Annotated in this window: 96 protein-coding genes and 1 tRNA gene (2 of these 97 cut by a window edge); 78 read left to right on the top strand and 19 right to left on the bottom strand. The window is 44.4% G+C overall.

The window, feature by feature from the left end:
* The 10 genes from MKZ09_RS23075 to MKZ09_RS23030 form a co-directional block, all read left to right on the top strand.
* Positions 1 to 504 carry the 3' portion of a hypothetical protein gene (locus MKZ09_RS23075; protein WP_076204300.1) on the top strand. Its footprint begins 39 nt before the window's first position, so only the last 504 of its 543 coding nucleotides appear in the window; its start codon lies off the left edge, out of view; the stop codon is at positions 502 to 504.
* Positions 497 to 1999 carry an AAA family ATPase gene (locus tag MKZ09_RS23070; RefSeq protein ID WP_036676302.1) on the top strand — a complete coding sequence of 501 codons (1503 nt, stop codon included), beginning with the start codon at positions 497 to 499 and terminating at the stop codon, positions 1997 to 1999. The genes MKZ09_RS23075 and MKZ09_RS23070 overlap by 8 nt, the downstream gene beginning before the upstream one ends.
* Positions 2000 to 2132: 133 nt before the next feature.
* Positions 2133 to 3005, top strand: a complete 873-nt coding sequence (locus MKZ09_RS23065) for a 3-hydroxyacyl-CoA dehydrogenase family protein (RefSeq protein WP_036676304.1) — start codon at positions 2133 to 2135, stop codon at positions 3003 to 3005.
* Positions 3002 to 4210 carry an acetate/propionate family kinase gene (locus tag MKZ09_RS23060; protein WP_076134665.1) on the top strand — a complete coding sequence of 403 codons (1209 nt, stop codon included), beginning with the start codon at positions 3002 to 3004 and terminating at the stop codon, positions 4208 to 4210. The genes MKZ09_RS23065 and MKZ09_RS23060 overlap by 4 nt, the downstream gene beginning before the upstream one ends.
* 21 nt (positions 4211 to 4231) lie before the next feature.
* Positions 4232 to 5530 (top strand): asparagine--tRNA ligase, encoded by a 1299-nt coding sequence (gene asnS / locus MKZ09_RS23055; RefSeq protein ID WP_036676308.1) that lies wholly within the window; start codon positions 4232 to 4234, stop codon positions 5528 to 5530.
* 31 nt (positions 5531 to 5561) lie between these two features.
* The gene (locus MKZ09_RS23050; RefSeq protein ID WP_076204304.1) at positions 5562 to 6314 is read left to right on the top strand and encodes a DnaD domain-containing protein; all 753 of its coding nucleotides are present in this window, start codon (positions 5562 to 5564) and stop codon (positions 6312 to 6314) included.
* Between the two features lie 71 nt (positions 6315 to 6385).
* Complete coding sequence (locus tag MKZ09_RS23045) at positions 6386 to 6994, top strand: RNA polymerase sigma factor (protein ID WP_174890058.1); 609 nt, start codon at positions 6386 to 6388, stop codon at positions 6992 to 6994.
* On the top strand, positions 6991 to 7482 hold the full coding sequence (locus MKZ09_RS23040) for a hypothetical protein (protein WP_076204307.1): 492 nt from the start codon (positions 6991 to 6993) through the stop codon (positions 7480 to 7482). The genes MKZ09_RS23045 and MKZ09_RS23040 overlap by 4 nt, the downstream gene beginning before the upstream one ends.
* Positions 7483 to 7497: 15 nt before the next feature.
* The gene (locus MKZ09_RS23035; RefSeq protein ID WP_076204311.1) at positions 7498 to 8604 is read left to right on the top strand and encodes a hypothetical protein; all 1107 of its coding nucleotides are present in this window, start codon (positions 7498 to 7500) and stop codon (positions 8602 to 8604) included.
* The gene (locus MKZ09_RS23030; RefSeq protein ID WP_081388947.1) at positions 8601 to 9326 is read left to right on the top strand and encodes a hypothetical protein; all 726 of its coding nucleotides are present in this window, start codon (positions 8601 to 8603) and stop codon (positions 9324 to 9326) included. Before MKZ09_RS23035 ends, MKZ09_RS23030 begins: the two co-directional genes overlap by 4 nt.
* Before the next feature lie 50 nt (positions 9327 to 9376).
* Here MKZ09_RS23030 and proC read toward each other — a convergent pair whose 3' ends face one another.
* The 3 genes from proC to proB are packed head-to-tail and all read right to left on the bottom strand — an operon-like array spanning position 9377 to position 12683.
* Positions 9377 to 10246: a pyrroline-5-carboxylate reductase gene (gene proC / locus MKZ09_RS23025; protein ID WP_076134661.1), complete on the bottom strand. Its 870-nt coding sequence runs from the start codon at positions 10244 to 10246 to the stop codon at positions 9377 to 9379.
* Positions 10247 to 10295: 49 nt separating this feature from the next.
* The gene (locus MKZ09_RS23020) at positions 10296 to 11543 is read right to left on the bottom strand and encodes a glutamate-5-semialdehyde dehydrogenase (protein ID WP_076204330.1); all 1248 of its coding nucleotides are present in this window, start codon (positions 11541 to 11543) and stop codon (positions 10296 to 10298) included.
* Between the two features lie 36 nt (positions 11544 to 11579).
* Positions 11580 to 12683, bottom strand: coding sequence for a glutamate 5-kinase (proB, locus tag MKZ09_RS23015; RefSeq protein WP_076204334.1), 1104 nt, complete (start codon positions 12681 to 12683; stop codon positions 11580 to 11582).
* A 432-nt stretch (positions 12684 to 13115) separates the two neighbouring features.
* On the opposite strand from proB, the gene MKZ09_RS23010 reads away from it, so the two are divergent.
* Positions 13116 to 13313, top strand: coding sequence for a hypothetical protein (locus tag MKZ09_RS23010; RefSeq protein WP_076134658.1), 198 nt, complete (start codon positions 13116 to 13118; stop codon positions 13311 to 13313).
* A gap of 84 nt (positions 13314 to 13397) precedes the next feature.
* On the opposite strand, the gene MKZ09_RS23005 is transcribed toward MKZ09_RS23010, so the two are convergent.
* Entirely contained in the window at positions 13398 to 14309 is a 912-nt protein-coding gene (locus MKZ09_RS23005) for a LysR family transcriptional regulator (protein WP_076101451.1), read from the bottom strand.
* 670 nt (positions 14310 to 14979) lie between these two features.
* On the opposite strand from MKZ09_RS23005, the gene leuC reads away from it, so the two are divergent.
* The 18 genes from leuC (at position 14980) to mglC (ending at position 39863) form a co-directional block, all read left to right on the top strand.
* A complete protein-coding gene (gene leuC, locus MKZ09_RS23000) occupies positions 14980 to 16404 on the top strand; it encodes a 3-isopropylmalate dehydratase large subunit (RefSeq protein ID WP_036676324.1) in 1425 nt (474 codons plus the stop codon).
* A gap of 29 nt (positions 16405 to 16433) precedes the next feature.
* Entirely contained in the window at positions 16434 to 17036 is a 603-nt protein-coding gene (leuD, locus tag MKZ09_RS22995) for a 3-isopropylmalate dehydratase small subunit (protein ID WP_076127570.1), read from the top strand.
* A gap of 186 nt (positions 17037 to 17222) precedes the next feature.
* Positions 17223 to 18839: an N-acetylmuramoyl-L-alanine amidase family protein gene (locus MKZ09_RS22990; protein ID WP_081394251.1), complete on the top strand. Its 1617-nt coding sequence runs from the start codon at positions 17223 to 17225 to the stop codon at positions 18837 to 18839.
* Between the two features lie 149 nt (positions 18840 to 18988).
* Entirely contained in the window at positions 18989 to 20428 is a 1440-nt protein-coding gene (locus MKZ09_RS22985) for an N-acetylmuramoyl-L-alanine amidase (protein ID WP_076204341.1), read from the top strand.
* 116 nt (positions 20429 to 20544) lie between these two features.
* Complete coding sequence (locus tag MKZ09_RS22980) at positions 20545 to 21204, top strand: GerMN domain-containing protein (protein WP_076204345.1); 660 nt, start codon at positions 20545 to 20547, stop codon at positions 21202 to 21204.
* An 86-nt stretch (positions 21205 to 21290) separates the two neighbouring features.
* Positions 21291 to 24023 (top strand): S-layer homology domain-containing protein, encoded by a 2733-nt coding sequence (locus MKZ09_RS22975; RefSeq protein WP_081394252.1) that lies wholly within the window; start codon positions 21291 to 21293, stop codon positions 24021 to 24023.
* Between the two features lie 312 nt (positions 24024 to 24335).
* On the top strand, positions 24336 to 25016 hold the full coding sequence (nth, locus tag MKZ09_RS22970) for an endonuclease III (RefSeq protein ID WP_076134653.1): 681 nt from the start codon (positions 24336 to 24338) through the stop codon (positions 25014 to 25016).
* Between the two features lie 32 nt (positions 25017 to 25048).
* The gene (locus MKZ09_RS22965) at positions 25049 to 25315 is read left to right on the top strand and encodes a hypothetical protein (protein ID WP_036676334.1); all 267 of its coding nucleotides are present in this window, start codon (positions 25049 to 25051) and stop codon (positions 25313 to 25315) included.
* Between the two features lie 344 nt (positions 25316 to 25659).
* Complete coding sequence (locus tag MKZ09_RS22960; protein ID WP_341041348.1) at positions 25660 to 27723, top strand: dynamin family protein; 2064 nt, start codon at positions 25660 to 25662, stop codon at positions 27721 to 27723.
* A complete protein-coding gene (locus tag MKZ09_RS22955; RefSeq protein ID WP_341041915.1) occupies positions 27618 to 29342 on the top strand; it encodes a dynamin family protein in 1725 nt (574 codons plus the stop codon). Before MKZ09_RS22960 ends, MKZ09_RS22955 begins: the two co-directional genes overlap by 106 nt.
* Positions 29343 to 29491: 149 nt before the next feature.
* A complete protein-coding gene (purT, locus tag MKZ09_RS22950; protein ID WP_076204349.1) occupies positions 29492 to 30682 on the top strand; it encodes a formate-dependent phosphoribosylglycinamide formyltransferase in 1191 nt (396 codons plus the stop codon).
* Positions 30672 to 31136 (top strand): GNAT family N-acetyltransferase, encoded by a 465-nt coding sequence (locus tag MKZ09_RS22945; RefSeq protein WP_232061416.1) that lies wholly within the window; start codon positions 30672 to 30674, stop codon positions 31134 to 31136. Before purT ends, MKZ09_RS22945 begins: the two co-directional genes overlap by 11 nt.
* A gap of 195 nt (positions 31137 to 31331) precedes the next feature.
* Positions 31332 to 32984, top strand: a complete 1653-nt coding sequence (locus tag MKZ09_RS22940; RefSeq protein ID WP_076134651.1) for a response regulator — start codon at positions 31332 to 31334, stop codon at positions 32982 to 32984.
* Between the two features lie 2 nt (positions 32985 to 32986).
* Positions 32987 to 34816 (top strand): sensor histidine kinase, encoded by a 1830-nt coding sequence (locus MKZ09_RS22935; RefSeq protein ID WP_081394253.1) that lies wholly within the window; start codon positions 32987 to 32989, stop codon positions 34814 to 34816.
* Positions 34813 to 35835: a substrate-binding domain-containing protein gene (locus MKZ09_RS22930; RefSeq protein ID WP_076134650.1), complete on the top strand. Its 1023-nt coding sequence runs from the start codon at positions 34813 to 34815 to the stop codon at positions 35833 to 35835. The genes MKZ09_RS22935 and MKZ09_RS22930 overlap by 4 nt, the downstream gene beginning before the upstream one ends.
* A gap of 198 nt (positions 35836 to 36033) precedes the next feature.
* A complete protein-coding gene (locus MKZ09_RS22925) occupies positions 36034 to 37104 on the top strand; it encodes a galactose ABC transporter substrate-binding protein (RefSeq protein WP_143767322.1) in 1071 nt (356 codons plus the stop codon).
* A 146-nt stretch (positions 37105 to 37250) separates the two neighbouring features.
* Positions 37251 to 38762 carry a sugar ABC transporter ATP-binding protein gene (locus MKZ09_RS22920; RefSeq protein ID WP_076204356.1) on the top strand — a complete coding sequence of 504 codons (1512 nt, stop codon included), beginning with the start codon at positions 37251 to 37253 and terminating at the stop codon, positions 38760 to 38762.
* 93 nt (positions 38763 to 38855) lie between these two features.
* Positions 38856 to 39863 carry a galactose/methyl galactoside ABC transporter permease MglC gene (gene mglC, locus MKZ09_RS22915; protein ID WP_076204359.1) on the top strand — a complete coding sequence of 336 codons (1008 nt, stop codon included), beginning with the start codon at positions 38856 to 38858 and terminating at the stop codon, positions 39861 to 39863.
* A gap of 804 nt (positions 39864 to 40667) precedes the next feature.
* On the opposite strand, the gene MKZ09_RS22910 is transcribed toward mglC, so the two are convergent.
* Positions 40668 to 40844: a hypothetical protein gene (locus MKZ09_RS22910; protein WP_179089550.1), complete on the bottom strand. Its 177-nt coding sequence runs from the start codon at positions 40842 to 40844 to the stop codon at positions 40668 to 40670.
* A gap of 78 nt (positions 40845 to 40922) precedes the next feature.
* Between MKZ09_RS22910 and MKZ09_RS22905 the strand changes: the two genes are divergently transcribed.
* The 3 genes from MKZ09_RS22905 (at position 40923) to MKZ09_RS22895 (ending at position 44691) form a co-directional block, all read left to right on the top strand.
* The gene (locus MKZ09_RS22905; protein WP_143767323.1) at positions 40923 to 41144 is read left to right on the top strand and encodes a hypothetical protein; all 222 of its coding nucleotides are present in this window, start codon (positions 40923 to 40925) and stop codon (positions 41142 to 41144) included.
* A gap of 562 nt (positions 41145 to 41706) precedes the next feature.
* Positions 41707 to 43671, top strand: a complete 1965-nt coding sequence (locus MKZ09_RS22900; protein WP_076204365.1) for a WG repeat-containing protein — start codon at positions 41707 to 41709, stop codon at positions 43669 to 43671.
* Between the two features lie 303 nt (positions 43672 to 43974).
* Positions 43975 to 44691 carry a CAP domain-containing protein gene (locus MKZ09_RS22895; RefSeq protein ID WP_076204368.1) on the top strand — a complete coding sequence of 239 codons (717 nt, stop codon included), beginning with the start codon at positions 43975 to 43977 and terminating at the stop codon, positions 44689 to 44691.
* A gap of 132 nt (positions 44692 to 44823) precedes the next feature.
* On the opposite strand, the gene MKZ09_RS22890 is transcribed toward MKZ09_RS22895, so the two are convergent.
* Positions 44824 to 44896 (bottom strand) — tRNA-Lys (locus MKZ09_RS22890).
* A gap of 239 nt (positions 44897 to 45135) precedes the next feature.
* On the opposite strand from MKZ09_RS22890, the gene MKZ09_RS22885 reads away from it, so the two are divergent.
* From MKZ09_RS22885 to MKZ09_RS22855, 7 genes are all read left to right on the top strand, one after another.
* Positions 45136 to 45975, top strand: a complete 840-nt coding sequence (locus MKZ09_RS22885; protein WP_076204372.1) for a GDSL-type esterase/lipase family protein — start codon at positions 45136 to 45138, stop codon at positions 45973 to 45975.
* Between the two features lie 102 nt (positions 45976 to 46077).
* Positions 46078 to 47058 (top strand): ABC transporter ATP-binding protein, encoded by a 981-nt coding sequence (locus MKZ09_RS22880; protein WP_076134645.1) that lies wholly within the window; start codon positions 46078 to 46080, stop codon positions 47056 to 47058.
* Complete coding sequence (locus MKZ09_RS22875) at positions 47051 to 48040, top strand: ABC transporter permease (protein WP_036685819.1); 990 nt, start codon at positions 47051 to 47053, stop codon at positions 48038 to 48040. The genes MKZ09_RS22880 and MKZ09_RS22875 overlap by 8 nt, the downstream gene beginning before the upstream one ends.
* Before the next feature lie 169 nt (positions 48041 to 48209).
* Complete coding sequence (gene parE / locus MKZ09_RS22870) at positions 48210 to 50192, top strand: DNA topoisomerase IV subunit B (protein ID WP_076127597.1); 1983 nt, start codon at positions 48210 to 48212, stop codon at positions 50190 to 50192.
* Positions 50193 to 50370: 178 nt separating this feature from the next.
* Entirely contained in the window at positions 50371 to 52812 is a 2442-nt protein-coding gene (gyrA, locus tag MKZ09_RS22865; RefSeq protein WP_076204376.1) for a DNA gyrase subunit A, read from the top strand.
* 192 nt (positions 52813 to 53004) lie between these two features.
* Positions 53005 to 53436, top strand: a complete 432-nt coding sequence (locus MKZ09_RS22860) for a MarR family winged helix-turn-helix transcriptional regulator (protein ID WP_076127601.1) — start codon at positions 53005 to 53007, stop codon at positions 53434 to 53436.
* Positions 53433 to 53558 (top strand): hypothetical protein, encoded by a 126-nt coding sequence (locus MKZ09_RS22855; RefSeq protein ID WP_256719200.1) that lies wholly within the window; start codon positions 53433 to 53435, stop codon positions 53556 to 53558. The genes MKZ09_RS22860 and MKZ09_RS22855 overlap by 4 nt, the downstream gene beginning before the upstream one ends.
* 676 nt (positions 53559 to 54234) lie before the next feature.
* Here the strand turns inward: MKZ09_RS22855 and MKZ09_RS22850 are convergent.
* Positions 54235 to 54981, bottom strand: coding sequence for an RluA family pseudouridine synthase (locus MKZ09_RS22850; RefSeq protein WP_076204380.1), 747 nt, complete (start codon positions 54979 to 54981; stop codon positions 54235 to 54237).
* Positions 54982 to 54984: 3 nt separating this feature from the next.
* Positions 54985 to 55848 carry a class I SAM-dependent methyltransferase gene (locus MKZ09_RS22845; RefSeq protein ID WP_036685718.1) on the bottom strand — a complete coding sequence of 288 codons (864 nt, stop codon included), beginning with the start codon at positions 55846 to 55848 and terminating at the stop codon, positions 54985 to 54987.
* Positions 55849 to 56079: 231 nt separating this feature from the next.
* Between MKZ09_RS22845 and MKZ09_RS22840 the strand changes: the two genes are divergently transcribed.
* The 4 genes from MKZ09_RS22840 to MKZ09_RS22825 all read left to right on the top strand — a co-directional run bounded on the left by MKZ09_RS22840 (position 56080) and on the right by MKZ09_RS22825 (position 58754).
* Positions 56080 to 56910: an AraC family transcriptional regulator gene (locus tag MKZ09_RS22840; protein WP_076204384.1), complete on the top strand. Its 831-nt coding sequence runs from the start codon at positions 56080 to 56082 to the stop codon at positions 56908 to 56910.
* An 85-nt stretch (positions 56911 to 56995) separates the two neighbouring features.
* A complete protein-coding gene (locus tag MKZ09_RS22835) occupies positions 56996 to 57361 on the top strand; it encodes a VOC family protein (protein ID WP_076204388.1) in 366 nt (121 codons plus the stop codon).
* Between the two features lie 171 nt (positions 57362 to 57532).
* Positions 57533 to 57985, top strand: coding sequence for a flavodoxin (locus MKZ09_RS22830; RefSeq protein ID WP_076204392.1), 453 nt, complete (start codon positions 57533 to 57535; stop codon positions 57983 to 57985).
* Position 57986: 1 nt separating this feature from the next.
* Positions 57987 to 58754, top strand: a complete 768-nt coding sequence (locus MKZ09_RS22825) for a hypothetical protein (protein WP_076204396.1) — start codon at positions 57987 to 57989, stop codon at positions 58752 to 58754.
* A gap of 96 nt (positions 58755 to 58850) precedes the next feature.
* Here MKZ09_RS22825 and MKZ09_RS22820 read toward each other — a convergent pair whose 3' ends face one another.
* Positions 58851 to 59696 (bottom strand): GNAT family N-acetyltransferase, encoded by an 846-nt coding sequence (locus tag MKZ09_RS22820; RefSeq protein ID WP_076204400.1) that lies wholly within the window; start codon positions 59694 to 59696, stop codon positions 58851 to 58853.
* 81 nt (positions 59697 to 59777) lie between these two features.
* A complete protein-coding gene (locus MKZ09_RS22815) occupies positions 59778 to 60071 on the bottom strand; it encodes a GNAT family N-acetyltransferase (protein ID WP_036685732.1) in 294 nt (97 codons plus the stop codon).
* 1572 nt (positions 60072 to 61643) lie between these two features.
* On the opposite strand from MKZ09_RS22815, the gene MKZ09_RS22810 reads away from it, so the two are divergent.
* The 18 genes from MKZ09_RS22810 to MKZ09_RS22725 all read left to right on the top strand — a co-directional run bounded on the left by MKZ09_RS22810 (position 61644) and on the right by MKZ09_RS22725 (position 85309).
* Positions 61644 to 62546: an ArsR/SmtB family transcription factor gene (locus tag MKZ09_RS22810; protein ID WP_076134637.1), complete on the top strand. Its 903-nt coding sequence runs from the start codon at positions 61644 to 61646 to the stop codon at positions 62544 to 62546.
* Positions 62547 to 62775: 229 nt separating this feature from the next.
* Entirely contained in the window at positions 62776 to 64524 is a 1749-nt protein-coding gene (locus MKZ09_RS22805) for an ABC transporter substrate-binding protein (RefSeq protein ID WP_036685737.1), read from the top strand.
* Positions 64525 to 64588: 64 nt separating this feature from the next.
* Positions 64589 to 65542, top strand: coding sequence for an ABC transporter permease (locus tag MKZ09_RS22800; RefSeq protein ID WP_076130810.1), 954 nt, complete (start codon positions 64589 to 64591; stop codon positions 65540 to 65542).
* Between the two features lie 16 nt (positions 65543 to 65558).
* On the top strand, positions 65559 to 66482 hold the full coding sequence (gene opp4C / locus MKZ09_RS22795) for an oligopeptide ABC transporter permease (RefSeq protein ID WP_036685740.1): 924 nt from the start codon (positions 65559 to 65561) through the stop codon (positions 66480 to 66482).
* 11 nt (positions 66483 to 66493) lie between these two features.
* Positions 66494 to 67477 carry an ABC transporter ATP-binding protein gene (locus MKZ09_RS22790; RefSeq protein WP_076204403.1) on the top strand — a complete coding sequence of 328 codons (984 nt, stop codon included), beginning with the start codon at positions 66494 to 66496 and terminating at the stop codon, positions 67475 to 67477.
* Complete coding sequence (locus tag MKZ09_RS22785; protein ID WP_076134636.1) at positions 67470 to 68435, top strand: ABC transporter ATP-binding protein; 966 nt, start codon at positions 67470 to 67472, stop codon at positions 68433 to 68435. The genes MKZ09_RS22790 and MKZ09_RS22785 overlap by 8 nt, the downstream gene beginning before the upstream one ends.
* Before the next feature lie 211 nt (positions 68436 to 68646).
* Positions 68647 to 69255: a 50S ribosomal protein L25 gene (locus MKZ09_RS22780; protein WP_051491406.1), complete on the top strand. Its 609-nt coding sequence runs from the start codon at positions 68647 to 68649 to the stop codon at positions 69253 to 69255.
* A 324-nt stretch (positions 69256 to 69579) separates the two neighbouring features.
* Positions 69580 to 71427 (top strand): fibronectin type III domain-containing protein, encoded by a 1848-nt coding sequence (locus MKZ09_RS22775; RefSeq protein WP_143766676.1) that lies wholly within the window; start codon positions 69580 to 69582, stop codon positions 71425 to 71427.
* A 274-nt stretch (positions 71428 to 71701) separates the two neighbouring features.
* Positions 71702 to 72346 carry a YhbD family protein gene (locus tag MKZ09_RS22770; protein WP_076134635.1) on the top strand — a complete coding sequence of 215 codons (645 nt, stop codon included), beginning with the start codon at positions 71702 to 71704 and terminating at the stop codon, positions 72344 to 72346.
* 12 nt (positions 72347 to 72358) lie between these two features.
* A complete protein-coding gene (locus MKZ09_RS22765) occupies positions 72359 to 73045 on the top strand; it encodes a hypothetical protein (RefSeq protein WP_076134634.1) in 687 nt (228 codons plus the stop codon).
* The gene (locus tag MKZ09_RS22760; protein ID WP_076134633.1) at positions 73038 to 73709 is read left to right on the top strand and encodes a hypothetical protein; all 672 of its coding nucleotides are present in this window, start codon (positions 73038 to 73040) and stop codon (positions 73707 to 73709) included. The genes MKZ09_RS22765 and MKZ09_RS22760 overlap by 8 nt, the downstream gene beginning before the upstream one ends.
* 40 nt (positions 73710 to 73749) lie before the next feature.
* On the top strand, positions 73750 to 75297 hold the full coding sequence (locus MKZ09_RS22755) for an MDR family MFS transporter (protein ID WP_076134632.1): 1548 nt from the start codon (positions 73750 to 73752) through the stop codon (positions 75295 to 75297).
* 1268 nt (positions 75298 to 76565) lie between these two features.
* Positions 76566 to 77525 carry an ABC transporter permease gene (locus MKZ09_RS22750; RefSeq protein ID WP_076201376.1) on the top strand — a complete coding sequence of 320 codons (960 nt, stop codon included), beginning with the start codon at positions 76566 to 76568 and terminating at the stop codon, positions 77523 to 77525.
* A gap of 17 nt (positions 77526 to 77542) precedes the next feature.
* Positions 77543 to 78439 (top strand): carbohydrate ABC transporter permease, encoded by an 897-nt coding sequence (locus tag MKZ09_RS22745; protein WP_036685756.1) that lies wholly within the window; start codon positions 77543 to 77545, stop codon positions 78437 to 78439.
* A gap of 91 nt (positions 78440 to 78530) precedes the next feature.
* The gene (locus MKZ09_RS22740) at positions 78531 to 80366 is read left to right on the top strand and encodes an ABC transporter substrate-binding protein (protein WP_076201378.1); all 1836 of its coding nucleotides are present in this window, start codon (positions 78531 to 78533) and stop codon (positions 80364 to 80366) included.
* Between the two features lie 134 nt (positions 80367 to 80500).
* A complete protein-coding gene (locus MKZ09_RS22735; protein WP_076201380.1) occupies positions 80501 to 82246 on the top strand; it encodes a sensor histidine kinase in 1746 nt (581 codons plus the stop codon).
* The gene (locus tag MKZ09_RS22730; protein WP_076201383.1) at positions 82239 to 83645 is read left to right on the top strand and encodes a response regulator transcription factor; all 1407 of its coding nucleotides are present in this window, start codon (positions 82239 to 82241) and stop codon (positions 83643 to 83645) included. The genes MKZ09_RS22735 and MKZ09_RS22730 overlap by 8 nt, the downstream gene beginning before the upstream one ends.
* A complete protein-coding gene (locus MKZ09_RS22725; RefSeq protein ID WP_076201385.1) occupies positions 83642 to 85309 on the top strand; it encodes an extracellular solute-binding protein in 1668 nt (555 codons plus the stop codon). Before MKZ09_RS22730 ends, MKZ09_RS22725 begins: the two co-directional genes overlap by 4 nt.
* 54 nt (positions 85310 to 85363) lie before the next feature.
* On the opposite strand, the gene MKZ09_RS22720 is transcribed toward MKZ09_RS22725, so the two are convergent.
* Entirely contained in the window at positions 85364 to 85783 is a 420-nt protein-coding gene (locus MKZ09_RS22720; protein WP_076130769.1) for a MarR family winged helix-turn-helix transcriptional regulator, read from the bottom strand.
* A 164-nt stretch (positions 85784 to 85947) separates the two neighbouring features.
* Here MKZ09_RS22720 and MKZ09_RS22715 point away from each other — a divergent pair, with 164 nt between their 5' ends.
* The gene (locus tag MKZ09_RS22715; RefSeq protein WP_076201387.1) at positions 85948 to 87408 is read left to right on the top strand and encodes an MFS transporter; all 1461 of its coding nucleotides are present in this window, start codon (positions 85948 to 85950) and stop codon (positions 87406 to 87408) included.
* A gap of 33 nt (positions 87409 to 87441) precedes the next feature.
* On the opposite strand, the gene MKZ09_RS22710 is transcribed toward MKZ09_RS22715, so the two are convergent.
* Positions 87442 to 88509 (bottom strand): glycosyltransferase WbsX family protein, encoded by a 1068-nt coding sequence (locus MKZ09_RS22710; protein ID WP_076201390.1) that lies wholly within the window; start codon positions 88507 to 88509, stop codon positions 87442 to 87444.
* 12 nt (positions 88510 to 88521) lie between these two features.
* The gene (locus tag MKZ09_RS22705; RefSeq protein ID WP_076201392.1) at positions 88522 to 89559 is read right to left on the bottom strand and encodes a glycosyltransferase family protein; all 1038 of its coding nucleotides are present in this window, start codon (positions 89557 to 89559) and stop codon (positions 88522 to 88524) included.
* A 207-nt stretch (positions 89560 to 89766) separates the two neighbouring features.
* On the opposite strand from MKZ09_RS22705, the gene MKZ09_RS22700 reads away from it, so the two are divergent.
* Positions 89767 to 90177: a hypothetical protein gene (locus tag MKZ09_RS22700; RefSeq protein WP_232061415.1), complete on the top strand. Its 411-nt coding sequence runs from the start codon at positions 89767 to 89769 to the stop codon at positions 90175 to 90177.
* A 90-nt stretch (positions 90178 to 90267) separates the two neighbouring features.
* On the opposite strand, the gene MKZ09_RS22695 is transcribed toward MKZ09_RS22700, so the two are convergent.
* Complete coding sequence (locus MKZ09_RS22695) at positions 90268 to 91623, bottom strand: PFL family protein (protein WP_248548616.1); 1356 nt, start codon at positions 91621 to 91623, stop codon at positions 90268 to 90270.
* Between the two features lie 17 nt (positions 91624 to 91640).
* Positions 91641 to 91910, bottom strand: a complete 270-nt coding sequence (locus tag MKZ09_RS22690; RefSeq protein ID WP_036685776.1) for an ACT domain-containing protein — start codon at positions 91908 to 91910, stop codon at positions 91641 to 91643.
* A gap of 218 nt (positions 91911 to 92128) precedes the next feature.
* Between MKZ09_RS22690 and MKZ09_RS22685 the strand changes: the two genes are divergently transcribed.
* The 5 genes from MKZ09_RS22685 (at position 92129) to cysI (ending at position 101302) form a co-directional block, all read left to right on the top strand.
* A complete protein-coding gene (locus tag MKZ09_RS22685) occupies positions 92129 to 93760 on the top strand; it encodes a diguanylate cyclase (protein ID WP_076201394.1) in 1632 nt (543 codons plus the stop codon).
* Positions 93761 to 93821: 61 nt separating this feature from the next.
* On the top strand, positions 93822 to 94202 hold the full coding sequence (locus MKZ09_RS22680) for a response regulator (RefSeq protein ID WP_036685780.1): 381 nt from the start codon (positions 93822 to 93824) through the stop codon (positions 94200 to 94202).
* On the top strand, positions 94180 to 97440 hold the full coding sequence (locus tag MKZ09_RS22675; protein ID WP_076201396.1) for an ATP-binding protein: 3261 nt from the start codon (positions 94180 to 94182) through the stop codon (positions 97438 to 97440). The genes MKZ09_RS22680 and MKZ09_RS22675 overlap by 23 nt, the downstream gene beginning before the upstream one ends.
* Positions 97441 to 97674: 234 nt before the next feature.
* Positions 97675 to 99531 carry an assimilatory sulfite reductase (NADPH) flavoprotein subunit gene (locus MKZ09_RS22670; protein ID WP_076134459.1) on the top strand — a complete coding sequence of 619 codons (1857 nt, stop codon included), beginning with the start codon at positions 97675 to 97677 and terminating at the stop codon, positions 99529 to 99531.
* Positions 99532 to 99577: 46 nt separating this feature from the next.
* Positions 99578 to 101302, top strand: a complete 1725-nt coding sequence (cysI, locus tag MKZ09_RS22665; protein ID WP_076130761.1) for an assimilatory sulfite reductase (NADPH) hemoprotein subunit — start codon at positions 99578 to 99580, stop codon at positions 101300 to 101302.
* A gap of 1230 nt (positions 101303 to 102532) precedes the next feature.
* Here the strand turns inward: cysI and MKZ09_RS22660 are convergent.
* Positions 102533 to 104134 carry a cellulase family glycosylhydrolase gene (locus tag MKZ09_RS22660; RefSeq protein WP_076201398.1) on the bottom strand — a complete coding sequence of 534 codons (1602 nt, stop codon included), beginning with the start codon at positions 104132 to 104134 and terminating at the stop codon, positions 102533 to 102535.
* Positions 104135 to 104531: 397 nt separating this feature from the next.
* On the opposite strand from MKZ09_RS22660, the gene map reads away from it, so the two are divergent.
* A complete protein-coding gene (gene map / locus MKZ09_RS22655; protein WP_036685786.1) occupies positions 104532 to 105278 on the top strand; it encodes a type I methionyl aminopeptidase in 747 nt (248 codons plus the stop codon).
* A 54-nt stretch (positions 105279 to 105332) separates the two neighbouring features.
* Here the strand turns inward: map and MKZ09_RS22650 are convergent, their stop codons facing one another.
* Entirely contained in the window at positions 105333 to 105737 is a 405-nt protein-coding gene (locus MKZ09_RS22650; protein ID WP_038572361.1) for a CBS domain-containing protein, read from the bottom strand.
* Between the two features lie 178 nt (positions 105738 to 105915).
* On the opposite strand from MKZ09_RS22650, the gene MKZ09_RS22645 reads away from it, so the two are divergent.
* From MKZ09_RS22645 to MKZ09_RS22620, 6 genes are all read left to right on the top strand, one after another.
* Entirely contained in the window at positions 105916 to 108024 is a 2109-nt protein-coding gene (locus MKZ09_RS22645) for a methyl-accepting chemotaxis protein (RefSeq protein ID WP_076201400.1), read from the top strand.
* A 683-nt stretch (positions 108025 to 108707) separates the two neighbouring features.
* On the top strand, positions 108708 to 108908 hold the full coding sequence (locus MKZ09_RS22640; RefSeq protein ID WP_036685790.1) for a cold-shock protein: 201 nt from the start codon (positions 108708 to 108710) through the stop codon (positions 108906 to 108908).
* Positions 108909 to 108972: 64 nt separating this feature from the next.
* Positions 108973 to 109200: a hypothetical protein gene (locus MKZ09_RS22635; protein ID WP_038572358.1), complete on the top strand. Its 228-nt coding sequence runs from the start codon at positions 108973 to 108975 to the stop codon at positions 109198 to 109200.
* A gap of 207 nt (positions 109201 to 109407) precedes the next feature.
* The gene (locus tag MKZ09_RS22630; RefSeq protein ID WP_076201404.1) at positions 109408 to 110217 is read left to right on the top strand and encodes a GNAT family N-acetyltransferase; all 810 of its coding nucleotides are present in this window, start codon (positions 109408 to 109410) and stop codon (positions 110215 to 110217) included.
* 8 nt (positions 110218 to 110225) lie between these two features.
* On the top strand, positions 110226 to 111329 hold the full coding sequence (locus tag MKZ09_RS22625; protein WP_081388918.1) for an LCP family protein: 1104 nt from the start codon (positions 110226 to 110228) through the stop codon (positions 111327 to 111329).
* A gap of 37 nt (positions 111330 to 111366) precedes the next feature.
* Positions 111367 to 111849, top strand: coding sequence for a DinB family protein (locus MKZ09_RS22620; protein WP_341041329.1), 483 nt, complete (start codon positions 111367 to 111369; stop codon positions 111847 to 111849).
* On the opposite strand, the gene MKZ09_RS22615 is transcribed toward MKZ09_RS22620, so the two are convergent.
* The gene (locus tag MKZ09_RS22615) at positions 111846 to 112055 is read right to left on the bottom strand and encodes a hypothetical protein (RefSeq protein WP_036685800.1); all 210 of its coding nucleotides are present in this window, start codon (positions 112053 to 112055) and stop codon (positions 111846 to 111848) included. The genes MKZ09_RS22620 and MKZ09_RS22615 overlap by 4 nt on opposite strands.
* Positions 112056 to 112335: 280 nt before the next feature.
* On the opposite strand from MKZ09_RS22615, the gene MKZ09_RS22610 reads away from it, so the two are divergent.
* On the top strand, positions 112336 to 112695 hold the full coding sequence (locus MKZ09_RS22610; protein WP_076134285.1) for a hypothetical protein: 360 nt from the start codon (positions 112336 to 112338) through the stop codon (positions 112693 to 112695).
* A gap of 43 nt (positions 112696 to 112738) precedes the next feature.
* Here the strand turns inward: MKZ09_RS22610 and MKZ09_RS22605 are convergent, their stop codons facing one another.
* Entirely contained in the window at positions 112739 to 114004 is a 1266-nt protein-coding gene (locus tag MKZ09_RS22605) for a serine hydrolase domain-containing protein (protein ID WP_076201406.1), read from the bottom strand.
* A 66-nt stretch (positions 114005 to 114070) separates the two neighbouring features.
* Here MKZ09_RS22605 and MKZ09_RS22600 point away from each other — a divergent pair, with 66 nt between their 5' ends.
* Entirely contained in the window at positions 114071 to 114754 is a 684-nt protein-coding gene (locus MKZ09_RS22600) for a response regulator transcription factor (RefSeq protein ID WP_076134287.1), read from the top strand.
* A 2-nt stretch (positions 114755 to 114756) separates the two neighbouring features.
* Positions 114757 to 115343, top strand: partial view of a HAMP domain-containing sensor histidine kinase gene (locus MKZ09_RS22595; protein WP_076201408.1) — the 5' end (the start) only. Its footprint extends 688 nt past the window's final position; 587 of the gene's 1275 nt are visible here — the first part of the coding sequence; the start codon lies at positions 114757 to 114759; its stop codon lies off the right edge, out of view.

The following is a 115343-nucleotide window of genomic DNA, read 5'->3' as shown; positions in this document are numbered from 1 at the left end:
CTGTCGGCTACTCTATTGTTTGGTGGCTTCTTTTTGTATCGTCAGTTTGCAATGCAGGAACCACTTCAGAAGATTGTATCTCAATATGAGGGCGTCAATAATTCTCATATCAGTATTAACCGCAATGAGGTCACTTTGAAACTTGATCTCCAGCCAGGCACGAAATTACGTGAACTGGTTCAGTACGTCTCCCAAGAAGGAAAATCGATGATTGATGGACGTACACTAAAACTTGATGTAGAACAGAACTCCAGTGAACTGCTGGATGAATACTGGGATAAAGCGATGTTCTCTGTAGCTGAAGCCATGGAGAGCCGTAAATATACACTTATACCCACAGAACTTGATGGACTCAAAGTGCAATATCCGCAATATAAAAATGTGATAGCCTCAACAGAAATTGACGACAATAATGTCTATGTAAGCTTGAGTAATGGAAAAGAAAGCAAATTTATTATTTTGCCGCGTAAACCTGCGACATTGGGGGTATGGAATAATGCCTAAATACCTTAAAGAAATTCTAATCGGATTTGTTCCTGTTTTGTTTATTTTTATGGCTTTTCTAGGCATTAATATATTCCCGATTGTAATTGCTGCTGGGATGCTCACGGCTTTACTTATCATTGCTCATTTAAGAGGCGGACTTGCGGTAAATGCAGGTGCCGGGAAGAAACGCAAGAAGGATGGACCTTCAAAGCTTACTTTTGAAGAAATTGGCGGGCAAGACAATGCAAAGCAGGAGCTGCGTGAAGCGTTGGATTTTTTGATCCGGCATGAGGAAATCAGCAAATTCGGGATTCGGCCTTTGAAAGGGATTCTGCTTACAGGCCCTCCAGGAACAGGTAAGACCCTTATGGCTAGAGCAGCAGCACATTATACGAACTCTGTATTTGTAGCAGCATCAGGCAGTGAGTTTGTAGAAATGTACGTAGGTGTCGGTGCCGGCCGTATCCGCGATTTGTTTAAGGATGCCCGTACCCGCGCCCTTAAGGAAAATAAGCAAAGCGCTATTATTTTCATAGATGAAATTGACGTAATTGGCGGTAAGCGTGAAGGCGGACAGCAGCGAGAATATGATCAGACCTTGAATCAGCTGTTGACCGAGATGGACGGGATCTATAACAACGAAACACCGCGTATTTTGCTGGTAGCAGCCACTAACCGAAAAGAAATGCTTGATTCAGCATTGCTGCGTCCTGGCCGGTTTGACCGTCATATTCAAGTGGACATGCCTGATAAAAAAGGCCGCAAATCGATTCTCGAATTGCATGCCAAAAATAAGCCGCTTCATGCAAATGTGAACCTCGACAAAATTTCCGAAGAAGCCTATGGTTTTTCCGGTGCTCAGCTCGAAAGTGTTATGAATGAGGCAGCAATTTATATGATGCGTGAGGAATTGACAGAGGTTGAGCAGCGGCATCTGTCGATGGCGATTGACAAGGTTATGATGGGGGAAAAAACGGACAGAGAAACTAACCACGAAGAGAAAAAACGTGTGGCGATTCACGAATTGGGACATGCCATTATGGCAGAGCTGCTGCGTCCGGGAAGTGTTAGTCAGGTTACGTTGACTCCGCGGGGGCAAGCCCTTGGTTATGTACGTCACAATCCTCAGCAAGAGCAGTATCTGTACACCAAGGATTATTTAGAAGATCAGATTATGATCGCACTTGGTGGAGCGGCTGCAGAAGAAATGTATTATGGCGGACGAAGCACAGGTTCACGTGGTGATTTTGATCAGGCCCTGAATATTGTCGAAACCATGATGAAATCCGGATTGACTTCGTTGGGTATCGCCAAGCTGGAAATGGTTACCACTGAAGAGCTTATGAAGGAAAATAGTAAAATATTGGATGAGTTGATGGTACGTACTCACGACCACCTTGAAAAGCAACGAAATGTATTTGATTACTCCCTTGACATTTTAATGAAGGAAGAAGTGCTCTCTGGAGAGCAATTTCGATGTCAATTTCGTGACAGCGTGCGTTTACCAGCATAAATATTTATGCTGGTTATTTTTTTTTACTTTTCAGGCATGCTAAGATATCATTATATGTCGGGCTTTATAAATTTTTGCGACAGACAAGGTACAATACAAAAGTATAGATACCTGAAAGGATGGAGACTTTTTTATGAATTTCAAGAAAATTGGTGTCATCGGCGGTGGCACAATGGGACAAGGGATTGCCGAAATGCTGGCAGCCAAGGGCCTGGATGTATTGCTGGTGGAGAAAACCCCTGAGAAACTGGACTACTCCTACGAAATGATCGAGACAAGTCTAGATAAGCAACTGGAGAAATGGGCGATCACTCAAGCTGAGAAGAAGCTGATTCTTAGCCGCATTCAAAAAGTGACACATTTCGCAGAGCTGAGCTCCTGTGACATGGTTATCGAAACAATCGTTGAGGATTTAGAAGAAAAGAAAAAAATATTGAATCAACTGGATCAAGTATGTCCAAACCACATTATTCTTGCCAGCAATACGTCAACACTTAGCTTGACTGAACTTGCAAGTTCTACAATGTATCCGGAACGCGTGATCGGAATGCATTTCATATACCCTGTAGCTAAAGTGGATCTTGTTGAAATTGTACGCGGTCTGAAAACTTCAGATGCTACTTTTGAAGATACAAAATCCTTTGTTGATGAAATTGTTGAGAAAAAAGGTGTAATGATTTATGAATCCCCAGGATTTGTAACATCACGCCTCATTTGCTTGTTTATCAATGAAGCTATGCATGTGCTGCAAGAGGGCGTTGCCTCTGCACAGGATATTGACGATGCTATGCGTATTGGTTATCAATTCCAATATGGACCGCTTGAAATGGCTGACAGATTCGGTCTGGATTCGGTTCTTGCTGCACTCGAAAATATGTTCCGTGAATATGGTGAGCTGAAATATCGTCCTTCCACGATCCTTAAGAAGATGGTGCGTGCAGGACAATTGGGTATGAAATCAGGCGAAGGCTTCTTCCAGTACGACAAGGATGGTGACCGTATATGAATATTCTAGTAATTAACTCCGGTAGTTCTTCTTTAAAATATCAATTGTACAATATGGCTGATGAATCCGTTTTGGCTAAAGGTTTGGTGGAACGTATCGGGATGGATTCCTCCATTCTGAACCATAAACCTACTGGTAAACCTGAAGTAACAGAAGTAAGTGAAATTTTGGAGCATAACACAGCGATTCGTAAAGTTCTAGCTTGCCTAACGGATAAAGAGCATGGTGTTATTGAATCCATTAAAGAAATCAATGCTGTGGGTCACCGTGTAGTACACGGTGGTGAATTCTTCAAAGCTTCCGCACTTGTGGACGCTGATGCCAAGACTAAAATTCGTCAATTGTTTGACCTTGCACCCCTGCATAACCCAGCAGCAATGATGGGGATTACGGCTTCTGAAGTAAATATGCCGGGTGTACCGCAGGTTGTTGTATTCGATACTGCATTCCACCAAACAATGCCTGAAAAAGCGTATATGTACGCGATTCCTAGAGTACTGTACAATAAATATAAAGTTCGTCGTTATGGCGCACACGGTACATCACACGACTTCGTAAGCAAAGCTGCTGCGGAGTACTTGGAGCGTCCGTTGGAAGATCTGAAGATCATTACTTGTCATATCGGTAACGGAGGTAGTGTAACTGCTGTTCAAGATGGAGTATCTGTGGATACTTCGATGGGTATGACTCCTCTGGAAGGTTTGATGATGGGTACTCGCAGTGGTGATCTTGATCCAGCAATTGTTCCTTACGTAATGAACAAGGAAGAATTGTCCGTGGGCGAAGTTAACTCCATGTTGAACAAACATAGTGGACTCCTAGCAATTTCGGGCGTAAGCAGTGATATGCGTGATATTATTGAGGGTATGGAAAAAGGTGAGCCTAATTCCACGCTAGCTTTTGAAATGTATGAGTACCGCTTGCGCAAGTATATCGGTTCTTATGCGGCTGCTATGAACGGTGTAGATGCTATCGTATTCACTGCTGGTGTTGGTGAAAATGCTTCATTGCTACGTGAGAAATTGCTAAATAACCTTACGTTCCTGGGTATTGAGTTGGATGTTGAAGCTAACAAAGTTCGCTCCGGTGACCCGCGTCGTATCTCTACGGTAGATTCCAAAGTGCAGGTGCTTGTAGTTCCGACTAACGAAGAGCTTGTCATCGCACGTGATACAAACCGTATTGTGCAAGGAATTAACGGCTAAATTAGAGGAGAGATTGAAGGCATGGCTAACAAGAGTGTAATCAAGAACGTGAATGAACATGTTGGAGAAAGTGTTGTTATCGGTTGTTGGGTAAACAACAAGCGCTCCAGTGGTAAAATTCAGTTCCTGCAGCTTCGCGATGGTACAGGTTATATTCAGGGAGTTGTAGTGAAATCAGAAGTGCCTGAAGAGGTATGGGATGCAGCTAAGAGCCTTACACAGGAAAGCTCATTGTATGTGACCGGTATTATTCGTGAGGAGCCTCGCAGTCAATCCGGTTTTGAAATGACTGTTACCGGAATTGAAGTTCTGCACCTTACAGAGAATTATCCAATTACTCCGAAAGAGCATGGCGTTGATTTCTTGATGGATCACCGTCACCTCTGGCTCCGTGCCTCGAAGCAGCGGGCTGTTCTTGTTATTCGTGCGGAGATTATCCGGGCAATCCAACAGTTCTTCAACGAGAGCGGATTTACAAAGGTGGATCCTCCGATTCTGACGCCAACGTCAGCAGAGGGAACTACTAACTTGTTCCACACGAAATACTTCGATGAGGATGCTTACCTGACCCAAAGCGGACAGTTATACATGGAAGCTGCAGCTATGGCACTGGGCCGTGTATATTCCTTTGGACCAACCTTCCGTGCGGAGAAATCAAAAACTCGTCGCCACTTGATCGAGTTCTGGATGATCGAGCCGGAAATGGCCTTCACAGATCATGAAGAAAGCTTGAAGGTTCAGGAAGAGTTTATTAGCTTCGTAGTGCAATCCGTATTGAAGAATTGCCGTGCGGAGTTGGAAGCGGTAGGCCGCGATATTTCCAAGCTGGAGAATATCAAAGCACCATTCCCACGCATTACTTATGACGATGCAATCAAGTTCTTGAATGATAAAGGCTTTGAAGATATTGCTTGGGGTGATGATTTCGGTGCACCTCATGAAACAGCAATCGCTGAAGCATACGATAAACCTGTATTTATTACTCATTATCCTGCTTCATTCAAAGCGTTCTACATGAAGCCTGATCCAAATCGTCCTGAAGTCGTACTGTGTGCTGATATGATCGCTCCTGAAGGTTATGGAGAGATTATTGGGGGTTCACAGCGGATCGATGATCCTGCGCTGCTTGAAGAGCGTTATAAAGAGCACAATCTTTCTATGGATTCTTATAAATGGTACATGGATCTGCGTACTTACGGATCTGTACCTCACTCCGGTTTTGGACTTGGGCTTGAGCGTACTGTAGCTTGGATCTGTGGTCTTGACCATGTACGTGAGACTATTCCATTCCCACGTACACTGTACCGCCTCTACCCATAAGTTCTTAGGATTTGAACAAAGGGGGAAGCACATGGACGGCAAGACATGGAGTACCTGGAGCGAAGGCGTCTCCTTCGGTCTGGAGAACGGAATGGCCGTCATACCTTACGCTTTACTGAAGTATTACCGGAAGCTGAATTTAAGCGGAAGTGAAGCGATGCTGCTGATTCATCTGCTCTCCTTCAGACAAGTGGAAGGGATTGAGTTCCCTTCTCTGGAGGAGCTTCAGGTCGTAACTGGTCGTAGCATTTCCGTTCTCGCCGGAGAATTGCAGAAGCTCATGAAGGAAGGTTTCATTAGCATCGATGGAGACAACGATGAGCTAAGAGATATCCATTATGAACGCTACAATTTCTCAGGACTATATGGAAAGCTCGGTGCTTATCTTGCGACAGCTGTACAAGAAAATGAGCAAGATAAGGACAAGGGAGCATATGGGGCATCAGCTCCCCGGGCTGCTGCGTCAGGTGGAGGATTCGGAACTCCCCCCACATCTCCTTCTTCACTTGGAGATAAAGAGGAGAGCCGGAATCTATTCAGTATTTTCGAGAAGGAATTCGGGCGCCCGCTATCTCCAATGGAATGTGAGACGATTTCCAGCTGGGTGGATCAAGACCGATATCCTGAAGAGCTGATTCTATTAGCACTCAAGGAATCCGTATTTGCGGGGAAGGTTCATTTTCGTTATATCGACCGGATATTGCTGGAATGGGCCCGTAACCGGGTCAAGAACGCTCAGGATGTTAAGACGTATACACAAAAATTCCGCAATGGTGGAAGATAGATCGTTTAGGAGAGAACCGTATTGCTTTAGCTTTTGCTAGAGTCTGTACGGTTCTTTTTTTATTTTTTTAGATAAGTGCAGGGGTAGGCGAAGATCTCAGCGTCTATTGCTGTGGGAAGGAGGGGAGAGTCATTGAGGAAGAGCTATTAATCAAGCGGATTTGCCAAGGAGACGAAGATGCGTTTCGCCAGTTTGTAAATACATACAGTCAGCATATATACAAAATCACCTATTCTGTATTACGTGAAGCCAAAGGGGCTGAAGACGCTGCTCAGGAAGCTTTTCTTCAGATGTATAAATCTCTCCCTGACTACCGTTATCAAGGCTTAAAATCATGGATTACACGGATCGCTCTAAATAAGGCTATTGATGCCAAACGTAAACGTGATCGGCTACGAGAGTTGCCTGTTGACTATGAGCTTGTGCTGAGCCAGACACCTTCTAATGAGGAGGATGTACTAGCCACTGTTGTCCGTCGTGACCGGATGAATCGTCTGTCGGGTGAGATCAACAATTTACCGGAGGGTCATCGGGAAATTATGGTGGCTTATTATCTGGAAAATAAAAAATATGAGCAAATTGCTGCTGAAAATGAAATTACTCTGAAGACGGTGGAGTCCAGACTATATAGGGCGAGACAATGGATGCGAAAACATTGGAAGGAGGACGAATGGCTATGATGAAGAGTGGAGAAAACCTAATTCGCCGCGAGCAGGCAAAAGCTTATCTTGAAGGGCAAGAAGATAGTATAGAGCGAGATGAATGGGAACAATTGCTGCTCAAGGATGAAGACACATTTGTTTCGTACATGGAGATGCTGGATGAGCTAAAGGAGGATCTGCCTTCATTGGAGAATTCGTCTGCTTTTACAGAGAGAGTTATGGGAGATTGGGTGGGTACGGTGAGATCTTCAGTAGTCATAGAAGAAGTAACGGGGCAAGAAGAAGGATCACGGCGTTATCGCTGGTATGAAAAAACAATCTTTCATTATGCCGTTGCTGCTTCATTAACGCTGTTGATTATGTCTTCCGGGATGTTTGATAAGTTACTCACGGGTGAAATGGAGCTTGTTGTCCCTAAGAAAGATAATGTGCCATCTTATAGCGAACAATTCATGCAAGCCACCAGCGGATGGTTGAGCCGGATTATGGACGGAAGACAGAAATGAGAGGAGAAATGAACAATGCAACAGCAGCGTAATAAAATTAAGGGTCTTTTTCTTAATATGATTCCTGGAGCAGGTCATTATTATATGGGAAGACGCCCACAAGGGATTGTTTATTTTTTGCTAAGCTTTGGTGTGTTATTTATGTCATTCTTAATCGCTATGGCTGAAGGGGATGAGGGAATTCTGGCATTGGGAGTGATCGGATTCTTACTTCTATGGATTCTTTCGATGATTCATCTGGTGATTAAATTACTGCAAATGCCCACTCCAATTGTAGCGCCTGATGGATCAATGCCGGATTTTAGTTCTACTATGCCCGTAAAGACGGAGGATAATGAACGTGTACATGTCATTTTATTGTCTTTCATTCCTGGATTGGGTCATTTTCATATGGGGCTGATGCAGCGTGGACTATCCTTTCTGATTTCTTTTTTCGGATTCATGACCGTTATGTTGTTCTTGGCCGGAATTACTTCGAGTGATGCATTTTTGCTGCTGTTTGGAGTATTGCCAGTAATTTGGCTGTATTGCATGTTTGATGCAGTTCAGCTGATCCATCGTAAACAAGCAGGAGAAATGCTTGTTGACCGCACATTATTCGAAGAGATGGAGGCTGGACGTGAGGAAGGTCGACGCAGCAAAGTATTAGCGACATTACTCTCCGCATTTCCTGGTGCTGGACAGATGTATCTGGGACTGCAAAAAAGAGGACTCCAGCTCATGCTTCTTTTCTTAGGAAGTATTTATGTTATGGATCTATTGCGGTTAACATTGCTCTTTTTCCTCATCCCGGTCATTTGGTTCTATAGCTTATTTGATGGCTTACAGTTAGTTAGCCGATATGGACGTGAACCTTTGCAGGATAAGCCGGTTATCGAAGGTTTCTTAAATCATCAAGGCTGGCTCGGAGCAGTCCTGATGTGTCTCGGATTATACTTTATTGTTGTGAATGTCGCAGTTCCTGCCATCGATATCAGATTTCCAGAATGGCGGCTGGAATATCGCGTAAATGAATATTTTAAGACCATTGTCGTCTCCGTGTTATTGATTGGTGGCGGGGTGAAGCTGATGACTGGAAGTAAGAATAATAAGGGTAGAAAAGGGGCGGGGGGTCAATCTTGAATAATCCAATAGAAGTAGAGCCGGGTGTCATGGTAACTAGCGAGTTTCCAGTGAACGAAAGGAAATCTAGAAGTTGGCGTGTAGGTACGCTGTCGATGGGGCTGAGCCTTTTATTTCTCGGGGCATTAATAATGGTGTCGCAGTGGAAAGGAGCGGATGTGTTCGAGACAACGCTTGCTTGGTGGCCGCTCATTTTTATCTTACTTGGTTTAGAAATTGTAATTTACACCTTATGGTTCCGTGGTAAAGGGAAAATGTACTATGATGTGCTAAGTGTTCTGTTCGTCGGATTTCTGGCAGTGTGCTGTTTAGTATTCGCAGGAGTCAGCTCTTTAGGATTAACACAAGAACTTAGACATGTGATCTCATCTACGGAGGAGAATTATTCCTTGCCGGAATGGAAGGGGAATGTTCCACAGGGTGTAGGCACACTTATAATCCAGGCTGCCGAACCTTATGGAGTTATGGTTGATCGAACGGCTGGGAATGAGTTGAATGTATTTGGGAGTTATTCCACGGCAGAAGGGCAACTCAAGCAAGAGCAAGAGAAGCGGCTGTTGCAAACTAAACAAGTTGGAGACACATTTTACGTCATTTTAGGAGACATACCTAGACATCTAGTATTCGATAACTCCAGGAATGCGTTGAACGTGACCGTTGCGGCTCCTGTAAATCTAAAGGTAATCGTAAGAGATAATTATGGAAATGTTGTAACAAGATAAAAAAAGATCGCTTCCCACCCGATGAGGGGATGGGCTGCGATCTTTTTTGGTTAAGAACGAAGCTCTTTCTCTAGGGCAGCACCCATTTCACGTGAGCGCTCGGCACATCGGTTAACGGCTGCAATCACAGTTTCAAAGAATTCCCCTCGTTCAAGCACTTCTATAGCTGCTTGTGTTGAACCGTTAGGGGAAGTAACCTTCTTACGAAGTGCTGCGGGTTCTTCTCCTGTCTGTTGTACCATTCGGGCAGCTCCCAGCACAGTTTGAACAGTTAACTCGGTGCTTTGATCAAGTGGCAGCCCACCACGGATACCAGCGGCGATCATGGCTTCCATCATGTAATAAATATACGCAGGCCCGCTGCCTGAAATTCCGGTCAAGGTTTCCATACGTTCCTCATCAATGACTGTTGTAAGCCCGACAGCCTCAAAGATATTAAGAGCAAGGCGACGGCCTCTTTCGTCTACTTCTTTGGAGAAGGCTAGACCCGTGGCACCCAGACCGATGGAACTGGAGGTGTTAGGCATTGTGCGAACAATAGGCTGTGCTTTGCCAAGTAGACCTTGCATGGTGCGAATAGATAGACCTGCAATGACAGAAACTACGATCTGATCCGGAGAAAGAAGTGGACCTAGTCCGCGTAAGGATTCTGCAGCATCTTTAGGTTTCATTGCCAGTACTATTACTGGTGCGTTCCGTAAGTATTCTATTTTTTGTTCGGGATCATTTGTGCCTATTACACCATAACGGCTTTTTAGTTCTGCCAGACGTTCACTGCTGCTGCGATTGAGCATGATGACATTATCGGACTTCACGATATTGCGGCTAATCATCCCGCGAACGATGGCTTCTGCCATGGAGCCTGCGCCATAAAAAACAATATTATGATTCATGAGTGGAACTGAAGGTTGCTGACACATGGCTAAAATCCTCCTAAAAGTTGTGTGATAGAATACTTAAACGTGTATACTAACCCCGAATTTGTCCTGTTCCGTAGATCTTATATTTGGTTGAAGTTAGTGCAGGCAGACCCATCGGGCCACGAGAGTGGAGTTTCTGGGTACTAATACCAATCTCTGCACCGAATCCAAATTCAAAGCCATCCGTGAAGCGGGTTGAGGCATTGTGATAAACAGCGGCAGCATCCACTTCTTGTAAAAAGCGTGTGGCGTTCTCCTGATCTTCCGTTACGATACATTCCGAATGTTTCGTGCCATACTGTGCGATATGCTGCATAGCTTCTTCCAAATCACTGACGATTCTAATATTAAGGATATAATCATTGTATTCTGTAGCATAGTCTTCTACAGTTGCAGGTAATACCCATGGAACAAGAGAGATGGTTTGTTGACAGCCACGAAGTTCTACATGAACCTCACGGAAGGCTTCGGCTAAGGATAACAGATATTTGCTCGCGTAATCCTGATGAACGAGTAGTGTTTCCATAGAGTTACATACCGAAGGGCGCTGAGCTTTGGCATTTAAACTAATGTCCTGTGCCATTTCTGGCAAGGCAGTTGCGTCGAGATAAGTATGGCAGATGCCTGCTCCAGTTTCAATTACGGGAACGGTTGCGTTAAGGACTACATTTTGAATAAGAGAACTGCCTCCGCGCGGGATGATCACATCTAAAAGTCCGTTCAGCTTTAGCATTTCATCTACTGAAGAACGATTTGGGTCTTCAATCAGCTGAAGCGCGTTAGGCGGCATTGAGGTTTCAGCAAGAGCATTGTGCAGAACCTCGACAATTTTACGGTTGGAGGACAGGGCAGAGGAGCCACCGCGCAGCACAACAGCATTGCCGGTTTTGAGACATAGACCTGCAGCATCAACAGTAACATTGGGACGTGCTTCGTAGATGATGCCGATCACACCAAGCGGAACACGCAGCTTCTGGATGCTGAGGCCGTTAGGACGTTCAATGCTTTCTAGCGTGTCACCGATAGGGTCCGGTAATACAGCGATTTGTTGCAAGCCTTCGGCAATGCTGTTAATCCGGCCCACATCTAAAGCCAGCCGGTCGAGCATGGATTCCGGAGTCCCATTAAGTCTTCCTCGTTCCAAATCCTCCGCGTTGGCGGTGATAATGGCGGGAGCTTCGCGGCGAAGTGCATCGGCCATGACCAGCAGTGCTTCATTCTTCTGGCCAGTTGTTAAGCTTGCTAGAACTCCTGTTGTCTCCTTGGCTAATTTACTCTTATTAATAACTTCACTCATGACGTTTCCTCCCTATATTTGAATTGAAAAAAATGTTTATCTCAGTGTAATCCATTCGTCACGGTGAATGACCTCAAGCCGGTGTACTTCTCCCAGCTTCGGTACAATTTCACGGCTTGGCAGACCTTGAATGCTGCGCAGCTGAGCATCATCGTAATTTACAATCCCACGTCCAAGCAATTTGGAGTCGGGTCCAAGAACTTCTACAACATCTCCTGCGTGAAAACTACCTTCTGTCTGTTTGATGCCTACAGGCAACAGGCTGTGTCCGCCATGTAGCAAAGCTTCTACAGCCCCTTCGTCCACGTATAGGGAGCCGAGAGGGGTAGACATAAAGCCTAGCCATTGTTTTTTGACGGGAAGAGAGGATAGCTTCGTTGCAAAATAAGTGCCCCTGCCGTCTCCCGTTGCAGCAAGCTGTAAATCACCAGGTTCGGTGGCTCTTCCGACAAAGACAGGAACACCACCCCGAGTAGCAATTTTGGCCGCATCGATTTTGGATCGCATACCGCCCGTTCCAACACTAGAGCCAGCTCCACCAGCAATAGCATATATCTCCGGTGTAATGTCATCTACGAACTGATAGCGGACAGCATCCGGATGCTTGCGAGGATCTCCACTGTATAAACCATCCATGTCGGTTAAGACAAGCAGTCTAGAGGCTTTTAACAGGTTGGCTACGAGCGCGGAGAGGGTATCATTATCGCCAAATTTCAGTTCATCTACGGAGACAGTGTCATTCTCGTTAAATACGGGTACTGCTCCTTGGCGAAGTAGCTCTTCTACAGTCATCATAGCGTTATTCATGGCTCTGCGGCTGCAGAAATCGGTGCGAGTCAGCAATATTTGCGCGGTAGTAATTCCATGCTGGGCAAAAGCTTCCTGATAAGCCTGCATCAGCAGTACCTGACCCACAGCCGCAGCGGCCTGCTTCTCATGCAGCAGCTTCGGACGTGCTGGATAACCGATACTGCGGAAGCCTGCGGCTACCGCACCAGAGGTTACTAACAACACCTCACAGCCGTTTTTCTTCAACTCAGCAATCTCTGAGGCGAAAAAGGAGACTGCTTCACGATTCAAACCGCCCTCGGGTCCGGTCAGCGAGCTGCTGCCTATTTTGACCACGATTCGCGTCGTCATTTCTATCCACATCCTCTTCGTTTATTAAGTCCTGAAAACAACAAAAAGCCCCCATCCTTAGACTTAGCAAAGGACGAAAGCTTATAAACTTCCGCGGTACCACCTTCATTGATGAGGGATCATCCGACTTCATTCTCATAACGGGAGGATCCGTCCTGTTAGATACAGGCCGCTCGGGGGTAGGATTCGGAACGAAAACCGCGGTAAATTCTTTCAGCCTGTCGGAATCTACTCTCTAGGCGCGGTTAGACTCATTCTTACTGGTCCCGTCTGCACGTTTCACTTATTTTCAATAGAATACCATGGAGCTGGTTGCATTGCAAAGGGAAAACGTAGGATATATTTCTTCATGCAGAAAGCTCTATATATTATGTTTAACCTCAAAGAGAAGGGGTAAAGAACTTATAATCTGTTACCAGGAGGTGGATTAAATTGACTAAAGACAATAAAGCCGAGCAGGGACAGAATCAAGGTTCAAACGAAGTTGCAGAGCTTCAGAATAGTGTGACTCGTGAATTTGTGGAAGAGCACACCGGGGCTCCAGTTGATAAGGGATTGGCTGATTCAAGTAAAGCACGTGTGTCGGATGATCAGAACCGCCTGATTACACAGCGTAATTTGCGTAAATAATCTAGTACTGTTACAAGAGGTTCACCTGAAAAGTGCTCCGACAACCACACGAATGGTTACTGGGGCACTTTATTTGTATATATTCTATTCTTCCGTTAATTCAGACACGGTTGATTTGAATGTTTCTACAAAAGCCTTTGCGGCTTTGGACAAATATCGTCCGCGTCGATATGCTACAACTAGCGTACGACTAGGCACTGGATCAGCAAGTGGTAAGTAGACTGGAACAAATTCACTCCGCGGTGCACGAGCGATAAAACGAGGAACAAGAGTCACGCCCATACCTGTTGCCACTAGAGATTGAACGGTTTCCATATTATTGCTCTCGAAAACGATTCGTGGCTCGAATCCGGCTTTCCGGCATAGTTCCACAGTCATTTTGCGGAAGCCCTGACCTTCCTTAAGTACGATAAAAGGTTCGTCCTTAAGCTCTTCAAGTGAGGTCCGTGTTCCATCTAGGATTCGTTTAGCGAGTGGGTGTTCAGGAGGAACAGCGAGATCGATTCTTTCCTCTCCAAGCTCTTCATAAGCTAGTGCAGGAATTTCGAGGGGTAAGGAGAGCAGGCTTAAATCAGTTTGGCCACTTGCCGTGAGCTTCTCTAGGTTCATTGACGAGTCTTCGAGCAGCGTTATTTCTACCTCAGGATAATTTTGTTTAAAAACTGGAAGTACATGCGGCAGAAGATGTGCACCTGTAATCGGCATACTGCCCACAACTACACGTCCAGTACGCAGTTCTGAAATGTCGGACATCTCTTGCCGCAGCAGCTCCACTGCGTCAATGATAATCTGGGCTTGTTCAACGAATTTAGAACCTGCGTAGGTCAGCTCAACTGAGCTGGTATTACGCTGAAAAAGCATTACGCCGAGCTCTTTTTCCAGTTTGGAAAGCTGCTGGCTGAGCGAGGGCTGGGCAATATGCAGCTTGTCCGCTGCACGTGAGAAGTTTTTTTCGGCTGCGATTTGCAGCACATACTGCAGTTGTCTCAGTTCCATATATGGACTCCTTAGAGAAATGATTTACTTATAAGTATATCCTATTGGATTATAGTTTTGTATAGGCAAACCGAAGGAGCATTCACTTCATCACACCCCAGGATTTTTCGGGCCTGTTTTCAAGAGATTATCCCTACTACACTGACCGAATTATCCGATATCCTCTCACAGTATATTTTTTACGCCGAATCTTGAGGGTTTTTATGAGATAACTGCATTCTGTGCAGCTATTTCGTATGCAAAAGGGATCATTTTGGTTTTAAGTGTATTCTATACAACTAAAAACGAGAGTTCCCAGGTATAGGGCGATAATTCAAGAAAATAGCTGCACAAAATACAGTTATATTCATTAACGAAAGATTCACAGGAATATAGCTGTACAAAATACAACTAAACGCTCTTACACCTCAAGCTAGCGTATCGCTCCTACACTCCAAGCTAGCGTATCGCTCTTACACCTCAGGCTTGCGCTTCGCTCCTACACCTCAGGCTTGCGCAACGCTCCTACATATTGCGCCTCAACACACCCTAACTCAGCTTATAGGTTCAGACTATCACTTTTATAGATATCATATCTTGGAATTATAAAGACAGGGGTGTTATATTTAGATCATTCAAGAGAGACTCCACGCTCTCTTCCAATGAACGATTCTATTAATGAGGTGAAATTATGAGCAACAAGACAATGTTTGAGAAGATTTGGGAGAATCACGTTATTCATCAAGAGGAAGGCAAACCTAGCATTATTTATATTGATCTGCATTTGGTTCATGAAGTTACTTCTCCACAGGCTTTTGAAGGGCTTCGCCTCAGCAACCGGAAGGTTCGCCGTCCTGAGCTGACCTTCGCAACGATGGATCATAACGTACCAACTAAAGATCGTTTTAACATTAAAGATCCAATCTCCAAGCAGCAAATTGATACCCTTTCTAAGAACTGCGCTGATTTTGGTGTAAGACTTTTCGATCTGAATGATATTGATCAAGGCGTTGTACACGTAATGGGTCCTGAAATCGGCTTGACACATCCTGGCAAAACTATCGTTTGCGGCGACAGCCATACCTCCACGCATGGTGCATTCGGCGCGCTGGCATTCGGTATCGGAACTAGTGAAGTTGAACATGTAATGGCTACCCAATGTTTGCAGCAATCCAAAGCTAAGACTATGGAAGTACGCTTCACAGGCAAACGTAACCCTGGCGTAACAGCAAAGGATATGATCCTTGGTGTTATTGCTAAGTATGGTACTGATTTTGCCACAGGTTATGTAATTGAGTACACAGGCGAAGCTATTCGCGAATTGTCGATGGAAGAACGTATGACTGTTTGCAATATGTCGATCGAAGGTGGAGCAAGAGCTGGCTTGATTGCCCCTGATGAAACTACTTTTAATTATCTGCGTGGACGTCAATACGTACCGCAAGGCGAAGCTTATGATGCTGCTGTAGAAGCATGGAAGAGTCTTGTAAGCGACGAGGGCGCACAGTACGATACGGTTGTTGAATTTGATGTGGAAACATTGATTCCACAAGTGACCTGGGGTACTAGCCCGGGCATGGGAACTGACATCAACTCCAGCGTTCCGAATCCGGCGGACTTCACCACTGAAAATGAACGTAAAGCTGCTGAAAAAGCGCTTGAATATATGGATTTGACTCCTGGAACACCTATTTCTGAAATTCCGATTGATTATGTATTTATCGGTTCCTGCACTAACGGACGGATCGAAGATTTGAGAGCTGCAGCAGTGGTAGCTAAAGGCCATAAGGTGTCTGAAAAGGTTACTGCCATTGTTGTTCCAGGCTCGGGCCGTGTTAAGATGCAGGCTGAGAAAGAAGGACTTGATAAAGTCTTTACTGAAGCTGGCTTTGAATGGCGTGAAGCGGGATGCAGCATGTGCTTGGCCATGAACCCGGATGTTCTGCAGCCTGGACAACGCTGTGCATCTACCTCGAACCGTAACTTTGAAGGACGCCAAGGACGCGGAGGACGTACACATCTGGTATCTCCAGCTATGGCAGCTGCAGCTGCGATCAAAGGCCGGTTCACTGATGTACGTGATTGGAATTATAAGACGGAAGCCGTCAGCTCATAGAACTAGAGAGAACACGGGAGGATAAAACTATGGATGCTTTTAAAAAATTAACAGGAATTGTTGCACCAGTTGACCGGGTAAATGTAGATACGGATGCGATTATTCCAAAGCAGTTTTTGAAACGGATTGAACGGACGGGATTTGGACAGTTTTTGTTCTATGAGTGGCGTTTTGATGAAGAAGGTAACGATAATCCAGCCTTCGAAATGAATAAACCACGTTATCAAGGGGCTTCTGTCCTGATCTCACGCGCTAACTTTGGCTGCGGATCCTCTCGGGAGCATGCACCATGGGCGATTATGGATTACGGGTTCAGAGTTGTAATTGCACCTTCTTATGCGGATATCTTCTACAATAACTGCTTTAAGAACGGCATTCTGCCGATCAAGCTTTCGGAAGAGCAAGTGGATGAATTGTTCAAACGGACAGCTGAGCATGAGGACTACAAGCTGACAGTTGATCTTGAGAACAACGCTTTACAAGATGAATTCGGACTGAGCATCAGCTTTGATCTGGATGAGCACCGTCGTCAATTCCTGCTGCAAGGCTTGGATGATATCGGTTTGACCCTTCAACATGCGGATGAAATTGCTGCTTATGAAGAGCGTCATGCTGCAAAGCTATTCTCTTAAAAAGAGGATATAACTGGTCTGATTCTTAAACTTTACAAAAAATACGCAAAACTTCTATTTCCGGGTGTCGGAAATAGAAGTTTTTTTGCTATAATCGATATATTCATTGGTCATTAAGGAAACATTTGGTGATTTCTGTCGTCTAAATACTTATCTAGGATCTATTACTTGCAGAAGGAGCGGAAAATGAGAATGAGAAGAGCTGGGCTTCGTGTAATGCTGCTTTTGTTACTGCCATTATTATTTTTAACATCCACCGGACAAGAAGCTGCCGCAGCTGCTAGCAGCACAGGCAGAATTATTATGGACAATCAGGAACTTGCTTTGCCAAAAGGAATTAAACTCGAAAATGTAAATGGTAGCGTTATGATTCCGGTCAGAGTGGTAGTAGAGAATCTTGGATTCGAGGTGTTATGGGAGCAGCAGACCCGGAAAGTAACCGTTCACCAGGATGGTAAAAGCATTGAGCTGGCGGTAGGACGGAAAACAGCTGATGCAGATGGGGTGACATTTGATTTAAATGCAGCTCCTAAGCAGAGTGGTGGCACAGTACTTGTTCCAATTCGTTTCGTAAGCGAGCAGTTCGGTTTAAAGGTGGGCTGGGATAATGTTGATAAAACCGTCTATTTGACTGGTGGACAAGTTAGCAATCCTCCAATGACACCTGAGGGGAATACTACCAATCCAACAGCAACTATTACACCTGCTCCAACTCCAAGTGCTACGCCGGGAAGTGACAACGGGACAACTGCTGGCAGTGTAGTAACTTCACCAAGCCCGACACCAGTTCCACAAACAACTACGGCACCGGGAAGCACAGCAGGAATCCCAACAGGAATCCCAACAGGAATCCCAACAGGCCCTCTAGTAAACGGGGCAGTATTTACTGAGAACCGACTTATTATCGCTGTGTCGGGGGCTACTAAGCCAAATGTTACTAAAATGAGCAACCCTGATCGAATCGTCGTAGATTTTCCGGGTGCTGCGTTCGATCCGAATTTCATTGGAAGTCTTACGGGTGTTACCACCGCTGGCGGTCCACAAGGTAAGCTGGACGTTGCCGGCTATCCGCTTGTTTCTGAGATCCGGTATGCACTGTTCAGTGTGAGTCCGTCCACTGTCAGATTCGTAATTCAAACGGTTGGAAATCAACCGTACCAGCTTAGTACGGATGAAAGCACCGGGTTGGTTACGATTGATTTGAATGTAACTAACAGCGGAGGCAACACCACAGGGGCTAATGGAACGTTAGGTAAGCCAATTGTAGTTCTAGATGCGGGTCATGGCGGAACTCAATCCGGAGCTGTCAGTCTCACAGGTAAGCTGGAAAAAGACTTCAATCTGGCCGTCATCCGCAAAGTACAAACGCTGTTAACGCAGGAAGCATTAGTTGACGTGGTGTTTACTCGAACTGACGATGCTACATTGGGGCTTCAGGATCGCGTGAAAATTGCGGAGGCTGCTAAAGCGAATCTCTTTATTTCAGTACACGCGAATTCGCTAGATGTCGGCTATCCGAATAGAGATAAAATAAATGGCAGTGAAACCTATTATTCTCGCAGTGATAGTCTGCCGCTTGCTCAGATTATGCATAAGCATTTATTAGCCGCTACTGGTTTTAAAGACAACGGGATTCGTACGAAAAGCCTTCATGTTACACGGGAAACCACAATGCCAGCAGTCTTGCTAGAAGTGGGATATCTTACAAATTCAGGGAATGAATCGGCGATGTATAGTGAGCAGCTTCAAGAGAAATTAGCGAGAGAAATTGTTGCCGGAATTAAGGAATATCTGGGGCTTTAAGACTTGAGGTTGGTGAGATTTCTCAATTTTTATGGAATATATTCGCAACCTTTATAGATTACCAGCGTCTAATAGAGGTCTGAGGTTGACGGAGACAGGGCACCACGATCGCCATTCACAGGCGAATACTAGATTCTTAGAGGTGAAGAATGAAGAAATTCAGTTTGATGTTGTTTTTGTTGCTCTTTGTGTTGGTTTTGCCTGAGCATGGACATGCTGCTGCCGCGAATAGCAAGATTTATCTGGACGGCAAAGAGATTACTGCAGGGCAAAAAGTACCGGTTGAAAATGTGAATGATACTATCATGGTACCGTTGAGATTGATCTCCGAGAGTCTTGGTTATACCGTGGGCTGGGATCAAAAAAGCAAAACGGTGACGATTGAACAGCAAGGGAAGGTCATCAAACTTATTGTTAATCAAAAGACAGCATCGGTTGATGACAAAACAGTACAGCTTACCACTGCGCCTGTCCTGCTGAGTGATACGACACTTGTACCTATACGGTTCATTAGTGAGCAGTTTGGTCTCACCGTCACTTGGGATAATGCAAAGAAGATCGTGTACCTTATTACCCCAGGATCCTCAAATGAAAACGGAAGTTCAGATGGAAACTCTGGAAATGGTGGATCTGAGGTTGTTCCGCCGGTAGATCCTACTAAGAATTTAACCATGATAAATGGTTTGAGCTTTAGTGAGAATCGTTTGAGCATTGCGATGGAAGGTAATTCCACGCCAAAAGTAAGTGTAATGACAGGGCCGGATCGGTTAGTTATTGATTTTCCAAATGCCACTTTTTCAGATCTGTTTGGTACGGGACAAGTTCTTGATCCTGATCTGAATGGTAAACTGGAAGTGAAGGATTATCCTGATGTATCAGGTGTCCGGTATTCGCTTTATAGCTCGAATCCTTACACTGTACGTTTTGTAATTGATTTGAATTATCCTAAGAATTATAACATCAGCGTATCTGGCACGGATTCTAAGTTGGTCATCATTGACCTGAATGCAGAAAGTACGGATGATACTTCAACACAGCCAGGTAATGATGGCAAGAAGCTCGTAGTACTGGATGCAGGACACGGAGCTAAAGATTCTGGTGCAGTAGGAGTAACAGGAAAATACGAAAAGAATTTTAATTTAGCTATAGTACTTAAGACAGCAGCATTGCTGAAAAAAGAAAGTAATATCGATGTCGTACTGACACGCAGTGACGATACATTCTTGGAGCTCAAAGATAGAGCGGCAATGGCTAATAATTTAAAAGCAGATCTATTTATTTCTGTACATGCCAACAGTTCCGCATCTTCTGCGGCAAGCGGTACAGAAACGTATTATCAGCGGGAAGCCAGTAAGGCCTTAGCGAAAGTAATGCATAAGTATCTTGTTGAGGCTACTGGGCTTAGTGATCGCGGTGTACGATACGGGAATTTTCATGTCATTCGTGAAACGAAAATGCCTGCCGTTCTACTTGAAGTAGGATACCTTAGCAATAAGAAGGATGAGACATTGCTCTTTACGGAAGCATTACAAAACAAAGTTGCTGCTTCAATAGTGAGTGGAATCAAGGAATATTTGGGTATAAAATAACAGACCAGTGGCAGACGAGCGCCGCAAAGTCAGCTTTCTGCTTTTATCTATAAAAAGGCAAGAAGTGGTTTTGCGGTACCTGTCTGCCCGTATTCATCTAGAGGAGGCGTTTATTAATGTTTAAACAAAAATGGACTATGGTTGGGGTTGCTGCGCTGCTTCTACTAGTGATTGCTGGCTGTGGAGATAAGCCTACTGCAGCTCCTGCTAATGGAGTGGAGCAAGAGACTACAAACGTTGTAAGTGGTGCGGGAGAAAGTACCCCAGCTCCGTCTGATGATCAGGAAACCGAAGTGGCTAGCACTCCGCAACCGACAGCAGATAATACTAATGCAGAATCTCAGCCGTCTTCGAAGCCGGTAGAAAATGAGACACAAAAGCAAAGCCAGAGTATTGAAGTTTATTACACTGATTCGCAAATTATGGATTTAGTGCCTGCTAAGACTACGATTAACTACTCTGACGATGTTGAGAAATATACAGAGACGTTCAAAGCACTGCAAAGTAGTGAGAATGCAGATCTTGTACCTTTATGGGGGAAAATTGAGCTGAAATCATTAAAATTCGTAGAGGGTCAAATCGTAATGGATATTCACAAACCAGATGAAGCTCAGCTTGGTGCGGGTGGAGAATCCTTTGCCATTACTTCACTTGCCAAAACTTATTTTCAATTTGCGGAAGTAAAGAGTATCGAAGTTTTAGTTGATGGTGAAAAGGTAGAAAGTCTAATGGGCCATGTGGATCTATTGCATCCTATGACTAGAGATAATTCTTAATTGGTTATGCAACAAAGGAATTAGGCATCTAGCTGACGAATTTTTAAACATACTATTTATTTGAGTCATAGAGAGGGGAATATCTATTGTCCGCGCAAAAAAGGTCAAAACGTCCATTGAAGGCTTATTCTAATAAAGCGGTGTCGGCTGTTATGGCTGGCGTTATGGTTTTTGGTGGTGCAAGTGCAGTGTTTGCAGACACAGCTGCCACTACACCGACATCAACCACTACTCAATCTGTAGGGATTTTTAGCGATGTGAAGACAGGCTTCTGGGCTGAAAAACATATTTACAAACTCGCTTCACAAGGAATTGTGGTTGGGAATAATGGATTGTTCCGTCCTGGAGATTCTGTAACTCAGCAGGAAGCAGTGCTTATGGCCCTGCGGTTTATGAAGTTGCAGGATAAAGTGGATGCTTCTTCTACGGTAGCCTTGCCTACCGATTTTAAAGTTACGAATTATTACAAGGATTATGTTGTGTTGGCTTTTCAACAAGGATTACTCGATAAGGCAACCGAAATGGCTCCAGATAATCTGAAGACTTCTTGGGGAGAGCGTAAAGCATCCCGGGAATGGATTGCGGAGCTGTTAATCCGCTCCCTTGGAAAAAGCGCAGATGCAGCAGGGGCCGCTAGTGAGCCAACTGGCTTTGCGGATGATACCAAAGTGTCTGCCAACAAACGTGGTTACATCAACGTTGCCGTTAATTTAGGCCTAGCGAATGGGCTTGACGGCAATCGTTTTGATCCGCAAGGCGCTGTAACACGTGCGCAATTGGCGACTTTTTTCAGTCGCGCTGAAGCTCACAATACGGTTGAATACGACAACACGGTATCAGGAACGATCAGTCAATTAGCAGATGGGAAACTATCCGTTTATAACAACGGAAAGACTTCTACATATACCCTGGGAGTAAGCACTGCTTATTACACAAGTGCTTCTGAAAGCAGAATCAATCTAAGTGATGTTCAACCCTACACTAAGGTTACTGTAATTGGTGCGACATATAACGCGGCTTATGTTGAAGTGACTGACCCTACACAACAAGTAGAGACTCTGTCAGGAAACTTCGCCATGGTAGCTCCAGGTAATAAGCTTTGGTTAAAGTCACCAACAGGGTTCACTGAATACTACTACGATGAGACTACTTCCTTTGTGGATGCAAATGGAGCTGGAATTGAACCTGCTTCGCTGGTAACAGACAGTGTAGTTTCACTGCAACGTGAAACGTACAGTGGTTCGCATAAAGTAGTAAAGGTTCAAGTGACTTCAGGGGTTGTTAACAAAACAACAACAGGCACTATTCAAAGTGTAGATCTTACTGGTAAAAGCATTACTTTCAAAAATACCGCGGGTACAGTAGAAACTTTTAAATGGGAAGAGGGGACTTCATTATTCAGCTCCCAAGCATCAGTGCTGAAACCTGCAGATTTGAAGACAGGTAATGCGGTCAAATATACGATTCAAGACAATGTGATCCGCACTGTAGAAGTGACAGAAGGTGTTGAACGGACAGTTGATGGGGTACTTACCGAGCTGACTAGTTCCACGGTTGTTTACAAAAAAGCGGACGGAAATCGTGAGGTTAAACTGCTTGGCACTAAACCGACGATTGTTATTCCGAACATGAGTGGAGCAGTAGCTGATGATCTTATTGCTGATGCAGTAGGTGGGGACAAGATTCAGGTTACCCTAAACAGCAGCGATCAAGTCACCAAAATTGAAGTGTTAAGCCGCCAAATTGAGCAGTATAGTGGAGCTGTGGTTATAGACTATAATTCTAAAACTCAGCTATTGACGGTTATGGATACTAACAATAAGGCACATGTGGTTCAGTTGGATGAAAAAACAAAGCTGTCCTATGAAGGGGTACTTCCTAACTTAACTAGCATTGGGGCAAGACTGACCGAAAATCGCAAGGTGAATATAAAGGCAATCGGACAACGTGCGTTATCGTTGGAAGTTGTTACGAAGTATGAAGGAACCGTTACTTCAATCAATGTTGCCTCAAGAACTATAGTTATGAAGTTAAATGACGGACAGAGTCTGACTCTGCCAACTCCACAGTTTATTGATATCTTTGGCAAAACGAATCCAACCGTAACAGATGTTCCTGTTGGCAGTTATGTGACAGCCTCGTTAACTGCAAATCAGGACCTTGTGGCTGTCCTGAAAGTAAAGTCAGTTCTTCAGGTTGAAGCAGCAACGGTTAATTCTGGAACCAACCGTTTGAGCATCAAATGGAATGGGGGAACCAGCGAGATCAATACTTATGCTATCCCGATGACCAATGAAGCTGGCGAAAGCATTAAGCTAACAGCTTTAAAAGCGGGTGATTATCTTAACGTGACCTTCGATGGAAGCACACCACTGGCTATTCAAGCAATTAAGCTTACAACAGGTCAGGTAGGTTCTGTAGATACCGCTGGGAATAGCTTGGTTGTGAAGGATTTTGCTGGAGCAACACAGACTTTAGCGGTGAGCGGAGGAGTCAAAATCATACGTGATGGCTCCACAACGACTGCTCTTAGCAACTTGACCACAGGTGACAGAGTAGAGATTCGTAAGGATACGGATGGATCTACAATCGTTCGTGTAATGTCTCAACTTAGTCGAACATTCTCACGCTATGAAAGTGCAACTAACTTATTGTCGACTAAGAGAGCTAATCTAAATGATAAATATCAATTCTTTGTTCCTGCTAATGTATATATTCATCAGGGAGATTCGACTTTATCCGTGCAATCTTTGAAAGAAAATGATAATATTATAATGTATTTCAATAATGATATTTTGGTTGAAATTGTGAAACAATAGTTGCAATGGTGGATTTCTGAGTGAATCACCGTCTTGACACAGGGGCTTTACCTGCGTCAAGACGTTTTTTTTGAAATATAAGAAAGTATAAGTATTGCTCCTATACTGTATGTCTTATATTTCTCGCTTAAACGCTTACTGTTCTTATTATGACACTGAAGGCGTTAATACTTGAAATATAATGCCAGTATCGTATGTGTTGAAATGTATGAATCCATACGTTATAATACATACTTTGCTTATATTTCTAACATTTGAGGTGAGACGCTCGATAGAATTTTCTGAGCGTTTTTGCTCCGTGGAGGGGACACTATGAAAGTTGCAGACGTCCGCCACATTTTGGATACGATTGGAGATTTGTTTCCGGATGCACATTGCGAGCTGAATCACAGTAACGCTTTTGAATTAACCATAGCAGTGCTGCTGTCAGCCCAATGTACGGATGCAACGGTGAACAAAGTGACCGAGGACCTGTTCCAAAAGTACAAAGCCCCCATCGATTATATTTCTGTGCCGCTGGAGGAATTGGAGGGGGATATCCGGCGCATCGGCTTATATCGTAACAAAGCTAAGCATATCCAAAGCCTGTGCTCTATACTCATAGAACAGTATGGCGGAGAAGTGCCTGAGGCACATGACTTGCTTGTAACGTTGCCAGGAGTAGGTCGTAAAACCGCTAACGTAGTAGTATCCAACGCATTTGGAGTTCCTGCCATTGCTGTGGACACTCATGTGGAGCGGGTTGCTAAACGACTTGCATTGGCAGGCTGGAAAGATTCTGTGCTGGAAGTGGAGAAAAAGCTGATGAAGGCTGTGCCACGTGATGAATGGACGCTCACGCATCACCGGCTAATCTTTTTCGGACGATATCACTGTAAGGCTCAGAATCCAAAATGTCAGGTTTGCCCGCTCCTTGATGTATGTCGAGAGGGCAAAAAACGTATGAAAACGGCTGTCGTCAGGAAAGCTAAAGATCATACGCCAAAAAGTTAAAAGTTAGAGTTGAAGAAGAGGATGGGATAGAGATGAAATGCATTTCTGTATACACAGATAATTTTGAGGTATTCTCGGATATTTTTGACCGCGTAGTGGAAAGCCCGCTGGAAGAAAATGAAGAGCAAGAAGTAGAGGGCATCACGATCAGTCATTCCGGTGATGTGCCTGAGCACTATCTGGAGCGTATGTCTGTAAAACCAGAGGTTGTCGTAATGAGAGACAAATCTCGTGGATTGACTATTCTGCAGCACGGAAAAGTATTTGAAATTCTGTTGCCTGTTTTGGAAACTGCATAATTGAGAAGTGACCTGAAATGGAGTCAGCCCTTGGGGCTGGCTCCTTTTTTTATTTAATATCCTTATATTTCTACGAGAAACGACGGTTGGCTTTACAGGACGACAACGTCGCTTCTTTTTTTGGTATCATTTCGTAGGAGATGATAGGTTATTTTGTAAGTAGTGTGTATTTAATTTGTGTCAAACTGGTGATAAACTGTAATTATTATTTATAAAAATGTTCCGCGCTAAATTTCAGAAATTGCACCTATATAAGTATTGCATAAAAAAGAGCTTAAATCAGTATTCATGAATGGATTAAGATCAGTGCATGATTAGAAGGTATCTGTGGAGGTGGAAGGTCTGTGGGAGCGGAACAGGTTAGAATTCAGAGAGAAACATTAAGTGAAACAGCATCGCAGCTTTCCCGGCTGAAAGATTTAATGCGCCACTGGGGCGATGAGAGTGCTGAACGAATATATGAAGATTTACAAAATAAAGAGGGTGGGAATGAACTGACCCTTGCTTTTTGTGGGCATTTTTCGGCAGGGAAATCCAGCATGATTAATCTTTTATGCGGCAGCTCAGTGTTGCCTTCCGGACCTGTGCCGACTAGTGCCAATATTGTTTCTATCCGCAGCGGGGCTCCACGAGTGCTTATCTATCCAAGGGTTGAGGGAAGTGAAAATGAATCTACCCCTGTAGAGACAACACCAGAAAGATTACAGGAATATTGTCGAAATGGCGGAGAATATTCTGCGATTGAAGTCTGGAATGAGATTCCACTTCTAGGGAAGCATGGTGTTCTATTGGATACGCCTGGCGTGGATTCGACGGATGATGGCCACCAGGCGGCCACTAGTTCCGCGCTGCATTTAGCTGATGTCGTCTTTTATGTTATGGATTATAACCATGTACAGTCAGAGAATAATTTGGCTTTTGCCAAAAATCTTAGTGACTGGGGCAAACCGCTCTATCTTATTGTTAATCAGATAGACAAGCACAGAGAACAAGAAATTTCCATTGAAGAATATAAACGCCAGCTTGAAAATGCTTTTGAACAGTGGGGAATTCATTGTGCGGGGATTCTGTTTACCTCACTCAAAATGAAAGAGCACCCACTGAATCATTGGGATAATCTGCTGAACCTTATAACAGAGCTGTTGGAGCACAGGGAACAATTGCTTCAATATAGCTTGTCACGTTCCATTCATCATACAGCAGATTCATCGCTGACCGCGTTCCGTGAAGACCAGCAGGAGGAACGGGAAATTCTTTTAGCTGAGCTAGAGGGTGCAGAGGTTACAGTTGTGATGGATGAGCTGAAATCGCTGGAGGAAGAGAAGGCACTGCTTGAGGAGCTGCCTCAGCAATCACGAGCTAGCCTGCGAAGTGATCTTGATGCCTTACTCAATAATGCTAACTTAATGCCTGCGGATGTTAGAGAGGCGGCAGGGAGCTATGTGGAGAGTGTCAGCCCAGGCTTCCGCTTAGGTTTGTTCTCTACAGCGGGACGGCGGGAGAAGGAACAAGGCAAACGACTGGAAGCCTGGCAAGGATTACTGGTCCGAGAGGTTTCCGCTCAGCTGGAATGGCATCTGATTCAGCTGGTACGTCAATGGGCGGAGAATCTCGGACTGTGGGCAGAGGAGGCAGAGACGACTCTGAAGCAAGGGTTCCCGGCGGTGAGCCAGGAATGGCTGGCGGCTGCACTTAAGCCGGGAACGGGGTATAGCGGCGAGGCGCTGCTCAATTTCTGCCGCACACTTGCGGCAGATCTGAAGAGCCAATTCCGCCGCGCTGCGCTGTTAGTTGGCGATGAGCTGCTGGCGAAGCTGCCATCGCTTATCGAGGAGCAGCGCGCGGAACTCCAGCGCCGCGAACAGGCCCTTACGCGGCAGGCGCGCGCTGCCCGCGCGCTAGCCGCCCTGGACCGCGCGGCTGACGCCCGCGCGCACGAGCTAGCGGCGCTGCTGCCGCCGCGCCGGACCCTAACCCCGGCATCCTGCCGGAGGTTAGGGTCACCCCGCGTGCGGCAACGCAGAGCGCCGCACCGCGGGAGACCCAGCCGCGCGAACGCGCCGCGGCTGGAAGCGCCGCCGCAAGCTGGGCGGCGGGAACGGCTTCGCCGGCGGGCGGACGCCGCCGGCTCTCGGCAGCCGCTGACGCGCTGGCGGCTGCGGCAGAGCTGCTGCGCCGCGAGCCAGCGATGGCATCGGCGGCGCGCAGTCTGGCCGCACGGGCGGAGGATCTCGCCGGCGGCCGCTTTACCCTTGCGCTGTTCGGTGCGTTCAGCGCAGGCAAATCTTCCTTCGCCAACGCTTTGCTCGGCGAAGAAGTGCTGCCCGTGTCGCCACACCCTGCCACGGCCGCAGTTAACCGCATATTGGCGCCGGAAGGAGACTTCCGCCATGCCAGCGCGGTTGTAACGATGAAGAGCATGGCGGATTTCTGGGATGACATCTGCCATTCCTTCAGCGTGCTGCAGCTTGGAGAGCCGCAACAGGATACGTGGACAGCAGTTCTTGCGAGCCTGCCAACACGGGGAATCCACCCCTCTGCGCTGCCGCATGCAGGATTTCTAAGAGCCGCAGCATCCGGTTGGGCTGAAGCTGAGCCGCTGCTAGGAACGGTGCGGACGGTTGATTTGGATGAATATCGAAACCTAGTTGCGGAAGAGACCCGGGCTTGCTTCGTACAAGGGATTGACCTGTATTATGCCTGTCCTTTGACGGAGAGCGGGATTGTGCTCGTAGATACACCAGGAGCAGATTCACTGCATGCACGCCACACTGGCGTAACCTTTAGTTACATGAAAAATGCGGATGCGATCTGTTTTGTGACCTATTATAACCACGCCTTTTCGAAGGCGGATCGCGGACTCTTGGCCCAGCTTGGCCGCATTAAAGATAGCTTTGCTCTCGATAAAATGTTCTTTATTATCAATGCTTCTGATCTCGCTTCAAGCGAAGAAGAACTAGATGAGGTTAAAGCACATGTCGTTCAAAATCTGCGTGCCGGAGGTTTGCGGTCTCCGAGAATCTATGCTTTGTCCAGCTTGCTTGCTCTAGAAGCTAAAACTCAACATAATCACGATCTTTATGAAACCTCCCGCTTCAAGGAATTTGAGCAAGCATTATCCCGCTTTGCTGGTGATGAGCTTCCACAGCTCTCACTTAATGCAGCTGCTGAGAGTATCGCATCGGTTCGGCGCAGGGCTGAGGAATGGCAGAATCTGGCCTCCAAGGCGGCGGGCGAGCGTGAAGCCGGGTTAATAGAACTGCAGGAACGGCGGCAGTTCGCCATGAAGCGGTTGTCTCTTTTGGAGACTGAGGAACGTCCTAGCAGAGATCTTATTCATGAAAGTGAAGAACTGATCTATCATGTGTGCCAGCGGATTAGCTTCTCCTTCAACAGAAATTTCCAGGAGTCTTTTCATCCCTCCTTACTGCGTGAGGATGCAGGGAATTTAAAAGCCATTTTCTCTGCCTGTGGTGCAGAACTAATGCGTACTACTCAGCGCGAGCTTGAGCAAGAGCTATGGGCAACAACGCTGCGGCTAGAGAGCACGGGACGCAGGCTTGTTCATGAAGCTGCTGAAGCGGCAGCTACAGAGCTGCTCTTTTCCACGGAGGACTTTCATCTTATGGAGAATGAGGAGCACGCTTGGTCATCTCCTAAGGATCTGGAATGCCAGCTTCAGCCTGTGCACTGGTCCGCTTTATGGGGCCATTTCAAATCCCCGCGTTATTTCTTTGAGGGAACTGGGCGGGAATTGGTCAAAGCTGCGGCAGAGACGCTTTTGAAAGATGCGGTTAATCTTGCAGCGGCAGTGCAGAAGGAGAAATTAATTGCTCATTACGTCGAGAATATCAGCAGAGAATTAAAATCTGCTGCCGAAAGCCTGCAAGAAGGGCTTGCGGAGCAAGAGAAAGCGATGTTAGATCTCCTTAAAGGGGGTGAGACAGCAGATCATTGGGGCCAAATAAGCCACCAATTATCACGTCTAGAACAAACTTTCGTTGATAAAGTCGACAAAGTTCTGTGAAGTTTGTAGGAAAATGTCGAAGAACACTTGCAATCTGGCGTATGATGGATGAAAATAAAGAAGCCTGAAAATATACAATGAAACTGTTACGTTTTCTGAAATTCATAAAAACGAGACAGTCAATTTGCCGAAAGAGGTTGGAATCGACAATGTGGGGAGCTCCTTTTTCAGCTCAAAGCCGCAAGCTGTTGCTGCTGGGCAGCGGGGAACTGGGTAAGGAAGTCATAATTGAAGCTCAACGCCTTGGCGTAGAGACCGTAGCTGTAGACCGTTATACCGATGCACCGGCGATGGGTGTAGCTCATCGTTCCTATGTAATTGATATGCTGGATGCAGAGGCGCTGAAAGCGCTGATTCGTTCTGAGAAACCGGATGTCATTGTTCCGGAGATTGAGGCAATCGCCACTCACGCTCTTCAAGAGCTTGAAGAAGAAGGCTTTTTCGTTGTTCCGACGGCGCGGGCGGCTCGGCTGACCATGGACAGAGAAGGGATTCGCCGTCTTGCGGCTGAAGAACTCAGACTGCCAACCGCCGATTACCGTTTTGCGGATAGTCTGGAAGAACTGCAACAAGCTATAGCCGAGCTAGGCACTCCTTGTGTCATTAAGCCGATTATGAGTTCTTCTGGCAAGGGTCAGAGCGTATGCAAAAGCCCTGAGGATGCAGAAAACTGCTGGAACACTGCTTTGGATGGAGCAAGAGCTAAAGGAACACGAGTTATCGTGGAGGCTTTTGTTACTTTTGAGAGCGAGATTACTCTTTTGACGGTGCGTTCTGTGTCTGGAACGGTATTTTGTCCACCTATTGGACATATTCAGAAGGATGGAGATTACGTGGAATCCTGGCAGCCTCACTTTATGAAGCCAGAGCTGCTTGAAGAAGCGCAATCTATAGCAAAAGCTGTAACGGATCAGCTCGGAGGTTTCGGTATTTTTGGAGTGGAACTTTTTTTGACAGATCGAGGCGTATTGTTCAGTGAAGTGTCACCTAGACCCCATGATACGGGGATGGTCACGATGGCGACGCAGGATTTATCTCAATTTGCAGTGCATGTCAGAGCTATTCTTGGTTTTCCTGTCCAGTCAGTACAATTGCTGACACCTGGGGCCTCAGCTACGCTGAAGGCTGATGGAGAAGGACGAGCCTTTGCTGTGACCGGAATTGGAGAAGCTTTGGAACTGCCTAGGACTCAGGTTCGCGTATTTGGTAAACCGGAAGTTCGTCCTGGCCGGCGGATGGCAGTAGCGTTAAGTGCGGCGGAAGATGTGGAAATCGCGCGGACGATAGCCAAGCAGGCGGCGTCTATGCTAAAAGTGGAGGTATATGAGGATGAACAGTAGTACCATGGCACCTGTACTGGAAATTCGCAAATGCGGCTTGAATGATCTGGAGAGAGTTACAGCGCTTCTGCGGGAATTCGGCTATCCAACAACGCTAAGCGTGATGAAAGAGAGACTGGAAAGCATGGAGAACAGCAATCTCCAATGCACACTTGTAGCAGAGCTGAACAATGAAGTTGTGGGTATGATCGGCCTTAGACAGGTAAGCTCGTATTACAAACAGACAGATTGTATCACTGAGATTACTGCACTTATCGTATCAGAAGAACTCAGAGGAAACGGACTCGGTAAAAGACTTGTGGCCGCAGCAGAAGAATGGGCACGTGAGCAAGGTTGCTGTCAGCTTTTCCTTAGAAGTGGCAACCGCGTAGAACGCGCACCGGCACATGCTTTTTATCGTCATATCGGTTTCGAAAAGACAGCAGGCTATCGCTTTAACAAAGCGTTGCTATAATACTTATAGGTTACCGATCATCCCCATCCCAGCTACGGCGGGATGGTTTTTTTTTTGCTCTGGAACTCTTTTTTTATATGTATTTAATATATTAATACCTAAAACTATTTAAATAACTTAACCATAGATGGATTGGTTTGAATCATATACAATAAAATTTATGACATCTAAAACGTTTCCAAAGAGGGATGAGACATGTATAAGCTAGTTCTTGCTGAAGATGAAGAAGACGTTAGGGAAGGCGTTATCGGGCAGATTGACTGGGAGCGTTACGGATTTGAGATTGTTGAGCAGGCGGAGAATGGACGGGAAGCTGCGGATGCCATAGACCGTTTGCTGCCGGATGTGGTAGTTACCGATATCCAAATGCCTTTTATGAATGGACTTCAGCTGGCTGAATGGATTCGTAGTCATCATCCTAACACTAAGATTATCATTTTGACTGGGTATGATGAATTTGAATATGCTCAGAAGGCGATAAAATTGCAAATTGACGAGTATATTTTGAAACCGTTCTCTTCGCAGGAATTAATTGATGTACTGCTTAAGGTTAGAGTAACTATTGAGGCTGAAATTGCAGAAAAGGAAAATGTATTTGTACTCAGTGAGCATTACCGGAAAAGTCTGCCTGTGTTAAGGGAGCAATTTTTATCGTCCCTTATTTCGCGTAGACTGCGTACGGATGAAATTGCTGAGAAGAGCTCTGAATATGGCATAAAATTAACGGGACGGTGGTTTCAGGCTTCGGTAATTAGTGTGGATTATATTCGTCCTGAGCGGGAATCGGCTGGGGGTGCAGCAGGCCGGCAAATTTCTTTACGAGACACTGGTGAAAAGAATTTACAGCTATTCGCTGTGCTGAATATTGCTGAAGAAATATGCTCGAAGCATGGTTTTGGAAGGGTGTTTATTCATCGTGATGAGGTCGTATTGCTCACCATCCATGAAGAAGGGGAAGAAACTGATATCACTGGAAAGACTTTTGAGCTTCTTGAAGAAATCCGCCAGAACGTACAGCGTTTTCTGAAGCTGACAGTAACGGCAGGCTCCGGAACGGTCTGTTCATCGCCTGCTTTGTTATTTAATTCTTTTGGGGATGCCTTGCAGGCACTAGATTATCGGCTTATTCTCGGCAATAACCGGGTGATCTGGATTGAGGACGTTGAGTCACGTTCCAGCACTCTGCTAACCTATGATGAACTAACCCAGCAATCCTTAATCCGGACGATTAAACTAGGTACGGTGCAAGAACTCAAAGAGGTTGTTGAGGAGTTATTTGCCGGTCTTGACGCAGAGCAGGTGTCTACACAGGATTATCAGATTTTTTTGCTGGAGATTATTACATCTATCCTGCGAGTGGCTAAAGAATCCGGAAGTGAGGCTGCAAAGTATATTGGTTCTGGCATTTCGTCGCTAACTGCCATCAATAAATTTAATAGTATGGCCGAAGCCAAGCAATGGATTATTGCAGTCTGTAGCGGTTTAATGGATACGATTGCATTAGAACGTCAATCTTCCTATAAGCTGCTTATTGATGAAGCTAAAGAATATATACGCAGCCACTATGTTGAATCTGATATTTCCATCGGCAAGGTTTGTCAGCATTTACATATAAGTACCGGTTATTTTAGCAGTATTTTTAAGAAGGAAATGAAAATGACGTTCGTTAGTTATCTTTTGCAAATTAGGTTAGAAGCAGCCAAGGAACTTTTGCGGTCCACGGAGCTGAAAGCTTTTGAAATCGCAGAAAAAATAGGTTTTGCCGATCCTAACTATTTCAGCTTTTGTTTCCGCAAAAAATATGGCCAATCTCCTAAAGAGTATAAAAACAGCTCCAGAGGAGGGTAAAGATGCTGAAGGATAAACCTTATTCCTTTCATCTAAGACCGCAGCATCCCAAAGGCGGAAAACGTCGGTTGTCCTCCAAGCTCCGAAGCATTCAAGTTACGATTACACTCACTTTTACATCTGTTGCCGTGCTGGTAGCTGTCGTTGTCAGCCTTATGCTGTACAACAAGTTTGCCAAGACCGCAGAAGAGAATGCCAATATGAATATGCAGCAGATCATTGAGCAAGTGAATTACAATCTGGGTCTTTATGTTAAAGGAATGCGCAATATTTTTGAGACAGCGGAGGAGCAGATTACGAATAGCCCTTCCGTGGATTCCGCTTTATTGACGGAAAGAATGGCTATGTTAATGGGGAGCAGAGAGGATCTGGTCTCGGCGGCTGTTTTTACACCACAGGGGAAATATGTCGTGGGTACACCCGGTCAGAAGCTGCGCAGCAACACACAGCTGGAGACTCAGAGCTGGTTTACGACGGCGCAAAGAACATCAGAGCTCTCTTATTCCGCACCTCATATTCAGAATTTGTTCAAAGGTCAATATATCTGGGTCGTGTCTATCAGCAAATTAATTCAATATAAGGAGAACGGAGTCTTAAAAACCGGCATCCTGCTGATGGATTTTAACTTTCGAACCATTGATGAGCTGAGCAAGCAGGTTAAGCTTGGCAAAAGAGGATACGCTTACATCCTCGATCAGCTGGGAAATATTGTGTACCATCCCCAGCAGCAGCTGATTTATGCGGGCTTAAAATATGAGAATGTGGAGCCAGTACTGGAATATGCTTTTCGTAGCTATTTGGATGAGTCTACGGGCGAAAAACGGTTTATCACCGTAAGAACACTGGAACAGACAGGCTGGAAGATCGTGGGTGTGGCTTATTATGATGAGATTGTAACTACCAAACGTGATCTAAACACTTTTTTATCCTGGTTTTTAGCGGTAGTCATTTTATGTGTAATTATTGTATCTGTCTTTTTGTCTGCACGTATTGCCCGCCCTATCCGCAAGCTGGAACGGACGCTTCAGCAGGTGGGCGAAGGGGACCTCAACACCCGAATAGATGTCAGCGGCGCGTATGAGGTGGAACAGCTGTCCAAACGGTTTAACCTTATGCTGCAACGTATCCGCCAACTGATGGATCAGATTATTTATGAACAGGAAACCAAACGTAAAGGTGAGCTTGAAGTGCTGCAATCCCAGATCAATCCGCACTTTCTGTACAATACCTTAAATTCTGTGATCCGGCTCGCTGAACGCGGCAAGACTGAGGAGGTAGTCACGATGATTCAGTCCTTATCGAAGTTCTTCCGGATTAGCCTTAGTAAAGGGAATAATATGATTACCGTGCAGGAAGAGCTTGATCATGTTCGTCATTACCTTGTGATTCAGAGCTTTCGGTTCAAAAATAAGTTCCGCTACGAGATCGAGGCTCAGGATGAAGTGCTGCAGTGTCAGACTATTAAGTTAATTTTACAACCTATTGTGGAGAATGCCCTGTATCACGGGATTGAAATGATGCCTGATGAAGGTTTTATTTCGATCCAAGCGGAGCTGAAGGATGATCTTGTCATCATCCGCATTTGTGATAATGGACTGGGTATGTCAGAGGAGACTATGAAGGTTCTTTTAACTGGCGGCAGTAAGAGTATGCATGGCTCCGGGGTAGGCGTTAGAAATGTTAACGAGCGTATTGAGCTGTATTATGGGCGTGATTATGGTCTTTCTTTTGAAAGTGAAATTGAAGAAGGCACTACGGTTACTCTTATCTTCCCGGCACTCGCAGCAGGCGAGGGCAATCCTGGACATGAGGAGGATGAGACATCGGTATGAAAATCGTTCGTTTTTGGCTAACCCTGCTGGTATGTGTGGTGTTATGGACCACGATCACGTCGTGTTTCAATTCGGCACCTAATTATATCAACACGAACAAAACCCGCAATATTCATCTTATTGTGAAAATGAACAAAGGCGACTATTGGAATACAGTTAGATTGGGTGCAGAAGCCGCGGCACAGGAATTTAATGTGAAACTAACGTTCAAAGCTCCGAATGCGGAGAGTGATATTGCGGAACAGGTGAGAATGGTTGAGGACTCCATTAAAGAAAAAGCGGACGTTATTATTTTAGCTGCCAGCAGCTACATGGGACTTGCACAAGTGGTTGATCGGGCGGCATATTCCAAGATTCCTGTATTGTCTGTGGATGCAGAAGTCGGTTCGGCCAGAGTAAGAGCCTATGTGGGTTCAAACGGCTATGAAGCGGGACAAAAGTCTGCAGAAAGACTCATTCAACTGCTAAATGGATACGGGGAGGTCGGCATCATTAACTTCACAAATTCATCTTTGGGGGCGGAGCAGGAGTCTTCAAACGGCATTGAATATGGTGCAAGAGATGCAGAGGAACGGGAAAAGGGATTTTTAAATTACGCTGCCCGATATCCGAACATACAGGTAGTAGAGATTTCGTATACCACTTCGAGTATTAGTGATGCTGAAGAGCTGACACGGTTAATGCTGCTGAAACATCCAAATCTTCGCGGGATCGCCAGCTTGAATGAGACAGCTTCACAAGGGGCGGCAAAAGCTATCCAGAGCCGAGGGCTGCATAATATTAAAATGGTAGCGTTCGACAGCTCCCCGTCAATGATGGAGTTGCTGCAGGAGGGTACGGTTCAAGCGACCGTAATCCAAAATCCTTTTAGTAACGGGTATTTAGCCGTAAAACATGCCGTTGAGGTAATCGAAGGAATGGATGTTCCTGATCGTGTCGATACGGGCACTAAACTCATTGATTTGGACAATATGCTGTGGCCCGAGAATCAGAAATTGTTATTTCCCTTCGTCAGATAGTGGACGGTTTATTTTTGAAAAGACGAATGCCATCCTTAAAATGGGAGGTATTCGTTTTTTGGGTTCAGTAGAATTTTTATAAAAGTGAGTAGGATTTTATATTCGAAACCGTTTTCACCTAAGGCATAATATGGATGTGCCCGAGAGAATTCAGGGTTAAACCAAAAAAAAGAAGTATAAACAGGAGGTCAATGAATAATGAAAAAAATCACTTCCGTTCTTTTAGCAAGCGCAATACTGGGTGCCGCCCTGGCAGGCTGTGGCAATAGCAACAATAATTCAGACAGTGGTAAAGCTACCAACGCTCCAAAAACTGAAAATGCGGGCTCTTCCACTGAATCGCCAAAAGTAGGGGTAGCCATTTACAAATTTGACGATACCTTCATGACAGGTGTTCGTAACGCAATAGACACCGCTGCCAAAGGCATTGCTACTGTAGATATCGTAGATAGCCAAAATTCTCAACCCACACAAAATGACAAAGTTGACTTGTTCATCACCAAAAAATATAAAGGCATGCTGATCAATCCAGTTGACCGTACTGCGGCTGGCGTTATTATCGAAAAAGCAAAAACGGCAAATATTCCGGTGGTCTTCCTGAACCGCGAGCCGCTGCCAGAAGATATGAAGAAATGGGATAAGGTTTATTATGTAGGTGCTAAAGCGGAAGAATCCGGAACTATGTCCGGTCAACTGATCGTGGACTACTGGAAGGCACATCCTGAAGCGGATAAAAACGGCGACGGCGTCCTCCAATACGTAATGCTGAAAGGTGAACCGGGGCACCAAGACGCTGAACTTCGTACTACGTACTCCATCCAAGCAATTGAAGATGCCGGCATCAAGGTAGAAAAGCTGGCTGAAGATACTGCGATGTGGGACCGCGTAAAAGGGCAAGAAAAAATGGCAGCCTTCCTTGGCTCCCATGGCGACAAAATTGAAGCTGTACTTGCGAACAACGACGATATGGCTCTCGGTGCAATCGAAGCTTTGAAAGCTTCAGGTTACTTCACGGGTGATAAATTTATGCCGGTAGTAGGTGTAGATGCTACTGCTCCTGCGATTCAAGCACTACAAGATGGAACGATGCTTGGTACCGTGCTGAATGATGCGAACAACCAAGGTAAAGCTGCAATCACAGTTGCTGCTCTGCTTGCTAAAGGAGAAACACCTACAAAAGATAACGTAGGCTTTGATATCACAGACAACCAATACGTGTGGATTTCCTATAAAAAGATCACCAAAGACAATATCGATGACGCCAAATAATAACGCTCTAATCTAGATGGAATTCATGATCATATAGCAGCAACGGGGAGCGGATATTCGCTCCTCGGATTTCTTTCAGGCAGGGAACAGGATGAAACCGCTGTGCCTCTCATGAAAAAAGAAAAAAGCGTAGGGGGCGTAACAACATGGAAAAAGCTGAGTTTTTGCTAGAAATGAACGACATTACGAAAGAATTCCCCGGCGTCAAAGCGCTGGATGCAGTTAGTTTAAAGGTCAGACCAGGTTCGGTGCATGCCCTTATGGGCGAGAATGGTGCGGGTAAGTCCACTTTAATGAAATGTCTCTTTGGTATTTATTCACCGGATGCCGGTGAGATTTTTTTGGAGGGTGAAAAGACCTCTATCGGAAGCTCAAATGACGCTTTGAAAAATGGGATCTCAATGATTCACCAAGAGCTGCATCCCGTGCCGTTCCGAAGTGTGATGGAGAATATCTGGTTAGGACGATTCCCAACCAAAGGGGTTGGACCTTTTCAGTTTATTGACCATAAGAAAATGTACACTGACACGGAGAATTTGTTTAAAGATCTGGATATCGATCTGAATCCCGAGACATTAGTGGGTAAATTGTCTGTATCCAAAATCCAATCCATTGAAATTGCGAAGGCTGTCTCTTTTCACTCCCGAGTTATTGTAATGGATGAACCTACTTCCTCCCTGACCAGTGTGGAGGTGGAGCATTTATTTCGGATCATACGGGATCTTAGGAGTAGAGGCGTAGCTATTATTTATATATCCCACAAAATGGAAGAGATTCTCGAGATTTCTGACGAAGTTACCATTATGCGGGACGGTAAAAAAATCGGAACCTGGCCAGCGGCGGAATTGACTACAGACCTTATCATTTCCAAAATGGTCGGCCGCGACTTGACCAATCGATTCCCAGAACGATTTAACGTGCCTGGCGAAGTATATATGAAGGTGGAAGGGTTAACCTCCCCTGAAGAAAGATCGTTTAAAGATGTTTCTTTTGAATTAAGACGAGGTGAGGTTTTAGGGATTGGTGGTCTGGTAGGCGCTCAGAGAACAGAGGTTATTGAAGCATTATTTGGCCTGAGGGCTATTAAATCGGGGACGATTTCTATCGATGGTAAGCGCATTCATATTCAATCTCCCAAAGATGCTAAGAAACACGGAATGGCATTGCTTACGGAGGAACGGCGTGTCACCGGTATTTTTCCAGTCTTGTCTGTTCATGAGAATGGCGCAATCGCTAACCTGCATCGATACCAGAAACTACTACTTCTACTAGATGGAAAAAAGAAAAAAGAAGAAGTCGATAAAATGATTGAAAAATTACGGACCAAAACTCCAACAACCAAAACGCTGATCATGAATCTTTCTGGTGGGAATCAGCAAAAAGTGCTGCTCGCCAGATGGCTTCTAACCGAGCCCGAAATCCTGCTTCTGGACGAGCCGACTCGCGGTATCGACGTAGGAGCTAAATTCGAGATTTATTCGATTATTGCCGACTTGGCACAGCAAGGGAAAAGCATCATTATGATCTCCTCTGAGATGCCGGAACTGCTCGGAATGTCTGATCGTGTAATGGTCATGTCGGAGGGTAGGCTTACCGGAATACTAGAAGGCGATCAAGCTACGGAAACCGAAGTTATGCGGCTCGCTGCACAGCATTAGGATAGGATTTCAATGATAGTTTTGCTGGGCGAAACTAGATTTGGTTTACGAAGAGAAGTACTCTTCGCGTAACTTTAAGGAGGAACACTACTAATGAACGCTAAAAGAGCCCAATCTTTTATTACTCAAAATGCCATTTATATTGTCTTGGTAATTCTAATTATGGGTATTGCCTTATATGAGCCGGCCTTTATTTCTGTAAATACTTTACGGGACATTCTAATTCAGTCGTCAACACGGATTATCATCGCGCTTGGTGTTGCCTTCATCCTTATCACAGCTGGGACGGACTTGTCTGCTGGACGTGTGGTTGGTTTCACGGCGGTAATTTCTGCTTCGATGCTGCAAATTCCGGATTATTCCCGGCGGTTTTTTCCTGATCTGCCACAGGTGCAAGTGTGGCTTCCGATCCTTATAGCTATCATCGCTGGTCTTCTCTGCGGATTCGTCAATGGTATTGTCGTCTCCAAGCTGAACGTCCCGCCGTTTATCGCAACACTGGGTACGATGGTTATCGTCTACGGCTTGAATTCCTTGTACTTTGACATGGATCCCAACCAATCACAGCCGATAGGCGGTCTGCGTCCAGATTTCACTACAATCGGTTCCGGGTTTATCGGCAAGGGGCAATATTCAATCCCGTATATCGTGCTGATAGCCTTGGGTGTCGCCGCCATCGTATGGGTGGTGTTCAATAAAACCAAGCTGGGCAAGAACATGTACGCTATCGGCGGTAACATGCAGGCAGCTAAGGTATCTGGCATCGATGTTTCCAAGAACTTGATCTACATCTATGCCATTGCTGGTGCCCTTTATGGTCTGGCGGGTGTACTGGAGGCTGCCAGAACAGGTGGCGCAACCAATAACTATGGTAACATGTATGAGCTTGATGCGATTGCTGCTTGCGTCGTAGGCGGGGTGTCCACAACCGGTGGTATCGGAACAGTGCCAGGTGTTCTGGTCGGTGTTATTATCTTTACCTTAATCAACTATGGCCTGACCTTCATCGGCATCAGCCCTTACTATCAGTTGATTATCAAAGGTTTAATCATCATCGCCGCGGTCGCGTTTGATATGCGGAAGTATTCTTCGAAGAAGTAGTTGTGTGGGGGATGTGTGGTGATTATAGCGTTTGCTATTTATGGCAAACGCTTTTTGGTTTGTCCATTTCGCTTGCTGATACTAAGCAATTTATAAGAAACAGTTTATAAGAAACAGTTTATAATATGCAATTCATATGAACCAATTTAAAGTACAAATTCACAAGTGCCAATTCATAAGTACCATTCATAAGATGCAATTTAAAAGTACCAATTCACAAGTACCAATTCACAAGTATTTAACGTCGCCCCCTTGCTCCTCGCATAGAAAAACTACGCACGAGCACGAAAATTACCCACAAAAACTAGTTTAATTAGTTAGGGGTTAAACCACTTCCGCTCCCACTAGTACCATTGGGACCAGCAGCAAGTACAGTAATAATATCAACTACACCAATAAATCAACTACACCAATAATGCCACTATCCAGCACTGCTAACTACAGCGCTGCTAACTAAAGCACCACTAACTACAGTACTACCAACTACTCAACACCAAAACTACCCACTAAAATGCCACCACGACCAAATAGCGTCAACAACACTAACACACAGATCACCAATGGCTATTACCAACATGAAACAAACACACCACTAAAAATACCCGCCAAAATGCCACCATGACTAAACAGCTCCAGCAACTCTAACATCAACATCAACATCAACATCAACATCAACATCAATATCAACATCAACATCAACATCAACATTACTTACCACCACCAACTTCAATCAACATTGCCACCCCTGCTCCATCAAATCTAATATTGCACCAATTGGATTTACTCCACCCGATAGTTGTACCATCACCGCCACGGAACATCTACAGCATCATTACCAACACCATTACCAACACCAATTAATATCTTCAACACAAACACGGCTAGCACAATCCACTCAACATTGTCAGCATGAACACGGCAATCACCGCCACAAATCAATACCAGCAGCAATAACACGACCATCGCTATCAGGAGAACCACGAAAACACATCATATTCATCATAGCTCACCAACAATATCAACAAACTAATATTAGTAACAGAACAGAAGCACCATGAGGTGAAAGAACGGTATAAATCCCGCAGAATTGGCTGTAACGAGCTATATGAGGTGAAAGAACGGTATAAATCCCGCAGAATTGGCTGTAACGAGCTATATGTGGTGAAAGAACGGTATAAATCCCGCAGAATTGGCTGTAACGAGCAACGTGGGGCGAAAGAACGGTATAAATCCCGAAGAACTAGCCGAACCGAGCAACCGTGGGGGAAAGAGAGTCATTAGTGCCTTAGAATACTGCGAAAAGAGCAACCGTGGGAGAAAGAGGGGCAAAAATGCCCTAGAATACGCCGAAACGAGCGAAGGTGGAGGAAAGAGAGGCAAAAATGCCTTAGAATTCGCCGAAACGAGCGACGAAGGAGGAAGAGAGGCATTAATGCCCTAAAGTACGCCGAAACGAGCGAAGGTGGAGGAAAGAGAGGCAAAAATGCCCTAGAATACGCCGAAACGAGCGACGGAGGAGGAAAGAGAGGCAAAAATGCCCTAGAAAATGCCGAAACGAGCGAAGGAGGAGGAAAGAGAGGCAAAAATGCCTTAGAATACGCCGAAACGAGCGACGAAGGAGGAAAGAGAGGCAAAAATGCCTTAGAATACGCCGAAACGAGCGACGAAGGAGGAAAGAGAGGCATTAATGCCCTAAAGTACGCCGAAACGAGCAACTGTGGAGGAAACACGGTATTTTTATCCTGGAATACGCCTCCCCCCAACCCCAAAGATCAAAAAGCACATAAACTAACGTTCTCCCATATTCTATAGGCAAATGCCTTTGTTAAAGGGGAGCGACTGGATGTTAAGGATTAGGTTGAATGAGCTGGGGAAAGGGAATGACAATGGTTTGATACAGGCGGATGTATGGAAATGGGATGGCATTGGCTGGAACGAATATATTACTCAGCAGGATGAGGATTTCATACGCACGGAAGAGGAGTTATTCGTCACGATTCCGGCAGAAGCGGGATTATATCGTGTAGATTACTCTAATAAGCCTTTTGAGGCGCCATACTTATTGCCGGAGTGGGTGGGGGACGATCTGCGGACCACGGGTCTGCATCCCGCGCCGTTTAATCTCAAAGAGGGCACACTTTGGGGATATATTAATGACGAAGGCCGTGTTCAGATTGAACCCCGGTACGAATATGCTGAGGATTTTCAGAAGAACGGTCTTGCTGTAGTTCAGCGAAAAAATAGCAGCGGGCTCATTGACAGCACTGGAAGAGAACGAGTGAAGCCGATCTATTCTTTTATTGCGCCTTTTTCGGAAGAGCGCGCGGTCGTGTCGGATGCCAAAGGGTACACTTTTATTGATGAAAAAGGTAAAGAAGTAACGTCCGCCCGGTATGATTATTTGAACTCATTACATGAGGGGCGTGCACTTTTTTCAAAACAAAATACAACCGGTGGCCAATCGCTATATGGATATGTGGACGCGCAAGGCAAAGAGGTGCTGCCTGCGATTTATGTAGATGCCAATGATTTTATGAACGGGGTGGCTTTGGTTAAAATCAAAGAAGGAGAGTATGCGCTCATCGATCCCGATGGGAATATTCTGCATACTTATAACCATCCTTTCGTAGGAAGTCCGGGAGAAGGTTTGCTAGCCTATCAAGCGACTGAAAACGGTAAATATGGCTATTTAAATACGGATGGTTCTGTAGCCATTCAACCGCAATTCACCTCTGCTTTACCTTTTTCAGAGGGACGTGCGGTGGTGAATACCGCTGAGGATTATGGCAACGCCTACGGGCTGATTGATAAACATGGGAAAATGATCATCCCGGCAAAATATTATGAAGTATTGCAGCTAGGTGAAGGCAGAGTAGCCATAGGAACGCCTGTATTCCCCAGCCAGCCTTATCGCGGATCACGTTATGTAATTGCAGATGCGGAAACGGGAGCGGTCCTGAGCAATCACACCCTGCTAGGCGTGAACAATTACCAGGAGGGATTGGCTTCTGTATTTGATGCAAAAGATACCTATTTTATCGATAGAAGTGGAAAAAAGGCAGCCCAGCCTCCAGTTATTCCAGGTGCAGGAACACTCACCCTTAGCGGACGTTTGATAAGAGCAGATGTAGATCAACGCACATCTTATTATGATCGGCAGGGAAAGCAGGTTTGGCGCCAAAATGGAGTCATTCCGCTGAGACCTCCCTATTCCGTAGTGGAGAAGAAATATAAACCGAACAGGGATTATCTGGTGTATTATCCGGTCGTTGAAGGGATTGCCAGTGCGGAAGTTTCGCGAGAGGTTAACGATAAGCTGCGCAAGCTATCCCTCGCTGAAGACGTTGGGAGTGGAGGGGTTTCCCAGGACTTTAGTTATAATGGTGATTTTTCAGTCTCTTTCTTCCGTAAAAACCTGCTGGTGCTGGAGCTGACCGGATATCGTTTTCCTTTTGGAGCAGCTCATGGAATGCCTACCAAAATCTATCCGCATATTAATTTGCGCAGCGGCAGGTTCTATAGGCTGGGGGATTTGTTCAAGCCGGGCAGCAGATATGTGGAGAAGCTCAGTAAAATTGTTGGTAAACAGATTGAGAACGATCCACAATATTCATATGTTTTTCCGGATACGTATAAAGGAATTACCTCGGATCAGCCCTTTTTTGTGGATAATGAAGCGTTGTATCTGTATTTCGCACCTTATGAGATTGCTCCGTATTCTGCAGGTTTTCCAACCTTCCGGATTCCTTATGCGGAGATCATGGGATTGATCTCTACGGAGGGCGAGTTCTGGCAGTCGTTTCATTAATCGCCAGGTATCCATAGGTTTGCTGAAGTTGCCGTCCTTTCGGGGAGGGCGACTTTTTTATGCTTTTTTTCGCGAATAACTGGTGAAATGGTATTTTTAGGCAGGAAAATAGCGAAAGAAAGCGAATGTATCTAGGAATCGGAAATCTTACAGTCAAGACTATTATATGTAAAAAATTAGAAGCGCACATTTGAGAGATTTATGCTACAATAACTGAGGAACAAATTACAACTTTGTAACATTTGTAGATGGTCACTCTAGGCAGAAGCATATATTACACGCAAGAAAAAAGGAGATGGCAGATTGAAGAACAAGACATTAAAAGCAATCATCGGTGGTAGCGTGGCAGCTGTTATGACACTTAGTATTTCTCTTCCATTGGAAGCAAATGCGGCATCGAATGAATCGACAGTAACAATAAAAGGCACAAGTTATGAGCAAATATTACAATATTTTAAACAAGCTAATCTTGAGGGATTCCCTTTTTCGAATAGCACAATCGTGGTGACTAAGCCGCAAACTGGAACAGTACCAAACAAAGACAACACGACCACAACTACAACTACAAAACCGGTTACAAAGCCAGCAGACACAACTACTGTAACTAAGCCGACAGATAATACAACTACAACAGGTGCTGTGAGCAATAAAGGAACCTATGTTCAGCAAATCGTAACGCTGGTAAACAAAGAACGTGCAGCAGCTGGTTTGTCACCTGTAGCTGGATTGGACAGCCTGCACAAAGTTGCCGCTACAAAAGCTACGGATATGCGTTCGAATAACTATTTTTCACATACTTCACCTACGTATGGTTCACCTTTTGATATGATGAAATCCTTTGGCATCACTTATAAAGCCGCAGGCGAGAACATCGCAATGGGACAAAAAACACCAGAAGAAGTAATGAAGGCATGGATGAATAGTCCAGGTCACCGCGCTAACATTTTGAATACTAACTTCAATTATATCGGTGTAGGTTATGATAATAATTACTGGGTTCAAGAGTTTATTGGTAAATAATACGAGTAGATGCTTCAGGAAGAAATCGTTCTCCGATGTAAGTTGGGGAGCGGTTTTTTTGTGTGGTGAAGATTAAAAATGCAACAAAAAAAGAAGCAAGGAACTTGTCCTTACTTCTCCTGTCTAGCTCTATGGGTTATGCAGGGGTCGAACCTGCGACCTGCCGATTAAGAGTCGGCTGCTCTACCAGCTAAGCTAATAACCCGTAATGTCTAAAGAGTCAACGGTGAATATTATATAATGGCATTAATTAAAAAGCCAGTATTTTTTTATTTTCAAAAAAGTCCACACTCGTTACTCGGCAAAAACACTGTAACAGCGGGATTTTTTTCACTGCTAGACATTTGCAAAACTTGCATGGAAGAATTATGTTTATGTAACATAGTTAAGATCTTTGTAAATTGTGGAACAATACATAATAGAACGGCATACGGAGGGATAGCTTTGAAGGATTCGAAATGGACATGGCGCAGCGTCAGCTTGATTTCCATAGTAACAACTATAGTTTTGCTGGTTGGTTTAGTTTATGCGGTTAAAGATATTATCTATCCGGTCGGAGAGGTTACCGAGAGCAGCTTGCCTCAGCAAACAGTCGCACCGGTGACGGAGACTGTCACGCTCCTCAAAATTGTTGCGCTCGGGGATTCGCTTACCAAGGGAACTGGCGATAACACCGGAGAAGGGTTTGTTAAGCGTACGGTTACTGGTTTATCTGCAAAAGGTGTCACCGTAGACTTTTTAGGCAATATGGGGATTAACGGGTTGACTACTGCGGGGCTGTTAAGCAAACTGAACGAAGATGGTGTGGAGTATGCCTTGCGCATGTCGAATGTTGTTTTGCTTTCCGTCGGAGGAAATGATCTGTTTAAGGATTCGGATATTCTTGAGAATAATGGGGCGCAACAGGGCAACACAACTTCATCAACCTCAGGGCAGGAGCTGACTCCAGAGTCTTTATTAGCCGCTCTGCCAGAAGCAGCAGCTAGACTGGAGAAGATTCTCGATAAAATCTCACAGATCAATCCGAATGCGCAAGTTTACTATATGGGACTGTATAATCCCTTTGGCGATATTCCAGAATTACTGGCACCAGGCAATCAAGCGGTAACGAAGTGGAATAATACGGCAATGGATATTATTAATAAGCATAGCAACATGACCTTGGTTCCTACGTTTGACTTGTTTAACAGACATTTGGACAAGTATCTATCCACCGATCATTTTCATCCTAATGGTGATGGCTATCAGCGAATCGGAGAACGGTTCATACAGGCTGTGCAGTAGTATATAGGTGAGTGTTAAATTTTGCAGTAAGATCATGTAGGTAAATGCCCTTTGAGCAAGTACAAACCGAGAAAATGACAGTCACAAGGAGCTAAATTAAATATGACAAAAACGAATAGTGAAGACTCCGGCACAGTCGTCTTGTCTGTAGACGGGGTACGTAAAAAAATAGGACGAAAATGGATTATAGATGATGTCACTTTCGATGTGAGAGAAGGGGAAATCTTCGGCTTTCTCGGGCCTAATGGCGCTGGGAAGACGACTACGATCCGCATGCTTGTGGATTTGATTCGACCTACTGAGGGCAAGATTACAGTATGTGGGTACAATGTGAACCGAAATCCGGAAAAAGCATTGCAATATGTAGGCTCTATCGTTGAGAATCCTGAGGTGTATACCTATTTGACCGGATGGGAGAATTTGCAGCATTTTGCCCGGATGCAGCCTGGCGTAGACAATGAACGTATTAGCGAAGTGGTAGATATTGTTCGATTAGATCAGCGGATACATGATAAGGTAAGTACATACTCGCTTGGGATGAGACAACGATTAGGCATTGCGCAGGCGCTGTTGGGACGTCCACGGCTGCTTATTTTGGACGAGCCGACGAATGGACTTGACCCTAAAGGCATTAAAGAGCTGCGGGAATTCATTCGCAAGCTGGCGGATGAAGGGCTGGCGGTGTTCGTATCGAGCCATCTGCTTAGTGAAATTCAGCTTCTTTGCGACCGTGTAGCGATTATTAGTAAAGGGCGTGTATTGGCAGTAGGTGCGGTAGATGAGCTGATCGCTCGTAATTCGCCGTATGTACTTTGGGAGCTGGAGCCTTTTGCTGAGGCCCGGGAAATGCTGGCTGATCGTTCAGATGTTCAAATTCAGAAACTGGAAGACGTCACTTTGGATGACTCAATTATTGCCGGGATGGGCTCCAATTCTTTAATAACGATCATGGATCAGGATCTGATCCCCGAGATTGTGGCCGTAATGGTTACTGCTGAAATCGAGGTGAGGGCTGTGCATAAAATTAATCCGACACTGGAACAGCTATTCTTGAAACTAACGGAGGGTGAGAATGTTGAGTAACTTGCTTCCGCTAATCCGTAATGAGTGCTTGAAGATTATAAAAAAGAAACGGTTTTATGTTATACTGCTGATTCTGATTGTACTGGTGCCTATGTTCACCTATGCACAGATGCGTTCAGCCGAACGGAGCCGGGAGAAATTTAATTCCGATTGGCGGCTTGAGATCCAGCAGCAGATTATCGATAATCAAAATTCACTGGGCAGTGACCGGATTCCAGAGGAATGGAAGACTTATCGGCGAATATTTGTACAACAGCTTCAGTATTATCTTCACCATGACGTTAATCCGAATGAACCTAGCGGGGTTACCTTTACCCGAGAATTTATGGATAATTCGGTTACATTATTTATTCCGTTGCTCATTATGGCGGTGGCCTCAGATTTGGTCTCGGCCGAAAGGACAACCGGAACTATCAAAATGCTGTTGACTAGGCCAGTCAAGCGGTGGAAGGTGCTTTTTAGCAAAATGACAGCACTGTTAATGTTTGTCTCGCTTATCGTACTTTCCACATTTGCAATCAGTTACTTTATCTCTGGTCTCGCCTTTGGTTTTAAAGGTTTTAACATTCCTGTTTTTACAGGCTTTAAAATCAGTGGTGATTCGCTAGATATGTCTACTGTACATGCAGTGCCCCAGTGGAAATATATGCTTATGCAAGGTGGTTTGATTTGGTTCGTCAGCGTAGTGGTTGCACTGCTCGCGTTCATGATCTCGGTGCTTGTTCGCAGTACTGCGGCGAGTATAGTAGTTATGATGGCAGCGCTGATTGCAGGTAGTATACTGACCAATATGGCCTCTGCCTGGACAACAGCGAAATATTTATTTATGGTAAATCTTGGACTGACCAGCTATTTGTCTGGTACTCCCGCCCCCATTGAAGGGATGTCCTTGTCATTTTCCATGGCTGTGCTGGCTGTATGGGGGGCCGCTTCGGTGATCATTTCATTCGCCGTCTTTACGAAAAGGGATATTTTGAATTAGAATGAACAAAGTAACCAAAACGTTTGTTTGCATTTCTTAGAAATATAGGAGAGTATAATTTCACGTTATATTCTATCCTCAGGTTTTTGGCAGTAACGGATACCGTTCTTAACAAAAAGGACGGCCAAGCCGTTTCTTCTTAGTATAGAGAAAAGAAGGAGGAGCATGAATGCTCGAACAGATCGATATGTTTGCTGAAGTTTCTAATAACGGCGAGAATGGCCGTACTGGATACGATGCTGACGACATTCAAGTGCTCGAGGGTCTGGTTGCAGTACGCAAACGACCTGGCATGTATATCGGCAGTACGAGTTCTTCAGGACTACATCATTTAGTATGGGAAATCGTAGATAATGCCGTAGATGAGCATTTAGCCAAGTATTGTACAAAGATTGACATACTGCTTCGCAAGGATGGCTCGGTAACCGTTAGCGATAATGGACGGGGGATCCCAACTGGAATGCATAAGACAGGGGTACCTACCCCGCAAGTTGTATTTACAATTTTGCATGCGGGCGGTAAGTTCGGTGGATCTGGTTATAAAAAATCAGGCGGTTTGCATGGCGTAGGGGCTTCTGTCACAAACGCTTTGTCTGAATGGCTCGAAGTCGAAATTTATCGTGAGGGCAAAATCCATCGGCAGCGGTTTGAGTACTGGGTGGACAAGAAGGGCAAAGAGCATGTTGGCGAACCTGTAACTGGTCTTGAAGTTCTGGGTAACACCAATAAAACGGGTTCGAAAATTACTTTCAAGCCAGATATTCGTGTCTTCCCAAATGGAATTGCTCTGAATTATGACACGCTGGCAGAGCGGGTTCAGGAGATTGCTTTTCTGAATTCCGGTCTGCGTATTACACTGCAAGATGAGCGGAGCAACCGTCAGGATGAGTTCTTTTATGAAGGCGGAGCCAGTCAATTTGTGCAGTTCCTCAACGAAGGTAAGGATGTACTCCATGATGTTATTCATTTCAGTGCAGAAAAGGATGATATCGAGGTAGAAGTAGCTCTGCAATACAACGGAGGCTATACAGAAACCTTGGCTTCCTTCGTAAACTCCATTCCAACTCGCAGCGGGGGCACACATGAGACCGGCTTTAAAACTGCGTACACTCGTGTATTAAATGAATATGCCCGCCGCACGCAATTGCTTAAAGAAAAAGATAAAAACCTGGAAGGTAATGATCTGCGGGAAGGCATGATGGCTGTCATCAGTGTAAAAATGTCCGAGGTTGAATTTGTTGGACAGACTAAGGATCAGCTTGGCAGTGCTTCCGCCCGTAGTGCAGTAGATTATATCGTTTCTGAAAATATGGCGCGTTTCTTGGAAGAGAACCCACAAGTTGCGCAGAGCCTGCTGAAGAAATCGATTCAAGCGTCGAAAGCCCGGGAAGCGGCACGTAAAGCCCGCGATGAGATCCGCACAGGTAAGAAACGCAGTGAAAGCTCGAATCTTGGCGGTAAGCTGTCTCCTGCACAATCAAAGGACGTTACACGTACGGAGCTGTTCATCGTGGAAGGTGATTCCGCCGGTGGTTCGGCTAAGCAAGGCCGTGACTCTAAGATTCAAGCGATATTGCCGCTAAAAGGTAAACCGATGAATCCGGAGAAAGCTAAGCTGCTGGACATCCTGAAGAACGACGAGTATAAAGCAATTATATCTACAATAGGTGCTGGAATTGGTCCGGATTTCACTGTCGAAGACAGCAATTATTCCAAAATTATCATTATGACCGATGCCGATACCGATGGAGCGCACATTCAGGTGCTGCTGCTGACATTTTTCTATCGTTATATGAAGCCTTTATTAGATGCAGGCAAGGTCTTTATTGCTCAGCCTCCACTTTATAAGTTGACCCGCAAAACGGGTAAGCTGGAGACCGTAAGGTATGCATGGAGTGATGAAGAGCTGCAAAATTACTTAAAGGAATTCGGCAAAAACTTCGAGCTTCAGCGTTATAAAGGATTGGGTGAGATGAACCCCGATCAGCTGTGGGAGACGACGATGAATCCAGAGTCGCGTACGCTGCTTCAGGTACAGATTGAGGATGCTGCTAAGGCGGAGCGCCGTGTTTCAACACTTATGGGTGACAAAGTCGATCCACGTAAACGCTGGATTGTTGAAAATGTCGATTTCACCGAAATTGTAGAGTAATGTCAGTGCTGCAAGTGACGATAATCCCGATTTTCTAAGAGCTTGGTGATTTATGGGACCTAGGGGGATTTTGGAACTGTAGGAGCGATAGTGCCCGGAATTCCAAAAATCCCTGAAGTACCTGAGGATCACTACACTATTTTAAAACGGGCAGTTTGAGGAACAGAAGGTGAGCAAAGTGAGTAGTTTATCAGAACAATTTTTGCCGGCATTTCTGGAAGAGGTCGTCGGTGACCGCTTTGGTCGGTATTCCAAATATATTATTCAGGACCGGGCAATCCCCGATGTCCGTGATGGACTTAAACCCGTGCAGCGCCGGATTCTTTATGCGATGTACGACTCCGGCAACACTCCTGACAAGCCATACCGCAAGTCAGCCAAAACTGTCGGAGATGTAATGGGTAATTACCATCCACATGGTGACTCCTCTATTTACGATGGTATGGTACGTATGGCACAGCCTTGGAAGATGGGGCATGTGCTAGTTGACGGTCACGGCAACTGGGGCTCCATGGATGATGACCCAGCAGCGGCAATGCGTTATACAGAAGCACGGCTGTCTCCCATTGCAATGGAGATGATGCGTGATATCGAGAAGCGGACGGTCTTGTTTAAAGATAACTTTGACAATACCGCCAAAGAGCCTGTTGTGGTTCCTTCCCGTTATCCGAATCTGCTCGTAAATGGCACGAGTGGGATTTCTGCTGGTTTTGCCACTGAAATTCCGCCACATAATCTGCGTGAAGTAATTGACGCCTGTATCGCAGTGATGCAGAAACCAAATATTGAGCTGGAAGAAATTATGACCTTCATGAAAGGTCCGGATTTCCCTACAGGCGGCACGATCATGGGCGGAGACGGCATCATGGATGCTTACCGCACTGGTAAAGGCCGTATTTACCTGCGCTCCAAGACGGAGATTGAGAATATGCGGGGCGGCAAGCAGCAAATCTTGATCACAGAAGTACCATTCCAGATTGTAAAATCACGGCTGGTTACTTCCATGGAGAATATTCGTCTGGAGAAAAAGATCGATGGCATTGCCGAGGTTCGTGATGAGAGCGGCCGTGAGGGACTGCGGATTGTAGTCGAACTCAAAAAAGAGGCGGATGCTCAAGGCGTGTTGGCGTATCTGCTCAAAAAAACCGATCTTCAAATCACCTATAACTTCAATATGGTTGCTATTGTTAACAAAGCACCTCAGCAGCTTGGTCTAAAAGCCATCCTGGAAGCTTATATCGCGCATCAGCGTGAAGTTGTGACTCATCGCACCCAGTTCGATCTGGAACGCGCTGAAGACCGTGCTCATGTCTTAGAGGGTTTAGTTAAAGCACTGAACATCCTGGATGAGGTCATCGCTGCGATCAAAGCGTCGAAAAACCGTCAGGATGCTCAGAACAATCTCGTATGGATGTTCGGCTTCAGTGAACGCCAAGCCGATTCGATCCTTACTTTGCAATTGTATCGTCTGACCAATCTGGAGATCACTTCACTCCAGAAAGAGTTAGATGAAATGATGGCAAAGATTACACATCTGCGCGGCATTTTGGAAAGCGACAAAAAGCTAGTTGCTGTGATCCGTAAGGAACTGCTGGAGATTCGCGACAAATACGGCATTGATCGCCGTTCTCTGATTCAAGGCGAAGTCGAGGAGCTCAAGGTTAGCCTTGAAGCGCTGGTCAACGCGGAGGATGTGCTCGTTGCTCTTTCAGCAGATGGTTATATTAAGCGGACTAGTATGCTTTCCTTCACCCGTTCTGGTGGGGAGCGTCATACCTCAGGAGTCAAAGAAGGCGACCATATCGTCAGGCTGCTGGATGTAAATACCCGTGACAGTCTGCTGGTATTTACCCGCAAGGGGCAATACTTCTTGCTTCCTGTGCACCAGATTCCGGAGTTTAAATGGAAAGAGCCTGGTACAGCGATTGTGAATGTTATTGGATTGTCTAAAGGGGATGGAATCGTTAGTGTGATTCCGGTTAATAATCTAGATGATCCGCAGCAGAGCCTTGTGTTTGTCACCCGTCGGGGTCAGGTGAAGCGTACAGAGCTCAAGGAATACTCTACAAGCCGTTCTGGAGCTGTAGCGGCCTGTAAGGTAGCCGAGGGTGATGAGATCATTACAGTGGCTTCTAGTACGAATGCCAAGGACATTGTGCTGGTCACCCGTGAGGGAATGAGTATCCGATTCCATGAGAATGAGGTTAACCCTATGGGGCGCGTTGCCTCCGGTGTAAGAGGAATTCAGCTGCGCGAGGGCGACGAAGTGATTTCCTGCTTCTGGGTCAGCGAAGATGAAGGCGAAATCCTTGCCATTTCTGATATTGGTTATGCGAAACGTTCATTACTTGTGGATTATCCATCACAAAGCCGTGGTGGCAAAGGAATGCCTACCTTCGAATTCAAGGAAGGCAAACGAATTCGTCCAAATGGCAGCAGGTTAGCAGGGGCTTTCTATTGCAAGGAGCCGTTGGAACTGAACGCTGTTACCCGTGAGAATGCCCACCATACGTTCTCCTCTGAATCAGCGCCGCTGGGCGAGCGTCGTTCTACAGGCAAACAAATTGTTGCTGTGGAGAAAAAGGATGAGATCATAAATCTTTTCCCATCAGTTCATTAAAACTAGCGATTAACAAGTGAATTTATAACGGCGTTTAGTCCGCTCTTTTAGAGGGTTGACTAAGCGCCGTTTTTTATTTTTTTATGCTGAAGGTCCGGCAGATTTATTTTTTCTTCGTTTGCAGGAAATGGAAGTTGTTTCGCGAAAATGTAGATATACCGGATAGAACCGCGAGGAAAGGAAGGAATAAGTGTGCATGCTTCTGAATTCAGTAAAATTTGGCATAAGATTTTAAAAGATTATAAATTACATATGGACAGTAATCTTGCTCCAACGCTGACGGATGCCCAACTTACTGTACTTGAACTGCTTCAGGAACGCGACGCCATGAAGCCTTCTGATCTGGCTCCACATTTGGCGACCAGTCCTGCAGCGGTTACGATGTTACTTGATCGGATGGAGAAGCATGAGCTTATTGTGCGGGAAAGAGATGCTTCGGACCGGCGGATTGTATGGGTGAGCATAACGGAGACTGGAATGGAAGAAACTGCACGGGGTCTAAAGATCCGCAGTGACTTTTTTGCGGAAGCGCTTGATCCGATCTCCTCTCATAACCAACAGTTACTGCTCTACTTAATGGGCAAAATGGTTGTTACAACCACACCGGAGGGCTCAACACCTTGAAGCAAATAGCTTGGCTGTATCACTACTATGATGAATCTACAGGTCCATTTCAGAATCTGTCTGATCTGCCATCCCAAGAAGCGGAACAGGTTCTGAATGATCTACGTCAAAGAGGAATATAGAATTATTTAGAACCGGTTGAAAGAATTTATAGGTATTTAGTGGCATCTAGAAGTAAGTAGAAACATTTAGGGGCTTTTAAATGCATTTAGTTGTATTTTGTACAGCTATTATTTACTAAGTACTCGATTGAAGAAATATAACTGTATTTTATACAACTATTTTCTTGATTAACTTCTATTTTTGCAGTTTTCTTGATTTTTAATTGTAAAGAGTACACTTAAAATCCGATCTATTGCTTTTTTATTCGGAATAAGTGTATAGAATGCAGTTATCTTACTTTTCATTTCAGATTCCATCTAGGATCCACTGCTGAACCACTGCTGAACCACTGCTGAACCACTGCTGAACCACTGCTGAACCACTGCTGAACCATTGCTGATCCACTGCTGATCCACCGCTAAACAGAGCGGTGGATCGTTAACTAAGTTCAAGCTGGAAGGTGGAAGGAATGTTTAATCTCGAAAAGATGTTTAATCTCAAAGGGATCTTCAATGCCCGGCTAGAATAATCGGACTAAGCATATTCTGCGGAGCTAGGAAGAACACTCCAGCGTGGACCCTATTCCCATAGTCTGTTCAAGTAGCAGACGCAGAAACAAAAACGAGGCAGTGATTCTCCACTAACCGGAGAATCACTGCCTCGTTTTTATCGTTTCAATGCCTAGAAAGAACTGCTTTAGGACAGCCCTTTTTGTAGTGTTTCACGCGGCCACAGATCCCAAGGATGGGTTTGTGGGGGCAGAGAGATGAGTTCCACTTCTTCTTTAGTAACAGGGTGAGGGAATCCTACAAGTGCTGACCATAACGCAATTTGTTGCCCCGGTCTGTTCACTGAAGCCCCGTACTTCTGATCACCGTATAATGGGCAGCCGATCGAACTCAGCTGCACCCGTATTTGGTGGGAACGCCCTGTAAGTAAATCAATCTTAAGCAGGCTGTATCCTTCTGCACTGTCAAGCACTGTGTAATCCAGAATGGCTTCCTTGCCGCCGGGAGTTCCTTTTCGAACCACAGTGACGGTGTTACTCTTTGCGTCTTTAAGCAGCGTATCTGTAAGACGGCCACGAGTGGCTGGCGGTTTACCATGCACGACTGTTAAATACACCTTATGAAAGCCGTGAGTACGGACACTCTCGGATAGTCTTGAAGCCGCTTTGGAAGTCTTGGCAAAAATCATTGCCCCCCCAACCGGTCGGTCCAAACGGTGGACCAGACCCATATAGACATTGCCGGGTTTGTTGAAACGTTCCTTCACATCTTCTTTCAACAGGTTCAGCAGGTCAGGATCGCCTGTTGCATCCTCCTGAACAGGAATATTCACGGGTTTTACAATCCCCAGAAGATGGTTGTCTTCGTACAACACTTCAAAGCGTTGCGATCCGCCGCTTACAGCCTCATTGTTGCCTGAACTATGCTGTGTCATGGCTTACGCCTCCCAGCGACCCAGGATACCACATGGCAGATTCATGCCGGAGGAGGTGATCGGAAGACCAATTTCGCCGGAGGTAAGCTTTCCGCCATAACGTTTGCCCATGGTCATGGACAACATGTTGCGCAGTACAGTTGGAGAAATTCCAGTGGTGTAGGAATTAATGAGCATGAACAATGGGTTGTCGCTCATAATCTCCATACAGCTCTCAAGGAAAGGGTACAAGCTTGATTCAAGCTTCCACATTTCTCCACCAGGTCCTCTTCCGTAAGAAGGAGGGTCCATAATAATTGCGTCATATTTACTGCCGCGGCGTTGTTCACGTTGTACGAACTTGAATACATCATCCGTGATAAAGCGGACTGGACGTTCGCCAAGACCAGACAGCTGAACGTTTTCTTTCGCCCACTGCACCATACCTTTGGCTGCATCCACGTGAACGACAGACGCACCGGCACTCGCCGCTGCCACAGTAGCTCCACCTGTGTAAGCAAAAAGATTCAGCACTGAGATTGGACGGTTAGCCGCTGCAATCTTGTCCATCATCCAGCTCCAGTTAGCTGCTTGTTCAGGGAATAGTCCTGTATGCTTGAAGTTTGTAGGACGTAAATGGAATTTTAATTTACCATAGCTAATCTTCCAATCGTCCGGAATCGTTTTTTTCATTTCCCATTGTCCGCCACCAGCGGAGGAACGGTGATAATGTCCGTGCACATCACGCCATTTAGCGGTCTCATTATTTAGAGGCCAAATAATCTGTGGATCAGGACGACGCAAGATAATATCGCCCCAGCGTTCGAGCTTCTCTCCACCGCCTGTATCAATTACTTCATAGTCTTTCCAATCGCTCGCTATATACATGATTTAATCCATCCTTCAAAAAAATTCATTTAGCCTTTATTGTACAACATTTCACCTGATTGCTACAAACAAATTACGCCTCAGCCAGCTTCACCAATTATTTTGTCCAATGCTAATGAAGTGTATAATATTGCCATGCTTATGCGGCTATTCAACTGGTGCTGAAAGACTTGATTGTGTATGATCAGATAGTAGAGTTCTTACCCTATTTACGATCGGAGAACTAAAGCTATGTTCAATCTCTCACCGCTGTATTTCCCTTTAACTGCAAAACCCAACCACACTAGTGAGTTTCTGCCCAGCCAAGACTTGCAGCCGTTTATTCGCTGTTTTTGGGGTTCTGTAGATGTGGAGTCTATACAACAACCTGAGACGGAGACAATAATTCCGGACACCTGTATGGATATTATTTGGGATTTGGATAGAGAATCAGGCAATACAAACACTTTTTTCTCCGGCATTAATGACGCTCCATTTGAAGTCTCGTCAGACAGAAAGCCAGGGGGGAGTTCAACCTTTGGGGTCCGATTTCATTTTTGGGCAGTTCATTTTTTTGCAGATGATCATCTGCGGAATGTCTTGAATGCACATGTCGATGTAGAACAATATTTTGGCACATTTAAAAAAGAGCTTGGTCATCTATTAGAGAAAGTAAACTCGATGGACGAAAGGATTGCAGCCGCTGAAGCCTATCTGCTTCGTCGTCTTGAGCGTAGAGGGCGGACCAACGATCGGATGATGAACGCAGTCTATACAATGGTTAAACAAAAAGGGATTGTGACCGCTGAGGATTTGGTGACCAGTTCTAATTTAAGCAGACGACAACTTGAACGGCTTTTTCAAGAATATTTAGGTATATCACCCAAAAAAACAGCAGATCTCGTGCGGTTTCAGAATGTATGGCGGGAGATGTGTCATTTACCTGAGCAGACAAAGAATATGCAGGATCTTATTTTCGCGTATGGTTACAGTCACCAGTCCCATTTTATCAATAATTTTAAAAAATATGCAGGACGAACTCCACTTGAAGCCTTGGTCTATGCAGGCCGAAGAATGTCGTAATTTTGCAATACAAAGCGTGTCAACCTTGTTAGACTAAACCTAAGTAAGAAATGAGACATATTATGAGAATGAGAGGGGACAAGTTATGATTTCGTCTTTTGAAGGGACTAACATTTACACTAAAGATACTGCGGTGTCAGCTAAATTTTATACGGAGGTACTAGGAATTCCTATGCCTTTCGAAGGTTACGGTAATTTCGACGGGGCAAAGCTTGGCTTTGACAAGAAACAGCCGGGAATTATTATTTGGGATGCTGCAAAGTGGGAAAATCTTACGACAGGTTTTGTTAATTTAGTATTCGGCTGTGATAATCTGGATGAGACATACGAGCAGTTGAAAGCTAAGGGACTGGATTGTCAGCCACCTGTTACGATGGAATATAGCGGTAAAGAAATGAATTTTCGTGATCCTGATGGAAATCACATAACCTTGCTGGAAGGTGCTTATTAAGCTTCTTTTTAAGAAAAATGAGACGGAGCGCAAACCTCAACCGTGTGTAATAACGGAGAGTTTGCGTTTTTTTAACTTTATTTATTGACAATGATAATCATTATCAAATAGAATAAGGTGAAGCGTATATGATTTAAATTTAAGGTGTTAGTAGGGGAGGAACAGGAGTTTATGGCTAAAGTGCTTGTGGCATATGCTAGTTTAACTGGGAACACTGAGGAAATGGCTGAATTGATTGTAGAAGGAATACGCCAAGCAGGCGGTGAGGCTGTTTTGAAGTCGGTCACTGAATGTAATGCGATTGAGATAAAATCATATGAAGGCGTTCTGCTAGGGGCATATACTTGGGGAGACGGAGAGTTGCCGGATGAAGCTCTTGATTTCTATGAGGAGATGGATGAACTTGATTTGACTGCTATGAAGTCAGCAGTTTTTGGTAGTGGAGATACAGGCTACGCCATTTATTGTGGGGCAGTGGATGTTATTGAGGAGAAGCTCAAGGAGCGTGGAGCAGTCATTTTGCAAGATAGCCTAAAGATAGAGTATGGCCCTAATGCTGCCGAAAAAGAAGCCTGCCGTCAATTCGGCCGTCAATTTATCAAAGCCTGTATGGCGGTAACCTAAGATGGGTGGGCCAGTGGGAAGTTGGTTTAACAAACCAAGGGATGTACATACCCCTCCGTATAAACGGCTGCACGATTATCGCATGGAGCATATTATGCTGGGCGGGACTGAGAATTTAGCTAGCGGAGCTCCAGCGACGGGGCTCCCACGTTGGCGCCAGCAGGTTCAATATGCTGTGGGGCATACGCTAAATGACTTCTATAGTCTGTTGCCGGAAGTGCGAAGAGAGACACCTATACAATTTCTGTTAGAGCGCCGGTGGCCTCCTAGGGGAGATGCTTTTCCCTCCCTTTTGCAATATTGGGATATCAAAACGAGTGTAGCTGATGAGCTTATGCGTATCGTTTCAAGTAATCATCTACAGGAGATTCCAGTGATGTTATATGAACAGTGGCATGTCCCAGTTCCAGCGCTGAATTTGGAGTTATCGATGATTACGCAGCTGGCTTGGAACTCTTCAAAAAGTGGCCGAAGCGTGAACATTCAGAAGTTTATGGTTAATGGCAATGAGGATATCATCACTGGATTTATGCATATGGCCAATGTTTTTTGCCATCATGCTTATGGTGAGCCAGCGGAGACCGTGGAAGTTTTCTCGCTGCTGGATGGACGTAAATACTGCTTTGATGGAGAGGCAATCTCGCTTATGGAGTCACTGGATTATGTGCGTTTGTTATCCGTATTTCTTGAACGGGAAGTGTTAGCTGACGGTTCCTTAAGCTGCAGCGATCGTAGAAATGAGAGAGGCGAAGCGAATTATTTACTATAATAAATATAGACCTCCTTATCTGCAGGTTAGAACACCAGCAAGTAAGGAGGTCTTATTGTGACTGCTTTATTAAAATCTCAAGAGTAGGTCTGGGGATTAGCCGATATATCGGTAATAATCCTGTTTATTCTGAATGACAAAGCCGCAGCTCTCATACAGCTTAAGTGCATTGGGATTATCCAGTGCGACCTCCAGATTTACACCATTATAATTTTGGCGCTCTCGTTCGATGGTCTGAAGAAGGGCGCTGCGGCCAATGCCAAGCCCGCGTAGCCTTTTGTCGACAGTAAATCCATAGATCCAGGATTCATTATCTTCAGTCCACACTCGCATTTTTCCAACAGGCCTGCCGTCCATCTCGATCATAATATTCTCTTGCATACCTTCCTGTTTGTGCAACTCATACTGCTCGGCAGCATCTTCTGTCTTCATATCAAAACCTCCACAATCCAGTTCAACCAGAATGTGTGCCTCTTCTTCACGAGCTGGCCGTAAGACCACAGTCCCTGTTGCTGAGCTAACATCAGAAGAAACCATGGAATTGCCATCCCATTTCATTTGATATTCAGCGTGATTGAACTGTAGAGGTAAGGTTTGCAGGAAAGCAGTTCCGGATGAAGAAGCGGCGGGTGCATTCAGAAGAAGAGTAGAGACGTTATTGCGCTTGATTATGGTTTGTGCTCGGTTCCACAGAGAGGTGAAGATTCCGCGTCGACGGTAGCCTGGCCGAACCATGCCGCAGACCTCCATATCGCTTCCAAAACCATAGAGTCCTAAGAAACCGACCAGTAATTCGTCCTCATAAGTCACGAGCCATTCCGTATCACCTGTACTTGATGGCTGGCGGAGCATATCCCAATTCAGTTTTAATGAGATTCCTTCATATTGCTCACAGCGTTGTTGTAATTCCTCAATATTCTTAAAAGTGTCGGCAGTCGTCAAACCCGTTTCCCCCTAAAGTGTATTTGAACTATTATAAGTTCGCATAGTTACTAAAAAAGCTTCGCGGAAACGGGAGCAGGTTTAAGCTCTCCCGCCAGTATTCCCGCTCAGCACGTCTTTGTACTCCGGGTGCTTCTCGAATTGATGCGCAGCATAGGAGCACACGGGTACAATTTTTAAATTCTCATTCCGAGCCTTGTCCACAACAGCGCGTACAAGCTCTTGTCCGGTACCTTGACCGCGCAGTTCTTCGGAGACACGGGTGTGGTCAATGACCAATTCCCCGGTTTCTTTATCCAAACTGTATGTGATTTCGGCAAGGTCCTTACCGTCATTAGCAACAAAAAAACGTCCGTTTTCATTTTGAATTTGCATCTTATGGCTTCACTCCTAATTAGTTATTGCCTATATTTTACTACCATGAATTGCAAAAAGCGAGGAGCGAACCAGATTGATTGTTCTTCGGGCTGAATGTTGCTTTCCTTGTTACCCGTGGATCGCAGGGCTGCATTTTTGTTCATGTGGGCAACTTGGCTATAGAGCAGAATATGAGCAAGTGAGAGTTAACTAACCTCAAGTTTTTGTTTTGGTAAGCTGGGAACGGTGGAATGTTGGAACTCCGGAACCCCGGAACCATGGGACCTCAGAGCGCTGAACCCCGAACCCCGAACTCTCGGTTGTCCTAAACCTCCGCAGAACCTCTCGGACCCAGCTGGCGCTATTTGCACATTATTAGCCTTTTGAGTAAATTTTCGGACCTCAGTGCAGCTATTCCTTTGGAATAGGCACGAAATAGGCCTTTATAGTGTCCATAGCGCCTATGGAGTCCGATAGCATGCTGAAAAGAGGATAATACTGCGAATAAGGTCAACTGATTCCGATAGGTGTCCGATAGCGTAGGACCCTAATCCCCCACTGATGCTTACGGACCCAATTGACGCTATTTGCACATATTTAGACTTTTGAGTAAATTTTCAGACAATAGTGCAGCTATTCCTTTGGAATAGGCACGAAATAGGCATTTATAGTGTCAATAGAACCTATGGAGTCCAATCGCACGCAAAAAAGAGGATAATACTGCACATAAGGTTAACTGTGTCCGATAGCGTAAGATCCTAATCCTCAGCAGAAGCTTACTGACCAGAGTATTAGTTCCCACGGATGCTTTCGGACCCAGCAGACGCTATTTACACTTTTTTAGCCTTTTGAGCAAAGTTTCGGACCCCAGTGCAGCTATTCCTTTGGAATAGGCGCGAAATAGGCATTTCTAATGCCCATAGCGCCTATGGAGTCCGATAGCACGCAAAAAAGAGGATAATACTGCGAATAAGGTCAACTGTGTCCGATGGAACAGGATCCTAATCTCCCGCAGGAGCTTACGGACCCAACAGACGTTATTTGCACAAGGTCAACTGACCGATGGAATCTGAGCGACAATGAGTTTAAGTTTACAGCGACTGACCGTCACCGCTTGGCAACAAAATCCTAAACTTCCGTAGAACCTCTTGGACCCAGCAGACGCTATTTACACTTTTTTAGCCTTTTGAGCAAATTTTCGGAACCCAGTGCAGCTATTCCTTTGGAATAGGCAAGAAATAGGTATTTATAGTGTCAATAGCGCCTATGGAGTCCGATAGCACACAAAAAAGGGGATAATACAGCGAATAAGGTCCACTGTGTCCGTTAGCGTAGAGTCCTGATCTTCCGCTGAAGCCTGCGGATCGAGCATACGCTATTAGCACAAGGTCCACTGTGTCCGATAGCGCCCACGCTCGCGGAAATGACAGCTAAACCAGTGTGCAATGCAGAAAATTCGGTGCTGAAATAGCAGCTAATGAATTTTTATGCACTCCCGTTTATAGAGTAGCTTGCGTATTCTCAGGATAATACAATAAGATTAAGAGAATATCTCACTACTGAAAAGAACCGCTAGCAGGAGGAATCATTGTGGAATACAAGGTTGAGGTTGAATTTGGATCGATTTATGAGTTGTTGAACAGCTTACATACTTATCTCTGCAAAAAATCCTATAAGAAGATTGATTTAGGGGTAGCGTGGGCTAACGAAATTGAAAGCACGCTCAGTGAAGAGCTGTTATCCCGTCTGAAAGAAACCGAACTAAACAATGAGTGGAAAATGTTGAATCTGCTCATTTACTGTTGTCCATTTAAAGATGATGTAGACAGGGTGTTGAACTGGATTGAAGGGTTATCGGTTGGTGAGTTATATGAGACCTTATCAAAGTATGTAAAGGTATTTCCAAGCCATATGGAGGATTACCGTAACCGCGTAGTATTTTTACTCTCCGAGTGGAACCGCCAGTACTTTAGCCAATGCAATCCTGCGATTTTGAGCAAACTACAGCAGCATGCGGATTCGAAGAACACGGAGCTTAATGAACTGGACACTGCGGATTTCGTGAACAAGACGACCAACGGATTTTACTTCATGCCTACGGATGGGCTTAAGAAGCTCGTACTGATTCCACAGTATCATTTTCAGCCTGCTAATATTATCTATTGCTATGGCGAATTAACGATTTGTCATTATGCGGCGTGGATATCGATGGAGAATGAGGAAATCTCCCCTTTTATGTACAGAGCGATCCGTAGTCTGAGTGAAAAAAGCCGGCTAAAAATCCTCCAAGCCCTTAGTGGTGGCCGTAAGACGTTTACCGAAATTGTTAAGCATGCGGGGATCTCGAAGGGGATTGTGCATGATCATATTTTTAATCTTCGTTGTGCAGGTTTACTTCATGCCTATATTGAAGGGGAGAATGTCACCGGATACAGTCTGCGTCTTGAAGGCATTCATCGGATGAATGAGCAGCTATTCGAGTATTTGAAATAATGATTTCGAAAAAAATGTAACCGCCTGAAAGCCAGGGCTTCTCTTATACAGAGAGGGTTTTGGCTTTTTTTATTTGTTTTAATTATCACCTAATTCTGTTTATGGAGAATTTTTTTGAAGTTCTCTCTTTACAGAACTAGAAAACCTTTCTATAATGAACATCAGATGTTATTCATACTTAACGGGTAGGAATTATAGTTATTATTCGAGAGAAAAGGGAGATAGGTACATGAGAAAAAATGCGATTGTAATCACTTCATTACTGCTTACGGGTTCACTGTTACTTTCTGCTTGCGCTAACAACAGTAATAATGAATCCTCATCCGCAAACAATGCGGCTGCAGGCTCCAATTCAACCAATGTGGAAGCAACCACTGCACCAGAGATTGTTCCTGCGGGTGCTCTAAGCGAACCTTTTACTGCCACGGATTTATCCAAACTTCCAGCGGTGGCCCAGAAACGTACAGATACCATTATCGTCGGGCTTACGGACCCAAGCGGAGCGTTCACTCCTTATTTTCAACAAAGTGGTTATGATGGCAATGTCTCTTCACTGCTATACGCTTCTCTCGTAACTGTTGATGACAAAGGCGTGCCAACGCCGGAGCTTGCGGAGAGCTGGGATGTTTCGGATGATCAGCTTACATACACGTTCCACTTGAGAAAAGATTTGAAATTCAGCGACGGTTCACCGTTAACAGCGGATGATGTGGCATTTACATGGACGATCCAATACGACAAATCGTATGACGGCAGCTCCCAGCTTCCATCGCTAAATGTTAAAGGCGGCAAAGCCTATAAGGAAGGTACATCCCCTACAGTTGAGGGCATTAAAGTAATTGATCCACAGACGATCTCAGCAACCCTTGAGCAACCAAACGCAACGGCTCTGGTACAGCTCGGCTCGAATGTACTGTCGAAAGCTTACTATGGCAAGGACTATAAAATTGGAAATCTTGAATACATTAAAAAGCTGCATGAGAAGCCACTTGGCGATGGACCTTACAAGCTGGAGAAATTTATTCCCGGTCAGGAAGTGCGTTTTGTAGCGAATGAGAATTATTTCAAGGGTAAACCAAAGACGGAGCATTTCATCTACAAAACTACGGAAGGCGACGTATGGCAGTTCGTAGAAACTGGTGAAGTGGACTACGCTTCCTTTAGTGCGACAGACGAGAATATCGAGAAGCTGAAAGCGCTCGGTTTTGTGAATATTATTCCTTACACTCCAAGCACCTATGGTTACCTGCAAGTTAACCTGAAGCATGAGCAGCTCAAGGATAAGCTTGTACGTCAAGCTATTGTGTACGGTTTGGATCGTCAGAGTATTTATGTGGATGCAGCACAAGGTGCAGGTTCTATTGCCAACATCCCGGCATCGCCGATTTCCTGGTCTTACACTGAGGAAGGCATTAATCCATACAAATATGATCCGGAAAAAGCAAAACAATTACTCGATGAAGCTGGCTGGACGGTAGGCGCGGGGGGTATCCGTGAAAAAGATGGCAAACCGCTGTCCATCCATTACCTCGGTTCGAAGAGTAAAAATACAGATATTTTCATCGCTGTAGCTAAAGAGAATTTTGAAGCGCTGGGTATCGAATTCCAGCCTGAGGTTTTTGCAGACTTTAACTCACTGGTATCGAAAGTAGAAGGTGGGGATTACGATCTCGTATCCTTCTCCACTAGCATGTTGACTGATCCGTCTGATGGGTTCATGCAATTCTTCGATGGAGAAATCACGGATTATGACAATCCGAAATTCCTGGAGCTGTACAACAAAGCCTTGGCCACTACTGATATTGAGGCACGCAAAGCGGTATATAAAGAGCTGTATCAGCTTTTCAATGATGAACTGCCTATTATTTTCACAAGTTATAAAAAGACAGTATACGCCTATAACGGACGTATTGAGAATCTCTCGGTCAGCCCGTTCATCGGTCTTGCTGGCAGTCTGCCAACTTGGAGCCTGAAATAAATAAACCAGTGTCCCCTGCCCTGACTGGATTCAAGGGCAGGGGACGAATCATAAGGAGTCTGTCATGAGCGCTTATTTATCGAAAAGACTGTTGTACATGGTCATCATCTTATTTGCGGCATCATTATTGATCTTCTGTCTGTATGCTTCAACTCCCGGTGACTTCATAACCGGAAATATTAAATTGACCGCCGAACGCAAAGCTGAGCTGCGTGAAATCTACGGCTTAAACAAGCCTGTGCTTGAACGGTATGGGATCTGGATGAAGAATGCGCTGCATGGTGATTTCGGGTATTCCTTAGCCCAACAAAAGCCTGTGCTGCAGCTTTTTAATGATTATATTTGGAATTCCTTTTTGCTGGCTGCCGTATCTACGTTTCTGACGTGGGTGATTGCGGTCATTATTGGCGTCATCTCTGCCTATAAGCAATATTCCTGGTTCGATACACTCGTGATGATCGCTATATTCGCAGCAATGTCGCTGCCGTCATTTTTTATAGGCTTATTCCTGATCAAAATCCTGGCCGTCGATCTCAAGTGGCTGCCTCCAGGTGGAATAATCACCACGGGTAGTAATGCTACGGGTTTGGCTTACTTTAAGGAGATCGTAACGCACATGACCCTTCCGGTTGTGGTTATGACCCTTCTGGGATTAGGTTCGCTCACCCGTTATTTCCGCAGCAATATGATCGATGTCTTAAAACAGGATTATATCCGTACGGCACGCGCCAAAGGTCTAAAAGAACGCAAGGTGCTCTTTACACACGCCTTACGTAATGCCTTGCTGCCCGCAATTACACTGGTTGGTTTTGAGCTTCCAGCACTATTTGGCGGATCCCTTATTATTGAGAAAATATTCAATTGGCCTGGGATTGGCCAACTGTATATGCAGTCCTTCGGACTAAGGGATTATCCTTTGCTGATGGGCTTTACGATGTTTATTGCCATACTTACCGTCATAGGAACGTTGCTTTCGGATGTTTTGTACCGGATTGCCGATCCTAGAGTTCGGCTATAGAGAGGAGGAAGCTGACGTGGCAGTTCAAAGTAATGTAGCTGGGATCGCGAAGCCGCAGACCACCAAAGGAAAATCCTCTTTATTCCGGCAATCCATGCGGAGGTTGCTGAAGAACAAGCTGGCGGTATCCGGATTTGTGGTGGTGATCTTTATGTTTGCGCTTTGTTTTATTGGTCCGCTGTTCTCACCCTATACGGATAACAAAATTAATATGGCTATGATGAACAAGGCACCCAATATGAAGCATTGGCTGGGCACTGATGCATTGGGCAGAGATATTCTGACCCGGGTAATGCAGGCGGGACGCATTTCACTGACCGTGGGACTAGCGTCAATGGTTCTTTCGGTGTTTATTGGTGCGCTTTTGGGGGCTATTGCTGGGTATTACCGCGGTATTGCCGATCAAATCATTATGCGGATTGCGGATCTTTTATTGACGGTCCCGAGTCTGCCGCTGCTCTTTATTTTTGGTGCGTTGCTATCGGAGTGGAAGATTCCAACGGATTATCGGATGTATATTGTTATGCTGATGCTTAGTATTGTGAGCTGGCCGGGTATGGCACGTATGGTACGGGGTCAAATGCTTAGTCTGCGAGAACGTGAGTTTATGCAGGCGGCGGTAGTATTAGGCCTCCGTGATCGGCGTAAATTATTTAATCATTTGCTGCCGAATATCGTTCCTTTGCTGATCGTTATGGCTACCCTTAACATCGGTGGTGCTATCTTGAGTGAATCGGTTCTTAGCTTTTTTGGGCTAGGTGTTATGCCGCCAACTCCAACCTGGGGCAATATGATTGATGCTGCGAATAATATGATCGACTTTCAGGATCGGCCATGGCTGTGGATTCCACCAGGATTATCGATCTTTGCGACAGTGATCGCCATCAATATCTTTGGTGACGGACTCCGGGACGTGCTTGATCCTAAACAGAAGAGGTAGGTGACCCTCAGATGAGTGATTTAATGAATATAGACGGTCTAAGTACATACTTCTTCACGGAAGAAGGAAAAGTGAAAGCCGTTGATGATGTAAGCTTCCGGGTTCGCGAGGGAGAGACGGTATGTATCGTTGGAGAATCGGGCTGCGGCAAAAGCGTGACCGCGATGTCCATCATGGGGCTTGTTGAGGAACCCGGGGGCAAGGTAGCCCAAGGGAAAATTGATTTTCAGGGTGAAGATTTGTTGAAAATGGACAAAAACACACTGCGGACCATCCGCGGGAATGAAATCGCGATGATCTTCCAGGAGCCCATGTCCTCCCTTAATCCTGTAATCAAGATCGGTGAGCAAATCATGGAACCGCTGATTGTACATCTGAAGATGAACAAGAAACAGGCGCGTATCCGGGCGATTGAACTGATTAAGCAGGTAGGCATATCACGACCAGAGCAAATTGCTGATAGTTACCCGCATGAATTAAGTGGAGGTATGCTGCAGCGGATTATGATTGCTATTGCCATTGCCTGCAGTCCAAAGCTATTGATTGCTGATGAACCGACTACGGCGCTGGATGTAACGATTCAAGCGCAAATTCTGGATATGCTGCGTGAAATTAAAGATAGCTCGGGCATGTCCATTCTACTAATCACCCATGATCTTGGCGTAGTGGCAGAGATGGCCGATTATGTGATTGTTATGTATTCCGGAAAGATTGTAGAGGAGGGGGAGGTGGTTGAATTGTTCAACAACCCCAAACATCCCTATACAAAAGGGCTGCTCAAATCGAAGCCGGTAATCAATCAGCGACAGGATGAGCTGTATTCCATACCAGGTCAAGTGCCAAATCCGCTTGAACTGGTGCCTTCTTGTTATTTTCATGACCGCTGTGAGCATTGCGTGCCTGTATGTGTCAGCCAGCAGCCCCGGCTTAAAGAGGTGGCCAGCAGACAAAAGGTAGCTTGCTGGTTGTATGAGGAGGCGGTTGTTCATGCCTGAGGCACTGCTTGAGGTCAATCATTTGAAGAAATATTTTCCTGTTACTAAGGGGCTGCTTAACCGAACCGTTGGGCATGTAAAGGCTGTTGACGATATTAGCATCACACTTCAACCTGGGGAAACGTTTGGGCTTGTAGGGGAATCTGGGAGCGGCAAAAGTACAGTCGGACGGACGATTTTACGGCTAACGGATAAAACGGCAGGTGAGATCAAATTCAAAGGGACAGACATTCACTCCCTGTCGCCCGCTGAATTGCGCAATATTAGGCCCCAAATGCAGTTGATCTTCCAAGATCCTTATAGCTCTCTTAACCCACGGGTTCGTATAGGTGATGCGATTGGTGAAGCTTTACTGGATCATGGTTTATGCTCAAAGTCCGAGGTGCGAGATCTGGTGCTTGAAGCGCTAGCGGCTTGCGGTTTATCTTCTTATCATATTGATCGCTTTCCGCATGAATTCTCCGGGGGGCAGCGGCAGCGGATCGGGATCGCCCGTGCGCTTGTTTTGAATCCTGAGCTGATCATTGCAGACGAACCAGTTTCAGCACTGGATGTTTCCATCCAAGCACAGATTATTAATTTATTCAGTAAGCTCCAGCAGAGTCGAGGGTTAACGTATTTGTTTATCTCCCATGACTTGAGTGTTGTGGAGCATTTGTGTTCAAGAATCGGTGTTATGTACCTAGGCTCTATGATGGAGACGGCTTCAAGAGATGAACTGTTTAAGAATCCGCTCCACCCGTATACCAAAGCGCTGCTGTCGGCTGTTCCGATTCCTATTCCAAAGCTGAAAAGGGAAAGAATTGTACTTAAGGGAGATATTCCGAGTCCGGTAAACCCGCCTTCTGGCTGTAAATTCCATACCCGTTGTCCCTTTGCTCAAGAGGTTTGCAGATCTGAAATCCCGGTATTTCGTGATGTTGGCAGTAACCATTTTGTAGCTTGTCATTTAGTTTAATAGTTGTCACAAATATAGCAATGATTTTTTCCTAAGACATGAATAATTAATGTTGAATTGTATAATAATACAATTTGACCTTATTTTTGCCTGGGCTCAAAAAGTCTTGAGAGGTTTCAAAGCCAGGTCAATGGGGTAATTAGAGAGTGGTTAGGTTAGGCGTACATATCTAATCGGTCTAGTATAAAATCCCTACTTAGGAGGAATCATCGTGAATACAACAGTACGTTTGACAGAAAGATCCGGCTCGACTTCTTCACAGCGCAGAAAAGGCTTTGTACCGGTAGTCGTGTACGGTGCAGGTTCAGATAGCCAGTCCTTTACAGCGGATGCTAAGACAATTTCAGGTATTTTAGCCAGCAACCCACGGGCTGTTCTTACTTTGGAATTGCCAGACTCGGGCAAAAAGAACGTGGTTATTCAAGAAATCCAACGTCAGCCAATATCCAAACAACTGCTGCACATTGATTTTCAGCAGATTGATATGAAGGCCAAATTGGATACCAAAGTAGCGTTCCACTTTACAGGTGAACCAGTAGGTGTGAAGAGCGGCGGCGTGCAACAAATTGAATTGCACGAGCTGGATATTCGCACACTTCCAGATAAAATAGCTGCATCCTTTGAAGTGGATATCAGTGGACTAGATATTGGTGATCAATTGCTGGTATCTGATTTGCCGAAGCATGAAGGCTGGGAAGTATTGACGCCTGAGGATACATTGATTGTCCGTATTTCTCCTCCAGCAGCGCAAGAACCAACAGAAGAAGATACTGCTGAACCCGCTGCAGCTGAAACTGCTGGCGAAGATAAAGCAGAATAGTATAGAGATAAATAGTAAAGAGCAGATAGAATCCTTATAAAGGAGCTGTCTGCTCTTTTTGTTTTGCCTTCATAAATATGAATTCATAAAAATGATGTTGGTCTTTCGTATGATTTCTCAAATGGCAATTTTGGTTGTTTCGCCTCATTTAGTTAAAAATTTACACAAAATCGTTGACGAACGGGTTTCTAAGCCTGAAAATGAGGACAATTACCATGGTAAAATATTCAAAAGTCCCTGTTGTTGCTGTTTGAAAACGCTTTAGTTTTTATGCTTCAAAGAACTCTCATTGCCTAGTTCATCATGATTTAGAGGAGGAAAGTTATGAAGATGAGGAAGCTGTTTTCGATCTTAATGACAAGTTTGCTGGTGCTTGGGGTAGCTCTACCATTTGGTGGAAAAGCGGATGCAGATGCTGCAAGTGACGCTTCAAATCGTGCTTTAATCTGGCTGAAGGCCCAGCAGGATGCAACAGCGGGGTATGCTTTTGAGGGACTGGTAGATAGCTTTGAAGATTTCTGGGGACCAAACAACCCCAAACAGATTGTATACACGTATGATCAAGCGGTTGCAGCTATCGCCTTTATTGTAAAGGGAGAACGGACGCGGGCAGAGCAGGTTTTGAACAAAATGCGGGACATTCAAGATCCATCAGGCTTCTGGCTGAATTCTTATTGGTATAACAACGGCTTCGGAGAAGAAATCCGTAAACATGTGGGACCCGTTGTATGGATGGCAATGGCTGCTATGGCTTATGAGAAGCAATATAATGATTCACGGTATCGTCCAATGGCGCTCAAAGCACTAGATTGGAGTTTACAGTATAAAAAGGCTAATGGCAGTATTGCAGGAGGATGGAGTGGTTGGAGCAATTCCGATGAGCCTTGGAGCTCAACCGAGCACAATATCGATATTTACCGGGTATTGCAGTATTATGCCTCGGTGGATTCCTCAAAGGCAGCCACTTATAACAGTGCGGCTTCTGGAGTCAAAACCTTCCTGGATAATTATGTGTGGGATGATACAGTCAAACGTTTCAAGGGGGGCTGGAAAAACGATACCAATCTGATCGACCCCAAAATACCTTTAGACGTGAATCCTTGGGGAGTGTTAGCTTTAGGCGTATCCGGAACCCATAACTATGGCGCAAGCTTAACCTATGTGGAAAATGCCTCCGGTACCCCGGGAACACTTGCGAATCCGCGTTACAAGCAGACGCTTACTTACAATGATGCTGGGAATACGCTAACCGGATATGATTTTGACTGGACAGACGAAGTATTACCAGCGTATGACGATAACGGAAATCAAATTGGCAATACGGGTGCAGACGTATGGTTTGAAGGAAGCGCATTCATGTCGCTCGCTTATTATCTGCAAGGCAATGCCTCAAAGGCAGACGCTATTAATACAGAGATTATTAAAAAACAAGGCACAAGCGGTGCTTCGCTTGGGGGTATTCCCTACTCGCTGAAAGGGTCCAGCAACAGTTATTGGGTGATGGCGCAGCAAAACTGTGTTTCCAGCACAGGCTGGTTAATAATGTCCCTGCACCGGTTTAATCCATTCACAGGTCAATATTTGACGGGTGGTGGTAATACTGGGGATACAACCGCGCCAACATCTCCCGCTAATCTAACGGTAACCAGTAAGACGGATACAGGAGTTAGCTTAAGCTGGTCCGCTTCTACCGATAATGTTGGCGTTACAGGTTATATTGTTTATCGCGGAACACAGCAGGTGTCCACTGTGGGGGGAACTACAGCTACTGTTAGTGGACTTACTCCAAACACAGCCTATACGTTTACCGTAAAAGCTACGGATGCAGCAGGTAATTTATCCTCCGCTAGTAATACCGCAACAGTTACTACTAATCCCACTGGAGGCAGTGGAGGCGGTGATCATGTGACGGCTGACTTTACAGCAGGGGTAACGAGACTTTCTGCTACAGAGGCGAGTATCTATATCACACCTGTAACCAGTGCCCTTTATGTAGATGTGCATTACAAGATTAACGGGGGTTCCCAGCTTAATTACAGGATGACTAATAACTCAGGAACATGGAAGCAGACGGTGAGTGGATTAAGCGCTGGCAGCAGTATTGAGTACTGGTTCACTTACGAAAAATCCGGCCCGCAATATGATTCAGCACACTATACTTTTGTTCAGTAAAATTAGCAGATCGTAAAAATCATTCTAAGAGAAGGCTGTTCCATGCTGCCATTTATAGCGGCGGGGGCAGTCTTTTTTTTGGGTGGGAAAAATAGTGAATGACCGTTAAATCCTTCTCAAGACGGAGGTCTGCTCTTAAGGTATGCTTTAAAATCTTTGGGGGGAAACGTTAGGACACGATGGTTACTAGCGTAGGTAGGTATGAGGTGAGTTTAATTTATTGGTTTTACAACGTAACAGTGTTATGTTACGATGGCTTCAAGGAGTGATAAACATGGAAGAGGATTTGATCTCAAAGAAGCAGCTATTGGATTTAACCGGTATATCCTATGGGCAATTGTACCGCTGGAAGCGGAAACAGTTGATTCCAGAGGAATGGTTTATCCGTAAATCTACGTTTACTGGACAGGAGACTTTTTTTCCAAAAGACATGATCTTGTCCCGTATCGATAATATTATGAATATGAAAGATGGACTTTCTTTGGATGAAATGGCTGATAAGCTATCAGATAAGGCTTCTTTTGACAGAGTAAGTATATCTGCTGCGGAACTTATAGAACGTAACATTGTTTCGTCGATGACGCTGGGGAAATTTGGAGAGAGGCTCGGTGTCAAGAATGGGTATAGCTTCGATCAGCTCACTTATTTATTGGCTGTAGACCGCCTGCTTAGTGCAGGGGAGATGAGTATGGAGGAAGCAGAGCTGCTGTTTCGAACCTTAATGGATAAAGCCTCCAATCTTGAGAGTGGCAGCTGGGAGTTATTTTTTATCCGCAAAATGGGGGTGTCATCCTTTATTCTGGCGCAGGCACCAGCGGAGTTATGGTTCGATGAAGGGGTAAAGCTGGTCAGTAAAATACTCAGTGCAGATGTAATAGAACAATTGAAAGGTAAGCTTGCTTTTAAGCTTGTTGAATAGGGGGTTAGTGTAATGGACAAACGAGAGCTGCCGAATCTGATTATAAACGGAGTCAGCGGGGGGGCCGGAGGTACTTATAACAGCGTGCGAATCGATGGTGTAGGCAAAGTAACGGGACCCATCGTGACGCGAATTTTTAAAGGAAACGGGCATATGAATTTGAAGAATGATCTCTCGGCGGAAGAAGCGGAATGCAATGGGACAATGAAAGTGCTGGGCCATTTACGTTTTAACTCCCTAAAGGTGGACGGAATGATTTCTGTCGGGGAGAGCATTCGGGGAGAAAGCTGCACTCTTCATGGAATGCTGAATATCAAGGGTGATTGTGAGCTTGAGGATTTTGCGGGGGAAGGAAGCTTTAGTGTCGGAGGTTTACTTAGTGCAGGACATGTAGACTTCAAACTGCAAGGGCAGGGAAAGGCACATGAAATTGGTGTGGAGAGTCTAGTGATCCGGCAAACGAACAGTGGAGTCTGGAGCAAAATGTTAAGTGGAATCATCCCTAAATTAAGATCGGAGCTGCGGGCTCGGACTATTGAAGGAGATTTTATTGATTTGGAATATACAACGGCTGATGTTATCAGGGGCAATATTGTGATTGTAGGTCCAGGCTGCACTGTCGAACGGATAGAGTATCGTGATCAGATTACAGTACATCCTGAAGCAAAGGTTGGAAAGGTGGAGAAGATCGGTGACTGAAGAAACAATTCGGAGTAATTTGAAAATAATGGGCACAACGACCTCAGCGGGAGGCTTTTTTCGGGATATTAAGGTTACTGGGGAAGGTCATTTTGAAGGGGATGTAGATTGTGAGAAGCTGAGCCTGACTGGAAATGCCAGGGTAGATGGAAACCTGATAATGACCAAAATGAAAATAACCGGTGAGATGACACTTATGGGTAATCTTGAAGGGGATGCCTTGCGGGGTCAGGGAGAAATTAAAGCAGCCTCCGTAAAAATCGACGATATTCATCTTAACGGTAATTTGGAGGTTAATGGTGATTGTGAAGGTGAACATCTGCGTATTTCGGGCGCTCTCAATGTGGCAGGACTGCTAAGTGCGGAGCAGCTGGAGATCAATTTATATGGTCTAAGTAGAGCGAAAGAGGTTGGAGGCAGTGCTTTAACGATTAAAAAAAGCAAGACCGGAAAATTCCTGCATTTGATGAAGCAGAATCCTAAAGTGCTTTTTGAGGCTGGGCTCATTGAAGGCGATACGATAGAGCTGAACAATACAAAAGCAAATATTGTCAGAGGAGATCGGGTAATCATCGGTGTGGACTGTGAGATCGATACTGTGGAATACCGTAGTGCTTTGGAGATTCACAAGAATGCAATAGTGAGGCATCAAGTGAAGTTGTAACACATAGTTATAGATCTTTTGACAATGGGGAGTGGAATAAATGAGTGCTGCCAAAGCGCCCAATCTGGGCATTGTTATCGCAGGTCTGCTGTTAGGAATACTGATGGCCTCCATGGACAGCACCATCGTTGCTACAGCAATGGGCAATATTGTTGGGGAACTAGGCGGTATGGATAAATTTGTCTGGGTAACATCAGCTTATCTCGTAGCTGAGATGGCGGGGATGCCTATCTTTGGCAAGCTGTCTGATATGTATGGGCGTAAAAAGTTTTTTGTTTTTGGGATTATTGTATTTATGGCGGGTTCAGCGCTTTGCGGGACGGCAGATACGATTACTCAGCTGGCTGCTTATCGGGCGATTCAGGGAATTGGAGGCGGCGCGCTAGTGCCGATTGCTTTTGCCATAATGTTCGACGCCGTACCGCTGGAGACACGGGGTAAGCTGGGCGGTGCATTTGGTGCGGTATTTGGATTATCGAGTATTTTTGGTCCATTGCTAGGCGCGTATATCACCGATCATATTGCTTGGCAGTGGATATTTTATATTAACTTACCGCTTGGACTGTTGGCTTTTGTGATGGTCGTATTCTTTTATAAAGAGTCACATGAGCATTCCAAACAACCTATTGATTGGCTGGGTGCGGGCACACTGCTGGGCTCTGTCATCTGCTTAATGTTTGCGCTGGAGCTGGGTGGAAAAGAGTACGCTTGGAGCTCATCGATGATCCTCGGCTTATTTGCAGCTTTTGCTATATTGGCGGCAGTGTTCCTTTTTGTAGAGACGAGAGCGAAAGAGCCGATCATTTCCTTTGCTTTATTCAAAAAAAGACTGTACGCCGTCAGCATTTTGTGTGCGCTGTTTAGCGGTGCTGCATTTATTGTGGCCTCCGTATATATCCCGATCTTTATCCAAGGTGTATTGGGGGGTTCGGCTACCAATTCAGGACTTGTCCTGCTGCCGATGATGGTCGGCTCAGTAATTACCGCCACAACAGGAGGATTCCTGATGGCAAAAACCAGTTACCGCAATCTGCTGATACCTACGTTTGTACTTTTGGTGATCGGCACAGGACTGGTTGCAACGCTTACTCCGGAAGCGTCCCGTCTCTTGGTTACCTTGTACATGATTTTAATCGGATTAGGCATCGGCGCTTCCTTCTCTGTGTTAAGCACAGCAGCTATTCATGGTCTGACTGCGCAGCAACGCGGCTCCGCCAGCGCAACACTGAATTTTATTCGTTCGCTTGGCATGACCATTGGAATTACCACATTTGGCATTATTCAAAGCCATTATTTCTCGGGCAGTCTAACTAAGTTGCTCACAGCAAATGGAGGAGGAGCTGCTTCTGAGGGGGCTGCTGGGGTTATGGATTTTAAAGATCCGCATTCCCTGCTGTCGCCTGAGACTAGAGCACTCATTCCACCGGAAATTTTGAGCAAAATTACAGAGGGACTTTCCTCTTCCATTGCGAACACCTTCGCTTGGGCGGTTATTCCTGCTGCGTTAGCTTTGCTGGCCTCCTTTTTTATGGGGCGCCAGAAAATGGATGCCTCCGCGGAGGGAATAGTTCAGACGCCCGGGCATTAGGCTGTGGCGGAAGGCGCAGGCATTCGAATGACGAACGGAAAATAGTGTGCATTATGCGGAATGCAGTGAAATGGTTGTAAAGTGATGGAGCAGCTTCTCATTTGAGAGGCTGCTTTTTTATGTGTGGTTAGGAGTAAAAATGAGCATGAACCCTCGAAGTAAGGAAGCTGAGTTCGAAGATTGAGCAAATGCGATGAACTCTGGAAATAAGAGCATCTGAGTCTGACAGCATGAGCAAATGTCATGGATTCAAGAATGAGTCCGACAGCAGGAGGGAATGCGATGAATTCATGAATGAGTCCGATAGCATGAGAGATACGATGAATTCTCCATAGAAGTATGCCTAATTTAGCTGCATGAAGTGTGTTGCGGACCGTATAGTCGCTATTGCTGATTTTTGAGCTACTTTGCCGTAGTTTCGGACTGTATAGCTCTTATCGGCATGCATATGCTCGTATTTGGACTATATTTGTGTGGATAGCTGCACCTGAGTCCGATAGCACGAGGAAAATCGCTGAATTCGGGAAATAAGTGTACCTGGGTCCGATAGTATGAGGGAATGCGATGAACCCAAGAATGAGTCCAATAGCTTGAGCAAAGATGATGGATTCTCAATAGAAGTGCGCCTAAGAATGATTCGAGGAGTGTTGCGGACCGTATAGTCGCTATTGCTGATTTTTGAGTTACTTTGCCGTAGTTTCGGACTGTATAGCTCTTATCGGCATGCATATGCTCGTATTTGGACTATATTTGTGTGGATAGCTGCACCTGAGTCCGATAACACGAGGAAAAGCGCTGAATTCGAGAAATAAGTGCATCTGGGTCCGATGCCAAAACTATGAAGTGTGAAAAACCATAACGGAAGAAGAGAACATAGCACACCACAGTTGATGTAGCAGATGAAGAGGACAAAGCGCACCGTAGTTGATTTAGTGGGAAGAGGACATAACGTACCTTAGTTTGATGTAGCAAACGAGGAGGGTCTAGTTGCCCATAGCGCCCAAGCGCACCTTAGCAAACCATCTCTTTCAGCGGCAGGATGACGGGAATTCCCGTCATCCTGCCGCTTTTTATAAGCCAAAAGGCATGTAGGCTCTCCATCACTAGACCCACAGCGATTAGGTAGAAAATGGTCGAAATATATGCGAATTTGGTTCACAAGCATCAGACGGTTCTCCAGTGAGGCCGTTCTGTGTTCTATCTCGTCATACGTAAAGGTTCTGATACTATGAAAACGTAATCAAAATCTGGGTATAGGAGATTCCGACATGGGGGTACCTTCTGGTGAATTACTTCCCAGCGTCGATCCGGTTCATCGATCCCGCTGGAAGATGAAGAACAAACATAAATTGTTCTTCATGGCTTTTCCGTTTCTTGTTGTCACCTTTATTTTCTATTATCTGCCGATCAGCGGATGGATTTATGCATTTTATGATTTCATTCCCGGAATACCGTTGTCTGACACGCCATATGTCGGGTTGAAATGGTTCAAGACGATTGTATCCAATCCAACACAGACCGCAGAGGTTGTGCGCGTGCTGAAGAACACTCTTGCCATGAGTTCACTTGGACTAATTACCTCGATATTTCCAGTGATCTTTGCGATTTTTCTGACCGAGATTAAGTCAGGCTGGTATCGCAAGATGGTGCAGACGCTAACCACGATTCCGAACTTTATCAGCTGGATTCTGGTATATGCATTGGCTTTCTCGTTGTTCTCCGTTGATAACGGGGTCATCACACACATTTTAGTGCAGCTTGGAGTCGTTGATGAGGGTTATAACTTTTTAGCCTCCAGCTCGAATATTTGGGTCACGATGATCATTTGGTATTGGTGGAAATCGTTAGGCTGGGGTGCCATTCTCTATCTTGCTGCAATCGCAGGCATTGATCAGGAGTTGTATGAAGCCGTAGAGGTGGATGGTGCAAGCCGGTTCCGTAAAATCTGGCATATTACCATTCCGGGTCTTATCCCAACCTTCTTTGTCTTACTGCTGCTCTCCATAGGTAACCTGGTCAATAACGGGATGGAGCAGTACTTTGCCTTTCAAAATGCGATGAATAAAGATTCCATAGAAGTGCTGGATCTTTATGTATACAATATTGCGTTCGCTAACAACTTTCCGTTTGCCACAGCTGTCAGTATGCTGAAGTCGGTCGTCAGTGTAATTCTACTGTTCGCGGCAAACACATTATCCAAGATGGTGCGTGACGAATCTATCATTTAAGGCAGGGGTGATCCCATTTGAGAAAGAAAAAACTAACTTCTGGAGAATTAATCTTTCAAATTATTATCTACACACTCTTTGGATTGTTCACCCTGTCATGCATTTATCCATTCTACTATTTGTTCATTAATACGATCAGTTCGAATGATCTTAGCGCAGCAGGGTATATCAAATTTTATCCAAGGCAGATCCATTTTGATAATTATAGTAAGGTTCTAAGAATCAGTGGTTTAGGTCATGCGGCGACAGTCTCTATTTATAGAACAGTTGTAGGTACTTTGCTCACCGTTGGATCTTCGGCATTCCTTGGGTACTTGTTCACCAAAAAGGAAATGTGGGGCCGGAGTATTTGGTACCGCAGTGTTGTAGTTACGATGTATTTCAGCGCAGGGCTGATCCCATGGTATATCACCATGCATAACTTGCATCTGACTAATAACTACCTGGCTTATATTTTGCCAACCATTATTACTCCTTTTAATATCATTTTGGTCAAAACCTTCGTCGAGGCTATTCCGCCCTCACTTGAGGAGTCGGCGTCAATGGATGGAGCAGGGTACTTCCGGGTGTTCTGGAGTATCATTGTTCCTCTTACAACGCCTATCTTGGCTACGATTACGATTTTCTCAGCGGTGAATCAGTGGAATGCCTTTATTGATACGGCATTTCTGATGACAGATACGAAATACTTTACGCTCCAGTTCTTATTATGGCGTTATTTGAACGAATCCAGCTCACTCGCAGCCTTAATACGTAATTCGCCAGATATGGCCGCTAGTGCAGCGAATATGCAGACTCCAACCTCTGTGCGGATGACTGTAACGATGATCGTCGTATTGCCGATTTTGATCGTGTATCCGTTCTTCCAACGCTTTTTTGTCAAAGGAATTATGATCGGTGCGGTTAAAGGCTGATGGGTGGCCACTTTGGACCAGAACTGGGTTTTCCTCTGCTATAAGCAGAGTTGAACTATAAGTGAAGAGATGAAAGGGAGGGTATAAAGCAATGAGATTAAGAAGAGCATCGCTTGTCATGCTATCCGTAATCCTGGTCTTCGTTCTTGCAGCATGTGGCGGGGGGAATAATTCGGCTAACTCGGGCAAAAACACGAGCACAGAGAAACCTACGTCGGCTGCCACGAATGCCCCGGCGGAAGAGACAGCAGCACCGGATGACGGAGCGCTTGATCATTCCAAGCCACTGAAGCTGACTGTATTCTCAACAACCGCTAACTATGCCGGTCCACAGACCGGATGGTTTGCAAAAATCATCAAGGATAAGTTCAACATCGAAATGGACATTGTAGCTTCAAACCTGACTGGTGGAGATACCAAAATCTCTGCAATGATGGCTTCCGGAGATCTTGGAGATATCATCATTTTCGGTGACGACAAGAACCACTATCCAAACGCCATCAAAGGAAAGCTGCTCTTGGACTGGACACAGGACGGTCTTTTGGACAAATACGGAAAAGACATTTCCAGCACTTTTCCAAAAGCTATTGAGAAAGCAAAGGTAGCTTTTGGCGGTGGATCATCAGTCTTTGGTATGGGGAACAGCGTAGCTTCTAACCCATCCGGACCTTCTGAAGGAAAAGATATGACTTGGGGTCCAGATCTGCGCTTTGATCTTTACCAGCAAATTGGAGCGCCAGAAATTACAAAGATTGAAGATTATCTGCCTGTGCTGAAAAAAATGCAAGAGCTCGAGCCTAAGAACGAACAAGGCAAAAAAACCTATGCTTTCTCGATGTGGTCTGATTGGGATGGCAACTATAAAATGACATTGGCTAAACAGTTCGCAAACATGATGGGCTATGACGAAATTCCTGATACTGCTGTGTATGTTAAGGCAGATGAAGAAAAGTATTATGACTTCTTATCTGAAGATAGCTGGTACATGAAATCTCTCAAACTGTATTTTGAAGCTAACCAAATGGGTCTGGTTGATCCGGACTCTATGACGCAAAAATTTGACGATGTTGTAGCGAAATACAAAGATGGTCGTCTATTGTTCTCTTGGTTCCCATGGCTTGGAGCTGCTAACTACAATACACCAGAAAGAACAGCCGAAGGTAAAGGTTTTGCACTGGTTCCGTTCAAAGATGAATTGATGTATTCCACAGGCTTCAATGTTTACGGTGGTAACGGTATTATTGCAATCGGCGCAAAAGCTAAGGAACCTGCTAGAATTATGGAATTCATTAACTGGATGTACACACCGGAAGGTGCAATGATTTCTGCAGGAAGTGGAACAGCAGTACCTAACGGACCTCAAGGTCTGACTTGGGATATTGATGCAAACGGCAAACCTGCAGTGACTGATTTTGGTTGGAAAGCTTATACTGATCAACAGAATACTCAAGTTCCTGCTGAATACGGCGGGGGTGACTACTACTATGGCTCCAATCAAATGAACTTCTCGTTTGTGGTTCCGGCGATGGTGAATCCAGAGAATAGTGAGCCATTCGATCATAATCTGTGGACAACAACCCTAGAGCGTAACCCTTCCAAGCTTGATAGTGACTGGAGAGCGAAAATGGGCGTTCTGACTCCTAAGGAGTATTTTGAGAAAAACAATCTATTGGCTGTAGCACCACAAGGTTTCACTGGCAAAGAGCCATTAACCATGGATAAAACAGTGGAACAAAAGAATAAACAAATCGGTACGGTTATTCAACAGATTTCCTGGAAAATGGTCTTTGCTAAAGATCAAGCGGAATACGATAAGTTGAATAAAGAAATGCATGATAAGGTAAATGGTCTTGGGTATTCCGAAGTTATGGATTTCTCGATTAAAAAGGCTGAGGAATTGTTCGAGGCCCGTAAAAGCGTTAAATAAACACGGCTAGTAACTATAAAATAAGGCGGGGCGGCGTGGAGGCTGTTCTGCCTTATTCTATTCAATTAAGGATAAATGTGGTATTCTCACATTAATATAAAACGCTTTCAGATAGAAAGAAGAGGATAATCCAGATGGTAAGAGTACCCCTGCGGAGTCATACTCCAGCTGTCAAATCCTTACGCAATACCTTATTTATCTATCTAGTAATCGGAACACTACTTCCGCTTCTCTTAGTAGGATTCGTAACCTACACCTCTATTTACTCCATCCTTTCAGGTAAAATTGGCAACGGGATCAGCGCTAGTCTAAGGCAGGAAGCCTCAAGCCTGGAGAATGCCATCGACAATATGGATTTTGCCTCCAAACAGTTTGCTTTGGACGGTCAGATTGTGCAGGAGATGTCCTCATTTATTCAGGAAAAACAAATTTTTCGCAAATCGCAAATGATGAATTCCATCAACCAGAAGATCAATCTAGTCAATTTTACGAACCCTTATATTGGACTTACAGCCTACATTATGCCGGACAGCGATGATCCCGTTCTGTTCACCAACATGAGCGCACGCAGAAATTTTGATATCAGTACATTGCCGTCCTTTATGCGATATAACGGGGCTGACTATTATGGACCACATCCCACTATGTACGCTGTTGGTGATAATCTCGTGTTCTCGGAGCAGCGGATTGTCCGTGTGCCGGGCCAGCATAAGCTATATATTTATTTGGAGACAAATTATAGTTTGTTTCGCAAAATCTTTAATCAGGAGTCCTACGGGATGAAAGTAAATCATCTGCTGGTCAATCAGCAAGGTAATAGTACAAAAGTGATCGATGGCAAACTTCCGCTAAGTATTATTAAAGCTGCGGGAAGCAACTCCAATCTCACCCATGAAACGCTAAGCGGATATCATCTGTTTCGTTACGCGAGTCCTCAGGGCTGGAAACTTATTGCCGTTGTGAAAAAATCCGAATTCAACAGTGAAATTTATTCTTGGTTTTTTAAAATGATCTTACTTGCCTTTTCCACCCTTCTTTTTGCCGGATTTCTGGCTTGGATCATCTGGAGGAAAATTTATGGTCCGTTGCGTAAGGTCAACCTTGAAATCAACCGAATGGCGGAAAATGTTACCGCTCCGGTAGCCTATACGAATGTAGAAGAATTTGATTTCGTGCTTACCAACTTTCAGCAGATGAAAAAACAGGTGAATGAGCTGATTGTTGCGGTTGCCCATAATGAGAAACAGAAAAGCCAATTTGAGATTGAGAAGTTGCTCAGCCAGATCAATCCTCATTTTTTGCATAATACCTTAAATACGGTACAGTGGATGGCCCGGCTAAACGGCCAGAAGGAGATCGACAAGCTGGTCACTCTTCTTGTAAAGGTGCTGCATTATAATCTGGGCAAGCAAAGCATCATTGTTACCATTGGCGAGGAAATTGAAGCGATTCGAAATTATATGGAGCTGCAGCGTATCCGTTATGATTATGAATTTGAATTTAACGTTGAAGCTGATGAGGATGTATTGTCTGTGGCTGTCCCGAGATTTTTACTTCAGCCTCTGGTGGAGAACTCGATTTATCATGGATTAAGCGATAATGGCAAGGTAGATGTTGAGATAACGAAACATGGTGAAGGAGAAGTTCAGTTATGTGTAAAAGATAACGGCGCTGGGATGGATGCAGATACATTAGATCAGCTGTTGTCTGATGATGGAGCGAAAAAACGGGGACTTGGAATTGGTTTTTCATATGTGAACCGGATGCTTAGAACCTATTATGGAGAACAATTGAAGCTAGAGATGTTTAGTAAGCCAGGAGAAGGTACGGTTGTATCCATTGTGATTCCGAGGAAAGGTAAGGAGGACTTCGATGATTAAGGCTGTAGTTGTCGATGACGAGAGACTCGTGCGGAAAGGCTTCATATCCCTGATCGATTGGTCATCCTTAGGGATTGTTATAGTTGGGGAGGCAGGTGATGGTAAATCTGCTTTGGAGCTGCTTCAACAGCAGGAAGTAGATTTATTATTTGTGGATTTGACCATGCCGGGTATTTCAGGCTTCGAGCTCATTAAAATGGTTAGACAACGTTTCCCAGGTATTCGCTGTGTTGTCCTTACTTGTCATCATGAATTTGACTATGTTCAGGAGGCTATGCGTTTAGGAGCCGTTGACTATATTGTAAAAACACTGCTTGAGATGGAAAATGCAGATGAAACTATCAGACGTCTTGTTGATCGCATTAAATGGGAGGACAATACTCGGGATGCTCTGGTTCGTGGGGAAAGTAAACGTATGGCTGCTGATAAGGCTCTGCTGTATTTGCCCCTAAATCATCAGTGCAATGAAGAAGAATTATTTCAGCTGTCCAGCGTGAAAAATAATCCGCTTATTACTTTTCATGAGATGTGGATGTCACCCTTATTGCATCGTTTCTCAATAGATGAGAGCAAACGTGAACTAAAGATCCAGCTATCCGGACGATGGCAGACCGCGCTGATCAGTGGATTGAGAGATCAACCGTTGCAGGAACTGGAGGAACAGCTCACTGCGAAATTACGCCGTATTCTATTTTATCATCCAGAACCTGAGGATTTGACCTCATTGAAATATGAAGACATAAAGAAGGAACCAGTGGCTCCCTATTCAAAACAAGAGGCGGATAATTTGCTGGAGCAAGTACAGAATTTGAAGTGGACAATTGATGGAAAGGAGTGGGAGAAATTTGTAGCAAACATACTTCAGCAGAAACCCCGTTCTGATCAGTTTCTGGCGTTTGCACACTCTCTAATACAAAGCTGGAGTTCTTTACTATTAAAGCCTGAAGATGCTGCTCAACTGGAAAAGGACATTTCCCATAATCTGAACTGGTGCCATTGGAAGAACTGGCTGCGGCGATTTTCTGATCATGTGGGACGAAGAATGCTGGAGCTTGGATTAACTAAAGAGGTTATGTCCTGTCTTATTCGTGCAGTTCGTTATATGCAGAGCCATGCAGGTGACAAAATCAATCAGAGCGACGTAGCAGCCGTCATTAATATGAGCCGTGGTTATTTCAGCCAATGTTTCGCTCGTTTTGCCGGAGAGACATTTGGTGAATGTTTACGGGGAATGCGGCTGGAGCTTGCTAAATCACTGCTGCTGGAGACTACACTTCCGGTCTGTGAGATTGCCTCGCGGTCCGGTTTTGAGGATGATCGTTATTTCAGCAGATTGTTCAGAGAACGTATTGGTAAATTACCAAGTGAATTCCGTGCGGAGGGGAAAAACCAAATATGAAATTTTGGAAATTTATCCTCCTAGTGTTTATGGTCATTGGAATGACATCATGTCGTGACAATATCGGTACTGTAGATTCGGTTACAAGCCCTCAGGCAGGAGATGAAGATACTTCTATCGCTTATAGCAAATACGAGGATCCGATTGTGATCCGAGTGGGATTTAAGGTTCCCGACTCGCGACTTAATACAGGTGACAGCAATGATAACAATCCAATCACCCGTTATTTAGAGAGTATTACGAATATCAAAGTGGTTCACTCGTGGGAAGCGAAGGGTGAGGATGCTTTTACGCAAAAGGTACAGCTTGCCATTGATAGCAACGATTTGCCTGATGCCATGGTTGTGGATCGGGATCAACTGAAGAAATTAATTGATAATGATATGATTGAAGATTTGACAGAGACTTATAAAATATATGGTTCTGAACTTATCAAGGATATGTACAATTCTACAAAGGGTGAGGCATTAGAGGACGCTTCCCGCGAGGGTAAATTATATGGATTACCGAATGTAGCTATTGATGCAGACTCTCCCGTGCTGCTCTGGGTACGTCAGGATTGGCTGGAGAAGCTGGAGCTGCGGCCTCCACAAACTTTTGAAGACATCGAGAAAATTGCCAAAGCTTTTATTGAAAAAGACCCTGATGGAAATGGAAAAAGAGATACTGTCGGTCTAAGCGGCTACAAAAATATCGTATATGGAACTAAACCATTAGTTAATGGTCTGGATGCTGTGTTTAGTGCATTTCACGCTTTCCCCACGAATTGGATTAAGGATAACAACGGCAATATCGTGTATGGCTCCATTACACCAGAGACCAAACAAGCGCTTGCTAAACTTGCTGATTGGTATAAACGCGGGTTGCTGGATCCGGACTTTGCACTCTATAAGGAAACTCAGGAGCCAATTATTACAGGTAAATCCGGAATGTTTTTTGGTCCTTGGTGGATGCCTTATTATCCTTTGTCAGAGGCAGTAGCTTTGGATACGAAGGCAGAATGGAGAGCATATGCAGCTCCAGTTGACGACTCCGGTAAGTTTGTCGCTCATTTGGCGCCGGTAACAGATCGATATCTTGTTGTGCGTAAAGGGTTTGAACATCCTGAGGCTGTAATCAAGCAATTAAACGTGTTTACAAGACTCGAAAGAAGACAGGACCCTAATCAAGAGGAGGTAAAAAAGCTGGGTGATTTCTCTGCGCAGACAGGCATTCAGCTGCGTGCTTATTATCCGTTCGATCTTCTGATAGATTATAGGGATGCGATTGAGAAACATTATGCTGATATCCAGCAGGCTTTGCACGGAAAGATAGACCCGGATACATTAAATTCTGATACCCGGCTCATTTATGATCAATGGGTAGCGGAGACAGAGCAGCCCAAAAAAGATCTTGAAGGCTGGAAAGCAGCGAATGCGTATAAATACGGAGTAGCTGTGTTAACCTCAACTGCTATAGAGGGAGTGCGTGGGGTCTTTTATGGGAACACCAGACTAATGAAGACCAAATGGCCGGATCTGCAGAATCTGGAGAATGAGACGTTCTTAAATATCATCGTGGGTGATTCACCGCTTAGTGATTTTGATGCGTTTGTAGCTAAATGGAAGAGTATGGGCGGGGAAGAGATTACGGAAGAAGTTACTGAGCTTGTAAAGCAAAAGTAAACGTGGGATGCCTCAACAGCCAAGTGGCTTTGGGACATCCTTTTTTCTTGTGTTCTATTCTTCGTTTTTGCTGATCTTTTGCAGCAGGAAATGTAGTTGCTCTACTTCTTCATCGGTTAAATGGCCAACAAGGCTTTTATTAAATTCATCTAAGATGGACTGTAAAACTGGGAAGAAATCAATGGCTTTCGGGGTAGGATATAGAAGGTGAGAGCGTCGATCATTAGGATCGTCTTTGCGCTCGATATATCCCGAATTCTCTAATTGCTTCACAGAACGTGCTGTAGTTGCTTTATCGAACTTCAATTCGGCAGTTAACTGATCCTGAGTAATGCCTGGCCGAGAAAGAATCAATTTAAGAAAACTATGCTGTCCACCACTACCGATTCCATAGGGGACAAATTGCTTAACCAGTTTCTTTTGATTTTGACGGTGAAGATGGGAAATTAGCTTCCCGATAGGCTCTCTTGCCAATATAGACACCTCTTTGGGTTATATGTTCGCTCATTTGTTGCCTTGAAATAAAGTGTACAATAAAGTCGTTGCGCACGCAACTAAATTGTTGTACACTGGGTATGGCGAGTTTGGTTGCGTGCGCAACTAAACAGTGATTATTAATATTTAATGAGGTGTTAGTTATGAGTTCTGTAAGTGCAACCTACCAGGAGGATAAAGAAATTCAGAAGAAGCGCTGGATGATCTTAATTGTTCTGAATATTTTTACGTTTATGTCCACCCTTGATGGTAGTATTGTCAATATTGCTCTGCCTGAGCTATCCAAACAACTGAAGCTGCCCATGGCGCAAATCGAATGGGTAACAACAGGTTATTTAATGGCGATCTGTGCGGCGATCCTTTTCTTCGGCAAGCTTGGAGATATCGTAGGAAAGATTCGAATTTTTAAGATTGGCACGATTATATTTGTTATTGGATCTATGCTGTGTGGGCTTAGCGTAAGCTTACCAGCCTTAATTGCTTCGCGTGTTATTCAAGCCTTAGGTGCTTCGATGACCATGGCGAACAGTCAGGGAATTGTAACGGATATCTTTCCTGCCACGGAGCGTGGTAAAGCCCTTGGTTTCATTGGTACATTCGTGTCTCTGGGAAGTATAGCCGGTCCAAGTCTAGGCGGGATTATGGTTTCTACCTTAGGCTGGGAGTATATCTTTTGGGTAAACGTCCCTATTGGCCTGATCGCTATATTTTTTGGCTGGAAGGTATTGCCTAAGGATTTAACGAGAGTGAAATCTTCGATTGATGTGCCGGGCAGTTTACTGTTCGCTGTCTTTATTATTACTTTGTTCGCAGGATTATTACTAGGTCAACAGCTTGGATATGGTAACAGCTTAATTGTTACATCAATAATTGTTGCTGTAGTCAGCTTCGTTGCTTTCATATGGATGGAGCTTCGCAGAAAAGAACCGCTGTTGCAACTGTCATTATTTAAGAATCCGTTGTTTTCTTTAAGTATCTTATGTGGTTTTCTCGTATTTACAGCGAATTTCTGCTTCAATATTATCGCGCCGTTTTATGCACAGAACATGCTTAATTTATCGCCATTCTATGCAGGTTTCTTGTTGATGCTGTTGCCGATATGCATGGTAGTCGTGGCTCCAATGAGTGGTGCGCTATCGGATAAAATAGGCTCGGAATTTTTGACTTTTGCAGGGCTGGTGGTCATGGTTATCGCGCAGTTCGGATTAGCTCAGCTTCATGTAGGAAGCTCTGTTGTGCTGGTAGGTGTGTGGATCGCTATGCTGGGTATAGGAAGTGGTCTATTTCAATCGCCGAACAATTCGCTTGTCATGTCTAAGGTATCAAGAACACAGCTTGGTTCTGCGGGTAGTGTCAATTCGTTAGTTCGTAATGTTGGTATGGTTGTCGGCATAACAATTGCTACTACAATTCTTTTTCAAGTGATGAGCACTAGAGCAGGTTATCGGGTGACAGGGTTAGTTCCCGGTCGGCCAGAGTTATTTATCGAGGGTATGCATGTAGTGTTTGTAACCTCGGCATCGATATGTTTAGTGGCTGCTTTATTAACTGGCTGGAGATTGGTGAGTGCAAGAAGCGCCAGAGTGCAGTCATCGGAAAGATAACATAGAATGAAAAAGATCCTTCTGGCGCTACGGCTAAGAAGGATCTTCTTTGTGATGAAATTGCAGGGCTTCCTTAACGGCCTGCAAGTATTGATATTGATAACGCACATCCGGTTCTAGGTAGGCACCTTCAGCCCATTCATTCCAGGCATTGATATAAATATATTCACTTTTGAACATTTTTTTGGCGCGCTCAATTTGTCGTGAAAGGTATTGGCCGAATTTTTGCGGATTAGCGCCTAAGGTGCTTTGTCCGGCAGCGCCTTTACGTGGTGTGTTATCCCAGTTGACAAAGGCTCCCGGATATATGATTTCTCCGTCCCTATGGGGTGTACGCTCCAACATGGATTCCCATAACTCGTCATAATCAATTACGATATGCTTCTGATCCTCCACCTGCTTTGAGCTCCATAAATGCTTAACCCCGCCATGTGCGAATGTGTAATGCGGCTCAAATTCCAGACTGGCATCGAATCCTTGCTCTTTCTTTAGGGGGAAACCGCCCAGTGTCCGGACCAGATGAAGTCCTTTAAGTCCGTTCTGCAGAGCCAATTCGCGCCAATATTGAAGCATTTCTTCACAGTGCGGGATACTAGCAGATCGATAAATGATAAAGACAGGCTTATCCTCCACCCGGATATATCGATCATCTTTGAAGGCTTCCAGCAAAGCATAAAAGTGCATTCGCCAATCGCGTTCTTCTCCGTATTCCTGTGGCATCAGGACATCCTCTTCGGTGCCATCCCAGCTACGTGTCCAGGGTTCGTTAGCCCAAGAAAGGCAAAAGGGGAAGTCAGGCTCTTTGCTCGCAAGAATCTGTTGAACCGGTTGTTCCAGTAGTCGCCTGCCATTAAACCAATAGTGATAATAGCAAAAACCGTAAATGCCATGAGCCTTTGCAGTCTCCACCTGCCACTGTTTCACTTTAGGTTCCGTTAAATCATAGTAATTATTATTTAATGGCTTCTTGGGTTGATCATGTTCAGGATAAAGAGCTGTAGCCTTCCTGACATTTGTCCATTCTGTAAAACCCTCACCCCACCAGGAATCGTTCTCAGAGATCTGATGAAACTGAGGCAATACAAAAGCAATGCATTTCAAGTCAGGTCCCCCCTATGGTTCCTTGAATATTTTTCTCAGCAGCAACTTTCCTTGCTGAATATAGGAATGGTTATACTTTAGTTCCTTTAAAGCACGAGAGGCAAAGATTCTTCTTTCTTCACTATGTGAAAAATAGTGCTTAAAGCTATCGGAGAGCTCTTTGAAGTTCTGGAAACGAATGAGATCTTCTTCTGCAATTCGGTAATTATGAAGATGGGGATGATCCTCCACTAACTGAAATACACCGCAAGCGGTAACCTCCATAATCTGCTGCACAGAACCAGTGCAATTGATGACGATTTTTGCTCCATTATAATAGCTGGACATCTCTTTACTATGGGTGATATCAATGAAATTTCTGGGGGGTTCCCAACCACGCCCGGCGATCATTACCTTAAGGCCTTGAAATAGGTCTGAATACGCCAAGGTGTAAAGCATACTATCGATTTGAAAATCGCCGAGAATGAGTACGTCACTCTGATAACAGTCCTCCACACGTCTTGGATAATAGAGATCCGTATCCGCAGCATATGGGAGATAGCTGGAATGTTTGCCCCATAAACCTTGATAATAGATTAGATTAGCAATGTTCTGTGTAAAAATATAATCGAATAACAATGCCAGATTACGTTCTGTTGGAGTAAGACAAGCAGCATCTGCCATCCATACCGCTTTGGGAACGTTGGAAGCCTTCAGAGCAGGGAGGTTCTCCTCCGGAAATAGAGTCTCCGATCCTAGAGCTAATATTAGATCAGGTTGAAAATGGGCTAAATATTCCTCCAGATTATGCTGGAATTTAATAGCAAGTACTTCTTTGACCAAATGCCTTAGATGATCCTTAAAAAGTCGTACATTAGGCATTTTATCACTTGCCACTGTAGGAACCAGCAGCAATATTCTTAATTGCTTGAGTTCCCGTTGCAGAGGTTCCGCTCTATAAGAGTTCATCTCTAGGATAAGGTTATGGTGTTGCAATGGATTAACTTGGCTGATGGTGACTTCGTGACTTGAAGGCCTTTCAGGAGTGAGCCTATTAGCTGTCTTCTTCATAATTCCTCCTGTATTCTGTGGAGCCAGTCGTCCGCTCTAGCACCGAGTCTTGCTAATCATTATATGTGTAGGGGGTTATTTTGACTTTAGGTATAAGACCATTAATCAGAGTCTCGAAGATAAAAAGCGGATTTAGTGAAAGCTGTATATCTATCTATGACAGAGCTGGCTTGTTTAACATAAGATATACTATAAAACCTGAAAGGGATGATCGCCTTGCCAACCTTCGATAACGTTCTAGTTACAGGAAGTCAGACCATTCAAAATGATCTGCACGTTAATGGAAATGAGACTATCGATTCGAATCTGCATTTGAATGGTAGTCAGACTATAATGGGAAGCCTAAATGTGAACGGCAGCGAATCCATACTCGGACATCTGGGGGTAACCGGTGAAATTAGCGGGGCAGGCACCATCAGAGCTGCAACCCGGTTGATTGCTACGAACCAAGCAACATTGCCACCAGGCGCTCCTACCAGTCTGCAACAGGTTCGATACTTTTCTGTAGGTGCTGTAGGTCAGACTGGTCTCGTGCTGAAGGGCACGGATGGAAATGATTATGTATTATTTATCGATTTGACCGGCGGAACACCTAATATCGGTATCCAACGGGCTTAATCAAGACAAACAAACATTCTCAGCATCAGATTAATAAAAAAACAGCAAGTCTCCTAAGTGCAAATAGGGACTTGCTGTTTGAGGTTTCTATTAATTCTTAAAGCTATGAATTGGAGCTGGGATTCGTCCGCCACGATTAACGAAGTTTGCGCAGTTGAAGCCGTTTACTGCCATAACTGGTGCATATCCGAGCAGGCCGCCAAATTCGACCATTTCACCAACGTCCTTGCCGATTACTGGAATCACGCGAACCGCAGTGGTTTTGTTATTCACCATGCCGATAGCCGCTTCATCGGCGATGATGCCGGAAATAGTCTCCTTGGTGGTGCTTCCTGGGATAGCTATCATATCCAGTCCTACGGAACACACACAGGTCATAGCTTCCAGCTTCTCTAGTGTAAGGGCACCCCGCTGAACCGCTTGAATCATGCCGTGATCTTCACTGACCGGAATAAAGGCTCCACTAAGCCCACCTACATAGGAGGAGGCCATTACGCCACCTTTTTTAACATTGTCATTTAGGATCGCCAGAGCAGCGGTTGTTCCCGGAGCGCCAGCTTCCTCCAGACCCATGACTTGAAAGATTTCGGCAATGGAATCACCGATTTCTGGAGTAGGAGCTAAGGATAGATCGATAATCCCAAAAGGAACATTCATCCGTTTGGAAGCCTCTTGAGCAACTAGCTGACCGACACGTGTGACTTTGAAGGCTGTCCGTTTAATGGTTTCACATAAGGTTTCAAAATCCTGCCCTCTAACCTCTTCAAGCGCACGTTTGATTACACCAGGACCGCTGACGCCAACGTTGATGACACATTCCCGCTCTCCAACCCCGTGAAATGCTCCGGCCATAAAAGGGTTGTCCTCAACTGCATTACAGAAGACTACCAGCTTGGCGCAGCCGATGGAATCCCGATCCTTGGTACGTTCCGCAGTTTGGATAATGATGTCGCCCATTAATTTCACAGCGTCCATGTTGATTCCACTTCTAGAGGAACCGACATTGACCGAGGAGCAGACTCTTTCAGTGACTGCCAATGCTTCAGGAATACTGTCAATCAAAATACGATCGCCTTTGGTGCAGCCTTTTTGTACAAGTGCAGAGAAGCCGCCGATAAAGTTAACGCCTACCTCTTTCGCAGCCTTGTCCAGGATTTCAGCAACAGGTACATAGGTATCTGTCTTCACCGCACCAGCGGCAATAGCGATGGGTGTGACAGAGATCCGTTTGTTAACAATAGGAACCCCAAATTGTCTTTCCAGATCTTCACCCGTCTTTACGAGCTTTTCAGCGGATCTGGTAATTTTGTCATATACATTTTGATTAAAGGTGCGCATATCCGTGTGGGCACAATCCATGAGGCTGATCCCCATCGTTATGGTACGCACATCCAGATTCATTTCACGAATCATCTTATTCGTTTCTTGTACTTCCACTAGTGATATCATGGTCAGCCATCCTCCTAGATTCGGTGCATAATATTAAAAATATCCTCATGCTGAAGCTTGATTTCCACGCCAATCGATTCGCCAAGCAAATGTAATTCCTCTACAATATTCTCAAAAGCTTTAGTTGAGCTAGAAATGTCTACAATCATCATCATGTTAAAATAATCTTGAACAATCGTCTGCGAAATATCCAGAATGTTCAAATTGTGTTCGGCTAGATATGTACATACTTTAGCAATAATCCCTACTTTATCTTTTCCCAATACAGTAATAATTCCCTTCATGAATACAGCCTCCCTTTGTATTTATTGATTTCACCGTGTATACGGAAATGAACCATTCCAACTATTATTGCAAATGATGAAACAAGCTTCAACCAAAGGTTTTTTGTCAGTTTGATTAAATATTTATTTTGACAGCTGAAATTATAGAAAATTCATTTGACAGCCTATAAAAAATGTGATGAACTGAGAGTTTGATATGATAGTCTGAAGGAGTAAATATGACTACACAAAAATATAAAGACATGGTTGAGCAAAGAACGAAGATGACCCTCCAGGAATGGACGGAACAGGCGGAAGTGAAGGAAAAGGACATTTATCGTTTTTTGCATAATTTAAAAGGCACTGCTGGAACTGTCGGATTACCAGATGTCGAACAATTTGCCGAGGATACGCTGCCCTATTTCATGGAAAGCAGTCTTAAGAGTTGGTCGGTCGAGGAATGGGGGGATTATTTATATCCACTGATTCCATTGTTTAATGTCCATTCATTGGCAGCTTCAAGCTCTGTTAAAGCATTGGATAAAAGGGGACCTGCTGAGACGCTCACGCAGAATGATATTCTTCTTATCGATGACGATGTAGAGCTAGTTGCTTATCTGAAAGAGTCGTTGGAGAGGCAGAATTACTATGTAAGCATTGCCTTATCTGCTGAACGGGGACTCAAAATCTTTTATGAAACGAAACCAGATCTCATTCTGCTGGATATTCTTTTACCGGATAAAAGCGGGATTGAGGTGTTGAACCAAATTATCGGCAAGGCCAAAAAAGAACGAATTCCCATTATCATTATTAGCGGGGAGTACTCCAAAGCGACGCAAATGCAGGCGTATTCGTTAGGTGTGATGGATTTTTTACCGAAGCCTGTAGATATTGATTTATTTCTGGTATTGATCAAAAATCGCTTTCAGCTCAAGAGAGAATGGCAGGAGTCCATCATCGTGGATGATTTGACCGGCGCATTCAATCGCAAACACTTTAATCAAGTTATGAAGCAGCTGATTGGTGATTTTAAGCGGACCAACCGCGTATTTTCGTTAGCGCTGATTGATTTGGATTATTTTAAAAACGTTAATGATACATATGGTCACCTAATCGGAGACGAAGTTCTGCAGGGCTTTTCAGAGCTTGTGAAGAATTCCATCCGTCTGGAGGATACCTTTTGCCGTTATGGGGGAGAAGAGTTTGCAGTGTTCTTACCTCACACGGATGCGGAATCTGCAATGTTGGTTATACAGCGTATTCAAGAGCGGTTTGCGGCGACTGACTTTTTTGCAAAAAATGAAATCTTTCATGTGACTATCTCTAGCGGGATTTCTGAGGTAACAGATGCCGAGAATATAGCCGATAAATTGATTGAGGAAGCAGATCAGGCTCTTTATGCCAGTAAGCATGCTGGAAGGAATCAGACAACGCTTTATTCGGATCATTTATCCACTACTAAAAAGCATTCGGTTCTGAATGTGATTGTTGTAGATGATGATACGCTAATTCGGAGAATTGTGACGAGTCAGTTCGCCATTTGGGAGCCGGATAATATTGCTGAGGTGAAGGTCAGCAGCTATGCGAATGGGCTTGATTTCCTGCAATCGGATTGGTATGCCGTGGATGAGAAGTATATTATTTTGCTGGATGGTGTGATGCCTGATCTGGATGGAGTAGAAGTTCTGGAAAGAATCCGCAAAACGTATCCGGAAGTAAATATATTAGTGATCATGTTGACGGGAAGAAATAATCAGGCGGATATTGTACATGCCCTGCAGATGGGTGCCGATGATTATGTAGTGAAACCGGTCCATATGCCTGAGTTATTGTCGAGGATAGAGCGGTTGGCTCATAGATTTTTGTTCTAATTGGGTTCTGAAAATGTTGTGAGCACCAGGAGAGATCTAAAGCGGAGGGAACTAGGCAGCTATGCAAAAGGTAATGGTAGTGGATGATGAAGAAGTATTAAGAATGTTAATCGTAGACACCTTAGAAGATTTGGAAGACGTGGAGATCCACACTGCCGAGAACGGATTAGAGGCGCTTTCAAAATTGTCACAGGATCATTATGATTTGGTGATATTGGATTATATGATGCCTGAAATGACAGGGATTGAAGTCCTAGGCCAACTGGATGATGAGAAAAAGAAGGCTACAGCTATTTTAATGTTAACAGCCAAAGCCCAAGATGTAGACCGTCTTCGAGCGGTAGATGCAGGCGCACGTTATTTTATGCCGAAACCTTTTAGTCCGATGGAACTCTTGCAGATTGTGGAGGGGATCCTAAGTGACAAAGGGAAGCAGCTCTAATCACAGTATCAAAAATAGGTATTTTCGTATCATCGCCTTGGTTTTTTCGCTAATTATTATTATGGGATCTGTATTTTTGTTTTTCATAAACAATGAGCAGAACAAATTAAGTAGAGACCGTGAAAATCTGCAGAATAAGGCGGACACGATTAACGAATTGGCGACTGCATTAAATGAGGTTTTTTTCCGAGCGAGGGGATTCAGCGCACTTAAGAGTGACAATGAATTAGAGCTCTTAAACTTAGGACTTGTTAACTTTGATAAGATTCTGGATACCTATTCTAATCTCAGTTTATCTCCGGAAGAAGCCTTGTTTAGGGATGGTTTGAAAGCATTTTATGTTCAGTACAAAACTAAAGTTTTGCCGGAAGCGATTCGGTTTGTCGAAGCAGATGATTATGTGTCTTTGAGAGCTCTATCCGCAGATGGGAACACGAAATCAGTGAATGATTTTTTAACGTATACAAAAGAGTACAAGCAACGATCCGATGCCGCATTAAATACTATGGCTATGGATTACATCAAACGTGCCAATGAATTTACCTTTATCGCATTCTTTTTCAGCACGATTATTCTGCTAATCTTCACCTTTATGATCTGGCGGATTCTGAAGAACCTAATAGATCCTATTCTGAAGCTGGAAGGGGCAACCCATTCTCTGGCTGCAGGAGAAGAAATTCTTCTGGGCAAGCTTAAGAATCAAGATGAAATTGGCCGACTTTATGATGCTTTTCTTAATATGGCTAGAAGTATTCAAGATAAAGAAGAAGAATTGATGATGCAGAATGAAGAGTTGCATGCGCAGCAGGATGAACTTCAGGATCAGCAATATAGGCTGCAGCGCTCGCTTAGTGAAATTGAGAGTATGATGAAAGCCTTGGATCAATCGTCTGCCGTCGGAATTCTTACTGCTAAAGGTGTCTTTACCTACGCGAATGATAATTTAAGTGGATATACCCGCTATAAAAAGTCTGAGATTATCGGTTACACCTATAAGTTATTTGAACTTTATAATATCTCTGATGAGGGTTATCAGAAAATCTTTAACAAATTAAATACAGGCGGAGTGTGGAACAATGAGCTGCAGATTCTAGCCAAAGACGGATTGCCCATCTGGCTGCATCTGACGATTGTGCCGTACCTGAATGAAGAGGGTGTGATTTATCAATACATCCTTATTGCGAACGATATCACCTCAATGAAGAGCGTGCAGCAGGAACTAGCCGAAACGTTAAAAAATACGGAACAGACCAAGATGATGCTAGAGCTAAATAATCAGCTGAATCATGATATTACTTATACTTTGGATAAGCATGAATTTGCCGATAAGTTTATTGCGTTTATGCATCGCCTGTATGCCTTTGATTCGAGTTTCTTCTTGCTTGTGAAAGATAATATCGCGGCTGTGAAAGGTATTCCGCAAGAGAATGTGGAGCGTTATCTTGATCATGAGAATAATGAGATGTTATATCGCTTGCAAGCGGAAAAAACGTACCTAATCAAGCGTCTGGCCACACAATCAGAGCAAGGGATTTCTGCAAGTGAGGTTTATGTTTATGACTTCTACACTACTGTTGTGAACGCAGAGGATGAGATTCTTGCAGTGTTCTGTGGCAGCCGGGTTGGTCATTCCTTCAGCAAAGAAGAGATTAATGAGGTTCAAGGGATGATGAACCGCGTAGCGCTGGCGATTGAACGTTTATTCATGTATGAAGAGATTGAACATGGCCGAAAGCTGAATCGGGACATCGTAAATAATGTGAACGAGGGTATACAATTTGTGAATACAGAAGGTATGCTCCTGCAGATGAATAAAGCGTTGAGTAACATTTTTAATTATGAGTGGACAGAAGGAACTTTGATTCCCCGACAGAAATGGTTGGATTATTTCATTGAGCACTCGAATGAGAATCATGAACTGCGGATGTTTTTTGAAAAAGCGATTGCTGAGGATGCTCTGGAATCCAGCAGCATGCAATACTCCATTGGAACTGAATCGATGAAGCATATTGATGTGTATGCGATCCCTGTATTCCGTCGCGAGCTGCGTATTGGTACATTGTTTGTCTACAGAGATATCACTAGAGAATATGAGCTGGACCTTATGAAATCTGATCTTGTCAGTACGGTAAGTCATGAGCTAAGAACACCGCTATCGAGTGTACTTGGTTTCACAGAACTGTTATTGTCTAAGACCATGAAGCCTGAGAAGCAGCTTAAATATCTGGAGACGATTCATAAAGAAGCTAAACGACTGACGGAGCTCATTAATGATTTTCTTGATTTGCAGAGAATGGAGTCAGGTAAGCAGCAATATATCACGGAGCACTTGAATCTCAGTGAAATTGTATTAGGTGTAATTGATCAATATAAACTGAGCAGTACCCATCATGTACTCCTAGTGGATGAGGCTTTAAATGCGGATGTTGATGTGGACAAGGATAAGATTGTCCAAGTTCTGACGAATCTGTTAAGTAATGCGATTAAATTCTCACCTGATAACAATGAAGTTAAAGTACTGCTGCATAACGAGTCGGATAGAATTATTGTAAGTATCCAGGATAATGGTCTTGGCATTCCTAAGGATCAAATAGGACAGCTATTCCAAAAATTCAGAAGAGTGGATAATAGCGCCTCTAAAAGAATTGGAGGAACAGGACTCGGGCTTGCCATCTGTAAGGAGATTATTGAGAAGCAAAAGGGAAATATCGGTATAGATTCCGTTGAAGGAGAGGGCACTACCGTCTGGTTTAGCCTCCCTATCCTCCATGCGGAAGCGAGCCGGCAACAGGATGAGCTTAATAAATGGAGCACCGATAAAGAGCTTAAGCCTAATGTAATGATCGTTGAAGATGATTACAGTCTTTCATTGCTTTTATCAGAAGAGCTTAAAGGGAAAGGCTTCCGAGTTACCCATCATTACCATCCACAGCAAGCTTTTGATCAGGCCTTGAAAACCCCATTTGTGGCGATTGTGGTAGATTTGATGTTGGGTGAAGAGCTGGATGGCTGGGATTTGATCCGAATGCTTAAAGAAGATCCAAGAACTGAAAATATACCTATCGTTATTTCTTCTGCTCTGGATCAATCGGATAAGAACCAATTAAACGATGTAATTCAAAAATATTTAACTAAACCTTATCCGCCCGGCGAGCTGTCGAATACGCTTGAGGAGATAGTGAAGATTAAGACGGGGATCGGAGAGGTGTTATTTCCCGAAAGTAAGCAAAAATTATAGCTTTTATTTATCACAATATTTTATAAATAGTATCACTTTTTATAATGAAACCGATCAAAACAAGTTAAATCATACTGTTTTGATCGGTTTTTACGTACTTTATAGATATTTTTTCAATGAATTACAATTATTAGGGTAAATCGACATCATTGATCGTTTACAATTATTGTGATAGCCTGATTTCATGAGGTACGGATCATCAGAAGATTTCATGTTTAGGAGAGGTGGATATTGTTGCAACTACAGGTAACGAACAGTCCTTTTAACGAGAGCCAAGTCGAGCTACTCAATCGTCTTCTACCATCCTTAACGGAGACACAGCAAATATGGCTTAGTGGTTATTTGTCAGCCATGGGCCTTACTACTGCATCATCGGCAGGTGCCGAGGTTCAATTAGTACAATCAAATACGATAGGAAATGTGGAAGGTAGTGCCGTTAGTCAACCTGTAGCTTCACGGGAAGTGACTGTGTTGTTTGGGTCCCAGACAGGGAACTGCCAACGGCTGGCTGGGAGCTTGTCCCGCAAGCTGGAGGAGCAAGGATTTCAGGTCACACTTACTGCGATGAACAGCTTTAAGCCCAATGCGCTTAAGAAGGTTGAGAACCTCCTATTGCTGGTCAGTACACACGGTGAAGGCGAGCCGCCAGATAATGCACGGATGTTCCATGAATTTCTCTATAGCAAAAGAGCCCCTCAATTAGAGAATCTGAAGTTCTCAGTGCTGGCACTGGGGGATACCTCCTATGAATTCTTTTGTCAGACCGGCAAGGACTTCGATCAGCGGCTTGAGGAACTTGGCGGCAAGCGGTTAAGTCCACGTGTGGATTGCGATCTTGATTATGATGATTCGGTTACCGAGTGGTTTGAAGGTGTGATTGGTGCCTTGAATGCACATTTAAATGCTCCGGCCATTGCGGCAAAAGCGGTTCAAGCTGCGGAAGACGCAGATTCTCAGGAGCCTTTGTATACCCGCAACAATCCTTTTAAAGCGGAAGTATTGGAGAATCTAAATCTGAACGGACGTGGTTCCGACCGGGAGACCCGCCATTTGGAGCTATCCCTAGAAGGCTCGAACATACAATTTGAACCAGGGGATGCGCTGGGTGTCTATCCGGAGAATCATCCTGAATTGGTAGACGCTATTATTCATACTATGGGCTGGAATCCTAATGATATTGTTCCATTTAATAAAAAAGGGGAAGACGGCACCTTACGTGAGGCCCTTCTTCACCACTATGAAATCACTGTATTGACCAAACCGTTACTTGAACAAGCGGCGAAGGTATCTTCTTCTAACCAATTAAGTGATCTATTGTCGCCAGAACGCGCGCAACAGCTTAAGGAATATATTCAAGGCCGCGATCTGCTCGATTTGGTTCAGGACTTCTCTCCCTGGGAGGGTTCGGCCAGTAGTTTTGTGACTATTTTGCGCAAGCTTCCGGCACGACTCTATTCAATTGCCAGCAGCTATAAAGCTAATCCAGATGAGGTTCATTTAACGGTTAGAGCTGTACGTTATGAGGCATATGGCCGTGAGCGTTATGGGGTCTGCTCGGTACATTGTGCTGAAAGAGTCCAGCCGGGAGATACGTTGCCCATCTACATTCAACATAATCCGAACTTTAAGCTTCCGACGAATCCTGATGCGCCGATCATTATGATTGGACCGGGCACAGGTGTTGCACCCTTCCGCTCTTTCCTGGAGGAACGTGGCGAGCTTGGGGCGGAAGGTAAATCATGGCTGTTCTACGGAGATCGGCATTTTGTGACGGACTTCCTCTATCAGACGGACTGGCAGAGAATGCTTAAAGACGGCTTGTTAACTAAGCTGGATGTTGCTTTCTCCCGTGATACCGAAGAGAAAGTATATGTTCAGCATCGCATTCTGGAAAAGAGCCGCGAGGTCTACGAATGGCTGCAAGCGGGAGCTCATATTTACATTTGCGGAGACGAGAAGCATATGGCACATGATGTTCATTCTGCTCTGATTACTGTCATCCAGCATGAGGGTGGTCTGAGTCCTGAAGAAGCGGGAGCTTATTTGGATAATATGCAGCAGGCGCAGCGCTACCAACGTGATGTTTACTAAGCGATAGAGTGAAGTTATCGAATGACTTCGGGGGGAGATAACAACAATGGCAAACAATGAAAAGGTTAAGCCGATCGGCGGACCTCCAAGCGATGTTGAGCACATTAAGCAAGAGAGTAACTATCTGCGGGGCGCGCTTGTTGAGACATTAAGCAATCCGATTACCGGAGGTTTGCCGGAAGATGATAATCGGCTGCTGAAATTTCACGGAAGCTATATGCAGGACGATCGGGATTTACGCAACGAGCGCGAACGGCAAAAGCTGGAGCCTGCATTCCAGTTCATGCTTCGTGTAGTTGCCCCAGGCGGGGTAGCGACACCAGAGCAGTGGCTAGTGATGGATGATCTGGCACAAAAATACGGCAATGGAACCTTACGTTTGACTACCAGACAGGCGTTTCAAATGCATGGGGTACTCAAATGGAATCTTAAGAAAACCATTCGCAGCATTAATGATACGCTGATGACGACGCTGGCAGCTTGCGGCGATGTTAACCGTAACGTAATGAGCAATCCGAATCCTTACCAGTCGGAGGTGCATGCAGAGGTCTACGAATGGGCGCGCAAAGTAAGTGATCACTTATCACCACGTACGCCTGCTTACCATGAAATCTGGTTGGACGGTGAGAAGGTAGTAGATAGCTTAGGCGAACGTGCGGAAGTAGAACCGATCTATGGTCCGGTATATTTACCGCGTAAATTCAAGATTGGCCTAGCGGTGCCACCTTCTAATGATGTGGATGTATTCTCGCAAGATCTGGGTTTTATCGCTATTCTGGAAAATGAGAAGCTAGTCGGCTTCAACGTTTCTGTCGGCGGCGGTATGGGGATGACTCATGGCGATACCAGTACTTATCCTCAGTTGGGACGTATAATTGGTTTTTGCCGTCCGGAACAGTTGATTGATGTGGCAGAAAAGACCGTAACGATCCAGCGGGATTATGGCAATCGCTCTGTCCGCAAAAATGCACGGTTCAAATATACGATTGACCGCCACGGTCTGGAATGGTTCGTAGACGAACTGCATGAAAGACTCGGATGGCAGCTTGAAGCAGCACGTGATTATCATTTTGATCACAACGGAGACCGTTACGGCTGGGTGAAGGGTACCAACGGAAAATGGAACCTGACACTTTATATTCAAAGCGGACGGATTCATGACCAAGAAGGATACACCTTGATGACTGGCTTGCGGGAGATTGCTAAAATTCATACTGGAGATTTCCGGCTAACGCCGAATCAGAATCTAACGATTGCCAACGTCACTACTGCCAAAAAACGCAAAGTAGCTGAGCTGGCTAAACAGCATGGACTAACAGATGGAGCACATCTTTCTGCATTGCGGCGCAGCTCCATGTCCTGTGTAGCACTGCCAACCTGCGGACTTGCGATGGCTGAAGCGGAACGCTACCTGCCTTCATTGATAGATAAGCTGGAGCTTGTTATAGATAAAGCTGGTTTGCGTGACGAGGAAATTGTGATCCGAATGACCGGCTGCCCTAATGGATGTGCTAGACCGGCGCTGGGTGAAATCTCGTTTATCGGCAAGGCTCCTGGCAGATACAATATGTATTTAGGAGCAGGCTTTACGGGTGATCGCCTCAATAAAATGTATAAAGAAAACATAGATGAGAAAGAGATCCTAGAGACGCTTGAACCTATTCTTCACCGATATGCCAAAGAACGTCAACAAGGCGAGCATTTTGGAGATTTCGTGATCCGTGCAGATTATGTTAAAGCCGTTACCTCTGGGCTTAATTTCCATGACTAAATGAAAGTAGATTTAAAAATGTCCCGGGGCCAGTTGGATGGCTGCCGGGATTTTTGTGGTTTGGGTGTAGTTAGATGCGCAAGGGGCGTGTCGTACACAAAATGCTCCAGAGGTAAAGAACGGTAGACAAGAGTAAATGAGCAGCAGATAAGCAGCAGATAAGCGCATACGAGCGACAGTAGACTAACATGGTGACGGACTCAGGAGCCCTTATTTCCTGAAATCTTGCCAATTTGCAGAGTATTCGGACTCCAGCGCCGTAACGGTATAAAAAGAGATATAAATAGACCCTTTTCAGAGGAATAGTGTCTCTCCAGTCCGAAAGTTGCTCAAAACGGCTTAAATCGCACAAATAGCATCATCTGAGTCCGAAAATCACAACAAAGCGCTCAAAAGGTAAAGAACGGCAGATGAGCAGTAGATGAGCGCGACGAGCGGCAGTAGACTAACAAGGTGACGGACTCAGGAGCCCTTATTTCCTGAAATCTTGCCTAATTGCAGAGTGTTCGGACACCAGCGCCGTTAAGGGTATGAAAAGAGGCAGAAATAGGCCTTTTTCAGAGGAATAAGGTCTCTCCAGTCCGAAAGTTATTCAAAACGGCTTAAATTGCACAAATAGCGTCATCTGAGTCCGAAAATCACGACAAAGCGCTCAAAAGGTAAAGAACGGCAGATGAGCGCAGACGAGCGGCAGTAGACTAACATTAGAGTAGTGAAAGAGTCATATTAGATAGTGGGACAGTGTGATATTAGCGCATTAGGAACAATTGTAGAGTAATACGCAGAACAGCAGGAGCAATAGTGAAGTAACGCAGAACAGCCAAATAAAAGTGAAGCAACCGACTAGCGGAACAATAGACGAGCGACAGTAGACAAACATCAGAGTGGTGGAAGGGTCGAATTAAATCGATAGTAAAATAACATTAGATGGTGACAGAGTAAAATTAGATTAGATCAGTAGGAGCAATAGTGAAGTAGTACGCAGAACAGCCAAACAAAAGAGCAGCAACCGCCTAGCGGAACAATAGACGAGCAGCAGTAAACCTAACATCAAAGTAGTAACAGTTCAGCAGCAGACTAACAGCAGTAGATCACCGTTGACTGACAAATCTAGCAGCAGCCTTTATTTGGTCTACAATAATCTAGTAAGAGCCCAACATTTGCGCTACAACAGATCCCATTTAAAAACCAGCAAGTCTCCAATTCCGGGAGGCTCGCTGGTTTATGTTTTTAAGGAGCGATACCGGAGATCAGTACATTGTTTTGATACAGGGTTACTTTGTTCCAAGTGCTGAAGGAAACTTTGGTTGGATCGAACGAATAGTCATTTGCTTCATTGAAGTTAGACCAGTCGCTTTTGTGCACGCGTAATTGGATTTCTCCTGACTGCCCACCGGCAGGTATGGAGCCCGCGCTAGCATTGAAAGTAAGCTCAACGTAAGAGTCGGCGTTCGTCCCACTTGTGGACCCGAGGGAAACCGATATATTAGAAGCACCGACCTGTGCCCAATCGATCACACCATTGAGGGAGGCGCTTCCATCTTTAGTAAAGTAATAACGAATTTTCAGTCCATTTAAATTGACTGCCGTTGTTCCATTGTTATAGATGTTGAAGTAGGGCTTGATTGAGTTATCTGTAGCATTGGTATCTGCAGCACGGTAGTAAAGTGCCAGATTACTGGTTGGCGAGCCGGTAGGAGTGGCTGTTGGTGTTGGTGTAGCTGTAGGTGTAGGTGTAGGTGTAGGTGTAGGTGTAGGTGTAGGTGTAGGTGTAGGTGTAGGTGTAGGTGTAGTGCCACCATCCGGCACAGGTTGGTAACCAGGTGTTGTGTAAATTTTATTAAGCACAGAGGTTGCTAAGGTTCCGTTTGCTCCATTAACGACTGTATTTCCCCAGTTGCTGAGTGTTCCTGCTGGACCGCTGGCTAGATCCAGATATTCAACGCCTCCGCCATTACCATACCAGGACCAGGCGAGCCAGCCCACCTTTTTTTCCTTAGTGTAGCTCATAATGGTGGCTTCATCGACATCTCCACCCGTGTGCTTGTCACCGAATTCGCCGATAATTACAGGGGCTCCAATAGCCAAGGCACTATCGATATTACTCTTAACTGTAGCAGCATTACCTCCAGCATATTCGTACATATGAATAGAGAAAATGGTATTTTTTAAAGTATCTGAATTAAATACAGCCTGACCACTAGTGAAAATAGATTGTGGGTATTGACCCCATCCCGCTGCATCTACAACTAAAGTGTTCTTAATGCCCGCATTTCTTAACGCAGGAATTGCCGCTTGGTATCCACTAGCCCATGTTGCAGTGTTCCAAGAACCGTACCATTCATTAGCAATATTCACAATGACACGATCTTCTTTACCGATCAAAGCATCCTTGATGCTGATCCAATAGTTTACTGCAGCATTAAGGTCAGAGGTGTTGTCTGAGCCCGTAGCATCATGCACTTCTAGCATGGCAATCATTTTATACTGATCACAAAGCTTTAGAATATTTTGGACATCAGCTAAAGTATCGAGAGACCACTTGCTGCCATTAGAAAGTACAATTCTGACGGTATTGGAGCCAGTCGCTGCGATGGCCGGTATTGCAGTAGCCAGATCGTTTTTGTACCAAGTGTGTGCATGATTCACCCCACGCATTACAAAAGGACTGCCAGTAGCATCGTATAAAGTGGTACCGCTTACATAAAAACCTTTAACAGAAGTGTTTGCTGCCGCTACCTGCTGTTGAGGTAAAGATATAGAAAGAGTAAGGATACTAATTAATACTAACAAACTGATTTTCCGGAACGAAAAATGCTTTCTGAATTTCATCAACATTTCCTCCTTAATCAAATAGGGTTGCTTCTTTGATTATGCGTATCCTCCAGGTGGTTGCAGTAAATGCACTCAATTACAGGCATGTATCACCTCCTCAGTTATTTTGAATATAACATATAAAGGAATTTTTAGGAATAATAAATAATTTAACGATAACAATAATTTTATTTTTCAATAAATAAATGAGTGAAATTGCCAATAAAGCACTCGCCTTTAATCTAACATTCTCATAAAAAAATGATTTTTTTAGATTCAGGAAGGAAAATATAAATTTTTTCGCCTAATGATTTGGATTTCTCGCGATTTTCTTTCATAATATAAAGGGTAAACTAAATACAAAAGAAGAACCGTTGCCCGAGAGCGATGTGTTCTGTACAGAAGAGGCGATATTATGATTATCATGAAAACGATGGAAGAGATCGAAAAAATGCGTGCGGCGGGAAAAATTCTCGCTGAATGTCATCGTCAAATTGCGCAAATTTTGCAGCCTGGTATTACGACCTGGGAAATTGATGAATTTGCAGAAAAATTTATATTGTCTCAAGGAGCTACTCCTGAGCAAAAAGGATATAATGGGTACCCGTACGCAACCTGTGCATCTGTAAATGATGTAATATGCCACGGATTTCCGAAAAAAGAGCCGCTAAAAGACGGGGATATCGTAACCATTGACATGGTTGTTAACTTAAACGGCTGGTTGGCAGATTCGGCCTGGTCTTACGGGATTGGCAATATTAGTGAACAGGCGACCAAACTTCTAGACACTACTAAGGAATCGTTATTCCGTGGAATCGAGCAGGCGGTTGCAGGCAACCGTATCGGGGATGTTGCGCATGCCATCCAAGTTTATGCAGAGTCTAACGGATTTTCTGTAGTACGTGATTTTATTGGCCACGGGATCGGTTCAGAAATGCATGAAGCTCCGGAAGTGCCTCACTATGGTCCAGCAGGGAGAGGGCCTCGTCTTAAAGAGGGGATGGTATTTACCATTGAGCCCATGCTGAACACAGGCAGTTACAGAACAAAAATTGATGCGGATGGTTGGACTGCGCGTACCATTGACGGTGGATTGTCAGCACAATATGAGCATACTTTGGCGATTACCCCACAAGGAACGATTATCCTGACTGAACTATAATTTTGGTGAAAAATAAAATGACCAGTCTCCGTATTGGAGATTGGTCATTTTTTATTAATCCGTAATGTTGCGAGTGTAATATTCAATGATATCTTTTCTCCTAATAATTCCAACAAATACACCCTCATTATCAATCACAGGAACGAAATTCTGATCCGCAGCGAGCGTCAGCATATCCTCCATTTCTGCATTAATGAGAACACTTTCGTTATGAACATGCTTTTGGATGTCGCTTACTGGAACTTCCCCTATATTGTCAAAGGTTAAATCTGCTGTGTTTTTCAGCTTCCACAATAGATCACCCTCCGAAAGTGTTCCTACATATTTTCCTTCATTATCAATAATAGGGATAGCCGTGTAATGGTGCTGTTCTAATTGTTCTAAGGCTTCCAGCATGGATAGTGAGTTAGTGATATAGGCGACTTGATCTTTTGGCAACAAAAAAGAGGATATTTCCATCGGCATGAGCTCCTTTGTATTATGTTATTTTTTGATTAGGCTACTTTTATTTAAACATACTTTTGGAATGGATAGAATTTTAAATTTTCATCCCTTGAATTATAGGTAATAAGTCCTATTGAATAGAGGTCGTATTTTGTCGATTAAAGATATATTATCCTAGAGTGGAGTTGTTCAGATGGCATTGTATCGAAGGCTTTCATTAACGTTTAAGTTTGTTATGGTGGTAAGTTTAGTAATTATTGTGATCTTTTTCTTTAGTTTAGTCGCAAACCTGGCTAATCTGCGTAGTGTGAGCATATCCAACGGTGAACTTCAGGCAGAGGTCGCAGGAAAAAGTTATGCGGAGACCATTCAGAATAGAATGATAGACATTCAGTCGACGGGTGAAGCGCTTGCTGAAGTACTACTTGAATCAAGAGAACGTCAAACCTTGGACCGTGAAGATGTTGTTTCTACAATGAAAACTATGCTTGAGCACAGACCAGAAATTTTTGGGATGAGTATATTATGGGAACCCAATGCTTTTGATCAGAACGATCAGGCTAATATAAATAAGATGCCATATGATGATGGTACGGGGCGTTTTATTCCTTATGTCTTTAGAAATCAAGATGCAATAAAGGTTGAACCCTTAAAGAATTATGATGTAGAGGGTGCGGGTGATTATTACCTTTTACCAAAAAAAGAGAAAAAACCGGTCTATATTGAACCCTATTCCTATGAGACAACTGGTGGAGCTATAGAGATGATTTCGGTCATGCTGCCAATTTTGGATAAAACGGGTGTATTTCTGGGAACTGTAGGGTTCGATGTTTCGTTAACCCAATTGCAGGAAGAAGCCGTTAATTATAAACCTCTGGGAGGTTATGTTTCTTTAATCACTGGTAATGGCAAATATGCAGCCAACCCAAATGATCCTCAAAGTGTACTCAAAGAATTTGGTGATACAGAAGATAAAACAGTACTGTGGAAGCGTGTGAAGAATGGGGAGGCCAAACTGGGATACACGATAAATTCTAAGGGAGAAGACGTGCTGCGGACTTTTGTTCCGATACCAATGCCTGGAAGTGACCAGGTCTGGTACACACAGACAGCGATCTCTAAGGATGTTATCATGGCTGATTATGAACAAGCTAAAACAGAATTTTTTATCATTATGATTATTGGGATTTTGATTTTAGCTGTTATTGTTGGTCTTCAACTATGGTTGATGGTAGTTAAACCGCTTCGCTTGTTATCTGAGAAACTGCAGCTGATGTCTCAGGGTGATTTGACTCAAACCCTGCAGGTTCGAAATGATGATGAATTCGGCAAAATGGCTACACATTTTAATCATATGACCCATAAGCTTCGAGAAATGTTTGGACTTGTCGCTGATTTATCAATGTCCGTGGGAGCTACCTCTGAAGAGCTGACAGCTAACGCTGAGCAGACTGGGAAAGCTGCTGAACAAATTGCTGTGGCAATTGGACGAGTAGCCGAAGGAGCGCAGCTGCAGAATGATTATGCGGGTGATTCTTCAATGGCGATGAGCGAGCTGAATGTTGGAGTGCAACGGATCGCTGACTCTTCGTCATCGGTATCTGCATCTGCAGATGAAGTTACCGATCAGACGAAAAAGGGCAGTGCGCAGCTGCAAATGGCAGTGAACCAAATGTCAGAGTTAAAGCTGTCTGTGGATGAGACGAGTCTGGCGATCGAACGTTTAGGTGAACGCTCTGCTCAGATCAGCGGGATTATCGGCTTGATTTCGAACATAAGTAAACAGACCAATCTGTTGGCACTAAATGCGGCTATTGAGGCGTCCAGAGTGGGTGAACATGGCCGAGGTTTTGCTGTAGTGGCCTCAGAAATTCGCATGCTGGCAGATCAGACTAAAAAAGCTGCCGAACAAGTTACTGCTTTGGTTGAAGATGTGGTGCAAGATACTAATCAAGCTTCACAGGCAATGGCTGTCGGCAATGAAAAAGTAATTCTTGGAGTGCAGAGTGTATCTGATAGTGATCTTTTATTTACGTCGATTCTGACAGAGATGACACAGGTAACCGATCAGATCCAAGAGGTGTCAGCAGCGGCACAGCAGATGACCGCGGGTACGGAGCAAATTTCAGTTACGGTTAAACAATTAGCCGATCTTGCTTCGGAAGCATCCTCTGACTCCCAAAGTGTAGCAGCAGCCTCTGAGGAGCAGCTTGCTTCTATGGAAGAGATCTCAGCCTCGTCGGAGTCACTCAGCTCAATGGTGCAAGACCTGTTGGATAAATTATCTTACTTTAAAATTTAGTTTCCCTTTTCAAATTTTAGAAAAGGGCGGTCCTCTAAGCTATGAAAATGACTGCTGTGTCGAAAGCAAATGCTTTGTCACTGGAAAATACGCTTAGTAACCTACTAACGGACACAGTGGTCCTTAAACGTAGGATTATCCGATATGGGGAATGTTATCGGACTCCAGTGCAGCTATTGGCCCGAAAAATGCTTAATATGAGCCTCTTTCCAAGGTATAGCGTCACTGGAGTCCGAAATCTAGCTGTAATGGATAAAAACATGTGAATAACGTCTACTGAGTCCGAAAACCCCGTAGGATAATGAATGTGTAGTCGTAGCAGGCCGCGAATGACCAAAAAACGCCGAACAGCGATTCTTCGATAACAGAAGAATCGCTGTTTTGTTGATTTTAGGATATTGAAAGTGAGGAGGTCAGTCTCCGCTCGTAGAATCACTTATGGCACAGCTCCTTCTTACCTCCCATTTTCTTCATAATGCAGTAGAGTATCTATTTGGTGTTAGCTGTGTTATAATCAATCTATCGAAAGTATTTACCTGGCGAATTCACATAGCGTAGAGGGTTATTCTTTAGACGTTAATAACCTTGTACCATATGTGAATTTTTATTTTTTTAGAGATTTTGCAAGAGATTTTTTGAGGATAAGAATAACATGTAAATAAAAATAAGGTGGTAATTATATTATGCAAACAGGAACAGTGAAATGGTTTAACGCAGACAAAGGTTTTGGTTTTATCGAGGTTGAAGGTGGAGAAGATGTATTCGTACATTTCAGCGCAATTACTGGTGACGGATTCAAGTCCCTGGATGAAGGACAACGTGTAGAATTTAACGTAGTTCAAGGTAATCGTGGTCAACAAGCGGAGAATGTTGTAAAACTGTAAGTAGTAAAATGAATCCCCAAACGTATCGTTTGGGGATTTTTTTATAGAAAGGTGGCGGATGTAAATGCAGGTGTTTGAAGACTGGAATTTAAAAGTTAAGAAAACCTTTAACGCTACAAGTAACAAGGAAGTATTGACGGTGTCTGAAGCGGGAAGCTTGCTCGGGCTGTCTAAAGATCAAATGAAAAGTTATGTAGATCAGCATAAGTTGACTAAAGTTCCGATCATGAGAAGTGTCGTCAGATATCTTTTACTGAAGAGTGAGATCGATATGATTGTGAAAAAAACCTAAGATCAGCATTAATAAATAGGGTAGACCAATCCTTGATAGGATATGGTCTTTTTTTGTCTCACAAATTTCTTATAAATAGAAACTTATCGACCCTAAGATCGTCTATAATAATGGGATATTTTAGGTAACGGTGTCATCCAGTAAAAAATATCCTCACATACTGGTGGTTATCTATCAAAACATTACGTGATATCTAAGGAGAAAATTATGAAACGACTAGAGAGTAAAGACTATTACAAAGCTATTGAGCCTTTAGGAAAAGTGAAAATAAATACGATGTTTGCTGAGTCAGTGGTGCAGCAAGTCATACCTGGCAGCGTATATGTTGACGATATCGTTAACCCGCGTGCTTTTTACATTGCACACCCTTGTGGAATGTCTTTATTAATTGGAGAGTCGGATAATGAAGAGTTTAAGCGCGATCTTTTTGATTACATAACCAATAAAAATATGATTCGGCATCATCAAGAATTTCTGCAGGCTGATCCAGCGGGAGGCTGGCCGGAAGTTATCACTCATTGGAGTGAACAGGAAATGCTCCATAGAAATACAAGGGTCAACTTCAGCTTTAACCGCGAGCGATATCTGAACCAGAAAGCTTCTTATCTTAACCAAGACCTTGAAGTGGTGCGAATGAACAAAGAACGGTTTTTGGCGGCAACAGGAGGTGTCAATCCTAAGGCGTTTTGGAGGAATGAAGAGCAATTTCTTGCCGAGGGGCTGGGCTTTAATATTCTTGACGCTGGGGAAATTGCCTCTACGGCATTTTCGGGTTTTGTTAATGAGCATCAACTGGAAATAGGCATAGAAACCTCAGAAGCACATCGGGGTAAGGGCTATGCCTACGCTGTCTGTTCAGCCTTAATCGAATACTGTCTAGAACATCAGCTTGAGCCGGTGTGGGCGTGTCGTCTGGATAACGAGGGTTCTTTCAACTTAGCGCATAGATTAGGCTTTGAGACAACCTACATGATTCCCTATTACCGGCTGGTAGAATCCGTCATCAGGAAGGGTTAAGGATCCGAATGAAAAATAAACAGACTACCCATTCAGCTTCTTCATTTTCTTTAAGTAGAATTGAGAAAAAAAAGGTGAAGAAGAAAACTAAGACCAGCAAGAAAAAAAAGATCTGGCTATTTACGCTTGCTATCGTACTTATTGCTGGGCTAGGATCTTATGTTTTTCGTAAAGAACTGCTGATTTTCGGATTTAATAACGTTGTGGCTCCGACTATTGAACACACGCTTGATGGATCATACGTTCCTTTAGAAAATAATGAAAACGCTGAAGCTCCCGGATTACAACCAATGGCGAATAACAAGGATCGTCCATTTTCTATCCTCTTACTGGGTACTGATCAGCGGGGAAAAGAGAACGGCCTTTCTGATTCGATTATATATACTGTGATCCGGCCAGTTGATCATAAAGTATTGTTCGTGTCGATCCCTCGTGATTCCTATGCAGAAATTATTGGAGCGGAAAAGGTTAAAGGAGCTAGGAAAGAAACCAAGATTAATGCAGCTCATTCCTATGGCGGTCCTCAGATGAGTGTAGACACCGTTAAAAATTTATTAAACGCGCCTATCGAATATTACGCTACTATTAATTTCAACGGCCTTGTGGGCGTTACAGATGCTCTAGGGGGTGTTGAACTTCCGATTACCAAGGTGATTGAGAACAAGAGCCCGGATCATGAGAAATTAAGAATTGAACCGAACAAACCGATTTATTCTGGCGCTGAAGCATTAATGTATGTAAGATACCGGGAGGATTCTGATTTTAAACGAACGGAGCGGCAGCGGATCTTTTTGAAATCTGCGCTTGAACGGATGAAGAGAGTAGATAATATCCTTAATATACAGAAAATCATCGAAATAGCAGGAAGTAATTTCCAAACCAATATGAAGTCAGACTTTATTCTTGATTTGGCGAAAAGAGTAATTCTTGAAGGGGGTACTCCTGAGATCACAAGCCATATGTTGCAGGGTGAAGGCAGACGGAAGGATCAATGGTATTACATGCTTGACGAAAATGATGTGAAGCGTACCCATGAGTTGATTGAGATTTGGCTGAATCCTGACTCTACTGATACGGATCTGGCCGCAGCTTCTGCGGATGACGCAGCATAGATGTTGTGACTGAATTATTTTATTTTTCATGTGGAGGTTGATCTCTCTGGCTGCAAGAACAAATGAGCAAATGTTACTCGAATTTAAGTCCCTCATCCCATTCGTAGAATCTTTAGGGGAAGTGTCAGACAAATATTGGAATCAGCCTATTGCAGCTGGTAAATGGACTGTAAAGGATATCATCTGTCATCTCATGTTATGGGATAAATATTTTTATGAAGGTGCGATTAAGAAAATAATTCTCCGGGAACCGATCACAACCAAGCATTTGGATTTTAACAAGTTTAATGCTAATGCTGTAGAATATGCTAAATTATTATCTGAACAAACATTAATTGAACAATTTGTACGTTATAGAACTAAAATCATAGATGCAGCTGCAGGCTTAACGGAAGATGAATTCAATCAGGAATATAAGGATGGAGACCGCAAAAAATTCAGCGTTCGCAAGTACCTGAGAAGTTTTATCCCACATGATAAGCATCATAAAAAACAGATTGAGCAGTTCTTAAAACCTTAAACCTTGGCGCGATTTTGAACTAACTTCATGGATTGGCGTATGAGGATAGGACCAAACATGCTTCCGGCAGAGGCGGCAATTAAGGAATGGAAGGGGAATTTTATAGCAAAATAAAAGACCCATCCAGCAACAATATCAATAAGGATGAACTTCTTGATCTCGGATAATGGAATGGTCACGAAGACAATGGATTGTTTGTTTCTCACAGCAATGACCTCCTAATTTTAAGAAAACATCTTATAAATCCACTGTTCATTCTATTTTGGAACTAAGATGTCCCATTCCGTCTAAATCTACAATCGAATCGTAAAAAAAGGAAGTATGCCTTGCGGATCTTTTTCGCAAAGTGTACTTCCTTTTTTGTATGTGAGGATATTATCTGACTAATATTTGGCAGGGTATGGAAAGTCACAGAAGATATATTCAATCACTAGTACAATGTAAGCGTTATCTTTTTGTGAAAATATATCCTAAAGGAGCTAAGCTATGAGAGTGAAGAGACTATCTTTTAACCAGCTTGTGTTTATCTGTTTAGGTTTTCAATACTTGTTAATGCGTTTGTTCTCTGCCGGCGAGGCGATCGTTATCACATCGATAGAGCTAGTAATATATATTGTTTATACTGTCGCCACCCTTGTCGGATTGTTTATCCGGAGCAGACGAATTGATAGTGAAGCTGTATCCGGGTTGTCGTCGTTATTTTTCAGCGTGTTATGGACGGTGTCTTTGTTCTCACAATTTCGGAAAGAAAGTTATCCAAATGCTTTAACAATCATTAATTCGCTGGGGGTATCTGCAGCGGTAATCGTGATGCTCACGCAATTTATAATTTTGGCCAAGGCTTAGGCCTTAGCTGAAAAAAGGCAGGTGCCCAGTAGCTATTTTATGGCTATTGCGGCACTTGTTTGTTTTTTTTCATCCCCAGAAATGAAAGCTCACCCTGTTCATTCCGTTTAAATTCAAATTTACTGTCATGCTTGGTATGATGGAATCTTGTTTCTGAGATAGGGTAGAACGGTGTAACCTCTTCATCATTCCAGACAAAATAATAGTCCTGGCCCCTACGCTCCACGCTCGCTTTGCAGCCAAATCCCTCATAGGTCCCCATATATTCAGCATACATGCTATCATCAAGTGGAAAAGCTTGCGGGAATATCGGAATTTCGGCGGGCTCACCGAATACTAATCCAGATAGAGATTCCGTTAACTTGGTAATGGGGACACAATCATAATTGGTCAACATGATGACGGTTGTCTGCTCTTCTGGATATCTGTGCATTTCACTTCGGAAGCCGCGGTAAGCGCCACCATGATACATTCTTTTGCGATCATAACGTTCGTCTAAGAACCAACCAAATCGATATTTGAGATTACTTGAATGAAAAGCCATCTCCAGAGTATCGTGGGATACTAATTGATCGGAGTATAAAGCTTGATCCCACAGGAAAAGATCAGCAGCCGTCGAATACATGGCACCTGCTGACAAAATAGAACTCATATTTATGTATTCTCCCTGAGTATACTCTCCCCATGAGGAATGATAAGGTGAGGCTAATTTTGAAATGATTTGCTGATTGTTATAAACTCCTGTATTTACCATGCCAAGAGGCTGTAATATAAAAGTAGTGATATAATCTTCAAATGTCATGCCAGTAATCTTTTCAATGATCATTCCTAATAGGTAATAACCTGAATTATTATAGGAAAACGATGTGCCAGGCATAAATGCAGGTGGTTGACTCACAAATAGCTGTAACATCTCCAGTGGAGTCAGCTTCAGCTTATTTAATTTTTGATTATATTCGGGTAGAGAAGTGTAGTTGGCTATACCCGAGGTATGTCCCAGCAGATGAAGGATGGTCATCCCCTCGAATGCATGCTGTTCAGGAAGATATTTTAGGATCGGATCTTCCAGTCGCAGACGTTTTTGTTCTTTTAGCATCAGAATCGCCATGCCAGTGAATGACTTGGTTAACGACCAGATTCGAAATTTGGTATCTATAGCGTTCGGAACCTGATGTTCAAGATTCGCATATCCATATGCTTTTTGTAGCTTGATTTCTCCATGCTGAGCTATCAAGACTGTGCCGCTCAATGGCCAGCTTAGTTCGTATTTATCTAAAAATTGCTCCAGACGCTGGGATTGTTTATCCACAGGTAACCCCTCCTTAAAGGCATATTCTAACATAATACTAAATTCTGTTGAAGCGGAGAGAAATCCATGAGATATGATTGTTTAATTATTGATGATGAAACTGAACTTGCGGAGACCACCTGCGAATATTTTAATTTGTTCGATGTTCAAACCGCGTTTGTTACAAGCGCAGATGCCTGCCGGAGCTTTTTGCGTGAGCATCAGGTCTCAATGTTACTGCTTGATATTAATTTAGGCGGTGAATCCGGCTTCCAGTTATGCAAAGAGCTGCGTCAGACGATGGGGATTCCCATCTTGTTTATTAGTGCCCGCTCCAGTGAAGATGATGTATTGATTGCTCTTGATATCGGAGGAGATGACTATATTCATAAGCCGTATACCCTGAGAGTGCTGCTAGCAAAAGTGAAGGCGGTGCTTAAACGCCACAATAACGAAGTTATAGCTGAGGCAGCTAGCCTCCAAGCCGGGCCTATCCAGATAGACCCCGAACTTAGGAGGGCAAGCCTTAATGGCGTAGCTCTCAAGCTGAAAACGATGGAATATAAATTGCTCAGCTATTTGATTCAGCAGAAAAATAGGGTAATCCCCAAAGAAGAGTTATTTACAGAGGTATGGGGAGATGTTTTTGCGGGGGATGGCACCTTAAATGTACATATCCGTCATCTACGCGAGAAAATTGAGCAGAATCCTAATGATCCTCAGTACATCCGTACAGTATGGGGCATCGGTTATGCTTTTGAGGACAAATAGTTATGACAAAAAAACTGCTGTTGGCCCTTCTGCTTACTATATTTGCCGCAAGTTTAACGCTCACATTCCTAATTCTTAATTTGCAGGTGGAGACAGGAACAGATAGAGTGGCTATCAATACCATTGTGAAACTCACGGAACAGAACTGGGACAAGCTTGATCCGAAGCTATACAAGGAAAGTCCATATGAATTTGCCATTATCGATACCGCGGGAGTACTTAAATATCAGACAGGAAATGCGATTTCCGTTACCGTTAACGAAGCCATCAACAATCGGGATACTCTAGTGGACGTTTTTGTTCAGGATAAGATGGTGGGTAAGGTGATTATTAATAATGATTACCGTGCGATTTTTATACATATGAAAAAACAATTTATACAAGTTTCTATTGTGATGCTGCTTCTGCTTTCGGCTCTAGGCATCCTCTATATTTGGTTCCTGAATCGATCGGTTCTCCGTCCGTTTCGCAAAATGCAGCTATTCGCGAAGCATATCGCCAGAGGTGATCTGGAAGTGCCGCTGGAGATGGATCGTAACCATCTGTTTGGTGCTTTTACCGAAAGCTTTGATATGATGCGGGAAGAGCT

Source organism: Paenibacillus sp. FSL R5-0908 (assembly GCF_038006245.1).
Classification (GTDB): domain Bacteria; phylum Bacillota; class Bacilli; order Paenibacillales; family Paenibacillaceae; genus Paenibacillus_AQ; species Paenibacillus_AQ odorifer.
Note: the sequence above shows the minus strand (reverse complement) of the source record. Positions and strands in the feature narration are given on the sequence as shown.

Excerpts from the sequence above, each read along its gene's own strand:
- MKZ09_RS22640 (WP_036685790.1), top strand. The coding sequence starts at position 108,708 with ATGCAAACAGGAACAGTGAAATGGTTTAACGCAGACAAAGGTTTTGGT.
- parE (WP_076127597.1), top strand. The coding sequence starts at position 48,210 with ATGCTCGAACAGATCGATATGTTTGCTGAAGTTTCTAATAACGGCGAG.
- MKZ09_RS22825 (WP_076204396.1), top strand. The coding sequence starts at position 57,987 with ATGGGTGGGCCAGTGGGAAGTTGGTTTAACAAACCAAGGGATGTACAT.
- MKZ09_RS22835 (WP_076204388.1), top strand. The coding sequence starts at position 56,996 with ATGATTTCGTCTTTTGAAGGGACTAACATTTACACTAAAGATACTGCG.
- MKZ09_RS22980 (WP_076204345.1), top strand. The coding sequence starts at position 20,545 with ATGTTTAAACAAAAATGGACTATGGTTGGGGTTGCTGCGCTGCTTCTA.
- MKZ09_RS22785 (WP_076134636.1), top strand. The coding sequence starts at position 67,470 with ATGCCTGAGGCACTGCTTGAGGTCAATCATTTGAAGAAATATTTTCCT.
- MKZ09_RS22840 (WP_076204384.1), top strand. The coding sequence starts at position 56,080 with ATGTTCAATCTCTCACCGCTGTATTTCCCTTTAACTGCAAAACCCAAC.
- MKZ09_RS22830 (WP_076204392.1), top strand. The coding sequence starts at position 57,533 with ATGGCTAAAGTGCTTGTGGCATATGCTAGTTTAACTGGGAACACTGAG.
- proC (WP_076134661.1), bottom strand. The coding sequence starts at position 10,246 with ATGTGTCAGCAACCTTCAGTTCCACTCATGAATCATAATATTGTTTTT.
- MKZ09_RS22740 (WP_076201378.1), top strand. The coding sequence starts at position 78,531 with ATGAGATTAAGAAGAGCATCGCTTGTCATGCTATCCGTAATCCTGGTC.
- MKZ09_RS22610 (WP_076134285.1), top strand. The coding sequence starts at position 112,336 with ATGAGAGTGAAGAGACTATCTTTTAACCAGCTTGTGTTTATCTGTTTA.
- MKZ09_RS22815 (WP_036685732.1), bottom strand. The coding sequence starts at position 60,071 with ATGCAAATTCAAAATGAAAACGGACGTTTTTTTGTTGCTAATGACGGT.
- MKZ09_RS22790 (WP_076204403.1), top strand. The coding sequence starts at position 66,494 with ATGAGTGATTTAATGAATATAGACGGTCTAAGTACATACTTCTTCACG.
- MKZ09_RS22750 (WP_076201376.1), top strand. The coding sequence starts at position 76,566 with ATGGGGGTACCTTCTGGTGAATTACTTCCCAGCGTCGATCCGGTTCAT.
- MKZ09_RS22940 (WP_076134651.1), top strand. The coding sequence starts at position 31,332 with ATGTATAAGCTAGTTCTTGCTGAAGATGAAGAAGACGTTAGGGAAGGC.
- MKZ09_RS22600 (WP_076134287.1), top strand. The coding sequence starts at position 114,071 with ATGAGATATGATTGTTTAATTATTGATGATGAAACTGAACTTGCGGAG.
- MKZ09_RS22625 (WP_081388918.1), top strand. The coding sequence starts at position 110,226 with ATGAAAAATAAACAGACTACCCATTCAGCTTCTTCATTTTCTTTAAGT.
- MKZ09_RS22800 (WP_076130810.1), top strand. The coding sequence starts at position 64,589 with ATGAGCGCTTATTTATCGAAAAGACTGTTGTACATGGTCATCATCTTA.
- MKZ09_RS22935 (WP_081394253.1), top strand. The coding sequence starts at position 32,987 with ATGCTGAAGGATAAACCTTATTCCTTTCATCTAAGACCGCAGCATCCC.
- MKZ09_RS22725 (WP_076201385.1), top strand. The coding sequence starts at position 83,642 with ATGAAATTTTGGAAATTTATCCTCCTAGTGTTTATGGTCATTGGAATG.
- proB (WP_076204334.1), bottom strand. The coding sequence starts at position 12,683 with ATGACGACGCGAATCGTGGTCAAAATAGGCAGCAGCTCGCTGACCGGA.
- MKZ09_RS23035 (WP_076204311.1), top strand. The coding sequence starts at position 7,498 with ATGCAACAGCAGCGTAATAAAATTAAGGGTCTTTTTCTTAATATGATT.
- MKZ09_RS22900 (WP_076204365.1), top strand. The coding sequence starts at position 41,707 with ATGTTAAGGATTAGGTTGAATGAGCTGGGGAAAGGGAATGACAATGGT.
- MKZ09_RS22770 (WP_076134635.1), top strand. The coding sequence starts at position 71,702 with ATGGAAGAGGATTTGATCTCAAAGAAGCAGCTATTGGATTTAACCGGT.
- MKZ09_RS22630 (WP_076201404.1), top strand. The coding sequence starts at position 109,408 with ATGAAACGACTAGAGAGTAAAGACTATTACAAAGCTATTGAGCCTTTA.
- MKZ09_RS22920 (WP_076204356.1), top strand. The coding sequence starts at position 37,251 with ATGGAAAAAGCTGAGTTTTTGCTAGAAATGAACGACATTACGAAAGAA.
- leuD (WP_076127570.1), top strand. The coding sequence starts at position 16,434 with ATGGATGCTTTTAAAAAATTAACAGGAATTGTTGCACCAGTTGACCGG.
- MKZ09_RS22880 (WP_076134645.1), top strand. The coding sequence starts at position 46,078 with ATGACAAAAACGAATAGTGAAGACTCCGGCACAGTCGTCTTGTCTGTA.
- nth (WP_076134653.1), top strand. The coding sequence starts at position 24,336 with ATGAAAGTTGCAGACGTCCGCCACATTTTGGATACGATTGGAGATTTG.
- MKZ09_RS22930 (WP_076134650.1), top strand. The coding sequence starts at position 34,813 with ATGAAAATCGTTCGTTTTTGGCTAACCCTGCTGGTATGTGTGGTGTTA.
- MKZ09_RS23020 (WP_076204330.1), bottom strand. The coding sequence starts at position 11,543 with ATGAGTGAAGTTATTAATAAGAGTAAATTAGCCAAGGAGACAACAGGA.
- MKZ09_RS22775 (WP_143766676.1), top strand. The coding sequence starts at position 69,580 with ATGAAGATGAGGAAGCTGTTTTCGATCTTAATGACAAGTTTGCTGGTG.
- purT (WP_076204349.1), top strand. The coding sequence starts at position 29,492 with ATGTGGGGAGCTCCTTTTTCAGCTCAAAGCCGCAAGCTGTTGCTGCTG.
- MKZ09_RS22680 (WP_036685780.1), top strand. The coding sequence starts at position 93,822 with ATGCAAAAGGTAATGGTAGTGGATGATGAAGAAGTATTAAGAATGTTA.
- MKZ09_RS22735 (WP_076201380.1), top strand. The coding sequence starts at position 80,501 with ATGGTAAGAGTACCCCTGCGGAGTCATACTCCAGCTGTCAAATCCTTA.
- MKZ09_RS22965 (WP_036676334.1), top strand. The coding sequence starts at position 25,049 with ATGAAATGCATTTCTGTATACACAGATAATTTTGAGGTATTCTCGGAT.
- MKZ09_RS23040 (WP_076204307.1), top strand. The coding sequence starts at position 6,991 with ATGATGAAGAGTGGAGAAAACCTAATTCGCCGCGAGCAGGCAAAAGCT.
- MKZ09_RS23050 (WP_076204304.1), top strand. The coding sequence starts at position 5,562 with ATGGACGGCAAGACATGGAGTACCTGGAGCGAAGGCGTCTCCTTCGGT.
- MKZ09_RS22660 (WP_076201398.1), bottom strand. The coding sequence starts at position 104,134 with ATGAAATTCAGAAAGCATTTTTCGTTCCGGAAAATCAGTTTGTTAGTA.
- MKZ09_RS22925 (WP_143767322.1), top strand. The coding sequence starts at position 36,034 with ATGAAAAAAATCACTTCCGTTCTTTTAGCAAGCGCAATACTGGGTGCC.
- MKZ09_RS22985 (WP_076204341.1), top strand. The coding sequence starts at position 18,989 with ATGAAGAAATTCAGTTTGATGTTGTTTTTGTTGCTCTTTGTGTTGGTT.
- asnS (WP_036676308.1), top strand. The coding sequence starts at position 4,232 with ATGGCTAACAAGAGTGTAATCAAGAACGTGAATGAACATGTTGGAGAA.
- MKZ09_RS23005 (WP_076101451.1), bottom strand. The coding sequence starts at position 14,309 with ATGGAACTGAGACAACTGCAGTATGTGCTGCAAATCGCAGCCGAAAAA.
- MKZ09_RS22650 (WP_038572361.1), bottom strand. The coding sequence starts at position 105,737 with ATGGAAATATCCTCTTTTTTGTTGCCAAAAGATCAAGTCGCCTATATC.
- MKZ09_RS22850 (WP_076204380.1), bottom strand. The coding sequence starts at position 54,981 with ATGACACAGCATAGTTCAGGCAACAATGAGGCTGTAAGCGGCGGATCG.
- MKZ09_RS22945 (WP_232061416.1), top strand. The coding sequence starts at position 30,672 with ATGAACAGTAGTACCATGGCACCTGTACTGGAAATTCGCAAATGCGGC.
- mglC (WP_076204359.1), top strand. The coding sequence starts at position 38,856 with ATGAACGCTAAAAGAGCCCAATCTTTTATTACTCAAAATGCCATTTAT.
- MKZ09_RS22765 (WP_076134634.1), top strand. The coding sequence starts at position 72,359 with ATGGACAAACGAGAGCTGCCGAATCTGATTATAAACGGAGTCAGCGGG.
- MKZ09_RS22845 (WP_036685718.1), bottom strand. The coding sequence starts at position 55,848 with ATGTATATAGCGAGCGATTGGAAAGACTATGAAGTAATTGATACAGGC.
- MKZ09_RS23065 (WP_036676304.1), top strand. The coding sequence starts at position 2,133 with ATGAATTTCAAGAAAATTGGTGTCATCGGCGGTGGCACAATGGGACAA.
- MKZ09_RS22685 (WP_076201394.1), top strand. The coding sequence starts at position 92,129 with ATGACTACACAAAAATATAAAGACATGGTTGAGCAAAGAACGAAGATG.
- MKZ09_RS22990 (WP_081394251.1), top strand. The coding sequence starts at position 17,223 with ATGAGAATGAGAAGAGCTGGGCTTCGTGTAATGCTGCTTTTGTTACTG.
- MKZ09_RS22755 (WP_076134632.1), top strand. The coding sequence starts at position 73,750 with ATGAGTGCTGCCAAAGCGCCCAATCTGGGCATTGTTATCGCAGGTCTG.
- MKZ09_RS23060 (WP_076134665.1), top strand. The coding sequence starts at position 3,002 with ATGAATATTCTAGTAATTAACTCCGGTAGTTCTTCTTTAAAATATCAA.
- map (WP_036685786.1), top strand. The coding sequence starts at position 104,532 with ATGATTATCATGAAAACGATGGAAGAGATCGAAAAAATGCGTGCGGCG.
- MKZ09_RS22635 (WP_038572358.1), top strand. The coding sequence starts at position 108,973 with ATGCAGGTGTTTGAAGACTGGAATTTAAAAGTTAAGAAAACCTTTAAC.
- cysI (WP_076130761.1), top strand. The coding sequence starts at position 99,578 with ATGGCAAACAATGAAAAGGTTAAGCCGATCGGCGGACCTCCAAGCGAT.
- MKZ09_RS22705 (WP_076201392.1), bottom strand. The coding sequence starts at position 89,559 with ATGAAGAAGACAGCTAATAGGCTCACTCCTGAAAGGCCTTCAAGTCAC.
- MKZ09_RS22730 (WP_076201383.1), top strand. The coding sequence starts at position 82,239 with ATGATTAAGGCTGTAGTTGTCGATGACGAGAGACTCGTGCGGAAAGGC.
- MKZ09_RS22645 (WP_076201400.1), top strand. The coding sequence starts at position 105,916 with ATGGCATTGTATCGAAGGCTTTCATTAACGTTTAAGTTTGTTATGGTG.
- MKZ09_RS22715 (WP_076201387.1), top strand. The coding sequence starts at position 85,948 with ATGAGTTCTGTAAGTGCAACCTACCAGGAGGATAAAGAAATTCAGAAG.
- MKZ09_RS23070 (WP_036676302.1), top strand. The coding sequence starts at position 497 with ATGCCTAAATACCTTAAAGAAATTCTAATCGGATTTGTTCCTGTTTTG.
- MKZ09_RS22690 (WP_036685776.1), bottom strand. The coding sequence starts at position 91,910 with ATGAAGGGAATTATTACTGTATTGGGAAAAGATAAAGTAGGGATTATT.
- MKZ09_RS22805 (WP_036685737.1), top strand. The coding sequence starts at position 62,776 with ATGAGAAAAAATGCGATTGTAATCACTTCATTACTGCTTACGGGTTCA.
- MKZ09_RS22700 (WP_232061415.1), top strand. The coding sequence starts at position 89,767 with ATGATCGCCTTGCCAACCTTCGATAACGTTCTAGTTACAGGAAGTCAG.
- leuC (WP_036676324.1), top strand. The coding sequence starts at position 14,980 with ATGAGCAACAAGACAATGTTTGAGAAGATTTGGGAGAATCACGTTATT.